The sequence below is a fragment of the Micromonospora sp. NPDC023737 genome, from assembly GCF_040639715.1.
Classification (GTDB): domain Bacteria; phylum Actinomycetota; class Actinomycetes; order Mycobacteriales; family Micromonosporaceae; genus Micromonospora.
The window spans coordinates 1-115,343 of the sequence record NZ_JBFAAL010000002.1 but is presented as its reverse complement, the minus strand read 5'-3'; the positions used below and the strand labels follow the sequence as shown (position 1 = coordinate 115,343).

Sequence of the window (115,343 nt, the reverse complement as noted above, 5' to 3'; positions counted from 1 at the left end):
GGAGGGGTCCCGGAGCATCGACCGCGTGCTCAAGCCGGCGCTCTACGCCGAGGCGGACATCCCCTACTTCTGGCGGATCGAGACCGAGGCGGGCATCGTGGTGCACGCCCACAAGCTCGACCCGTCGAAGCGCGTCTACGTCGAGAAGGCCCGGATGACCGACGGCATCCTGCTGCCGGAGCCGTGGGAGATCGACATCCCGCTGTCCCGGATCACGCCCCGGAGCCGGTGACGCCGCCGAGCGGCGGGATCATCTCGACGCCGAGCTGCTGGAGCACCTGGAACAGTTCGTTGACGCTCCACACGTCGACGATGCGGCCGGTGGTGTCGAAGCGCAGGAACGTCGCGCCGGAGTAGCTCACCACCCGGCCCGTCGGCGGCACCGGACCGAACGGGCCCACCTGGGTGCCGGCCGCCCGCCAGTGCACGGCCACCCGGTCACCGACGGCGACCAGATCGACGATCTTGTAACGGAGATCGGGGAACGCCGCCCGCCGGTCCCGGTGCCAGGCCAGCGTCGCCTCCGGGCCGGTGCCGCCCAGCCCCGGGCAGTCGGGGGCGATCAGGTCGTACGCCGTCTCCTCGCGCCCGGCGTTCCACACGTCGGAGATGAGTCGCCGAGCCGCCGCCTCCGTGTCGATCACAGGAGGCAGCGTAGCGCCGGGCCCGCGCGGCGCGGCCGCCGCTCGCGACGGTCGCCCCGCAGGCAGCCGGTCGAGCCGCCAGAATGGGACGAGGCGACAGGATCGGAGGGGCGGCGTGGGTACGAGCAGCGAGGGCGGCAGGACCGAGACCGACGAGGAGGTGCTGCTGCGCACCGGCGGCAAGTACGTGGAGCCGGGTGGTGAGTTCACCCGCGACCAGCGGTACATCGCGACCCGGATCACCGCCGACGGGCGGGACGGCTACCCGGTGGAACCGGGACGCTACCGGCTCGCGATCAGCCGGGCCTGCCCCTGGGCGAGCCGCCTGGTCATCGTCCGCCGGCTGCTCGGCCTGGAGGACGTCATCTCGATGGCGATGGCCGGCCCGACGCACGACAAGCGGAGCTGGACGTTCGACCTCGACCCGGGTGGGCGGGACCCGGTGCTCGGCATCGAGCGGCTGGCCGAGGCGTACTTCAAGCGGTTCCCCGGCTACGAGCGGGGCATCACCGTGCCGGCGATGGTGGACGTGCCGACCGGGCAGGTGGTGACCAACGACTACGCGCAGATGAGTCTCGACCTCTCCACCGAGTGGACCGCCTACCACCGCGATGGCGCGCCGGACCTCTACCCCGAGCGGCTGCGTGACGAGATCGACGAGGTCAACAAGCTGGTGTTCCGGGACGTCAACAACGGCGTCTACCGGTGCGGGTTCGCGGGCAGCCAGGAGGCGTACGAGAAGGCGTACCGCCGCCTCTTCGACCGGCTGGACTGGTTGAGCGAGCGACTGACCGGCCAGCGTTACCTGGTCGGGGACACCATCACCGAGGCCGACGTGCGGCTGTTCACCACGCTGGTCCGGTTCGACCCGGTCTACCACGGCCACTTCAAGTGCAACCGGCAGAAGCTCACGGAGATGCCGGTGCTGTGGGCGTACGCCCGGGACCTCTTCCAGACCCCCGGCTTCGGGGACACGGTCGACTTCGACCAGATCAAGCGGCACTACTACGAGGTGCATCGGGACATCAACCCGACGGGCATCGTGCCGCTCGGGCCCGACCTGGCCAACTGGCTCACGCCGCACGGTCGGGAGGCGCTCGGCGGCCGTCCGTTCGGTGACGGCACCCCGCCTCCGCCGCCCGCGGAGCCGGTCGACCCCGCGCACACTCCGCTGCGCTGAGCGAGCTCGCCGGTGAAGCCCCCTCCCTCCCGGAGGGGGCTTCGTTCACATTGCGACGCGGACCGCGGCGGTGAGGACCAGCTGTGCCAGGGACGCCGGAACGAGGACGAGCCAGCAGAGACGCTGGAGCTGGTCCTCCCGCAGCCGCGGGTACGACACCCGGAGCCAAATGATCACGAAGGCGACGGCGAACATCTTGAGCAACGTCCAGAGCCAGCCGAGTTGGTCGTCGGCGAACGGCCCGTGCCAGCCACCGAGGAAGAGCACGGTGGTGAGCGCCGCGATCACCACGATGCCGACGTACTCGGCCAGCAGGAAGAACGCGAAGCGCAGCCCGGTGTACTCGGTCATGTAGCCGAAGACCAGCTCGGAGTCGGCGACCGGCATGTCGAACGGCGGGCGGCGGATCTCGGCGAGCCCGGCCACGAAGAAGACGATCATCGCGGGTGCCTGCCAGAGCAGCCACCAGGGCTGCCACGCCTCGACGATGCCCGAGAGGCTGAGCGTGCCTGCCGCCATCGCCACCGACGCCGCGGCCAGCACCAACGGCAGCTCGTAGCCGAGCAGCTGCGCGGCGCCGCGCAACCCACCGAGCAGGCTGTACTTGTTGGCCGAGGCCCACGCCGACATCAGCACGGCCAGCACCCCGACGCCCACCACCGCGAGCACGAAGAACAGCCCGACGTCCAGCGGCTGCCCGACCAGGTCGTTCGGCCCGAGCGGGATGACCAGGAGCACGAGCAGGTACGGCACCAGCGCGATCACCGGCGCCAGGCGGAAGACGGACCGGTCCGCGTCGCGCGGAGTGACGTCCTCCTTCTGCACGAACTTGAGCCCGTCGGCGACGAGCTGCGCCCAGCCGTGGAACGCGCCCGCGTACATCGGGCCGAGCCGGCCCTGCATGTGCGCCATCACCTTGTGCTCGGCCTGGCCGACCAGCAGCGGCAGGACGAGGAAGGCCACCAGGACCGCAGCGACCCGGATCAGCAGCTCCAACCAGACCGGCATCAGGACGCGTCCCTGTCGTCGCCGGTACGGCCGGCCGCACCGGGCGGCGGCGTCGGGCGGTCCGCTGCCGGACCACCGGTTGTCGGACTCGGCCCCTCGGCGGCGGTCGCCCCACCCGGGCCGCCGGACGCCGCCGAGCCCCCGACGGCCTCCGGGCCACCACCGGTCGTTCCGGGGACGTCAGGCGTCGCGGCCGAGCCGCGGCGGGCCGCCGGACCGCCGTCGGTCGGGACCGGTCGGCCGGTACGCCCGGCACGGGCCCCCGGCGCCGGTCGCGCGGGCCGGTCACCGGCCGGGCGAGCCGGCGTGCCGCCACGCCGCCCCTCCCCCGCGCCGCCGGCGCCGGCCGGGGTGGGCGTGGTGCCCCACTCTCCGGGCGCGGGCACGCCCGGCGGGCGGATCGGTCGTCGGCCGCCGCCCGCCTCGGACTCGCCCGGCTCCTTGGCGCCCGGCCACGGTTTGGCCACCCGGGAGGCGAGCACGAACTCCTTGCGCAGCGGATGCCCCTCGAACTCCGGCGGCAGCAACAGCGGACGCAGCCCGGCATGACCGGCGAAGTCGATGCCGAACATCTCGTGTGTCTCCCGCTCGTGCCAGTCGGCCCCGGGGTAGAGGTCGACCACCGAGGCGACCGTGGACGCCTCGCGCGGCACCCGGGTACGCAGCAGCAGGCCGTGCCGATGCCGGGTCGACCAGAGGTGCGCCACCACGTCGAACCCCTCGGTGAGCTCGTCCACGGCCGAGAGCCAGTCGAAGAAGTCGCAGTTCAGCTCCGCGTCGTCGCGGGCCGTACGGACGGCGTCGCGCCAGCCGGCCAACGGCACGTCCACCGTGGCGCGGGCGTGCCTGGCGCCACCGGAGACCGAGGGGGTGGTCTCGGCCGGCGCGAGCAGCTTGGCCATCCGGCTGCCGACCTCTTCCGGAGTCATGCGCCGATCCTAGGTGTTCCGCGGAGCGCGGTTAGGGACACGGCTGGCTGGTGAGTGGCCGCCGGGGTGTGACGCCGGGGGGATCATCTGCCGCTTTGCCGGTCGGGAGGCCGGCGGAGGGGCGAAGATGACAGACGTGCGCGCTGTGACTGTGGCCCCCGGGACCGCCAACTCCCTGGAGTTGATCGAGGACTACCCGGAACCGGCCCCCGAGGAGGGCTCGATCCTGGTCGAGTCCCTGGCCGTCGGCATCTGCGGCACCGATCACGAGATCATCAGCGGGGAGTACGGCGAGGCGCCCCCGGGCGAACGGCGTCTGGTGATCGGGCACGAGTCGCTGGGCCGGGTGCTGGAGGACCCGACCGGCACCCTTCAGCCGGGCGATCTGGTGGCCGGGATCGTCCGGCATCCGGACCCGGTGCCCTGCCCGAACTGTGCGGTCGGCGAGTGGGACATGTGCCGCAACGGCCGCTACACGGAGCACGGCATCAAGGCGCTGCCCGGATTCGCCCGGGAACGCTGGCGGGTCCAGCCCCCGTACGCCGTCCCGTTGGACCGGGCGCTCGGTCAGGTCGGCATGCTGCTCGAACCGACCAGCATCGTCGCGAAGGCGTGGGACCACATCGAACGGATCGGGCAACGGGCCGTGTGGCAGCCGAAGATCGTGCTGGTCACCGGCGCCGGCCCGATCGGCCTGCTCGCCGCTCTGCTCGCCGCGCAGCGCGGGTTCTCCGTACACGTGCTCGACCTCGCGACCAGCGGCCCGAAGCCGGAGCTGGTTCACGCGCTGGGCGCTACGTACCATTCGGTGCCGGTCCACGAGCTGGACTTCGAGCCGGACGTCGTGCTGGAGTGCACCGGGGCGCCGACCGTGGTGCTCGAGGTGATGTGCAAGGCCGCACCGAACGGCATCGTCTGCCTGGCCGGGGTATCCAGCGGCGGCCGAACCATCGACTTCGACGCCGGCGCGCTCAACCGGTCGCTGGTGCTGGAGAACAACGTCGTCTTCGGTTCGGTGAACGCCAACCGCCGGCACTGGGAACTGGCCGCGGACGCGCTCCACCGGGCCGACCCGCTCTGGCTCAGCTCCCTGATCAGCCGACGGGTGCCGGTGTCGGGGTACGCCGACGCGTACACGAGCGGGCCGGACGACATCAAGGTGGTGCTGGAGTTCGCGGTCTGACCCGGCGTCCCGCGCCGCGGCCGACTCAGGAACCGGGCGGCCGCCCTCAGATGCCGGGCAGCCGGCCGTTGCGGAACAGGTCCACGAAGAGCTGGTGGTCCTCCCGGGCACGCAGCCCGTACGCGTGGGCGAACTCCACCAGGTGGCTCACGAAATTCGACTCGTCCCGGTCCACCGCCGCGATGATCGCCTCCTCCGTGGAGTAGTCGACCAGATCGTGGCTGGACTCGTCGTCGGCGACCGAGTGCATCCGGGCCACCGCCCGGCCCAGGTCGGACAGCACCCCGGCCAGCTCATCCGGTTCGTTGACGTCCGCCCAGTCCAGGTCGGCGGCGTACGGCGAGACCTCGGCGACCAGCTGGCCGACCCCGGCCAGCTCGGTGAAGCCCAGCCACGGGTCGGCGTGCGCCTGCAACGCCCGCTGCGACTCGGCCGTCCGGTGCCCCTGGTGCTGGAAGTAGGCGCGGATCGACTCGTCGGGGATGTGCCGCGCCACCGCGGGCACCTGGGCCTGCTTCATGTAGATGACGACGTCGTTCTCCAGCGCCTGGGTGTGTCCCTCCAGCAGCAGGTTGTACGACGGCAACCCGGCCGAGCCGATGCCCACACCCTTGCGCAGCACCACGTCCTTGATCCGGGTCTCGACCGGACGCAGCCGGGCCGAGGAGACGGGCAGCGTGCCGAGGTACGCCTCGAAGGCGGCGCCGACCGCCTGCCGGGTGTCGTCGTCGACCTCGTACACGCCGTCGCCGAGGGAGAACCGCCGCTCGTAGTTGTCGATGGTGGTCTGCGTGGCGAGCAGGTCGACGCGGGTGTAGAGCCGGGCCTGCTGAAGCACCTGGCGCAGCACACCGTCGGCGTTGTCGAGGGTGATCGAGCCGATGGCGTCGTCGCCGCCCGCGGCGATCGCGCGCAACTCGGTGAGGTACGAGCGGGCGACGCCGGTGACCAGTTCGGTGATCGCCCGGTCGGAGAGCGCCTTGGCGTAGCCGAGCAGCGCCACGCTGGCCGCGAAGCGCTTCAGGTCCCACGTGAACGGCCCCACGTACGCCTCGTCGAAGTCGTTGACGTTGAACACCAGCTGCCCGGAGGCGTTCATGTAGGTGCCGAAGTTCTCGGCGTGCAGGTCGCCGTGGATCCACACCCGGCTGGTGCGCTCGTCGAGGAACCGGTCGTCGGCGAAGTCGCCGCGCTGGTCGGCGTAGAAGAGCGCGGCGCTGCCCCGGTAGAAGGCGAACGGAGACGCGGCCATCTTGCGGAACTTGCGACGGAAGGCGGCGGGGTCGAGCGCCATCGACGCCCCGAACTCCGCGATCAACACGTCCACGATGTGGGCGGCGCGACGCTGCCCTGAGCTGCTCATGTGCGCAGGCTAGTCCTCCTCCGCCAACTGCCCGGTCCGGCCGGGCGCTCGGCCTGGGCGCGGACCCTCGGCACAGCCGGTGGGGCGGCGGTCAGCTCGCGGGTGGGCGTACCGGCGGGGCGGTGAGCGACGCCACCGAGCGCGGGACGGCGCCGTCGCTCGGCGCGGCGTCGACGGGAGCGGCGAGCAGGTCGGGACGGGACACCCCGCCGGGACCGGACTGCTCGGCGGCGATCTTCTCCTGGAGGCGCAGGATGCCGTGCAGCAGCGCCTCCGGCCGGGGTGGGCAGCCGGGCACGTAGACGTCGACCGGAATGAGCTGGTCGACGCCCTTGGTCACCGAGTACGAGTCCCAGTAGGGGCCGCCGCAGTTGGAGCAGGCGCCGAACGAGATGACGTACTTCGGCTCGGGCATCTGGTCGTAGAGCCGCTTGATGGCCGGCGCCATCTTGTCGGTCACGGTGCCGGAGACCACCATGAGGTCAGCCTGACGGGGGCCGTGCGCGAACGGAATCACCCCGAGCCGCATGAAGTCGTGCCGGCTCATGCTCGTCGCGATGAACTCGATCGCGCAGCAGGCCAGGCCGAAGTTGAAGACCCAGAGCGAGTAACGGCGGCCCCAGTTCAGCACGAACCGGATCGGCTCGCCGAGCACTGCCGGTACCTGCACCTCGGGCCTCCCTCTGTCTCCGATCTGACAGTCAACCACAGCGGCGATGGGGACGACCCGTGCAACCGGGGTCGGCATCGAGACGTGTGACGGAGGTCGGCCGCACGGATGCGGCACGTACGGGGAGGACCAGATGACGGTGACGAGGGAGCAACGGCTCGATGAGCCGCCACCCGGGGCGGCAGCGGCCCGCCCGCAACCACGCGAGCAGACCGAGGAAATCGACTTCGACGGGCTCTACCATGCGCACTTCCGGTCGCTGACGCTCCAGCTCGCCGCGTACTGCGGGGATCTGCCGCAGGCGCAGGACCTGGTGCAGGAGGCGTTCTGCCGGGCGTTCGCCCGGTGGTCCCGGGTGTCGCGCTACGACGATCCAGTGGGTTGGGTACGGCGGGTCGCCTGGAACCTGGCCACCAGCCGCTGGCGGCGGCTGCGTACCGCCCAGTCGTGGCTGCGGCGGCAACGCGAGGAGTACGTGCCGGGCCCCGGCCCGGAGCGGGTGGCACTGACCGCCGCCCTGGCACAGCTGCCGGCCAATCACCGTCGTGCGGTGGTGCTGCACTACCTCGCTGATCTGTCCGTCGGTCAGATCGCGGAGCAGGAGGGGGTGGCGGAGGGCACGGTCAAGTCCTGGTTGCACCGGGGTCGCACGGCGCTCGCGGTTCAGCTCACCGGCGAGAACGGGAGGAACGATCATGTCTGAGTTCGAGGACGTCCTGATGAGCGACGAGTTCTCCGCGTTCCGCGAGACGTACGCCCCGGCGGTGCAGCCGGCCGGCCCCGCCGAGGTACGGCGGACCGTACGGCGACGCCGGCAGCGGACAGCGGTGCTGACCGCCACCGCCGCGGTGCTCGCGGTCATGATTCCGGTGGCGGCGAACGCGACCCTGAACCAGGGCCCCGCCCCGTCGCCCGGCCCGGCGCAGATCGGCGGGCCGAGCCCGTCGTCGTCGACCGTTCCACCGACGTCGACCCCGACGCCGACCAAGAGCTCGGCGAGCCCCACCGTCGAGGCACCGGACGGTCGCATCAGCCGGTCGCAGCTCCTCGCCGCCCGTGTCGACCTGCCCGCCTGGCCGGAGTACCTGCACTCCCCGCCGAGATGCAGCACCAAGGACGTGCGACTGCGCCCCGCGCCGAACACGGAGTTGCCGACCCTCCTGAGCGATCCGGGCCACGGCGACCTGGACGGCGACGGCGCGATCGAGACGGTGGCTCTGCTCGGATGCCGGGCCAACGGTGAGATCAGCGGAAAGCAGGTGGTGGCCTTCGACCGCGACGACGCCGGCCGGATCGTCACCATGGGCAGGGTGGTCGGCGTCCGGGAGGGGATGGACGACATCACCGACTTCTCTGTGCAGGCCGACGGGAAGGTCCGGGTCCACGTGGCCAACAAACAGCCCTGCTGCGACATGCCGTCGTGGGCACCGCAGCGGCAGTGGCGGACGTACACGTGGAACGGTGACCGCTTCGACCAGACGGCCGGGCCGACGAAGTTCGGGATCGATCCCCGGCTGACCGACCTCACCCTGACGGCCGGTGACCTCGTCCTCGGGCCGCCGGACGCGCAGGGCCGGCGCACCGGCACGGTGACGGTGACGGTCGTCAACCGGGGACGGGTGGACGTCCCCCGGCTGGGCTTCGCCGAGCTGTTCACGGTCGGCGAGCCCGCCGGAGCTGATCTCGATCGCTGCCGGATGAAGGATTCGGGGGGTAACGACGCGTGCCTGCTGGATCCGCTGCCGGCGGGTGGACGGAAGACGTACACGTTCCGGTTCCTGGTCGACCCGAGCAGCGGCAACCACGGGCAACCGGGCGTGCGGGTGGTCCACTTCGACTCGCAGGACCGGTACTGGGACGACCTGAAGCGGAGTGACAACTTCGTCGACCTCCACACGGTGGGCTAGCGGCACGCCAGCCCACACCACGCGGCGGCCCGGGAGAACCCCGGGCCGCCCTGTGGATCGGGGTCGTCGACGCCGACCCGGTTCACCAGCTCGGGCGCTGCAGCAAGCCCACGAACTCCACCAGCAGCCGCTCCCGCAGCGCGGGCGCAGCGGCGTCGAGCAGGGTGTTCACCACCGCCATCCGATCGGGAGGGGTGGCGGTCGGGCCACCCAGCCCCAGACCGGCGGCGAGCCCTTCGACCAGTTCGGGGGTGAGCAGGTCCGGGGTGAGCGTGCCGGCGAGGGTGAGCAGTTCCTCGGGCAGCACGACGGGACCGGCCGCCCGGCCGGCCTTCGCCGCCTCGGCCAGCGCCGGGCCGAACTCGCCCACCCGGGGGGCCACCGCGGCGGTCACCGTGAGATGCACGCTGGCCGGCAGCCCGGCGTACGACAGCTGCGGCTGGGTGTGCCAGCCCCGGGCGGTCAGCTCGTCGACCAGCACGAACAGGTCGAGGTCCGGGTCGGTGGCGGTGAAACAGACGACAGTGGACTCCGGCTCGGCCATCAGTCGCAGTCCGGGTACGCCGCGCACGGCGTCGGCCAGCCCGGCCACGGCGTCCCGGGTGGTGGCCGCCAGCCGCAGGTAGCCGTCGTCGCCCAGGTGTCGCAGGGTGGCGTACGCCGCGGCGATCGGGCCACCCGAACGTGTCGAGGCGATCGTCGGGTTGATCATCGTGTAGCCGGGCCAGTCGGCGTACGCGAAGTACTGCGGGGCACGCAGCGCCGGATCACGGTGCAGCAGCACGGATACGCCCTTCGGCGCGTACGCGTACTTGTGCAGGTCGACCGAGATCGAGGTGACCCCGGGCACCCCGAAGTCGAACGGCGGCACGGGCACGCCGAGCCGACGCAGGTACGGCAGGGTCCAGCCGCCGAAGCAGGCGTCCACGTGGCAACGCACCCCCGCCGCCGCGGCCGCTGCGGCGATCTCGGTGACCGGATCGATCACGCCGTGCGCGTACGACGGGGCGGAGCAGGCCACCAGCACGGTGTCCGGACCGAGGGCGGCGGCGGTCTCGACCGGATCGGGGCGCAGCGTCTTCGGGTCGACCGGCACCACGTCGAGCGCCACCCGCAGGTAGTGGGCCGCCTTGGCGAAGGCCGCGTGCCCGCTCGCCGGCACCACGAGCCGGGGCATGGTGATCTCCGGGTGGGCGTCCCGGGCCGCCTTGACCGCCAGGATCAGCGACTCGGTGCCGCCGCTGGTGACGCTGCCGACCACGTCCGGCGCGGCGCTGCCGGGTCCGCCGCCGAGCAGGCCGGCCGCCGCACCGACCAGGGCGTTCTCCATGGCCAGCAGGGACGGGAACGCGGTCGGGTCGAGCCCGTTGACGTGCGCGCCAGCCTCGTGTGCCGTGGCGGCCAGCTCGTCCAGGCCGGGTACGGCCGGGTCGTAGACGTACGCGAAGAGCTGCCCACCGTGCGTCGGTCGATCCTGTGCACGCAGCAGGCGGATCTCGTCGAGCACCCGCTCGGCGGGGAGCCCGTGCTCCGGCAGCGCGCTTCCGTCGGTCCGCTCGTCGGTCATGAGGTGGTGACGCCCCTTCCGGGTGGCTCGTGGGTTCTCGTTCCCGCCACGACCGGCTGATCGGCGCCGTTGTCCGGCGCGGCGGGCAGGTCGTAATGGCGCAGGAGGATCAGCGGTGCGGCGACCAGAAGAGCGGGGATCACGGTGAAGCCGAGCAGGATGCCGAGGCGGGCGGTGCCGGACTGCGCCGCGGCCGTTCCGGTGTCGGAGGAGACGTAGCCGGAGAGTTGCAGCACCAGCCCGTAGATGCCCGGTCCGAGCGCCAGCCCGAGGGTCTCCCCCGCCGTCCAGACCCCGGTGAAGACACCGGCCTGCCGCCGGCCGGTGCGCGCCTCGTCCCAGCTGATGCAGTCGGGCAGCATCGCGAGCGCGAAGACCTGCTGGCCCGCGTACCCGGCGCCGACCAGGGCGACCACCGGGTAGACCGCGGCCGCCGGCACCAGTGGCGCGGCCGCCAGCACCGCCACGCCCACGACGAGCAGCAGTGACGCCGCGACCAGGGCACGGAGTTTGCCGACCCGGGCACCGATCCGGGTCCAGAGCGGCATCACCAGCAGCGCCGGCCCGACGAAGCAGGCGAACAGCAGAGTCGCCCCGGTCCGCGGGTCCCGCAGGATCTGGTCGGCGAAGTAGTTGACCCCGGCCAGGATGGTGGCCACGCCGGCGGACTGGACCACGAAGCAGACCAGCAGTGCCCGGAACGCGCGATTCCGGCCGGCGACCGCCAGCTGGGCGCGGAGCGTCGGCTCGCTCCCGCGTACCTGCCCGGTCGGCGTCGCCCGGGTGCCGGCGAACGCGCCGACCGCGCCGACCGCGATCAACGCCGCGACGAAGAGGCCCATCCACCGGTGCCCGGCGAGCCCTTCGCCACCCGCCGTCACCACGATCGGGGCGACCGCCCCGGAGACCAGGATGGCCAGGGCCAGCACGGCGATTCGCCAGGTCATCAGCCGGGTGCGCTCGGCGTAGTCCTCGGTCAGCTCGGCGGGCATCGCCACGTACGGCACCTGGAAGAAGGCGAACGCGGTGGCCGTGGCGAGGAAGGCCACCGCCAGGTACGCCCCGGCCGCGCGGCCCGTCCCGAACGGCGCGGCGAAGATGCCCGCGAAGAGCAGGGCGAGCGCGAGACCGGCGAAGAGCAGGTAGGGCCGGCGGGGACCCCAGCGCGACCCGGTGCGGTCGGAGATGCGACCGGCCACCGGGTTCACCAGCACGTCCCACGCCTTCGGCACGAGCACCAGCAGCGCGGCCAGCCCGGCGGCCACTCCGAGCGTGTCGGTGAGGTACGGCAGCAGCAGCAGACCGGGCACGGTGCCGAAGGCGCCGGTGGCGAGCGAGCCGAGCGCGTAGCCGAGGTGCACCCGGCGCGGCAGGCCGCCCGGGACGGGGGCCGGACCAGCCGGCGGCGCGTCCATGGCGCCGAATGCTACTCACATTATGACGCCGGTCACATCCACTCTCCGGGCGCTACGGGCCTTCGCCGGCGTCGGCCGGACCCGGGAACCAGCTGGCGGCCGTCATGTCCACCCCGGCGCCGCGCAGTGGCGTCCCCTCCGCACGCAACCGGGCCCGGGCCTCCCGCTCGTGCCCCGGCGGCAGTCGCCCCGCCGAGTTGACCACCCGATGCCAGGGCACCGCGCCGCCGTGACGAGCCATGATGTTGCCCACCAGCCGGGCCGAGGCTCGACCGGACCGCTCCGCGAGCGCATCGGCGACCGCCCCGTACGACATCACCCGGCCCGGCGGGATCCGCTCGACCAGATCCAGCACCGCTTCGACGTACTCGTCAGGTGTCACAGCGCGCCACACTATGGGAACGCGGCGGGGCGCCGCCGCCTTGACCACGCAGAATGGTCGTTGTGCGTGAAGCGGTAACGGCGGCCCGGCGGGTCGTCGTCAAGATCGGGTCCTCCTCGTTGACCACCGCGACCGGCGGCCTGGCCGGTGAGCGGGTCGACGCGCTCGTCGACGCCCTCGGGGCGCTCACGGCCGACGGCCGGGAGGTCGTGCTGGTCTCGTCCGGCGCGATCGCGGCCGGTCTGGCCCCGCTGGGGCTGTCCCGCCGCCCGCGCGACCTGGCCACCCAGCAGGCCGCGGCCAGCGTCGGGCAGGGCCTCCTGATCGGCCGGTACGCGGCCGGCTTCGCCCGACACCACCGGACGGTGGGGCAGGTGCTGCTCACCGTCGACGACGTCACCCGCCGGGCGCACTACCGCAACGCGTACCGGACCCTGCGCAAGCTGCTCGACCTGCGGGCGGTGCCGATCGTCAACGAGAACGACACGGTGGCCACCGAGGAGATCCGGTTCGGCGACAACGATCGGCTGGCCGCCCTGGTCGCCGCGCTCGTCCAGGCCGACCTGCTGGTGCTGCTCTCCGACGTCGACGCGCTCTGGACCGGCGACCCCAGCCGACCCGACTCCACCCGGATCAGCGAGGTGCGCAGCGAGGAGGACCTGATGGGCGTCACGATCGGCGGCACCGGCCGCGCCGGAGTCGGCACCGGCGGCATGGTGACGAAGGTCGAGGCGGCCCGGATCGCCACCGGCTTCGGCATCCCCGTCGTGCTCACCGCCGCACCGCTGGCCGCCCCGGCGCTGGCGGGCGAGGCGGTCGGCACCTTCTTCCACCCGAGGCGTCAGCGGCCCGCGGCACGGCTTTTCTGGCTCGCGCACGCGACGTCGCCCCGAGGTCGGCTGCATCTGGACGAGGGTGCGGTCGCCGCAGTGGTCGGGCGGCGCAAGTCGCTGCTGCCGGCCGGCATCACGGCCGTCGACGGGGCGTTCACCGCGGGAGACCCGGTGGACCTGGTGGACTCCCAGGGGGCACCGGTGGCTCGGGGACTGGTCAACTACGACGCCGTGGAGCTGCCCGGGCTGCTGGGTCGCTCCACTCCGGAACTCGCCGCGGCGCTCGGCCCGGCGTACGAACGCGAGGTCGTACACCGCGACGACCTGGTGCTGCTGTGAACTCGGCAGCGAGCGAATCATCGTTTCAGGGCGACATCGACTCAGGACGGCACGGAGCGAAGCGGAGTGGTGGGATGAGCGTGACCGAGCAGGCCCGGCGGGCGCGGGTGGCGGCGGAGGCGTTGGCCGTCGCGACGCGTACGACAAAGGACGCCACGCTGCACGCGATGGCCGACGCGCTGGTGGCGCGTACGCCCGAGATCCTCGCCGCGAACGAGGCGGACCTGGCGGCGGGGCGGGAGGCCGGGCTGAGCGCGGCCGTGCTCGACCGGCTCGCCCTCGACGAGGATCGCGTGGTCGGCATCGCCGACGCGCTGCGGCAGATGGCCGCGCTGCCCGACCCGGTCGGCGAGGTGGTACGCGGCTCGACCCTGCCCAACGGCTTGGAGCTGCGGCAGATCCGGGTGCCGTTCGGGGTGGTCGGGATCATCTACGAGGCCCGCCCGAACGTGACAGTCGACGCCGCCGGGATCTGCCTGAAGTCGGGCAACGCGGCGCTGCTGCGTGGCTCCTCCTCCGCCGCCAACTCCAACGCGGCACTGGTCGCGGTGCTGCGTGACGCCGTCGCCGGAGCAGGGCTGCCGGCCGACGCCGTGCAGTTGCTCGACGCCGCCTCCCGCGACTCGGTGAAGGAGCTGATGCGTGCCCGCGGCCTGGTCGACGTGCTGATCCCGCGCGGTGGCGCGTCGCTGATCCGCACCGTGGTCGAGGAGTCGACGGTCCCGGTGATCGAGACCGGGGTCGGCAACTGCCACGTGTACGTCGACGCCGCCGCCGACGTGTCGAAGGCCGTGGCGATCACCTTGAACGCGAAGACGCAGCGTCTCTCCACCTGCAACACGGCCGAGTCGCTGCTCGTGCACGCGGCGGTCGCCGACACCTTCCTGCCCCCGATGCTGGCCGCGTTCGCCGAGGCGGGGGTGACCGTGCACGGTGACGAGCGGGTCGCCGCGCACTCGACCGCCGTGGTGGCGGCGACCGAGGAGGACTTCGCCACCGAGTACCTCGCCGCGGACATCTCGGTGGCCGTCGTCGACACCCTCGACGCCGCGGTCGCGCACATCCGGCGCTACGGCACCGGGCACACCGAGGCGATCGTCACCGACTCGACCACGGCGGCCCGCGAGTTCGTGGCTCGGGTGGACGCGGCGGCGGTGATGGTGAACGCCTCCACCCGGTTCACCGACGGCGGCGAGTTCGGCTTCGGCGCGGAGATCGGCATCTCCACGCAGAAGCTGCACGCCCGCGGCCCGATGGGACTGCCGGAGCTGACCAGCACCAAGTACGTGGTGACCGGCGACGGTCACCTGCGCGGCTGATCGTCGGGCAGGAGAGCAGCCGGCGGGAACGACGGGCGCGACGGCCGCCGAGCTCACTCCGCGGCGACAGCCGTCTCCGTCGTCGCGGTCGCCGCACCGGTGGCCGGCGTGATGCAGGCGCGGATCGCCCGCAGCGTCGTGTGCACGTCGAACTGGTGACCGTCGTCGCTGTCCCAGCCGCCGTCGCCGCGTTGGGTCTCGGCGAGCCGGCGCCGGGCGGACACGAGAAGCCACTGCTCCTCGCCGATCTCGACGCGGCGGAGTGTCGCGGCGAGCCAGGCGGTGTCCGCCGGGGACATCTGCGGGATCCGCTCGGCCAGCACCGTCTGGATCCGGGCCGACTCGTCGTACATGCCCTGTCGGTGCAGCACGGCGGCGCTCAGCCAGCCGGCCGGCAGGAACGACGGCCAACTACCGTCGGGGCCGAGCCGCTCGGCGACGGCCTGCGCGGCCGCCTGCACCACCCCGGCGTACGCCCCGCCGACCCGGTGATCGAGCGGGCCGGCGGACCGGGCGTCGAGTCCGCCGACGGTCAGCCAGAATCCGGCGTTGGCGGTGAGGTAGAGCCGGGCCTCCGGGTCACCGGGCCGGGCCCACTCCGGCGCGACGTCGGCCAGCGCCGGGTCCTCCTCCCAACCACCGTCGGCCAACTGCCGGGTGGCGAGCCAGTCCAGCGCGTGCCGGGCCGCCGGTCGACCGAGCGCGCCCAGATCGTCCAGCTCGGCGAGGCGGAAGCAGGTGGCGTCGACCGAGCCGATCGGGCCGTCGAGGGTGGCCGGCCAGCCACCGTCCGCCGCCTGCCCGAACTCGGCCCGCTCGATCAGCTCGACCGGCACCGGCACTCCGGTGCGCAGCCGGGAGAGTCGGGCGCGTTCCACCGCGTCCCCGTGCGCCACCACGAACCCGATGGCGGCATCCAAATCGACCACGGCGCCACGCTACCTGCGTAAACGCGATCGCGCCTCGGAGGATCGGCCGAGGTCGGAGCGGTCACAGCCCGCCCCGACCCCGCCCGGTCGGTCAGTACGCCGGCAGCGACGGATCGATCTGCTTGATCCAGGAGAGCACGCCGCCCTGGACGTGCACCGCGTCCCGGAATCCGGCGGCCTTGAGCGCGGCGAGCGCCTCGGCCGAGCGGACACCGGACTTGCAGTGCAGCACGATCTGCCGGTCCTGCGGGAGGCGCGAGAGCGCCTCGCCGGAGATGATCTCGCCCTTGGGGATCAGCGTCGCGCCGGGGATGCGGACGATCTCGTACTCGGCCGGCTCCCGGACGTCGACCAGGAAGATGTCCTTGCCGGCGTCCTGCCACTCCTTGAGTTCCAGCGCGGTGATGGTCGAGTCGACCACCGCCTCCTGGGCCTCCACCGACACGGCGCCGCAGAAGTCCTCGTAGTCCTCCAGCAGGTCGGTGACGGTCGGGTTCTCGCCGCAGAGCACGCAGTTCGGATCCTTGCGGACCTTGATCTTGCGGTACGACATCTCCAGGGCGTCGTAGACCATCAGGCCGCCGACCAGCGGCTCACCGATGCCGGCGAGCAGTTTGATCGCCTCGTTGACCTGGATCGAGCCGATCGAGGCGCAGAGCACGCCCAGCACGCCGCCCTCCGCGCAGGAGGGCACCATGCCGGGCGGCGGGGGCTCCGGGTAGAGGCAGCGGTAGCAGGGACCGTGTTCGGCCCAGAAGACCGACGCCTGGCCGTCGAAGCGGTAGATCGAGCCCCAGACGTACGGCTTGCCGAGCAGCACCGCCGCGTCGTTGACCATGTAGCGGGTGGCGAAGTTGTCGGTGCCGTCGACGATCAGGTCGTACTGGGAGAAGATCTCCCGGACGTTGTCCCGGTCGAGCGCGGTGTTGTGGATCTCCACCTTGACCAGCGGGTTGATCTCGCGGATGCTCGCCGCGGCCGACTCGGCCTTCGACCGGCCGACGTCGGAGACGCCGTGGATGATCTGGCGTTGGAGGTTGGATTCGTCGACGGTGTCGAAATCGATGATGCCCAGCGTGCCGACGCCGGCGGCGGCGAGGTACATGAGGGCCGGTGAGCCCAGACCGCCGGCGCCCACGCAGAGCACCCGGGCGTTCTTCAACCGCTTCTGCCCCTCGACGCCGACGTCGGGGATGATCAGGTGGCGCGAGTAGCGGCGGATCTCGTCAACTGTCAGCTCGGCGGCGGGCTCGACGAGCGGGGGCAACGACACGATGGACTCCCCGGGATCGGCGGTGCGAACCCGGCCATTGTCACTCGGCACCGGACGGGTCGGCCATGAGGGAGGACACGCCGCCCGTCATTCGGGAGGGGAATAACGCAGCCGATCACCGAGCCCCGCCGTCGATGGGCGGTTTGCGGGGCTCCGCCACCCGGGGACGTCGGCTACGGAATGATCTCGCCCGCGTACCGGACGCCGTCGAGGTACGGCCAGGCGTTGGCGAGGCAGCCTTCCAGCCCGTACGTCTGCTGCTGCATCACGGGAGCCGGACTGCCCGGCTCGGGGCAGGACTCGTGCGTCTCGCCGAACTCGTGCCCGACCTCGTGGTTGATCACGTACGTCCGGTAGACAGACAGCGGCGCGCCGTAGTCGGGTACCGCCTCCATCCAACGGGCCAGGTTGATGATGACCTGCCCGGGCAGGCGGCAGGAGGTGTACGCCTCGGTGCTCAACCCACCCTCGGCGCACATCTGCTCGGAGGTGACCGGGGTGGCGAGGTAGACGGTGAAGTCGGCCTCCGCCGCTTCCGCCACCCGCTGCACCCGCAGTTCGCCCGAGGCGATCCAACTGCGCGGGTCGGCGAGTGTCTCGTCCACGCTTGCCGCGAACGCATCGGCGTCCTGGCCGCTGCCTTCTTCCACCGCGACGTGGTAGCGGCGCAACGGACCGTCCTCCCCCCGCACCGGGGTGCCACCGGTGGCGGTGACGAACCGACCTGCGCCGTACGAGGGCACGACGTGCGGAACCTCGCGTGGCGCCTCGTGCGCCCCGACCCCGCCGTTCTGGGGCAGCGCATCCACCGGCGAGGACGCCGGTGGCGTACCGGCGCGGGTCACGGCGACGCCGGCGGCGGTCGCGAGGAGCAGCACCACCCCGAGCAGGATGCTGCGGCGGCGACGGCGGTACATCCGCTGGAGCGCCGCGCGCCGTGCGTTCTCCGGCCGACGAGACGGAGCAGGCGGGTGGTAGGAGGACGCGGTCATGCCCTCAGGGTGCCAGATCAATAGCCCATTACGAGACGTTCAAGGCTAATGCCACCCTGAATCTACTAGCGGGTCAAATAGATAAGATACGTAAAATATAGGCTTTCCGGACAATATGCGCAATCGCCCCCAGCGTCGGGCGTCAGAGCGGCGGCCCGGCGTACCGGCGACCATCGCGGTACGGCCACGGGTTGGCGAGGCAGCCCTTGAGGGCGAGGGTCTGCTGCATCATCACCGGCGCCGCCCTGCCCTTGCCGGGACAGCGCTCATGGCGATTCCCCAGCTGGTGCCCCACCTCGTGGTTGATCACATACAGCCGGTAGACCGACAACGGCACCTTCGCCGCGACGAAGTGCGGAACCGAGAGCCGCCACCGGTCGAGGTTGATGATGACCTTGCCCGGCGCTCGGCACGACGTGTACGGACGCCCGTCGACCCGGATGTCCACCCCGCCCTGCGCGCACATCCGGGCAGCCGTGCGTGCCGTCGCCAGGTAAACGGTGAAGTCGACGTCCGCCCTGCCGACCACCTGCCGCAGCCGCAACCGACCACTGTCCACCCAACTGCCCGGACCGGTGAGCGCGACCTGCACCGCCCGGGCGAACTCGCCCGAGTCCTCCCCGCTCCCCGACTCGACCGCGACCCGGTAGCGCTGTACCCGGCCGGCCTCGCCCAGGACCGGCCCGGTGCGGTTGTCGTAGCCGAACCGGCCGGTGCCGGCCGAGGGCACGGGCCCCGGCAGCCGGAACACCGGAGACGCCGAGGTGGACGGCGACGGAGCCGCCGGAGACGAACCGAGCAACGGCAGGGGCGCTCCGGCAACCGGCAGCGTCGCCGCGCCGGCCGATGTCGGCCGGGAATCGACACCCTGGTGCCTAACGATCACGGTGACCGCCGCCCCGATCGCGAGCACCACCACCGACAGCTGGGCGATCATCTGGAACCGCCGGCCGCGGAGCTGCGCCGCGACGACACCCCGCCCGCGGGTACGGTTCGCGCCACTCGGCGGACCGGACACCACTGCGCCATGGGCCGGGCGAGGCGCGGACCCCGGCGAATCGGCCGGGCACCGACCGGCCGAGACCATCGGGTCGTCGGCGGAGCGGGGCACGGAGCTGGGCATCCGGCTCAGCGTGCCAGATCGTGACGCTCTGCACCCTCCTCCGTTTCGGTGAGTAGTCCCAGCACCGCCCGGGCGACCAGCCGGGGTGCCTCGATCTGCGCCACATGCCCCACCCGGCCCAGCATCAGCAGCCGGCTGTCCGGGATGACCCGGGCCGCCTGCGGGGCGACGCGGACGTCCACCAGCCGGTCACGCCCGCCCCCCACGACCAGGGTGGGCGCCCGCACCGACCGGGCCAGCCGCCAGAGCGAACCCGGCCCGGGCAGGTACGACCGCAGAAAGCTGGAGACGAGCCCGCGGAACGTCCGGACGTACACGGCGGCGTAGTGCTCAGCCTGATAGCGCAGCCAGACCTCCTCCAGCGCCTCCCGCCGGCGTTGCTCGCAGATCCGGCTGAGGTCGGCCACACACGCCTCCAGCAACCGCTCGACCATCGCCTCCGGCGGCAGCTCGGTCAGCCGCCGCGCCGCCATCCGCTCCGCCTGGGGCAGAGCGAGCAGCGGCAGCAACCGACCCTGCAACGAGCGCCGGAAATTGAGGAAGGGCAGCGCCGGTGAGATCAGGGTCAGCGTGCGTACCAGGTCGGGACGGAGCGCGGCGACCTGCACGGCGACCGCCCCGCCGAGCGAGTTTCCGAAGAGGTGCACGGCCCCCCGGTCGGAATGCTCGATGTACCGGATCAGCCGCTCGGCGAACGCGGGCACCGTGTAACGGTGACCGGGCTCGCTGCGTCCGAAGCCGGGCAGGTCGATCGCCTGGCCGGCCAGCCGGACGGCGAGCAGGCCGGCCAGGTCGGTCCAGTTCTGGGACGAGCCGCCCAGGCCGTGCACGTAGAGGGCCGGCTCCGCGCCCGGGGCGGTGGCCGGGGTATCCCGGACGTAGCTGACCATGCCGTCGAGCCGGACCTCCCGGCCCGGCCACGGTGGCGGAACCCCGTGCTCCGGGAGCAGGTGCTCCGGGCAGAGGGTGGCGCGCTTCACCGCCTCAGTCTGCCCCCGCCACCGATCGGCGGCAGCGCGTCGCCGGGAAAGGGCGGCCCGGCGAGCGTCAGGTGAGCAGCGCCTCGAGCCGACGGTTCACCGCGGCCAGGGTGGCCCGCACTACCGCCTGTCGTGGGTCACCCGCGACGAGCGCCGACCCGGCCAGTTGCTCGACCCAGCCGTCGCAGACCAGCAGCACCACCACGGTGGCCACCTCGCAGTTGCCGAACGGCACGACCGCGACATGCTCGACGAAACAGCGCCCGCCCTCGGAGTGGACCGGGCGGCGAAGCAACTCGTCCACGGCCGACGCGGCCGCCACCGCGCAGAGCCGCAGGACGTAACCGTCGACGGCGGGGCCGGTGGCGTAGCCGGCGGCCGTCTCGCCGGCGGCGATGAGACGTACCTCCACATTGGCGTCGAGGCCGAACGTGCTCACCTGGACGTGATCGATCACCACGCGGGGGCCGGGGCGTCCGCCGGTGTCCAGCGGTCGCGACGGCGCGCTCTCCGTGGTCGTCAGCTGCCCCCCGGAGTACGTGGCGCCGAGGTTAACCGGACTCACGGTGGCCGCGCCGGACGCTGCCTCGTCCACCGTCGCGCGACCGCGCTGTGGAGCGGCCGGACGGCGCCGGCGCAGCGGTTCCGGCTCGGTACGCGGAACGCGTCCGGCCGCCCGCCCCTCGATCTCGCCGGGCCCGCCCTCGCGGACCTCCCGAGCGACCTCGGCCGACCGGGCGGCCTCCGGGGCACGTGCCGCACCGGCAGGACGAGCAGTCTCCGGGGCGCGTCCGGCGTTGCGTCGGCGAACCGGCGCCGGGGGCGCGGCCGGCGGACCGGGCAGGTTCTGCGGGGCGGCGGCGAGCCCCATCCGCTCCTGCAGCAGGCGGGCGACCTGCCGGCTCACGTCGGCCGGGTCGGCGCCGTCGGCCAGGTCGAGGCGGAGGCTGTGCGCACCCGCCGGGGTACGCCGCAGCGACGCGTCACGGACGCCCGCGACCTCCCGTACCGCGCCGAGGATCGCATTGACGTCGAATCCCTCGGGCCGCTCCTGCGGCGGCGCGGGCTCGTCGTCACGACGCAGGTGGGTGGCGATGCGAGCGAGTTGCGGCGTTTCGGCGGGTGGCTCCACGGCTGGCGGCTCCGGCACGACGGGCACGTCCGGCTCGGCTGGGACGCGCTGCGGCAGCACCGCCGACGCCGGGTCCGGCTGGTGGCCGACGGACTGGTCGGCCGTGGGTGCCGGCTCGGGCGCGGATCGACGGGCCGCGTATCCAGGCGCGCTCGCCGAGGCGGGCGCGGCGGGGGTGTGGTCGTGGCGATCGGCTCCGGTCGTGGCGGAGGCCGGCGCGGGACCCGTCCGGGTCTCTGGTTGACGGGTCACGCCCGACGCCGGGCCAGGGTCGTGGTGGCCGGGGGTCGTGGCTGGGGTTGCTGCCTCCGACGCCGTCCGGTTCGCCGCATCCACACCGGCCGGGCGGCGACGGAAGGCCTCGGCGGCGCGGCGCGGCGTCGGCTCCGGGCGGTCGGCCGGATTCACTTCGCGTACCACCGGTGGCACGGCCGTCGGGCGGCTGCCCGCCCAGGACGGCCGCTCGGCCGGGGACGCCCCCGATCCGCCGGCCCAGGAGGGCCGTCCGCCGACGCCGGCCGGCCCGGCCGGGGTGCCGGCGGAGCCCACCGGCGGCACGCTGGTCTGCTCGGGCCCGGCGTCCCAGGCCGGGCGCTCCGAGGCCGCCACGGGACCGGACGGCTCAGACCCGGGCGACGGCCGCTCGGCGGCCCAGGCCGGCCGGTCCACCGGCGGCGGGCTCGGCTCGGACGACGCCTCGGCCGGCGCGAGCGGGGTATGCCGCACGGCCCAGGCCGGGCGCTCGGAGGCCGCCACGGGACCGGACGGCTCAGACCCGGGCAGCGGCCGCTCGGCGGCCCAGGCCGGACGGCCCACCGGCGGCGGGCTCGGCTCGGACTCGGCGGGGGCCATCTCGTAGGGCCGCACCGGCTCGGCGCGGACCGGGTCGTACGGGCGGCTCGGCTCCGCCCGGACCGGCTCGTACGGCTGATGTGGGTCGCCCGCCCAGGCCGGCCGGCTCTCCTCGCGTGCCCGGCGCCCGGACAGGTCTTCGGCGTCGCGGGTCCGGCGTCCGGCCGGCTCGTCGGCCTCGCGGCCCTGCTGCGGAGCCGGCTCGTCGGCCCCGCGATCCTGCCCGGTGGGCGGATCGGCCTCGTGCGGGCGGCGGCCGGCCGGCTCGCCGGCGTCAACCGACCGACGTCCCGACGGCACGGCCGCCTCTCCGGCCCGGTGGCCGGGGACCTCGTCGCTCTCCCGCCGCTGGCGGGTCTGTTCCTCGCCGGACCCCGACCACGCCGGGGCCCAGGCCGAACCCCAGCTCGGCCGGTTCCAACTCGGACCGGACCAGTCGGGTTCGCCGGCCGGCGACTCGGTGGGCGCCCACGACTGCGCCGGGCCCTGTTCACCGGCCGGCGGATACGCCTCGGGCCAGCCGTGCGGCTCGGCCGGGGGCTGGCCCTCGACCGCGGACGGGGCGGCGGTGGGCGCCTGGAAGCCCGGTGGCACCTCGAACCCCGACGGGGCCGTGCCGACCGGCGGGATCTGGACGGCGGGCGGTGCCGACGTCGGCAACCCCGACTCGGGCCAGCGTGGCCGGGTGCCCGGCGGCTCCTCGGACACGTGCCGTGCCGGGCCCGGCTCCGGCTCGGTCGGGCCGTACGTCTGCTCCACCGGTGGGGCGGGTCGCTGGGCGGGCACCACCAGACGCTCGCTGCCGGGATCGCGTCGTTCGTCGGCGCCGTCGCCGGGTGGGGCGCTGACCGGAGCGGGCCGGCCCAGGGACGCCTCGTCGGCCGCGTAGGTCACCCCGTTGGCGTGGTGCCCGTTCACTCGGCTCGGGCGCTCGGCGTCAGCGGACAGACCGGCCACCGGCGCCGGCAGATCACCGTGCCGGGGCGAGGAGGTGGCCCAGCCGGAGGACGGGTCGGGCGCCCAGCGTGCCGCCGGTTCGCCGGACGGGCCGGGATCGTCGGCGGGGTGCCAGGCTGCCGCCGGGGGCGCCCATCCGCCGGCGGAGCGGGAAGGATCGTCCTGCTGGCCCGTCCCGTCACCGTGCTCTCCCGGGGTGGCGGCACCGGGTTGCCCTGCTTCACTCACCGCGCGCTCCTTGGTCGCCCCCGCTGAGGCTACCGTGTGGTGACAGTGGCGATAAGTTACAGCGGCGGGCCAATTCCGCGACGGGCGATCGAGCCCGACCGGTTCGGGTAATGCTGCCGGCTCGTACGAAGAAACTCGGAGGTTCCCATGACCGCTGTGGGGAACGGTGCGCAGACCGCTGGCCGGCCCACCCGGCTGCCGCGCTCCGCGCGTCGTAAGCAGCTGCTCGCCGCCGCCCAGGAGGTGTTCGTCGCCCAGGGCTACCACGCCGCCGCGATGGACGACATCGCCGAGCGCGCAGGGGTCTCCAAGCCGGTGCTCTACCAGCACTTCCCCGGCAAGATGGAGCTCTACCTGGCGCTGCTCGACACGCACTGCGACGCGATCGTCGCCAAGGTGCAGGAGGCGATGCGGGGCACCGACGACAACAAGGAGCGGGTAGGCGCCTCCGTACGCGCGTACTTCGACTTCGTCGACCACGAGAGCGAGGCGTTCCGGCTGGTCTTCGAGTCGGACCTGCGTAACGACCCGGCTGTGCGGCAGCGCGTCGAGCGGGTCGAGCAGGGCTGCATCGCGGCGATCACCGACACGATCATCTCCGACACCGGGGTGAGCCGTGCGCACGCCGAACTGCTCGCGTCCGGCCTGGTCGGCGCTGCCGAGACCGCGGCGCAGTTCTGGCTGGCCGGCGGGCGGCAGGTGCCGAAGGCGGAGGCCGAGGCGTTGGTGGCCGCCCTCTCCTGGCGGGGCATCGCCAGCTTCCCGCTCAAGGACGAGTCGGCCTGAGCGGTCCTGGAGCGTGCGGATCCATCCGGCGTCGCCCGGCAAGGTGAGTCAGCCTGACCGTCACGGCCGAGATCGGATAGCCTTCCCACGGCGGCTCTTTCGCCCCAGTTGAGGAGGCACGTGTGGAGGTCAAGATCGGCGTGCAGTACGCGCCGCGCGAGCTGGTTCTGGAGAGCGCGCAGGCGCCGGCCGAGATCGAGCAGATCGTGACCGACGCCATCGCCAAGAACTCCGGCACGCTGTCCCTGACCGACGAGAAGGGCCGGCGCGTGATCGTGCCGGTCGACAAGGTCGCCTACGTCGAGATCGCCGAGGCGTCCCCCCGAGCGGTCGGGTTCACCGTCCGATAGGCGCACGCGGCGTCCGTGGCGGTTCGCCTGTCGCGGACACCGGAACCGTGAGCCCCGGGCCGTCCTGGCCCGGGGCTCAGTTGTTCAGACCTGCGGCGGTCATCCGCTCGGTGTGCGCGGCGGTCAGCTGCCGGAAGAGCGCCTCGACATCCACCCGCTCTCCCTGTGCGATCAGCGTGGTGAGCGCCCCTCGATCGGCGGCGGCGACCCGGCTGGCCTGGGAGAGCGCCTCACCTACCAACCGCCGGGCCCACATCGAGAGCCGGTGCGCCACCCGCGGGTCGGCGTCGATCGCGATCCGGATCTCCGCGGCGGCGAACTCGGCGTATCGGGACTCGTGCAGCACGTCGAGCACGAGTTGCCGGTCCGCCTCGTCCAGCGCTGCGGCGATCTGCCGGATGAAGTCGTCGGTGATCGCGTCGCCGACGTACGCCTTGGTCACCGCCTCCGCCCAGTCCCGCGGCTCGGTCGAATCGTGGTACGCCTGCAACGCCGCCACGTACGGCGCCATCGCCTCCTGCGGTGCCACGCCCAGCGCCGTGAGCCGGTCGGCGAGGCGGCGGTAGTTGCCGATCTCCGCGGCGGCCATCTCACCCAACGCGGCCCGGCGACGCAGGTCGGGAGCGAGCCGGGCGTCGCCGGCCATCCGCTCGAAGGCGAGCAGCTCGCCGAGGGCGACCAGGCCGAGCAGGTCGGCGACGGCGGAACCGGGCGTGGTCGGGGCGGACACGAGCGCAGGTTACCGCTCGGGGCACGAGTGCGGGGCCCCGTGACGGCGCGACGCGGGCGCCCTCGGCGGCACCGACCCGCCCGGAATGTGGACGCACGACGGACCACCGTGTGTGATCTACAACACAGATCACCCACCCGGTGGATCACCCCCGAACCGGAATCAGGACGCCACCCTGCCGGTTCAGGTAGTATGGAACAGTTGCCGCGGGCGCCGATCTGATCTGAATCAGGCCCCCCGGCGCGCGTGCGGCCCGGTCCGGCTCGGCGAAATGCCCCCGACCGTGTGGCCCGCGCCAGACCGAACGCGCCCTGCGGAGATGACGGGGCGCACCCACGAGAGGGCACCCCCACATCCAGATGAGCGAATTGACGCAGGACAACACCGGGGGCCAAATTCCGGCCCCCACCACACCGGCACGACCGGAAGCACCGACCTTCGCCGAGCTGGGCGCGCGTCAGGAGACCGTCGACGCGCTGGCCGGAGCCGGCATCACCCACGCCTTCGCCATTCAGCAGTACGCGCTGCCGATCGCGATGCGCGGCACCGACCTGATCGGCCAGGCGCCCACCGGCACCGGCAAGACCCTCGGCTTCGGCGTCCCGCTGCTCGAGCGGGTCTTCGCACCGGCCGAGGGCGGCGACGGCACGCCGCAGGCGCTGGTCGTCGTCCCCACCCGCGAGCTGGGTCTCCAGGTCGCCAAGGACCTCGCCACCGCGGGCAGCACCCGGGGCGTCCGGGTCCTGCCGATCTACGGCGGCGTGGCGTACGAGCCGCAGGTCGAGGCGCTGCGCAAGGGCGTCGAGATCCTCGTCGGCACGCCGGGCCGCCTGCTCGACCTGGCCAAGCAGAAGCAGCTGCGACTGGACCGGGTACGCGCACTGGTGCTCGACGAGGCCGACCGGATGCTCGACCTCGGCTTCCTCGACGACGTCGAGAAGATCCTGGCGATGCTCCCCGACGACCGGCAGACCATGCTCTTCTCGGCCACCATGCCGGATCCGATCGTCACGCTCTCCCGGCGCTTCCTTCGCCACCCCGTGACCATCCACGCCGGGCACACCGCCGAGACCGGGCCGTCGCCGCAGACCGAGCAGCTGGTCTACCGCACCCACTCGCTCAACAAGGTCGAGATCGTGGCGCGGATCCTTCAGGCGGAGGGGCGCGGGCTCACGATGATCTTCACGCGTACCAAGCGGGCCGCCGACCGGGTCGCAGAGGACCTCGACTTCCGCGGCTTCGCGGTGGCCGCCGTGCACGGCGACCTCGGGCAGGGCGCCCGTGAGCGGGCCCTGCGGGCGTTCCGCGCCGGCAAGATCGACACTCTGGTCGCCACCGACGTGGCCGCCCGGGGCATCGACGTCAGCGGCGTCACGCATGTCATCAACTACGACTGCCCGGAGGACCAGGACACGTACACCCACCGGATCGGTCGTACCGGCCGGGCCGGAGCCAGCGGTGTCGCGGTGACCTTCGTCGACTGGGACGACATGCCGCGCTGGCGGATCATCGACAAGACGCTCGGGCTCGACATGCCGGAGCCGCCGGAGACGTACCACACGTCGCCGCACCTCTACACCGACCTGCACATCTCCCCGGAGGTGAGCGGCACGCTGCCGACCGCCGAGCGGACCCGGGCCGGGCTCTCGGCCGAGGTCGAGGAGGACCTCGGCGGTAGCCGCTCGCGTCGCGGTGACGGTGGCGGCCGCGGTCGCCGCAGCGGTGGTCGCCGCGGTGGCCGCAGCGAGTCGTCGGCGCCGGACACGGCCGCGGCCGTCGAGGGCAACGGCGACGAAGGCGGCAAGACCCCGCGCCGCCGGCGTCGCCGCCGGGCGGGCGAGGTGCTCACGGAGGGCGAGCCGACCGCGGTGGTCACCAACAGCGGTAGCGCCGAGCCGGCCACGTCTGCCGCAGAGGGCGAGGCTTCGGCACCGAAGCCACGCCGTCGTCGGCGTCGACGCCCCGGTGGCAGCGCCGCGGAAGCCGCCCCCGCCGAGGCGACCACCGCCGACTGACGCATGACGCACCAGGACGTCCCCCGCCCACCGGGCCGGGGGACGTCCTGTCTCCTCCACCCCTCACCTCCGCCGAGGTTCCCCGGGCACGCTTTCACGGAAAGAGTGGCTTTCCGGCACGGAAAGCCACTCTTTCCGTGAAAGAGGCCCCTGCGGGAGCGGGGGGGGTGGGGGTGAGGGTGAGGACGGGGAGAGGATTGAGGGATGGGTGAATCGTTGGATGGGGCGTTGGGCGAGGTGCGGGCGCTGCTGCTCGACCCCGCGCTGACCCGCGCCGTCGCCGCCGGGCGACGCCGTGGACTGCGCCCCTCGGTCGTCCGGGCGGAGCTGCGCCCGGTGACGCTCAAGGCAGGTCCGCGCCTACAGATCGCCACCTCTGACGGCGCCCGCCCGTTCACCCGCAACGTCGCCCCGGGCCGGGACGCGGCCGACGCGGTCGACGCGTTGCTCGCCGAGCCGTTCGGCAACTGGCACGTGGAAACCACGGACATGACGCTGCAGCTGCGGGTGACCAAGTCCGGGGATGCCCAGGTGCACCGGGCGAAGGTGACCCGGCCGACCGGTACGCCCGCCGGCAACGACCGAGAGAAGGAGTACCTGCTCGACCCGGGCGACCCGATCTTCGCCGAGATCGGTGGCTCCGCCGCGAAGCGTCGCCAGGTCGACGCCTTCCTCCGGGCGCTCGCGGCGACCCTGCCGGAGGGGCTGAGCGGTCCGCTACGCGTGGTGGACCTCGGCTGCGGCAACGCGTACCTGACGTTCGCCGCGTACCGGTACCTGTCGGGGCGCGGGCTGGACGTGGAGCTGGTCGGGGTCGACGTCCGGGAGGACCAGCGACGCCGGAACACCGAGCTGGCCGACCGGCTGGGCTGGGGCGACCGGGTCCGCTTCGTGGCCGGCACGATCGCCGACGCGGTGGTCGAGCCGGCGCCGGACCTGGTACTCGCCCTGCACGCCTGCGACACCGCCACCGACGAGGCGCTGGCCCGGGCGGTGCGCTGGGACGCCCGCTGGGTGCTCGCCGCGCCGTGCTGCCACCACGACGTCGCCGCGCAGTTGCGGGCTCGACCGGCTCCGACCCCGTACGAGCTGTTGACGCGGCAGGGCATCCTGCGTGAACGGTTCGCGGACGTGCTCACCGACGCGCTGCGAGCCGGTCTGCTCCGGCTGCACGGCTACCGCGCCGAGGTGGTGGAGTTCGTCGATTCCCGGCACACCCCGCGGAACCTGCTCATCCGCGCCCGCCGTACCGGGGCCGTGCCGACCGACGAGCAGCGCCGGGACTACCGGGAGCTCGTCGACCAGTGGCAGGTCGCCCCGCGGCTGGAGACCCTTCTGGCCATTGCGGAGGGTCCGGAGACGTCGCTCACGCCCGCTCAGTCCGGCCCTCGCTAGCCGGCACCGGCGGGGAACGGCTGTCGATCTCGGGACATCGGATGACAACGATCACTACCTCTGTCCGCTTTCGTCCGGATGCGTCGCACAAAAGGTCCCGTCGACGAGACCTTTTGTGCGGTCAGTCAATCGTTTCGGGCTCCTCCGGTACTACTCTCGGATGCGACATCCGGTGTTCCGCCTCGAGAGGGAAGACCCGCAGGGATGCGTTCCGCAGAGGTTTCACCGCAGATGGCCTTCGCACGCTTCGTGCGACGGGCCATCGATGACGCTCGCGACGAACGGGGCTGGACGGTCACCGAGCTGGCCACCCACACCGGCGTCGGCCGCTCCACCGTCTTCCGCTGGCTCGCCGGCGACTGGCAGGACTACCCCGAGCTGGCCAAGGTCCGCGGCTTCTGCGCCGCGCTGGACCTTCCGGTCGCCGCGGCCTTCCGCGCCCTCGGCTTGCCCGACGCCAACCCGACCCCGCGTCGCCGCGGCGACGAAGGCCCGGTCGAGGCGGACGTCCGCGTGATCCTGGACCGGCTCGCCGACCCGGCCGTGCCACTGGAGGAGAAGCACCACATCCGGGACCTGCTGCGCTACCTCGCGCGCCGCCCGATCCGCCGGGCCGGCTGACCACCCGCCGGGGCGACAGCGGGCCGACTCACGACGCCGGCCCCGAGACGCCGCCGCGACATCGTGCCGAGCCGCCCCTCGCGACCCGCACCGGCACCGCCCGCACGGGCACCCGTCACGGGACCACGACGGTGAACTCCGCGGTACGCACCACACCCGCCACCTGGAAGTCCAGGTAGAGCCGGTACCGGCCCGGGCCGGGCGTGGTCAGCCAGAACCGTACCGTCCCGTCGACCAGCTGCGGTTCGGGATGCACGTGCAGGTAGCCGAGGTCCCCCTCGCGCAGCGCCACCAGGTGGCCGTACGCGCCGAGGTAGCGCTCCAACGTGGCGGTGGTGCCGTCGGCGGCGACCCGGAACGTCAACGGCACGGTGGCGCCCACCTGCGGCGTGCCCTGGTAGTCGATGGTGAACCCGCCGACCGTCGTCGAGGTGGCGGCGGCCGGCAGCGGGCGCGGTTCGTAGCCGCCGGCCACGGCCAGGTCGACTCCGAGCGTCACCGCCGTCTGTGCGCCGTTGTCGGCCACGGCGGTGAAGTCGGCGTACGCCCGCCAGGTGCCCGGCTGAGGCAGGGTGAGCGGCACGGACCAGGTGCCGTCCGCCGCCATGGTCGGGTGCAGGTGTTGGAACCCGCTGAGGTCACGGCGCACCACGATGAGGTGCATCGGCTTGTCGTGCACGATCGCGAACCGGGTGACGGGTTTGCGCTGCGCGTCGCGGATCTGGAACCGGAACTGCGCCTCCCGCCCGGGAGTGAACCCGGTGACGAGCGGGGCGAACGTGTACCCGCCCGCGCTGACCGCCAGGCCACCGGCCTCACCCTCCGCGCCCTGACCGGTCCCGGAGACACTGCCGTGGTCGTGCGGGGCGGTGCCCGGCGGGTGCGTGTGGTCGGCGGTCTCCAGGCCGACCGCGGTGGGGGCGCTGCCGGAGTTGAGCCGGCCCAGACCGAAGCCGAGCAGGACTGCGAGCACCAGCCCGCCGACCGACAGCGCGAGCCGGAGAGTGCCGCGGTCGGGCGCCGCGGAGACCTGGTCAGGCAACGCCGGAGCCCAACTCGTAGCCGGCCTCGTCGACGGCCGCCCGGACCATCTCGTCGGGCAGGAGCTCGGCGCTGCTGACGGTGGCGGTGCCGGTAGCCAGATCGACCCGGACCTCACGGACCCCGGGCAGCGCCGCGAGCTCGTCGGTGACCGCCCGGACGCAGTGCTCGCAGGTCATGCCGGTGACGGCATACGTACGCGTGACAGCCTGCTGATCCATGGCGCCCACGGTACCGCTGCCCAGGAGCCGGACCAGCCGGTGTTCCGATGGCGTGGCAACCGTCCCAACTTCGCACCCGCGGGAACTTTCTCCGATGTCACCGGCCGCGGACGATCAGCCGGCGACCGCCAGGGCGAGCGGCAGCACGTCGGGGGCACCCGCGCGACGCAGCGCGCGCGCGAGCAGCGTCATGGTCCAGCCCGAGTCGACCAGGTCGTCGACGAGGAGCACCGGCCCCTCCAGGCCGGCCAGCGCGGCGGCCAGGTCGTCGGGCACGGTGAAGGCCTCGTGCAGCGCGCGTACCCGCTGGGCGCTGTTGCCCCGGGCCGCACCGGGCGGTGCGGCGGCCGGTAGCAGCTGGCCGAGCAGCGGTAGCCGGCCCACCGTGGCGATCCGCTCGGCGAGCGAGCCGACCAGCCGGGCCCGGCTGCGTGAACCTGCCGCGACCACGGCGACCGGCCGGCGCGGCCAGGGATCGTCGTCGCGCGCCCACGCCTTCAACACCTCGACCACGGCGGCGGTCACGTCGTCCGGCACCGGCACGTCAGCCGCCTCCGGGCCGACCAGCTCGCGCAGCCGGCCACCCCAGCCGAGGTCGGAGAGGCGGCCCACGGCCCGGCCCGGCAACGCCTGCTCCGCGGGCGCGATCCGGCCCTTGAGCGGTACGCCGACCGCGTCCAGCCCGGTGGGCCAGAGCTTCTTCGGCGGGACCTCCACCCCGGGCCGACCGAGGAACGTCTCCGCGGCGCTCAACGCGGCCGTCGAGACCTCGGTGCCGAACAGCGGCTCGGCGCACCGGTCGCACCGGCCACAATCGGTCGCCCCGGCGTCGTCCAGGCACTCCCGCAGGTAGCGCATCCGGCAGCCGGGCGTGGTCGCGTACTCCCGCATGGCCTGCTGCTCGGCGGTGCGGGCGGCGGCGACGCGCCGCAATCGGGCCTCGTCGTAGACCCAGGGCTCGCCGGTGGCGAGCCAACCGCCGCGAACCCGGCGGACCGCGCCGTCCACGTCGAGCACCTTGAGCATCAGCTCCAGCCGTGCCCGGCGCAGGTCGACCAGCGGCTCCAGGGCCTGGGTGGAGAGCGGCCGGTCGGTGTGCAGGGCGGCCAGCACGGCCCGCACCTGGTCCTCGGGAGGAAAGGCGAGCGAGGCGAAGTAGCGCCAGATGGCCGCGTCCTCGGCGCCGGGCAGCAGCAGCACTTCGGCGTGTTCCACCGCCCGGCCGGCCCGACCGACCTGCTGGTAGTACGCGATCGGCGAGGGCGGTGCGCCGAGGTGCACCACGAAGCCGAGGTCGGGCTTGTCGAAGCCCATGCCCAGCGCGCTCGTCGCGATCAACGCCTTGATCTTGTTGTCCAGCAGGTCCTGCTCGGCGGCCCGGCGGTCCGCGTCGTCGGACTGCCCGGTGTACGCGGCGACCGGATAGCCCCGGGAGCGGAGGAACTCGGCGGCCTCCCCCGCCGCCGCCACCGTCAGCGTGTAGACGATGCCCGAGCCGGGCAGCCGGTCGAGGTGGTCGGCGAGCCAGGCCAGCCGGTGCGCAGGGCTGGGCAGGTCGAGGACGCCCAGGCGCAGCGACTCCCGATCCAGGGAACCGCGCAGCACGAGGACGTCGGCCCGCTGCCCCGCGGACCCGCTCCCCGACTCGACGGTGAGCTCGGTGCCGAGTTGCTCGGCGACGTCCGCCGTCACCCGGGCGTTGGCGGTCGCGGTGGTCGCCAGCACCGGCGTGCCCGCCGGCAGGTTGCCGAGGAAGGTGCGCAGCCGCCGGTAGTCCGGCCGGAAGTCGTGCCCCCAGTCCGAGACGCAGTGCGCCTCGTCCACCACCAGCAGTCCCGTGGTGGCGGCCAGCTTCGGCAGCACGCCGTCCCGGAAGTCCGGATTGTTCAGCCGCTCGGGGCTGATCAGCAGCACGTCCACCGCGCCCGCGTGGATCTCGGCGGTGATCTCGTCCCACTCGTCGAGGTTGGCGGAGTTGATGGTGCGGGCGCGGATTCCGGCCCGTGCCGCGGACTCCACCTGGTTACGCATGAGCGCCAGCAGAGGCGACACGATCACGGTCGGCCCCACGGTGTCGCCCGGGCCGCTCGGGATGGCGCCGGCGGCCGCCCGGTCACGCTCGCGCAGCAGCGCGGTGGCGACGAAGTAGACAGCCGACTTGCCCCAACCGGTGCGCTGGACGCAGAGCACCCGGCGCCGGTCGACCACCAGCGCCTCGATGGCCCGCCACTGGTCCTCGCGGAGCCGGGCGTGCTCGCCGGCCAACCGCCGCAGCACCGCCTCGGCCCGCTCCCGTACCGTCGCCCGATCCTGGCTCATCCGGCATTTCTACCAGCCACGGCCGACACCACCCCAGCTCGCGCCGACCCTCGGGGCGCCGGTGCGACGTCACCGGGCGATGTCGGGTCGCGGCGCGGGAGGCAGGAAGAGCAGCAGGTCGCGGAGGGCTCCGTGAGGTTCGGCGGCAGCACGCAGCGAGCCGCCAGGTCCTCCAGCGAGGCGTACGGGCCATGCAGCCAGCGGTCGACCGCGATGGGCGCCGTTCACCGCCGAGGTCGGCGCGGACGGCAAGCTCGCCTCGCTCTCCCTCAAGGTGCCGGCCGCCGGTGGGCGCAAGGCGTACCTCGTGCAGTACCGCGACTACGGCACCGCGCCGAAGGTCACGGCGCCGACGGGCAGCGGCGCGCAGGACGCGCCGGCGGCCGCGTACGAGCTGCTGAACGGCTGATCGAGCACGACGGAGCGAAGGCGACGCGGCCACACGGGGAGCCGCTTCGCCTCCCCTCCGTCGTGTCCACGGTCAGCGGCCGAGCACCGATCCACCGTTGACGCCGAGCACCTGGCCGGTGATATAGCCGGCCTCGGGGCTGGCGAGGTAGCGGATTGCCTCGGCGATCTCGGCCGGCTCGCCGGCCCGTCCGACCAGGGTGGCGGCGACCCGCCGGGCGTGGCCTTCCGGCGTCATCGTGTCGCCGAAGAACTCGGTGTCCGCGACGTAGCCGGGGCTGACCACGTTGGCCGTGATCTGCTCCGGCCCGAGCTGCGCCGCGAGGTCGTACGCCCAGCCGTGCAGTGCCGCCTTCGCCGCCGAGTACGGCCCGGCCCCGCCGCGCTGGGCCGCGATCGAGCTGACCAGGATGACGCGGCCACCCGGTCGGCGCAACGCGGGGCGCAGCGCCTCGGTGAGCAGTACGGCGGTGAGCACGTTCGCGTCGAAGTTGGACCGCCAGAACGCGGCGGCACCGGCGAGCGTCTCGGCCTGCTGGCCCAGGTAGCCGCCGGCGTTGTTGACGAGCACGTCGACCGTACGACCGTCGAGGGCCGCCACGACCCGCTCGACCTGGTCGGGGTCGGTGAGGTCGGCGGTCACCGGCCGGACCGCTCCGGGCCGGCCGCACTCGGCGTCCACCCGCGTGGCGGTGGCGTCGAGCACCTCCGCCCGCCGTCCGACGATCACCACGTCGTACCCGTCCATGGCGAATGCCCGGGCGGTCGCCGCTCCGATCCCGGTGCCGCCCCCGCTGACCACAGCCACCCGCTTGTCCACCACGCGCTCCCTCGCCGCCGACCCCTTGTCGATCATGAAGTTAGCGTCACCCCGCCCGGCGTGTCATGACAATAACTTCATGATCGACGGGGTGAAGAGGGCCGGCGGAGGGATCAACGGGGTGATGAGGGCCGGCGGAGGGATCGGCGGAGCAGGGTCAGGCGGGAGGTCAGGCCGGACAGGCCGCCGGGGAAGAAGTAGACGGCCAGGATGAAGATCGTGCCGAGCACGAAGAGCGGCTGGGAGAGCGGACGGCTCAGCACCGCGGGCAACGAGTCCACCGCATCGGAGGTGCCGAACGCGGTGAGCCGGTGGTCCAGATACATGTAGAGGACGCCACCGAGTACCGGCCCCCACCGGGTGCCCGGCCCACCGAGCACCACCATGACCAGCAGCGACAGGGTCAGCTCGGAGGACGTGATGTGCGGCGACGCGCCGCCGACGATCAGGCAGTAGACCACGCCCCCGGCCGCCGCGAGCCCGCCGGCCAGCGTGAACGCCACCAGCTTGTAGCGGTACGGGTCGAGGCCGAGCACGCCGATGCGCCGCTCGTCGTCGCGCAGCCCGGCCAGCACCCGACCGGTCGGCGAACCGCTCACCCGGTGCACCACGAGCACGACCAGGGCCAGGTACGCCAGCGCCAACCAGTAGAGGTTCACCGTGTTGGTCACCCCGACCAGTGCGTCGGGCAGCCCGGAGACGTCCAGCGGCAGACCCTCCTCGCCGCCGGTGAGCCCGCCGAAGTCCCGGGCCACCAGGATCGCCCCGACCTGCGCGAAGGCCAGCGTCACCATGGCGAACGCGATGCCGACCGTACGGAGCGCCACCGCACCGAGCAGCGCGGCGAGGATGCTCCCACCGGTGATCGTGAGCAGCGCGGCCTGCCAGAGCGGCAGCCCGGCCTTGGTGACCAGGACATCGGTGCCGTAAACCCCGGCCGCGAAGTAGAGCGCGTGCCCGAACGAGAGCATGCCGGTCCGGCCGAACAGCAGGTCGTACCCGGCGGCCAGCCCGCCGAAGATCAAGCAGATGGCGAGCAGTTGCAGGGTGCCGGGCGAGTTCAGCGGCCCTTCGAAGATGCCCGGCAGTTGCAGCGTCGAGTACGGCAGGATCGCCGCGACCAGCAGCGCGACCAGCGGCAGGTACGGCCGTACCCGTTGCCACCGGCCAGGCTGCCGATTCAGTTCGGCGGGCACCGCCGCGGGGGGCGCGGGAACCTCGGGGCTCTTCACCTCGGTCATGCCGTTGCCACCTTTCCGGCGATGCCCTGCGGGCGCAGCAGCAGCACCGCGGCGAGCAGGCCGACCACGCAGATGTCGCCGAGGCCGGACGTGCCGTAGTAGTTGACGAACTGTTGCAGCAGGCCGACCGCGACCGCCGCGTACGCGGAGCCGAGCACCGAACCCATGCCGCCGATGACCACCACGATGAACGCGAAGATCAGCAGCGAGCTGCCCTGCCCGGGCGAGACGGTGCCGAAGTAGACCCCGCCGAGCGCGCCGGCCAGTGCCGCGGCCGCCCCGCCGATGGCGAAGACCAGGGTGAACGCCTTGCGCACGTCGATGCCGAGCGCGGTGACCATCTCACGGTTCTCCACCCCGGCCCGGATCACGAGGCCGTAGCGGGTCCACTGGAGGAAGGCGAGCAGCGCGCCGAGCACCAGCACCGCGGCGATGATCAGCAGCAGGCCACCGTTGGGCACCTGCGCACCGAGGATCCCGGTCACCCCACGCGTCCACTCGGGACGCGGGAACGGACGGGCGTCGGCACCCCAGGTGGCCTGGAGCAGCGCCACGCCGGCCAGCGAGAGACCGACGGTGACGAGCACCTGTTCGATGGTGCGCGAGTAGAGCGGGCGGATCAGCACCAGCTCGACGAGCACGGCCACCAGCGTGCCGGCGGCCACCCCGAAGGCGACCGCGAGCACGAAGCCGAACCCGTCCGCCCCGGCGCCGGGCAGGTTCCCCGCCGCCCACCAGGTCGCGTACGCCCCGACGCCGAGGAAGAGCCCGTGCGCGAAGTTGAGCACGTCGGCGAGTCCGAAGACCAGGGAGAGCCCGGAGGCGACCAGGAAGTACAGCGCCGCCAGGCCGAGCCCGGTCAGCGTCAGCAGGATCACGGTGCCCATCAGTGCGAGTCCTTCCCCGGCGCGGCGGAATGCGCCGGTCCGCGCCGCGACTCGCCGGTGCCCACCCCCAGCAGCGACTTGGTCAGCGCCGTCTCGAGCAGCAGTTCGTGCGCGTCGCCGGTCCAGGCGACCTGACCGGCGGCGAGCACCACGGCGTCCTTCGCGAGCCGCCGGACGACCGCGAGGTTCTGTTCGACGAGCAGCACCGGCACCGACTCGGCGACCCGTTCCAGCACCTCGGTCACCTCGGTCACCACCTTCGGCGCCAGCCCCTTGGTCGGCTCGTCGATCAGCAGCAGGCGGTTGTCGTTGAGCAACACCCGACCGATCGCGAGCATCTGCTGCTGCCCGCCGGAGAGCGAACCGGCCCGCTGCCGCGCGCGCCGCTCCAACTCGGGGAAGAGCGCGAAGACCTTGTCGTACGCCGGGGTGCTGCCCCGCCGTTCGGCCAGCCGCAGGTTCTCCGCCACGGTCAGGCCGGCGAACACGCATCGGTCCTCCGGCACGTAGCCGAGCCCGCCACGGACCAGCCGGTAGGTGGGGCGGGCGAGCAGGCTCTGCGCTCCCATGCGAATCGTGCCGCGCACCTCACCGCTGCGCGGTGTCAACCCGACCACCGCGCGCAGCGTGGTGGTCTTACCGACGCCGTTGCGGCCGAGCAGCACGGTCACGCCGGTCGGGGCGACCGTGAAGGACACCCCCTGGAGGATGTGCAGCCCCGCGATCCGGACCGACAGGTCGTCCACCGTGAGCAACGGCTCCGTCACGGCAGTCATAGCGACTCCCCCAGGTAGGCCTCCTGGACGGTGGCGTTGGCCATCACCGTCTCCGGGGTGTCGCACGCCAGCAGAGCACCGTGGTGCATCACGGCGATCCGGTCCGCCAGCTCCAGGATCACGTCCATGTGGTGCTCCACCATGAGCACCGACCGACCGCTGTCGCCGGTCAGCGAGCGGATCACCGCGACCAGTTCCGGAACGTCCTCGGCGCTGACCCCGGCCATCGGCTCGTCGAGCAGCATCACCCGGGGCTCGCCGGCGAGCAGCAGCGCGATCTCCAGCTTGCGCTTCTCCCCGTGCGCCAGGGTGCCGGCGAGCGCCGTACCCCGGTGGGCCAGGCCGACCCGGTCGAGCGTCGCGTCGGCGGCGGCGGCCACCTCCCGGTCGGCCGCCGCCCGCCGCCACAGCTTCATCGAGCCCCCGCGGTGTGCCTGCACGGCGAGCCGGACGTTCTCCCGCACGCTGAGCGAGCCGAACACCGACGACGCCTGGAAGGTACGCCCGAGCCCGAGCCGGGCACGGCGGTGCGGCGGAAGATCGGTGATGTCCTTGCCGTCCAGGAGCACCCGACCGTCCGTGGCCCGGCGCAGGCCGGTGATCAGGTTGAACAGCGAGGTCTTGCCGGCGCCGTTCGGCCCGATGACGCCGAGGAACTCCCCGGCCGCCAGGTCGAGGTAGACGCCGTCGACGATGGCGACCTCGCCGATCCGCCAGGTCAGACCGCGGGTGGCGAGCATCAGGTCAGCCCTTCATCGCCACGGCCGGCGGCGCGGTCTCGTCACCGGTGAGGCTCTTCTGGGCGGACGCCGTGAACTCGGTGCCGCTGCCGGTGAGCTTCGCCTGGTACATCGGCTGGAGCAGGGCGTGGTCCGCGGCGCGGATCGTCATCTTGCCCTTGATCCCGTCGAAGGTCCAGTCCTCCAGGGCCGCCACCATCTTGTCGACGTCGTCCCCGCCCTCCTGCACGGCCCGGACCACCATCTGGGCGGCGGCGAAACCGTCCGGGTGGAACAGGTCGACGGTGCCGACCTTGGCCTTCAGCGCCTTGGCGGCCTCGGTGTCGCTGGCCCCGTCGAAGTAGTGCGACAGGAAGGAGATCTTGCTGCCGGCCGCGCCGAAGGTGGGCCAGGAGGCGCGGATGTCCAGGCCGGTGACGACCGTGGTGGACGACAACACGCCCTGCTGGTCGAGGGTCTGCCACATCGCGGGGGCGGTGGTGCCGGCCCAGGCGACGAAGAGCAGGTCCGGCTTGGCGGCCTTGATCTGGCTGGCGAACGGGGTGAACTCGGTGGCGCTGGCCGGGGCGCGGACGCTGCTGACGGTCGCCCCGGCACCGCCGATGACGGTCTTCACGGCCGCCTCGTTGGCGTCGCCGAACGCGCCGTCCTGGGCGAACACCACGACCTTCTTGCCGGTCGGGTCGCCGATGAACGACCTCGCGGTCACCACGTCCTGGTACGACTGCCGTCCGGAGCGGAACGTGTACTTGTTCGCGCCGGTCACCGCGTCGGTCGCCGCCGGACCGGAGATGAAGAGAACCTTGTTCTGGGCCGCGATCGGGGCGACCTGGAGCGCCACGCCCGAGGCGGTGGAGCCGGCAATGATCTTCGTGCCCTTGCCGATCAGGTCCTTCGCCGCGGAGACCGCCTTCGCCGGGTCACCGGCGTCGTCGACCTCGGTGACCTCGATGGCCCGGTCGCCGACCTTGTTGGTGCCCTTGGTGGCGTAGTCGAGACCGGCCTTGAAACCCTCGATGTACTGCTTGCCGTAGCTGGCCAGGGCACCCGACTGGGAGTACACCAGGCCGACCTTGACCGGAGCGGCGCTGTCGCCGCCACCGGAGGCGGTGTCCTGCGGGCTGCCACAGGCCGTGGCGGCCAGGGCCGCGGCCATCATGGTGGCGGCGGAGAGGAACACCCGCCGCGTCGTCCGGACCGTCATTGCGACTCCACGTGAGGACTCGGAGGGAGGGAACTCATTGTCGGCTCACGCTAGAAGTGACGTCACCCACGAGCTATGTGGTCGATACACACAAGTAACCGAAGCGGGGTGGCCGGGCCTTACAACGGGCCGTGCACAGCCATCCAGGCGCCGCCTCACGGTAGCGGCGGAAGCCGGTTCCGCCGTACCACATGTGTCGGCCCCGGCCATCGACCACCGACCCCGTCCCGGAAGATCGACTCTCCTTCAGGGAAGTCGGGTCGTCGCGCACCCCCTGCTCGCCCGACTTCCTTGAGGTCGCGCGCGACCGCATCCACCCGGCCGCGCTCGCCAAGTCGTGGTGGGTGCGCTGGTTCGGCCTCCCCGATCCCGGGGGAACAGGAAGATTGTCTGGTGCGCCGGCTTCTCCGTCACCCCGTGCGGCTGGTGCCGTTCGGATTCCTGGCGACGATCCTGCTCGGCACCGGCCTGCTGATGCTGCCCTGGGCGACCAACCAACACCGGACCACCCCGTTCGTCACCGCACTGTTCACCGCCACCTCCGCGGTGTCCGTGACCGGCATGTCGGTGGTCGGCACCCCGGATTACTGGAACCCGTTCGGCCTGGTCATGATCACCGTGCTCACCCAGATCGGCGGGATCGGCATCGTCACCGGCGCCACAGTGGTCATCCTTCTCGTGGCCCGGCAACTCGGGCTGCGGAACCGGCTGCTCGTGCAGGCCGAGACGCAGGAGTTCGGCTTCGGGGACGTACGACGCCTGCTGCTTCGGATCGCCGCCACCGCGCTGATCTGCGAGTCGGTGATCACCGCCGTCCTCACCCTCCGTTTCCACCTCACCTACGACTATCCGCTCGGGCGAGCGCTCTGGCACGGCGTCTTCCACGCCGTCCAGGGCTTCAACAACGGCGGGTTCGCGCTCTACTCGGACAACCTGGCGGGCTTCGCCAGGGACGGGTGGATCACCCTGCCGCTCGCCCTCGGCGCGATCATCGGCGGCCTCGGCTTCCCCGCGCTGTTCGAAGCGGCACGGGAGTGGCGTCAACCCTCCCGTTGGGCCATCGCCACCAAACTCACCGTCTGGGGCAGCGCCGCGCTGCTCCTGGTCGGCTTCCTCGGCCTGCTTCTGGCCGAGTGGGCCAATCCGCGCACCATCGGCAGCTTCGGCTGGCCCGACAAGCTGCTCGCCGCGTTCGCCCAGGACGCGTTCATCCGTACCGGCGGGTTCAACGTCTTCGCCATCGACGCCCTCGACGAGGAGAGCTACCCGTTGATGATCGCGCTGATGTTCATCGGCGGCGGCAGCGCCAGCACGGCCGGCGGCATCAAGGTGGCGACCTTCTTCCTGCTCGCCTTCGTCATCTGGGCCGAGCTGCGAGGCGAGCCGGATGTGACCATCGGCCGACGCCGGGTAGCGGACGCCAGCCAGCGGCAGGCGGTCACGCTGGCCCTGATCAGCGTCACACTGGTGGTCGTCGGCACGGTGACGTTGATCCTGATGACGGAGAACACCCGGGCACTCCAGACGCTGTTCGAGGTGACCTCCGCGTTCACCACCACCGGGCTCTCCGTCGGGCTCGCTCCCACGCTCCCCGAGAGTGGCCAACTCGCGCTCGTCGTCCTGATGTACATCGGCCGGGTCGGACCACTCACCCTCGGGTCCGCGATCGCACTGAACACTCGGCGGAGGCTCTACCGCTATCCAGAGGAGCAACCCATTGTCGGATAGGGAGAGCGAGGCAGGCGGCGTCGCGGTGGTCGGGTTGGGTCGCTTCGGAGGCCAGCTGGCCGGGGCGCTGATCCGGCTCGGCCACGAGGTCCTGGCCATCGACCGCAACGCCGACCTCGTCCAACGCTGGTCGGACCAGCTCGACCGGGTCGTGCAGGCCGACGCCACCGACGAGGACGCGCTGCGTCAGGTCGGCATCAGCGACTTCCAGCGCGTCGTGGTGGCGATCGGCGCGTCGGTCGAGGCGAGCGTGCTCACCGTGCTGGCCATGGTGGAACTCGGCGTGTCACAGGTCTGGGCCCGGGCCACCTCCGAGAAGCACGCGAAGATCCTCGCCGCGGTCGGCGCGCATCACGTGATCTTTCCCGAGGCGGAGACCGGCGAGCGTGTGGCGCACCTGATCGTCACCCGGATGCTCGACTTCATCGAGTTCGGCGACGACTTCGCCATCGCGAAGGTACGCGTGCCGGAGGCGCTGGCCGGAAAGTCCCTGGCGCAGATACGGCCGATCGACGACTACGGCATACGCATACTCGGCGCCAAGCTCCCCGGCGAGCCGTTCGAGTACGCGTCGGACTCCACCGTGCTCAGACCGGAGGGCGTCCTGGTGGTCGAGGGCAACCTGGACCAGCTCCAACACTTCGCCGAGCTCACCTGACCCCACCGTGCCCCGGAAGGGCGCTCCTTCCCGGAAGTAGTGGTTATTCGAGCCCGAATGAGCACGCCTTCCGGGAAGGAGTGCGGATCTTGGGGCGGGGGTGCGGGGCGGATCTTGGGGGGTGGGGTGTGGGTCGGGCGCGGAGATGGCTACTTCTTGCCCGTCTTGGGCTTCGTGGGCTTTTCAGGCTTGTCGGGCTTGGGTTTGGGGGCGGGGCCGCCGGCACCGCCGTGGCCGCCATGGCCGCCCGAGCCGGCAGCACGCAAATTGGTGGTGGTCTTCGAGGTGGTGGCCTTGGCCTGGGACTTCGTGGCTACCGGGGACTTGGGCGCTGCCGGGGTGGGTGCCCGACCGGCCACCCCGGACACCTGCACCCCGCAGCTCTCGCCGCCGATACTGAACGAGACCGGCAGCGGGTTCGCCCCGGTGTAGCGGCCGGTGAGGCTGACCTTCTCCGTAGCACCCGGCGCCAGGGCGGGCTGCGCCGCCATCGGGCGGACCACCACCGCCTGCCCCTGCTGGCTCGCGGACGCCGGAGTCGCCCGGATCACGGTCTGCCGGCCGGGAAAGACGAAGTTCATCGCCCAGTCGCGCAACTCCCGATCGCCCGTGTTGGTGAGGGTCAACTCGGCGGCGAAGTCCTTGCCGGAGTCACTGCGCAGCGCGTACGACACCTGGCAGGCGGGCGCTCGATCCAACTCCATCCGGGCCTCGGCCGGTGGCTCGGCATCGCCGTTCGCCGGGCTCCGCCCGGTCACTCCCCAGAGCGCCGCGGTGACCGCCACCACCCCGGCCGCCGCCACCCCGACCTCGACGCGCCGTCGCCGGGCCACGGCCCGCCGGTGCCGGGTGGGCAGCGGCAACGCTCCCGTCTCGGCGGACCAGGGCAGGATCGTCGTGCCGGCGTCCGCCAAAGTGGCCGGGCCCGCCGGACCGGCGGCCGGCGAGACGGGCACCGCGGTGAGCAGCCCGGCCGCGTCGGCCAGCGTGCGGGCGAGTTCCGCCGTGGGGGGCCGTTCCTCGGGGCGTTTCGCCAGGCAGCGGTGCACCAGGTCGGCCACCTCGTCGGGCAGCGCCGGCACCGTGGGCATCGGCTCCGGGTCGTTGTACAGGTGCGCCCGCAGCATCCCGGTGGTGGTGCTGGCCTGCCAGGGCAGCCGACCGGTGAGCATCCGGTAGAGCAGCAGACCCACGGCGTACACGTCGGTGGCGGGCGAGACCTGGCCGTTGTCGAGGCGCTCCGGCGCGAGGTACGCGGGGGTGCCGAGCAGAGCGCCGTCCGTGCCCTTCTCGCTCTCCCCGACCAGGGCGGAGATGCCGAAGTCGACGACCTTCACCCCGGTGGCGGTCAGCATCACGTTGCCCGGGGTGACGTCCCGGTGCACCACCCCGCGGACGTGCGCGGTGGCCAGCGCCGAGGCGACCTCCGCGGCGATCGTCACCGCGTCCCGCCAGGGCAGCTGCCGCTCCCGGCCGAGACGGCTGCTCAGCGAATGGCCGTCGATCAGCTCCATCACCACGTACGGCGTGGTCACGCCGTCGTGCTCGGCCTCGCCGTAGTCGTACACGTTGGTGATGTTGGGATGGCACAGTCGCGCGGCGGCCTGCGCCTCGATCCGGATCCGGTGCCGGAACGCACGGTCGCTGGCCAGCCGGGACGCCAGCACCTTGACGGCGACCTGACGCCCGAGCACCTCGTCGTAGCCGCGCCAGACCACGGACATGCCACCCGCGCCGAGCTGTTCGATGAGCCGGTACCGCCCACCGAGCGGCCGCACACCGAACCGGTCCCCTCCACCCATGGTGGGGGTTGTTGCCCGGACCGGCCCTGGCTACACCTCGTTCGTCGAAATCGGTCGGGAACTCACCTGATCAGGCGGTGGCGAGCAGTTGGTCCACCGGCGCGTAGTCGTCGGTGAGCACCAACGCCTCACCGACGAACTCGTCGAGCTCGGCATCGGCGACCAGGCTCGTCCGGGGGTCCACCTCGATCAGCCGTTCGCCGATCGCGTCCAGCGGCAGCGGCGCGTCGGAGGCGACGAGGACGAAGTTGGAGCCCTGCTCGCCGATGATCGCCTCCGGCGGGGCGATCAGCGCGACGTGCTGGAACTCGGCGGCGACAGTGGCCAGTTCACTGCGGATGAAGCGCAACGGCGGGTAGTCGATGACGTTCTGCACGTAGACGCCGGTCGGGCGCAACACCCTGCGTACCTCGGCGACCATCTCCCGGGTGGCCAGGTGCCAGGGCACCACCAGGTGCCCGAACGCGTCGCCCACCACCAGGTCACGGCTTTCCGGCGACTCGGCGGCGACCAGCAGCCGCGCGTCGCCGGCCACCGCCCGCAGGTCCGGCCCCTGGTGTACGCCGAGTTCCCGCTCGCCCAGCTCGATCAACCCACTGTCGATCTCGAAGACGAGGTTGTCGGTGCCGGGACGGGTGGCGGTCAGATACCGGGGCACGGTGAAGCCGCCCCCGCCCAGGTGCAGCGCGTCCAGCCGCTGCCCGGTGGGCGCAATCACGTCGGCGACCGCACCGAACCACTTCGTGTACGCGTACTCCAGGTGGCGGGGGTCGGCGAGGTCCACGTACGAGTGCTGCGCCGAGTTGAGCAGCAGCGTCCGGCCGCTCGACCGCGAAGGGTCGGCCTCCACCTTCGCGCAGTGGTACGCCGTCTCGATGTCGCACGGGTTCGGCGCGACGGTGCTCAACCCGGCACCGACCAGGCCGAGAACGGCCAGTACCGCCTTGACCCGCCCCGGGCCGGGCAGTTCCGCGGCCCCCTGCCGGTGCAGGTACCAGCCGAGGACCAGGCCGGCGACGCCGAGCGACACCGCCAGCGCCAGCAGGATCACCGTGCTCGACAGGGCGGCGACCAGCACGAACCCGGTGAGCAGGGTGGCCGTGATGCCGCCCAGCGTCCCGATGCTCGACAGCCGCCCGACCACCTGGCCGGTACGGCGCAGGTCGGCGAGCTGGAGCTTGACGACCAGCGGGGTGACGGCGGACAGCAGCAGCGCCGGCACGAAGACGGCCAGGGCCACGAGGAGCAGGATGGCGCTGGCCGCGCCGCCACGCAGCACCTCGCCGGCGTACCGGACGGCCGGCAGCGTGACGGCGGTGGCGATGCCGGCGAGCACGAGAGCGGGGGCCAGCAGCGGACGAGGGTCACGCCGGTCGGCGAGCCGCCCGCCGGTCCACGCGCCGTACGCGATCGCGGCGAGCGCGACGCCGATCACCGAGCTGGTCACCTGGAGGGTGACCCCTACGTACGGGCCGACCAGGCGCAGCGCGACCGTCTCCAGCACCAGGACGGCTCCGCTGGAGAAGAAGACGAGGAAGGCGGCGAGCCCGTGGGGCAGGGCCCGCCCGGTGACCGGCACGGGTGGCGCGGGTGGGTCCGCGACGTTGGACGGTGAGAGATTCATCGTCGCGATGGTACGCAGCCCATCAGTCCGCGCGGGTCAGTACATCGAGAGATGAACATGATTTGTATGGCTGGCCGCGGGGCTGCCGCTGCCGCTGTAGGAGCGCCAGCCGGTGCCGGGGTGCCAGATCTGCCGGTACCAGATCACGTAGAGCACACCGAGTCGATCGGCGTTGCGCACGTGCCAGGCGGCCAGACTGTCACCGTACGCCTTGTCGCCGCCGGTGGCGTTCTGGTCCTTGAAGCCTCCCGCGGCGGCCGAGAAGTCGCAGGCCCGACCCTTGGGATGCTCGCCGTCGCCGCCGCTGCGGTGGCAGGAGACGTAGCGCTGGTAACCGGCCGCCTTGGTCTGCTGGAGGGCGTTGAGGGTGCGCGGGGTGATGCAACCGGAGGTGGTCGGGTCGTTCACCGAGCAGGACTCCGACGGCCAGGAGCCGTCCGAGTTGCGCGGTGCGGGTTTCGCCGAGGTCGAGCTGGCGCCGCCGAACCCACCGCTGCCGCCGGAGCTGACCGCCGCCAACGCCGCCTCGGCCTCCTTCTTCTTCCTCGCCATCACGGCGAGCTGCTTCGCCTGCTGCCGCACCTCGGCGTCGATGGCGAGCTTGGCCCGCCGCGCCTGCTCGCGGGTCTCCGTCAGCTCGCGCAGTCGCTTGCCGTCCCGCTGCGCCATCAGGTCGAGGTTGGCCGCGCGCTCCAGGAACGCGTCGGGGGAGGCACTGCCCAGCAGCATCGACGCCGGGGTGAGCCGACCCATCCGGTAGGAACGCGCGGCGACCTCGCCGACCTGCGCGCTCAGGTCGTCGACCCGGACCTGGAGCCCGGCCAGGTGGTCGGTCAACTGCTTCTGCCGGCGCTTGGAGTTGTCCAGCTTCTGCTTCGCCTCGATGTGCGCCCGCGCGGTGGCGGTCAGCGCGTCGCGCAGTTTCTTGGTGCCACCCTCGTTCGGCTCCGCGTACGCGGGCACCGCGCCGCCGCCGAGCATCAGCGCGACGGCCGCGAGCAGGGCGATCAGAGACCGTCGGGAAACCCCGGGGCGAACTCCGACGCCGCCGGTCGACGGCTGGGCCCGCCGCAGCCGCTGCAGGGTCTCCCGACGGTCTCTGAGCGGGCCGCGGGCGCGACGCCGGCTGGGCATGGTCCTGGGCACGACAGCGTCCTTCCGTCGACCGCCGGCCCCCCGTACAACCTGCGCGGCGGCGGTCCCGCCGGCCCCGGTCGGCGGCCTGCTGGCGGTGACCGCCGGTCACGATACCGGACCGAGCGGCGCCGGCCCGTCCCGTGAAGGCCGAGGGCGCGCCGCGCCGACGTACGGTGTCGGGACGGTCGCCGAGCGCGTGGATCAGCCGTCGAGCAGGGCCGCGCTGACGTCGTTCCAGATCTGCTCGCTCGCCGCGACCAGCAGGCCCTGCCCCTCGTCGGCCGGGTGGTAGTCGGCGCCGTCGAACCGGCGGGCGACACCACCCGCGCACTCCACCAGCAGGGTCCCGGGGGCATGGTCCCAGGGCAGGGTGCGCCAGAAGAGCGCGAACTGCTGCCGCCCGACGAGGATGTCCAGGTATTCCCGGCCCGCACAGTGCTGCCCGGGGAGCAGCTCGCCCAGGCGGTCGCCGCCGGCGTTCACCCGTTCGCGGGTGGCCGTCGGGAGGAACCGGGTCATCGCCATGCCGCGCAGGTGGCCGAACTCCGGTGTCGACTCGTCGGTACGGACCGGGTGCCTGTCGACGTACGTCCCCTCACCGGCGCGGGAGGTGGCGAGCATGTCGGCGAGCGGGTCGAGCACCCAGGCGGCGGCCGGCCGCCCCTCGCTCAGCAGCGCCACCATCAGCGCGAACGGCCGGCGGCCGGCGGCGAAGTTGGCGGTGCCGTCGATCGGGTCGACGATCCAGACGTCCCCGCCGTCACGCAGGTGCCGCAGCAGTTCCCGGTCCTCGGCGACGGCCTCCTCACCCACCACCACCGAGCCGGGACGCAGCCGGCGCAGCGCCGCCGAGATCATCTCCTCGGCCCGGCGGTCGGCCACGGTGACGATGTCACCGGGCGCCTTCTCCGCGACGTCGGAGTCGTCGAGCTTCCGGAACAGGGGTACGACGACCTGGTCGGCTGCCTCCCGGAGCAGCCCACCCACGTCGTCGATCAGGGTGTCAGCCACGCGGCGGCAGCTTCACCACGCTGACGAAGAACTCGTCGATCTGGCGGACCACCGCGATGAACCGATCGAAGTCCACCGGCTTGGTCACGTACGCGTTGGCGTGCAGCTGGTAGCTGCGCAGGATGTCCTCGTCGGTCTGGGAGGTGGTGAGCACCACCACCGGGATCCGGCGGAGCTGCTCGTCCTTCTTGATCTCCGCGAGCACCTCACGGCCGTCCCGGCGCGGCAGGTTGAGATCGAGCAGGATCAGGTCCGGAGCCACCGCGTCCGCGTACTGGCCCTCACGGCGCAGGTAGGCCAGCGCCTCGGCCCCGTCGGAGACGACGGTCAGCCGGTTACGCAGCTTGTGCTCCTCGAACGCCTCCTGGGTCATCAACACGTCGCCCGGGTCGTCCTCGACCAGCAGAACCTCGATCGGGCTCCTGCCGTCCGCCGGTACGGTCATCCCACCGTCTCCCTCATGCCGCCCGTCCTACCGCCTGCCGGCGCTTCCTCCGTACGCTCCGCCCCGGCGGACTGCTCCGGTGCGCTGTTCGAACCACCGCCGGCCGTCGTACCCGCCTCCGCGTCCGCGCCGGCAGCCGACGTCTCGTCCGGGCCCTCCCCCGTCGCGGGAAGGTCCTCCGGCAGCGCGGGCAGCGTGAACCGGATCGCGGCACCCTCGGCGACGTCGGTGTCCACCCAGACCCGGCCGCCGTGGTACTCCACGATCTTCTTGACGATCGCCAGCCCGATCCCGGTGCCCGGGTAGGCGTCCTTCGGGTGCAGCCGCTGGAAGATGACGAAGATCTTGTCGGCGAACTCGGGCTCGATGCCGATGCCGTTGTCGCGGCAGGTGATCTCCCACTCCCCGCCCACCAGCCGGGCGGAGATGTGCACCTTCGCGGGCACGTCCGGCCGACGGAACTTGATCGAGTTGCTGACGAGATTGGCGAGCAGGTTGGTGAGCAGCGGCTCCTCGCCCCGGATCACCGGCAGCTCCGACCAGGTCAGCTCGGCGTCCGCGTACTGCCGGGCCGCCTCGGTCTGGCCGGACACGTCCCCCATCACCTTGTTGAGGTCGACCTCGGTGAAGCCGGTGGTCAGCCGGCCGATCCGGGAGAACGCCAGCAGATCGTTGATCAGACGCTGCATCCGCTGCGCGCCGTCCACCGCGAACGCGATGTACTGGTCGGCCCGCTCGTCCAGCTGGCCGGCGTAGCGGCGCTGGAGCAGCTGGCAGAAGCTGGCGACCTTACGCAGCGGCTCCTGGAGATCGTGCGACGCGACGTACGCGAACTGCTCCAGGTCACGGTTGGACCGGGTCAGCTCCTCGGCCTGCTTCTGGAGCTGGCTGTTGACCCACTCGATCCGCTCCCGGGCCTCCCGCACCTCGGCCAGGTCCGCCGCGATCCTGCGGCGCATCGCGTCCACGTCTTCCGCGAGCTGCACGAACTCGGGCGGGCCGGAACCGGAGATCACATGGGCGAAATCGCCCTCGGCGACCTCCCGTACCTGCTGGGCGAGGCCGGTGAGCGGACGCACCACCGTCCGGTCCAGCGAGAGCAGCAGCAATGCCCCGGCGACCACCACCACCAGGGCGGCGACGATCAGCAGGACGGCCAGGAGGTTGCCGGTACGGCGCACCTCGCGTGCGTTGCTCTCCCGGGCGTTGAGGATCTCGGCCTGAAGGTCGTCCACGGCGACCCGGACGCCGTCGAACTGCTGCCGGGCCGATTCGGTGACGAGGGCCTGGCCGGCCGCGGTGCCACGCTGCTCGGTCGTGGTGATCACCGGCTCCGCGACCAACCGCCGCCACTGGTCGGCCCGGCTCTCGACCTGGCGCAGCTCTCCCTCGATCTGCGGGTAGTCGGCCAGGAGTCGCCGCATCGACGAGACGATGTCCTGCTCCTGCCGCACCCCGGCCTCGTACGGGCCGAGGTCGGCCCGGTCGCCGCTGACGGCGAAGCCACGGACTGAGGTCTCCTGGTCGAGCAGCGCGTTGAGCAGCTCCTGCGACTGCACCCGTAGCGGGCTGGTCTTGTTCAGCAGCGCGTCGACCTGGTTGCGGCTCCGCTCGGCCAGGGACGCCTCCGTCACCGCCAGCCCGATCAGCAGCACCCCGACGACCGCGAGCAGCGCGACCACCCGCTGGCGCAGGCTCCAGCCGCGCACAGCGCCGGTCACCGGCCACCTCCCCGGGAGACCAGCAGCATGGCGACGTCGTCGGCGAGCGGACCACCGTTGATCTGCTCGGCCCGCCCGACGAGCCAGGCCGGCAGCTCGGGCAGGGGCACCCCCCGGCTGGCCGGTTCCTCCAGCAGCTCGTTGAGCCCGGGCACGTCGAGCCGATCGTCGCTGTCGCCCACGCGTCCCTCGATCAGGCCGTCGGTGTACATCAACAGAGACCAGTCCTCGGTGTCGAACTCCAGGTCGTAGGCGACCGGCGGACGGGGCCGGACGCCGAGCAACAGGCCGCCGGGGGCGGGCACCGGTGCCACCTCACCACCGGCGAGCAGCAGCGGCGGCGGGTGACCGGCCAACCGTACGACGGCCCGGTTCTGGTTCAGGTCGAGTCGGGCCGTCGCGACGGTCGCGAAAATCTCCTGAAGTCGGCGCTCGCTCATCAGCACCTGCTCCAGCGCGGGCAGCACCTCGTCGTCGGGCACCCCGGCGAGCACCAGGGCACGCCAGGCGACCCGAAGCTCGACGCCGAGCGCCGCCTCGTCGACCCCGTGCCCGCAGACGTCGCCGACGATCAGGTCCACCCGGTCGGGACGGGTCTGCACCACGTCGTAGAAGTCGCCGCCGATCAGCGCGGCATGTCGTCCGGGCCGGTAGAAGGTGTGCACCGCGACCTGGTCGGTCGTCATCAGCGGCTGCGGCAGCAGGCCCCGTTCGAGGCGGGCCGACTCGGCCTGGCGCAGCTCGACCTCACGCAACCGGCGGGCGTTCTCGTCGGCGCGCTTACGTTCGACCGCGTAGCGCAGCGCCCGGGTCAGCAGGACGCCGTCGACCTGGCCCTTGACCAGGTAGTCCTGGGCGCCCTCGGCCACCGCCACGATGCCGAGGTGCTCGTCGCTCCGCCCGGTCAGGACGCAGACCGCCGCACCGCTGGCCATCTCCAGCACCTGGCGCAGCCCGTCGAGGCCCTGGGCGTCCGGCAGACCCAGGTCGAGCAGGACGCAGTCCACGCCCGTCACCCGTCGGCGTGCCTCGCTGAGGCTCGTCGCAACCAGCAGGTCGATCATCGAGTTGGTCTCGGCCAGCAGTTCCCCGACGAGGAAGGCGTCGCCCTCGTCGTCCTCGACCAGCAGCACCCGCAGCCGCTCGCCGGGCGGCAGGTGAGGGTGCCGTCCCAGGCCGCCGTGCGGGTACGGCACCACGGAGGAACCGGCCAGACCGGTCCCCCGATTCGGCCGGGTCACCGCCGCGAGACGCGGGAGTTCGCTGGTGATGTCGGGCTCCTTCCGAGTGCCCTGCTGATCCTGTATTACACAACGGTCGCACACAACACGACGGACTCGGTGGGGCCGGGCATGGGCCGAATCACTACCAGATAAGCGGGCAAACCAGGCAGAAAGCGTCCCGTCGACCGGACGGTCGACCTCCGCCCGGAACCCGCCGGCCGGGCAGTGGCCGGACGACGTCGAAGCCGCCGACGGGCGGGCGGACGGCGTTGAAGTCGCCGACGGGCGGGCGTCCATTCCCGGCCGACGCGGTGCAGGATGATTCCACCCCTGGCCCCGTCCCCGAGGAGTTTCCCGTGGGCGCACCTCCCATCCCGGCCCCGGACCGCGCACCCGCCCACCCGATCCCGGGCGTGCCCGGCGCCGACCGGTCACTCGCGAGGCCCCGGCGCCGGCTGCTCGCCGCCGTGGCGGCCGTCGCCGCACTGGTCACCGTCGGCGCCGTCAGCCTCGTCGATCTGCGGCCCCCGGCGCCCCGACCGGCCGACGCGCCGCCGGGCGAGTTCAGCGCCGACCGGGCCTTCCGGAACGTCGAGGTCATCGCCGCGCGCCCGCACCCGGCCGGCAGCGCCGCGAACGACGAGGTCCGCGCACACGTCGAGCAGGTGCTGCGGGGGCTCGGCCTGGAGACACAGGTGCAGGACGCCGTCGCACCGGAGGCCGGGCAACTGAGCGGGGCGGCCGGAGGTGCCACGCTGGCCCGGGTCCGCAACGTGGTCGCCCGGCTGCCCGGCACCGATCCGACCGGCCGGGTCTTCCTGGTCGCCCACTACGACTCGGTGCAGTCCGGCCCGGGTGGCAACGACGACGCCGCCGGCACCTCCGCCGTCCTGGAGGTGGCCCGGGCGCTGGCCGCCGGACCGCGCCCCCGCAACGACATCGTCTTCGTGCTCACCGACGCCGAGGAGGCATGTCTCTGCGGAGCGTCCGGGTTCGCCGCCGACCACCCCCTCGCCGGCGACGGCGGGGTGGTGCTCAACCTGGAGGCGCGCGGCTCGACCGGGCCGGTGATCATGTTCGAGACGTCGCCACGGAACGCGAAGTTGGTGGACGTCTTCGCCCGGGCCGCGCCGCACCCCGTCGGCACCTCGTTCGCCGTGGAGATCTACCGGGCACTGCCCAACGACACCGACTTCACCGCGTTCACGGGGCATGGTTTCGTCGGCCTCAACTCCGCGTACATCGACGGCGGGGCCATCTACCACACCCCGCTGGACGCCGCCGCGGCGTTGGACCGGGCCAGCCTCCAGCAGCACGGCGACAACGCGCTCGGAATGGCCCGTGAATTCGGCCGGATCGACCTCACCGACCTGACCGCCGACGGGGACAACACCTACTTCCCGGTGCCCGGCGGGCTGGTCCGCTACCCGGGCCAGCTGAGCCTCCCGCTCGCGCTGCTCGCGCTGGCCGCGGTCGTCGCGCTGGGCTGGCTGGCCCGTCGGCGCGGCCGCACCGACGGTCGCCGGCTGGTGGCCGGTCTCGGCCTGGCACTGATGCCGATCGTGGCCGCCCCGCTCGCCGCGCAGGCGTTCTGGGCGCTGATCACCACGATCCGGCCGGGCTACGCCGAGCTGCTCGACCCGTACCGGCCGACCTGGTACCGGCTCGCCGTGCTGGCGCTCGCCGCCGCGGTCGTCTTCGCCTGGTACGCGCTGACCCGCCGCCGGATCGGCCCGGCCGCGCTGGCCGTCGGTGGGCTGGCCTGGCTGGCCCTGCTCGGGGTGGTGCTCGCGGTGCTGGTGCCGGGCGGGGCGTACCTCGCCTCCCTCCCGGCGCTGGTCGGCGCGCTCGCCGGCCTGGTCGCGCTCGGCACCCGGATCGACGGGCCGTGGCCGGTGGTCGCCGTCACCGCGGGCGGCGCGGTGGCCGTGGTCATCCTGCTGCCCACGGTGGTGCTGCTCTTCCCGGCGCTCGGCATGGCGATGGGCGGGGTTGCCGCCCTGGTCACCGTGTTGCTCGGGTTGGCCGTACTGCCGGTGGTGGATCTGCTGCACCCGCAGGCCGGCGGGCAGCGCGGCCTGGTGGCGCTACGGGCCCGGCGGCTCGGCGCGCTTCCCGCGCTGGCCGCCACGGTCGCGGCGGTGGTCTGCGCAGGGGTCGGGCTCCGCGTCGACCGCTTCGACGCCGCGCATCCCGCACCCACCCATCTGATGTACGCCCTGGACGCCGACGCCAACTCGGCCCGGTGGCTCACCGACGAGACCGATCCGCAGCCGTGGACCAGCCGGTACGTCGACGGTCCGGCTTCGGTCGCGGACTTCCCGGCGCTCGGCGACCACCCCTTCCGCGGCGGCCCGGCGGAGCCGGTGGACCTGCCCGCCCCGAAGGTCGAGGTCCTCGCCGACAGCAGCGCAGGGGGTGAGCGCACCCTGCGGGTGCGGGTCATCCCGCAGCGTCCGGTCCGCCTGGCCAGCCTGCACGTCGACGCGGGCGCAATCGTCGAGTACGCGGTGGTGAACGGGCGGCGTGTCCCGGGAGGCCGGGCAACCGACGGCCGGCCGTGGGGCTTCGGGATCGTCTTCCACGCCCCGCCGCCCGAAGGCATCGAGATCACCCTGGTCATGGGGGCCCACGACGACCTGCGGCTGCGGGCGATGGACGCCAGCGACGGCCTGGGCGAGTTGCCCGGCTTCCAGCCTCGCCCGCCGGACGTCGGGATCGTCGGCTCGCACAGCTCGGAGATGCTCGCCGTAGCCCGTACCTATCCGGTCTGACGCCGATCCGCCGGCCCCGGCCGTGTCCGGCGGAGCACGTGATGGTGTTGCGCTGCGCAGTCGTCGTCCTCGCATGCATTCGAGCGCGCCGGGGTGCGGCCGTAGGGTTCTCGCTGTGCCAATTCAGCGAATGCCCGCTGCGGAGGTTCCCGTCTCCGTCGAACTGGTGCGCCGTCTGCTCGATGAGCAGCACCCCGACCTGGCGGACCTGCCGATCGAGGTCCTGGCCAACGGCTGGGACAACCTTGTGTGTCGGCTTGGTGAGGAGTTCCTCGTCCGGTTGCCGCGGCGCGCCATGGCCGCCGAACTCGTCGCCCACGAGCAGCGCTGGTTGCCGGAGTTGGCCGGCCGCCTGCCGTTGCCGGTGCCGGCGCCGGTGCGGGTCGGGCAGCCGACCGCGCAGTATCCGTGGTCCTGGAGTGTCGTGCCCTTTCTCCCGGGCCGGATCGCCGCGCGATCGGCGCCGGACGACCTCTGGTCGGCCGCGGCGACGCTCGGCGGTTTCCTGGGCGCGCTGCATACCCCGGCTCCTGCGGAGGCGCCGGTCAACCGGTTCCGCGGCATTCCGCTGGCCGGCCGCGCCGAGGGAGTCCTGACCGGACTGACGTACGTCGATCCAGCCGACCGCGCTGCCGCACTGCGGATCTGGGAGGCGGCCAGCGGTGCGCCTGCTTGGGACGGTCCGCCGCTGTGGTTGCACGGGGACCTGCACCCGGCCAACATCCTGGTCGACCACGGAGAGATCAGCGCCGTGATCGACTTTGGTGACCTAACCTGCGGCGATCCCGCCACCGACCTGTCCGTGGCTTGGATGCTGTTCACCGCGGAGCAACGTGCTGCCCTTCGACAGGCGTACGGCCGCGCGGACGACGCGACCTGGGAGCGGTCCCGCGGCTGGGCGCTCGTCCTGTCCCTGGTCTTCCTGACGCACTCGGCGGACAACCCGCTGATGTACGGCATCGGCGAGCGCGCCTTCCGTGCGGTGCTGGGTACCGATCGGCCGCGTTGAGCCACCGACCCGCCGACGGGTCGGGGCCGGCGCAGCGGCGTGGCACCGCGACGGTGTGGTCCGATACCCGCCAGAACCGCTGCCCGTCGGCGGTTTGAATACGTCCATGACCAACTCGCATCACGAACGAGCCAGGCACCTACGCACCCTGCACCGTCCCGGTCAGCCCCTGGTGCTGCCCAACGCCTGGGACGCCGCGAGCGCCCGGCTGATCGAGGAGGCCGGCGCAGCCGCCATCGCAACCACCAGCGCCGGGGTGGCCTGGAGCCTGGGCGCGGGGGACGGCGAGACGATGGGCCGCGACCGCGCGCTCGACGTGATCGCCCGCGTCGCGTCCGCGGTCAGCGTGCCGGTCACCGCCGACATCGAAGGCGGGTACGCGGAGGACGCCGACGGGGTCGCCGAGACGATTCGCGGGGTGCTTGACGCCGGAGCGGTAGGGGTCAACCTGGAAGACGGTCCGCGGCCGGCCGCCGAACACGTCGAACGGATCGCGGCCGCGCGGAAGAGCGCAGGTGGGGCGTTGTTCATCAACGCCCGGATCGACACCTACCTGCTTTCGCTCGGAGATCCCGCCACCCGGCTGCGGGACACGCTGGACCGGGCGGCGGCCTACGTCGCAGCCGGCGCGGACGGCATTTTCGTGCCCGGCGTGGCCGACGCCGAAACCATCACGGTGCTCGCGGCCGAGCTCACGGTGCCGTTGAACGTGATGGCCGGTCCGGCCTCACCCTCGATCAGTGAGCTCGCCGACCTGGGCGTCGCCCGGATCAGCCTCGGCCCGGCGGTCGCCCTCACCGCGTACGCGGCGGCGCGGCGCGCCACCCGCGAACTGCTGACCGCCGGGACCTACCAGGCCCTCGATGGATCACTGGGCTTCGCGGAGATCGACGCGCTGATGACAGCGCCAGCCCGACGATGACCGGATGACCGGCGCTCGGAGCACTACTTCCAGCGGTATTGATCTGGGTCAGGGGCGTAGTCGTTCAAACCGGACGAGAGGTGATGTGACCTGGGCCAGGACCAGTCATCGATGGTCATCGGTGGTCGCCGCTGGTTCACCTCAGACGGCCTGGAGACGGCCTGATCTTGATGGTCCGCACGTAGGTTCTCGGGCAGGTGAGTCGAAGGCGGGTGTGCGACGATGATCGTCATGTCGACTCCACGAAAGGGCAATGCCGCGTAGGCGCCCCGCACAAGTGCGTGCCGACTCCATCTACCGGCGACCGCTTGATGGGTCAACCTCTGTCGTCCCCGGGCTCTCGGCCCGGGGTTCGAAAGCCATCGCCTACCTCGAACGCACCCGCCTCTGGGACCAAGCCGTGTGTGATGCACTGCGGACCTGGTCATGGTTCGTGCGCCACCCCTGGCATCGCTTGTGGGATCCGACCGCCGGCTGTGGGGTGATGGAGTGCTGTCCGAACCCGCCGGAGCTGCGCTGGATCCTGGACGTCGCCGTCGCCGTCTTGCCGCCGAAGGACGCCCGAACCCTCCGCAAGCAGATCGCGGCTCTCGATGAGCTTTGGTGACCCGCCGCAACGGCATCCCGTCGGCTCGGGCACCTCCGACCCGTTGCTTGTGACCCCCGCCGGGGGGATGCGGTCTCAGACTGTCGTCTGCTGCCGAGTCGTAACGGCTCACGTCAATGGGCAGGGGCCAGACCTCGTTCCCTGCCGTCCGGGTCCGGCCCTCGTCAATGCCGCGCTGCCTTCTTGCTGCCTCGCTGCTGCCCGACGTCTCGCTTACAAGGCGGTTCCGGCGAAGGTCGCAGCGTCCATCATCGTCTGCGGCGTCCACGTTGCCGCCTCATGTATCCAGACGAGTGCGCCGACGCAATGACGAAGAGGTCCGGTGGGTCAGCGTCGGACTCCGCTGCACGCAGGACGGCACGCTTGGCGTCTACACCGACTGGAAGATCGACTACTCCCCGACACGCCAACTCCTGACCGGCGCGACCTGATCAGCCTGGCCCACGCAGTCCCTTGACAGAAATAGGAGCGTCAACTCGCCGGCTGCCGGCCTGTCGTACTTCGCTTGACGCGTTACACGGTGACTTCAGTTGATGGGTTACACGGCCTTGAGCATGCCGGATACGGACCGTGACGCCGACCGTCCCCGACGGCTGGTGTGCAAGTCATCCGCTTCTGCGATGAGAGGCCATCCGCGGTTCAGCGGCCGCAGATGTCGCTGGTGTGGCAGGTCGTGATGTTGACTCTTCCGTCACCTGACATCAAATGCCGGCCAGCCTATCTTCAGATAATCAGGTCCCCGCGGGAAGAACAAGACTTGATCTTGCAGCGTGGTGGTTTCACGCTGTGACACATGAATTGGGACCCCTTAACCACGCTCCAACGCGCCCTGTGGATTGGAGGCGGCCAGTGGGCCGGCAAATCCACTGTCGCCGGCATTCTCGCTGAGCGGTACGGCCTCACCCATTACCACTACGACTACCACGACGCTCGCGGCCATGATGATCGGCGGATAGCACAGCGGGTCCGTCGCGGCGAGTCCCCAACCGGACCGGGCTGGGAGGCAGTCTGGATCCAAGCGACGCCAGAGGAGATGGCCGACCAGGTCATCGACGACTTCCCGGACCGTTTCCAGTGGGTGCAAGACGACCTGCGTGCCCTCTTCTCCCCTCGGCCCATCCTTGCTGACGGCTGGGGGCTACGCCCAGAACTGGTCGCGCCGGTCGCCGGCTCTATCGGCCGGATGGTGGTCATGGTCGCAACCGAGGAGTTCCGGCAACGCCAGGTCGCCCGGCTACCCCGTGCCGGCACCATCGGTCATCAGGTCAGCGACCCGCAACTCGCTCAACGCAACCGCGTCGAGCGTGACCGGTTGATCGCCGCAGACGCGGTCCGCAACGCGCACCGATTGGGGGTCCGCGTCATCGAGATCGACGGATCACGTGACGCCGAAGCCGTGGCCGACCTGGTGGCCGAGCACTTCGCGCCGTTCCTGCCCGAGCAGCCTTGAACGTCTAACTCATCTGCCGCGATCCGCGCGCTGCGGAGCGTGACCACCCCAGCAGCCCTCGCAGTGTCCGGACATGCCGATGACAGTGCACCGCATTCTGCGGCCGTCGTGGCGGGCTCAGTCGTCAAATTCGAAACCGCTGGCCTCGGCGAACTCCATGAGCCGCCGCAGGCGGTGCCCGTCAGCCGCGACCGCACGCAGCAAGACAGCCAAGTCGTCGAGCGCGTTTCGATCCGTGCTGGTGGCGTAGAAGGCTCCGCCCTCTGGGTCGGACGAGAAGCGACCTTCAAGGGTGGGGGCCTCGGTCCTGACGAGCAGCTCAACGATGCCTTCCCAGAAGTAACCGTTGGGCTCGTGGCCTAGCTCGGAGATCAAGTCATCCACGTCGGCGGTTCCCGCCTCCATGGACAAGGAGTACTCACCCGGCGCGATCTCTGCCACCTCTACGCGATCCATCGGCGGATCTTGACAGTCCGCCTCGACGGGCGCAAGGCACTGGCGAGCCCGAACCGGGTCGAAAGGCCTCTCGGGACATCCGCTCATGCCGCTGACCGGGCGTCTTGACCGGCATCGAGGATGGCGTGCCCAGCGACAGGCGGCCCGCCGGTTACGCACCGTGACAGTCGAGCCCGGAGAGAGTCGGCCAACTGTCACCCTTCAAGTGGAGCTGATGTGTAACGGATCAACTGGAGCCCGGCACGCCGGCTGCCGGCCGGCTATCCTGCGGCGGGTGATGCTTGACGTCGTGGCCTCGAAAGGCGCTGGACATGCTCGCGAGCCGGCAACCGCGCGACTCGCGGCAGAAGAGGACGCTCCTCATGTTCAGGCGTCAGGGACGGCAGACTCGTCGACGGGTCGGACGGGTTCGAACACCCCGTTCTCGTTTACCCGCCAGCGCGAGTGTGCACCGCCTGGTTGTTCGAGCACTCGTCGTACCTGGTCAACGTCGTCCAATCGGAATGAGCTGGGCGTCTGGAAATAGATGGTTCCGTCGAGGATCCTCGGGTGCAGTCCAAGCTTGGTTAGCAGATGTGCTGCTGCGTCACAGGTATCCGCAGTCGGCACGACGTACGCACGCCCGCCGTCGTTCTCGCAACAGCTCCGCGTGTCGCAGACAGCCCACAAGCTAGCCAGCAGTCCGGCAAGGCCGCCATCTACACACGCCTCCTTGCCGTGAGCTCGGAGGTGAATCTGGCGGTGTCTGACGGCGATCAGGCCGCCGTTGGTCTTTTGGCACGTCAAACACAGCGGGTATGGCCCAAGTACGACCGGCACCACTACCCCCAAAGCCTGGGAGGTCGAGAGTCGAGTTCACAACTCAGGTGCGAAGCGTAGCGGTCTGCACCAAGCGCCCACTTGCCCAACATCCACTTCTCGGCATGAGCGGACTTCTCGCCGGCACGCCCCGCAGGCAGGCGCTGGCGGTCAAAGAACCGCGATGTAAAGCGCCAGGTGGCGCTGGCCGACTCATCCCAGCGTGGGGAGTCCCCTGGCTGCCCGTTCGGCGTCCAGCATACGGCTCACCGTCGGCCACTCCTCGGCGGTCACGCTGTAGTAGACCGAGTGCCGGATGTGGCCGTCTCGCAGGATGCGGTGGTTCCGGAAGGTCCCTTCCTCCGTCGCCCCAAGTCCCTTGATGGCCTGCTGTGATCTGGTGTTCCGGCTGTCCGTCTTGAAGGCCACGCGGATGGCGCCCAACTCGTTGAAGGCGTGGCGCATGAGCATGTGGGACGCCTCGCGGATCGCGCCAGTTCGCCAGTGGCTCGGCGCGAGCCAAGCCCAGCCGATCTCCAGTCCGCGGTGAGTCCGCGCGATGTCGATGTAGCTGATGCTGCCGACTGCCTTGCCGGAGCCGACGTCGATGATGGCGAAAGGCAACCGCTCCCCCCGCTGCTGCTCGTCGAGCGCTTCCCGGATCAGCACCGCTACCGGCTCCTCGGTCGTCGGTGTCGCCTCGTCGAGGTAGGTCCAGACCTGATCGTGGCTGGCTGCCTCAGCGAGGTCGCCAAGGTGCTTCATCGACAGGGGCTCGAGCCGAACAATGCTTCCGCTCAGTTCGACTGGGCGAACGGTCATCGGCTCCGGCCTCATTCGGCGGACACCTCGTAGACCAGGACGTGCTTGTCACCGGCGAGAAGCTGATCGAACGCCTCCAACGGAGTGCCGTCCTCGTCGTAGGCGATCCGGACGGCACGCACCACGCAGACACCCGGGTCGAGCTTGAGTAGCTTGGTCTCCTCCGGCGTCGGCATGCGAAAGCTCAGCTCGTCGATGTAGTACGAGATCGGCTTGCCGTGCACCCGTTCCAGCACCGCGAGGACGCCCTCTTCGACCGGCTGTGGCTGCGCGATGGGCGTCTCCTTCACCAACTCGTGCCGGTAGTAGCTGTCGCCGAGTTGGTAGGGCTCCTCGTCCACGAGCATGATGCGTCGCCGGACTAGAACTGGTGCGCCTTCGGGCAGCGCCAGCCACCGGGCGACCTCCGCCGTGGCCGACGTGGGTCCGACGTCAATGATTTTCTGACGCCCGATTCGGCCCTGCCGGGCCACCTCGGCGTTGAACGTAGCCGCATGGTTCTCGGCGCGACGAGCCCGCCGGTCCTGATCCATGGCCAGAACGCGGAGAGGCCGGGTCTTCCGCACGTAGGTGCCTTGCCCCTGACCCGACCCGATAAGTCCCTGCGATTTCAGGGCGGAAAGCGCCAAGCGCACCGTCGTACGCGAGGCGTTGAAGCGCCATGCCGAGGATTGCCCCCCGGTCGCAGTGACGCTGCCCTGGGAACTCTGACAGGCGAACCGCGAACCGTCGAGCTGTACCTGACCACACCCACGGGGACGGCGCTGACTCGCTCGATATTCAACTCCGGCGTCTGGAAACCCGCCATCCGCGCTACCGGTATCCCTGACGACCGGCACAACGGGATGCACGTGCTCCGGCACACCTATGCCTCAGTGCTCCTGGATGCCGGGGAGAGCATCAAGGCCCTGTCGGCGTACCTGGGCCACGCGGACCCCGGCTTCACCCTCCGGACCTACACCCACCTACTGCCGACCAGCGAGGACCGGACTCGCCGGGCTATCGACAAGGCGCTCGGCGAGGACCAGGCCGACGAAGACGGCACGGAAGCCCGTGACGGCCCGGAAACGGCATGATCATGGTTCACCGACCGTCCGTGGGGCTTGCGATGCAGGTCAGAGGGCGTTTCGTCACTACTTCCAGCGGAAGTGCACGAACAGGCGGCCGAAGTTCTTGGAGTCCTTCTCCACCCGGTGGTAGAGCTGCTTGACGTCCTTCTGGTCGAGGAAGCGCAGCACCCGCTTCTTGAGCTGACCGGAGCCCTTGCCGGGAATGATCTCCACGAGGGTGGCCTTCGTGGCGACCGCCTCGTCCATGATCGCCCGCAGCGCGCGGTCGATGTCGTGACCCTTGTTGTAGATGTCGTGGAGATCGAGCTTGAGCTTCACCAGTTCATCCTAGGTCCGGCGGGCCGGGGCCCGAAGACGGCGAAGGGCAGCCCGCGTGGGCTGCCCTGTCCGTTTGCTTGATGTCAGCGACCGCCGCTGACCCGGTTCTCCACCCGGGAGACCGCGGTCCGGTAGTCGTTGTTGTCGTTGTGCATGGCGGCGGCGATCCGCAGGTGCCGGAGCGCGTCCGTGTACCGGTTCAGCCGCTCGAGCGTACGGCCCAGCACGTGGTGCGCGTAGTGGTCGCTCGGGTCGCGATCGACCAGCTCCCGCAGGTGCTCCTCGGCCCGGTTGAGCTGGGCGGACTTGAAGTAGGCCCGGGCCAGCAGCTGCCGTGCCGAGGCGTTGCTCGGCTCCGCCTCGATGATCGGCTCGAGCAGCCGGGCGGCTTCGGTGGCGTCACCGATCTCGAAGAACAGGGTCGCCCGCCGGTAGTCGGCCAGAAGATCCATTACCACCCCTCGTCTCGTGTCGGTCACTCCCCTGACGCTCGCATAACGCCGCCCGGGTGTCGCCTGTTCCCGGGTGCCCGGAAACAGGCACCCTGCCGCAAAGCCCCCGACCGGTCAGGCGGGACGGGCGGCGGCGAGGTCCCAGGCGCGTACGCCGCCGACGATCCCGGCCGTGTTCGGCACCACCACCACGTCGTCACCCATCCGGGCCAGCTGGTCCGGCCGGACCAGCCGCGAGTTGCCCCCGCCCAGGTAGAGCCGGTCCCAGCGGAACACCGGTCGGAGGCCCTCGACCACACCTCGTACCCGCCGTGACCAGAACGCATCGCCGAGCCGCCGCCGTTCCGGCTCACCGATGTACGTGTCGTACGTCATTCCCCAGCGCACCGGCGCGTGCGACAGCTCCAGGTGTGGCGCGAGCACCCCGCCGTCGAAGAGAGCGGAGCCCAGCCCGGTGCCGAGGGTGAGCACCAGCTCCAGCCCGGTGCCGGCCACCACCCCGGCGCCGTGCACCTCGGCGTCGTTCAGAACCAGCGCGGGCACCCCGAACGCGTCGGCCAGCGCCGACCGCACGTCCCAGCCGGACCACTCGGCGAGCAGGTCCGGATCCACCTTCGTACGCGGCCCGGCCCGGGTGACGTAGTGCGGCGTGGCCACCACCACACCGTGCCGCAGCATGCCGGGCAGCCCGACGGTCACCCGGTCCGCCGGGGGCAGCTGGGCGCCCAGGTCGAGCAGGGTCTTGACGAAGAGCGAGGTGGGCAGCGGGTAGGGCGTGGGCACCCGAAGCGGCCGGGTCCGCATCGTGCCCGCCTCGTCGAGGACCGAGGCCTTGATGCCCCCGCCACCGCAGTCGATCGCCAGTGTGGTCACCACTCCGCCGAGTCTGCACCTTCCGGACGGGTCACGTACGCCGGGCCGGATAGGCTCGCCTCCTCATGAGCGCCACGTTGATCGTCAAGAACCTCTCCGCCGGCCACGGCGACAAGCCGCTCTTCACCGGACTGGACCTGGTCGTCGCGCCGGGCGACGTCGTCGGCCTGGTCGGACAGAACGGCGCCGGGAAGTCGACGCTGCTGCGTACGCTCGCCGGGTTGCTGCCGGTGGAGGCCGGCAGCGTCACGCTCAACCCGCCCACGGCGAGTGTCGGGCACCTGCCGCAGGAGCCGGAGCGGCGCTCGGGCGAGACGGTGCGCGCCTTCCTGGCCCGCCGCACCGGGGTGGCCGCAGCGCAGGTCGCCCTGGACGCCGCCACGGAGGCGCTCACGGCCGGGCGGGCCGGCGCCGACGACGCGTACGCCGAGGCGCTGGAGCGCTGGCTGGCACTCGGCGGCGCGGACCTGGACGAACGGGCCGAGCAGGTCGCCGCCGAGCTGGGCCTCGCGGTGGACCTGGAGCAGGCGATGACCGGTCTCTCCGGCGGCCAGGCGGCGCGGGCCGGGCTGGCCTCGCTGCTGCTCAGCCGGTACGACGTCTTCCTGCTCGACGAGCCCACCAACGACCTGGATCTGGCGGGCCTGGAGCGACTCGAGGAGTTCGTGACGGGACTGCGCGCCGGCACGGTCCTGGTCAGCCACGACCGGGAGTTCCTGACCCGGACGGTGACCCGGGTGCTGGAGCTGGACCTGCCGCAGCAGCAGGTCAACCACTTCGGCGGGGGCTACGCGGCCTACCTGGAGGAGCGGGAGGTGGCTCGCCGGCACGCCCGCGCCGACTACGAGGAGTACGCCGACACCCGCGCCGCCCTGGAGGCCCGCGCGCGGGCGCAGCGCGCCTGGATGGAGAAGGGTGTCAAGAACGCCCGACGCAAGGCCACCGACAACGACAAGATCGGGCGGAAGTTCCGCACCGAGGCGACGGAGAAGCAGGCGGCGAAGGCCCGGCAGACCGAGCGGCTGATCGAACGGTTGGACGTGGTCGAGGAGCCGCGAAAGGAGTGGGAGCTGCGGATGGAGATCGCCGCCGCGCCCCGCGCCGGCGCCGTCGTGGCCTCGCTCCGCGACGCTGTGGTACGCCGCGGCAGCTTCACGCTCGGACCGGTGAACCTTCAGATCGACTGGGCCGACCGGGTGGCGGTGACCGGCGCGAACGGGTCCGGCAAGTCCACGCTCCTGGCGGCCCTGCTGGGTCGGCTGCCGCTCGACGCCGGCCACGCCGCGCTCGGCCCGGGCGTGGTGGTCGGGGAGGTCGACCAGGCCCGGGGGTTCTTCCTCGGCGACGTACCGCTCATCGACGCGTTCCGGACCGCCGTACCGGAGATGTCGCCGGCGGACGCGCGGACGCTGCTCGCCAAGTTCGGCCTGCGCGCCGGGCACGTGCTGCGACCGACCGCGACCCTCTCCCCCGGCGAACGGACACGGGCCGCGCTGGCGCTGCTGCAGGGGCGCGGGGTGAACCTGTTGGTGCTCGACGAGCCCACGAACCACCTGGACCTGCCCGCCATCGAGCAGCTGGAGTCGGCGCTGGCCGGCTACCCGGGGACGCTGCTGCTGGTCACCCACGACCGGCGGATGCTCGAGGCGGTGGCGACCAACCGGCGGCTGCGCGTGGACGCGGGGCGGATCGCCGAGGATTGATGCCGTGCCGACGGCGCCGTCCGGGGTGAGAATGACCCCATGCTCAAGTGGGAGTACGCGCTGCTGGTCCGCCGGCGTCAGGCGGCGACCACCGACCTCGGCTGGGAGGTCACGTTCGTCTGGTACGGCCCGGACGGCTCGATGGTCGATGTCACCCCGTACGGGGACACCGCGCTGGCCCACCTGAACCGGGCGGGTGACCAGGGCTGGGAGTTGGTCGCGATGAGCGAGGACCCGTCCATGTCCGGCAACAACGAGCTGCACCGCTACCACCTCAAGCGGCCCAGACCGGCGACGCCTCCGCCGCGGCAGCGGATGCGGGTCGGCGGCCGGCCGCGGCGTACCGCCACCGGCTGACCTGGGCGCGGACGGCGCGGCGATTGGTCCCCGACGTCGCCGCCACCGCCGGCTGGAGCAACGAGCGTGCCGCCAGATTGGCCTCGACGAGGCTCGGGCCACCGCCGCGTCGCTCGGCGCTCAGCCGCAGGAGTGCCGCGGCGGCAGGCATACCGGACGCCGATGCGGGTAACGGGCGGCCGGAGGTGGACATGGTCGCGTTGGCACAGACCCCGCCGTCGGGCGATCGCCTGCGGGCGATCGACGGCTTCCTGGCCGAGGCGTGGGCGGATCGGCAGGCACACGACGACCGGCTGCGCGAACTCGCCGTGGAGGTGCGTTTCGACCGGGGGGTCGCCCATGTGACCGGCGAGGTCGCCGATCCGGAGCAGCTGCGGCTGGCCCGGGATCGGATCGGTCAGTTGGCCGGAGTGCTGGGCGTCTGGTGCAAGGTACGGATCGCCGGGCGGGATCCGGTGGTGGTGGACCTCGGCTGCGGACCGAACAAGCAGTGGCCGGGCAACCTGGGACTGGACATCTTCCCGGCGGCGGGGGTGGACGCGGTGGCGGACCTGTCGGGCTCCCTGCCGCTGGCCGACGACTCGGTCGACGTGTTCTTCACGGTGCACATCCTGGAGCACCTGATCGATTTCCTGCCGCTGCTCGACGAGTGCCATCGGGTGCTCCGGCCGGGTGGCGTACTGCACGTGATGAGCCCGTGGTGGGGGCACGTGAACGCGGTGGCCGACCCGACCCACGTACGGCTGCTCGACGTGCAGACGTTCAAGGGGATCTGTCTTCAACGTCCGCCGGGTACCCCGCGCTGGTACCCGCTGCACGCGGGCTGCGACGGTGCCTCGATCTTCGCCGACCTCACTCCCGTCCCGCCCGACGCCGACCCGCCCACCAAATCCCACCTGGCCCGCTTCTTCGACTAACCCCCACCCCACCCAACCCCACACCAGCCCCCGGCCGCCGTCGGGCACGCGTGATCATGAAGTTATTGCTCCGACACGCCGCCATGTCGGGCAATAACTTCATGATCACCGGGGGAGCGGCCGGGGGCCGGGGTGGGGTGGGGTGGGTCAGGGGTGGCGGCCTTGGGTGGATTCGCGGGGTTCCAGGCGGTAGGGGGCGGCCAGTTCGCGGGGTGAGGCGCTGCGATCACCGTCGATCCGGTTGGCCAGCAGCTCGACCGCGAGCCGGGCGATCCGCTCCTTGTCGGGGGCGATGGTGGTCAGGGTCGGCACCGAGAACCGCCCGTCCTCGATGCCGTCGAAGCCGGCCACCGCGACGTCCTCGGGCACGCGCAGACCCGTCTCGTGCAGGGCCCGTAGCGCGCCGAGGGCCAGGGTGTCGTTGAAGCAGAACACGGCGTCGGGGCGTACCCCCGAGGAGAGCAGGTGGCGCATGGCAGCCGCACCGTCGGCGCGGTGCCAGACCGGCGCGGGCGCGACCAGGGCCTCGTCGTAGCCGAGGCCGGCCTCCACCAGCGCGCTCCGGTAGCCGTCGAGGCGGAGCCGGGCGCTGGCGCCTTCCGGCGTGCGTTGGGAACCGATGGCCGCGATGCGGCGGCGGCCGAGCCCGACCAGGTGGTTCGTGATCTCCCGGGCGGCGGCCACGTTGTCGATCACGACGTGGTCGGCGGGGCCGCGGTCGACCCGTTCGCCGAGCAGCACCATCGGCGTGCCGTCCAGGTTGACCAGGTCGTCGGCGGTGAGCGCGAGCGGGCTGAAGATCAGCCCGTCGATGAGGTGGTCGGTGATGCCGGACGCGACGACCCGCTCCTGCTCGCGGCCGCCGCCGGTCTGATCGATCAGCACCGTCCAGCCGAGTTCGGCGGCGGCGCTGACCACGTGCCGGGCGAGCTCGGCGAAGTAGGGGATGTCGAGTTCGGGTACGGCCAGCGCGATGACGCCCGTGCGCCCCTTGCGGAGGTTGCGGGCGGAGAGGTTGGGCCGGTAGTTGAGCGCGGTGATGGCCTCCTCGACCCGGGCCCGGGTGTCGGGCCGGACGTGCGCGTAGCCGTTCACCACGTTGGAGACGGTCTTCACCGACACTCCGGCCCGTTCGGCGACGTCCTTGAGCCTGTGCCGCATTCGACCCCTCCCCCTATGTAACAACCGGCACTTTACCTTGTGGTCGACTCTTTACAACGTTGACTACAACGTTGTAGAAACCAGGGACACCGGCTGGTCGGTGACTACGGCCACCCGGCAGCAGAAATGACGAAAGGTGACATTCGTGCGGACCGCGAAGCTCACGATCGACCCCGCATTCGCGATCGGGCCGGCCGATCGACGACTCTTCGGCTCCTTCGTCGAGCACATGGGGCGGTGCGTGTACGGCGGGATCTACGAGCCCGGCCACCCCGACGCCGATGAGCGCGGGCTGCGGCGTGACGTGCTGGACCTGACCCGGGAACTCGGCGTGTCCGTGGTCCGCTACCCGGGCGGCAACTTCGTCTCCGGCTACCGCTGGGAGGACGGCGTCGGCCCGGTCGGCGACCGCCCCCGCCGGCTCGACCTGGCCTGGAAGACCATCGAGACCAACGCCTTCGGCCTGCACGAGTTCATGACCTGGGCCGACGAGGCCGGAGTCGAGCCGATGATGGCGGTCAACCTCGGCACCCGCGGCGTCCGGGAGGCGCTCGACCTGCTGGAGTACACGAACCACCCGGGCGGCACGCACCTGTCCGACCTGCGCCGCAAGAACGGCGCCGAGGAGCCGTTCGGCGTACGCCTCTGGTGCCTCGGCAACGAGCTGGACGGCCCCTGGCAGGTCGGACACAAGACCGCCGACGAGTACGGCCGGCTGGCCGCCGAGACCGCCCGCGCCATGAAGATGGTCGACCCGTCGATCAGCCTCGTCGCGTGCGGCAGCTCCAACCGGCGGATGCCCACCTTCGCCTCCTGGGAGGCGACCGTGCTCGAGCACACCTACGAGCACGTCGACTACATCTCCGCGCACACCTACTACGACCCCTCCGACGGGGACCGGGCCAGCATCCTGGCCTCGGCCGTCGACATGGACAACTTCATCTCCGAGGTGGTCGCCACCGCCGACCACGTGGCCGCGAAGCAGCGCCGGAAGCGGAAGCTGAAGATCTCCTTCGACGAGTGGAACGTCTGGTACGAGTCCCGCCTCCAGGCCGACCTGGACCGGCGCGGCTGGGTCGAGGCACCGGCGCTGATCGAGGACGACTTCACCGCGGTCGACGCGGTGGTGGTCGGTGACCTGCTGATCACCCTGCTCCGGCACGCGGACCGGGTCGGCGTGGCCGCCCAGGCGCAGCTGGCGAACGTGATCGCCCCGATCCGCACCCGCAACGGCGGACCGGCCTGGCGGCAGAGCATCTTCCACCCGTTCGCCCTGACCGCCCGGTACGCGCGCGGCACCGTGCTGCGTACCGAGCCCGTCTCGCCCAGCTACGAGACGAAGAAGTACGGGGACGTCCCGGTGCTGGACACCGTCGCCGTGCACGACGAGGAGACCGGCGCGCTGACCGTCTTCGCGGTCAACCGCGGTGACACGGACCTCGCGCTGGATCTCGACCTGCGCGGCCTGCCCGCCATGTCCGCGTTGTCCCACGTAAGCCTCGCCGCCGGAGACGCTCCGGAGGCGACGAACACCGAGGCCGAACCGGACAGGGTGACGCCCCGGGAGTTGAACACCCCCACCATCGACGGCGGCCGGTGCTCAGTGCGCCTGCCGGCTGTCTCCTGGAACGTGCTGCGCTTCGGAAACCCGATCTGAGCAGGGCACACTTCATACCGTCCCCCCAAGGAGAGATACGGCATGATCCACAACGAAATGAGCCGGCGCAGGCTCCTCGGCCTCGGCCTCGGGCTCGGTGCCGCGGCGACGCTGACGCTGGCCGGCTGCGGCGGTGGTGACGACTCGTCCGGCCCGGCGGCCGGTGGCAACGGCGGCAAGGACTACACCGGCCCGAAGGTGGACCTGAAGCTGTGGAACGGGTTCACCGGCGGCGACGGTGAGATCTTCAAGACGCTGGTGAACCAGTTCAACTCCGAGCACCAGAACATCGCGGTCTCGGTCGCCACGTACCAGTGGGAGGACTACTACAACAAGCTGCCCAGCGCGGCCTCCAGCGGCAACGGGCCCGACATCGCGGTCATGCACATGGACCAGCTCGCCACGTTCGCCGCGCGCGGCGTGATCAGCGAGTTGGACGACGTGGCCAAGACGCTCCAGCTGACCGAGGCGGACTTCGCGCCGACGGTCTGGCAGGGCGGGATCTACAACAACAAGCGGTACGGCATCCCGCTGGACATGCACCCGCTGGGCTTCTACTACAACAAGTCGGTGATGGAGAAGGCCGGGCTGGACCCGAACAAGCCGCCGACCACCCGGGACGACTTCACCGCCGCGCTCACCGAGCTGAAGAAGTCGGGCGTACAGGGTTTCTGGATCAGCCCGTTCCAGTTCACCGGCGGGATGTCCTTCTACTCGCTGATCTACCAGTTCGGTGGCAGCCTCTTCGACGCCGAGGTCAGCAAGGCCACCTTCAACGCCGACCCGGCGATCGAAGCCTGCACCTGGATGGTCGACATGATCAAGCAGGGGCACTCGCCGGCGAACGTCGGACAGGACGCCGAGTACCTGGCCCTGAAGAGCGGCAAGAACGCCTTCACCTTCAACGGCATCTGGCAGATCAACGATCTGAAGAAGAGCCCCGACGTCCAGTGGGGCGTCGCGCCCCTGCCGCAGATCGGCAGCAAGCCGGCGGCCTGGGCCAACTCGCACAACTTCACCATCGTCAAGCAGCGCGCCAACAACGCCAACAAGGTCTCGGCGTCGAAGGTCTTCATCAACTGGCTGAGCCAGCACTCCCTCGACTGGGCCAAGGGCGGCCAGGTGCCGGCCCGCAAGGCCGTCCGGGAGAGCGCCGAGTTCAAGGCGCTGGCCGAGGTGAGCGCGCTCGCCCCCGAGCTGGACTACGCGGCCTTCCCGCCGGCCACCCCGGGCCTCGGCGAGGTCATCACCACCTTCTACAACTCGTTCAACGAGGCCGCGCTGGGCAAGAAGTCGCCCAAGCAGGCGCTCGACGACGGGGTGGCGAAGGCGAACAAGCAGCTCGAGGACAACCGCAAGAAGTACGGGAGCTGATTCCCCGTGGCGGACGTGATCGAGGTCGGGGCGGCGCGCGATGACGCGCCGCCCCCGGCGGCCAGTGCTGCCCGCCGGGGCGCCAAGTCGGCGAACCGGGTCGGTCGGGCGACGCCGTATCTGTTCCTCGCCCCGTATCTGGTCCTGTTCACGGTGTTCGGCCTGTTGCCGATTGTGCTCGGCATCTATCTCAGCGTGCACCAGTGGGACTTCCAACTGCCCAACCGGCCGTTCGTCGGGTTGGACAACTACAAGGAACTCTTCTCCAGCGACTCGGCGGTCTTCGGGGACTGGTGGCAGAGCGTCCGGGCCACTGCCATCTTCACGGTCATCTCGGTGCCGCTGCTGATGGTGGTCCCGCTGGGGCTGGCGCTGCTGCTGAACCGGTCGTTCCCCGGCCGCACCTTCTTCCGGGCGGTCTACTTCGCGCCGTACGTGCTCGGTGTGGCGGTGATCGGCCTGCTCTGGCGGTTCCTGCTCGATGCGAACCTGGGCCTGGTCAACCGGCTGCTCGGCGTGGTCGGCCTACCGGCGGACACCCCCTGGGTCACCGACGTGCCGTGGGCGTGGGTATCGCTGGTCGGGGTGACGGTCTGGTGGACCTCCGGGTTCAACGCCGTGATCTACCTGGCCGGTCTGCAGGACATCTCGCCCGAGCTGTACGAGGCGGCAAGGGTGGACGGCGCGACCGCCTGGGAACGGTTCCGGCACGTCACGCTCCCCGGGCTGCGTCCGGTGCTGCTCTTCGTCATGACCACCACCGTGCTCGCCTCGGCGAATGTGTTCGGCCAGTCGTTCCTGATCACCCAGGGCGCGCCCGGCACGGAGACCCGCACCGTGGTCTGGTACATCGTCGAGCAGGGGCTCCGGAACAACGACGCCGGGCGCGCGGCCGCGATGAGCATCGTCTTCGCGCTGATGCTGGCCGTGGTCAGCCTCGCCAACTTCCGGCTCTTCCGCTACCGGGAAGACTGAGGGAACAGCCATGACGACGCCCACGCGTACCGCTCCCACCCACACACTGCGCCGGGTCGGGCTCTACGCCATCCTCGTAGCGCTGGCCCTGGTCTTCCTGATCCCGCTGGCGTGGATGCTCATCACCTCGCTGAAGACCTACGACGGCGCCCAGCGGATCCCGCCGGACTGGCTGCCGGACCCGCTCTCCGGGTACGGCTACCAGCAGATCCTCACCAACTCCGCGAACCCGGTGCTGCGCTGGTTCCTCAACAGCATGCTGGCCGCCACGCTGCACGCGCTGCTGGTGCTGGTGACCGCGTCGATGGCCGCGTACGCCCTGGCCCGGATGCGGTTCCGGGGACGCGGCGTGACCTTCGCGCTGATCGTCGGGACGCTCTTCATCCCGCCGACCTCGCTGATCGTCCCGAACTTCCTGATCGTCGACTCGCTGAACTGGATCGACACCCTCGCCGTGGTGGTCGTGCCGGGCGCGGCGAGCGCGTTCGGGGTGTTCTTCCTACGCCAGTTCTTCCTCTCCCTGCCCAAGGAGCTGGAGGAGGCCGCGGTGCTGGACGGCGCGAACCAGTGGCAGATCTTCTACCGGGTGGTGCTACCGCTCTCGAAGCCCGCGCTGGCCACCCTGGCGGTGCTGTCGTTCCTGACCAACTGGAACGACTTCCTCTGGCCGATCTTCGTGTTGTTCAGCCCGGAGAAGCTGACCCTTCCGCCCGGCCTGGGACTGCTCCAGGGCTCCTACGTGACCGACTACCCGGTGATCATGGCGGGTGCGGTGCTGGCCAGCGTGCCGGTGCTGATCCTCTTCGTGCTCGCCCAGCGGCACATCATCCAGGGCGTGTCCCGCAGCGGCCTGAAGGGATGACGCGCGGAAGGCGCCGGCGAGGCGGTGCAGCGGCGGTTCTCGCCGCCGCACTGCTCGTGGCCGGCTGCGGTGACACCGACGAACCCACACCCACGAGTACGGGGAGCGACCCGAGCATGTACACCAACCCCGTCATCCGCACCGACTCCCCCGACCCGCAGGCGATCCGGGTCGGCGACACCTGGTACCTGTTCCACACCAACGCCGGCGGCCGGAACGTGCCGGTGCACACCTCCGCGAACCTGACCGACTGGACGCCGGCCGGGGATGCCCTGCCGGTGCTGCCGGAGTGGGCGGACCCTGGGAAGACCTGGGCCCCGGAGGCGATCCAGCTCGGGCCGGAGTCGTTCGTGCTCTACTACACCGTCGCCGGCCGGGAGTCGGGGCGGCAGTGCGTCGGGCGAGCCGTGGCGACCGCGCCGGAGGGTCCGTACCGGGACGACTCGGCCGGCCCCTTGATCTGCCAGGCCGAGCTGGGCGGGGCGATCGACGCGAGCCCGTTCCGGGACACCGACGGCAGCCTGTGGTTGCTGTGGAAGAACGACGGCAACGCCATCGGGGTGGACACCTGGATCTTCTCCCAGCGTCTCTCCGAGGACGGGCTGAGCCTGGTCGGTGAGCCGACGAAGCTGCTCAAGCAGACCGAGCCGTGGGAGGGCAACCTCGTCGAGGGGCCCTTCTTCCACCGCCGGGAGGGGAAGCTGTACCTCTTCTTCGCGGCGAACGCGTACGACAGGGCGGAGTACGCCGAGGGGTACGCGATCTGCGAGTCGCCGAGCGGGCCGTGTGTGAAGGCCCCGGAGAACCCGATCCTGATGAGCAACGAGGTGGCCTCCGGGCCGGGGCACGCGTCGATGGTCGTCAAGGACGGGCGTACCTGGCTGCTCTACCACGCCTGGCCGCCCGGCCAGGAGGGCAGCGTCGACCCCGGCCGCCAGACCTGGCTGAACGAGGTCGTCTGGAAAAACGGCAAGCCCGTAGTGCAGGGCCCCACCCGAACCCCTACCCGCAACCCCTGACCCCACCCACTCCCCTCCCGCGCGCACTTCCACGGAAAGAGTGGCTATCCGGCATCGGATAGCCACTCTTTCCGTGTACGGGGCCCCGACGAGTGGGGGTGGGGTGAGGGGTGAGGGGTCAGCGGGAAGCGGGGGTGGGGGTGGGGGGAGCGGGGGTGGAAGGGTTCTCCTGGCGGGCCAGGCGGTTCTTGCGGTAGCCGTAGCCGAAGTAGATCAGCGCGCCGAGGAGCATCCAGGCCAGGAAGCGCAGCCAGGTCTCGACCGAGAGGTTGAGCATCAGGTAGAAGCAGGCGAGGGCGGAGACGATCGGCAGCACCGGTGAGAACGGCACGCGGAAGGGCCGCTCCAGGTCCGGTCGGGTCCGGCGGAGGATCGGCACCGCCACCGACACCAGCACGAACGCGCAGAGCGCGCCGATGCTCACCAGATCGGCGAGCGCGGAGAGGGGCAGCAGGCCGGCCAGCAGCGCGACCCCGACCGTCATGATCGCCGAGATCCGGTACGGGGTACCCCAGCGCGGGTGCACCTTGGCGATCGACGGCGGGATCAGCCCGTCGCGGGAGATGGCGAAGCCGATCCGGCCCATGGCCACCAGGTCGACCAGGATCACGCTGGTCAGGCCGGCGACGGCGGCGATCGAGACGAGGGTCGCCGCCCAGCCGGCCCCGACCGACTCGAAGGCCGAGGCGATCGGGGCGCTCCGGTCGATCTCGGTGTACGGCACCATTCCGACGACCACCAGCGAGACGCCGATGTAGAGCACGGTCGAGATCAGCAGGGTGCCGAGCAGCCCCAACGGCAGGTCCCGGCGCGGTTTGCGCGTCTCCTCGCCGAGGTTGGCCACCGCCTCGAAGCCGGTGTAGGCGAAGAACACCACCGCCGCCGCGCTGAGCACCCCGACGAACCCGAAGACCGACGGTTCCAGGCCGAAGATGGCCTGGGTGACGGGCTGCTTGATGCCGCCGTCCCCGTCGGAGGCCGGCTCGGTGGGCGGGATGAACGGGGTGAGGTTCGCGGCCTTGACGAAGAAGAGGCCGGCGACCACCACGAAGACGCAGATCGCCACCTTGACCACGACCAGCAGGTTGGTCACCCGGGCGGACTCGCGGATGCCGACGATGCCGACCACGCCGAGGATCAGCACGATGGCGACCGCACCGACGTTGACGATGCTCCCCTCCTCACCGAACCAGGTGGCGGGGAGGTTGAGGAGTTCGGCGAGGTAGCCGGACCAGCCCCGGGCCACCACGGCCGCGCCGAGGGCGAACTCCAGCAGCAGGTCCCAGCCGATGATCCACGCGACGATCTCGCCCATCGTGGCGTACGCGTAGGTGTAGGCGCTGCCGGCGGTCGGAACGCTGGAGGCCAGCTCGGCGTAGCAGAAGGCGGCGAGCAGGGCGACCACGCCGGCGATGGCGAAGGAGATCACCACGCCGGGTCCCGCGTTGTCCCGCGCCTCGATACCGGTGAGCGTGAAGATGCCGGTGCCGATCACGATGCCTATGCCGAAGCCGGTGAGGTCGAGCGCACCGAGGCGACGTTTCAGCCCGGGCCGACCGTCGCCGCCGTCCGCGTCACCCTGCGCGAGCACGTCCTTGATCGGTTTCGTACGCAGCACGGACACCGGCGCTCACCCCTCCCACCTGCGACCGCCCAGCGCGGCCGGTGACCGGCGTTGCTACCCACCACGGATCGTCGTCAATCACCACGCTTCGGGCACCGGTCGGGGCCGCCCACCGAGCCCGGGAAGGCCCCCGACCGGATCGGGGGACGTTCCCGCATGCCGGCGCACGGATCGGACGTACGGGCAGATCCCGGGCAGGCCCTTGCGCAGACGTACGTCGATATGAAAATTTCCTACCAGCGGTATATAGCCGACGGCGAATGTTGCCGAGGCCGCCGCGACGAAACCGGAACGGGAGCCCCAACGAAGGGACACACCCATGAAGGCAACTCGGCTCGGCGCCGCCGGGCTGGCCGCGGCACTGCTCGGCGCGCTCGTCGCCGCCGCCCCCGCGACCGCCGCGCCCGACGCGGCGAGCACCACCACCAACTGCGTGACCGACCCGGCCACTCCCAAGCGGCAGTTCCGCGCCATGTGGATCGCATCCGTCACCAACATCGACTGGCCCAGCAAGGCGTCGCAGACCGCTCCGGACCAGGTCGCCCGGCAGAAGGCCGAGTACCTGGAATGGCTCGACCTGGCCGAACGGTTGAACCACAACGCCGTCGTCGTCCAGGTCCGGCCCACGGCCGACGCGTTCTGGCCGTCGCCGTACGAGCCCTGGTCGGAGTACCTCACCGGCGTCCGGGGCCAGGACCCGGGCTGGGACCCGCTCGCCTTCCTGGTCGCCGAGTCGCACCGGCGCAACCTCGAGTTCCACGCCTGGTTCAACCCGTACCGGGTCTCCATGCCGGCCCCGGGCGGCGCCGGAGCCGACCTCGACCAACTCGCCCCCGGCCACCCGGCGCGCCAGCATCCGGACTGGACGTTCGCCTACCCGCCCGCCGGGGTGGCCGGCAGCCGGCTCTACTACGACCCGGGCGTCCCGGAGGTCCGCGAGTTCGTCCAGACCGCGATGATGGACGCCGTCGAGCGGTACGACATCGACGGCGTGCACTTCGACGACTACTTCTACCCGTACCCGAGCGGCACGTACCAGGTGCCCGACGACGACACGTTCGCGGCGTACAACCGGGGTTTCACCGACAAGGCGGACTGGCGGCGGGACAACATCAACCTGCTGATCCAGGAGATGAACGCCAAGATCAAGGCGGTCAAGCCCTGGGTGAAGTTCGGTGTCAGCCCGTTCGGCATCTGGCGGAACGCCTCCGCCGACCCGCGCGGCTCGGACACCACCGGCAGCCAGTCGTACGACATCATCTCCGCCGACACCCGGAAGTGGGTCAAGGAGGAGTGGATCGACTACGTCGTACCGCAGCTCTACTGGTACATCGGGCAGTACCCGGCCGCGGACTACGCGCGACTGGTGCCGTGGTGGGCGGAGACCGTCCGGGGCACCCGGGTGCAGCTCTACATCGGGCAGGCCGACTACAAGAGTGGCGACCCGGCGTACGGCACGTTCTGGATGAACCCGCGTGAGCTCTCGGACCATCTGCTGCTCAACCGGTCCTACCCGGAGGTCCAGGGCAACGTGCACTTCTCGGCGGTGCAGGTACGGGCGAACCGGCTCGGCGCCACCGACATCTACGCGTCCGAGCACTACTCCCGTCCGGCACTGATCCCGACCATGTCGCACCTGCCGTCCAGGCCGCTGCTGATGCCGGTGGTCACCCGTACGGCCCGGCAGGACGACGGGGTCCGGCTGAGCTGGCGGCAGCCCGCCGACGGAGTCGGGCCGTTCGGCACGGCCACCTCGTACGCGATCTACCGGTTCGACGGTGTGAAGGTGGCGAGCACCTGCGACCGCGCCGACGCCGAGCACCTGATGGACACCATCCGGGCCACCGGCGACGGAGCGCAGTCCTGGGTGGACACCACGGCTCAGCCCGGCGAGCGGTACACCTACTACGTCACCGCGCTCGACCGGCTGGCGAACGAGAGCCCGGCCAGTCCCCCGGCGTTCGTCCTGCGCTGATCCTCGCCAATCGAATGCCCCGGGCGCCGCGCGCCCGGGGCATTCGTCTGTTTCGACGGATGTCACCAATAGTCAGGACCGACGCAACATCTGCGCCCATCGATTGATCGAGACTGATCGGCACCCGGTAACCCGCCGGTAACTTACGTCCGACCCGCACACCCCCGCGGAGGTACCAGTGCCCAGACGACTCACCACCCTCCTCGCCTCGGCCGCGCTCGCGCTGCTCGTCGCGCTGGGAGTCGCCGCCCCCGCCAGCGCCGCCGTCACCCCGGCACAGAAGCTCTCCGTCCTCTCCAGTTGGACGCAGACCAGCGCCAGCAGCTACAACGCCTGGAACTCGGCCCGGCTGAACAAGGCCCCCTGGGCCGAGTACGCCTTCGACTGGTCCACCGACTACTGCTCGTCGAGCCCGGACAATCCGCTCGGGTTCCGCTTCGAGCTCTCCTGCTACCGGCACGACTTCGGCTACCGCAACTACAAGGCGATGGGCCAGTTCCCGGCCAACAAGTCACGCCTGGACAGCGCCTTCTACTCCGACCTCAAGCGGGTGTGCGCCACCTACGACACGATCGTCCGACCGGCCTGCCTCAGCCTGGCCTGGACCTACTACCAGGCGGTCAGCATCTTCGGCTCGCCCGCCGCGGTGGACCCGGCCGACATCGAACGCGCCGCGAAGATGAAGGCCGACGCCGAGCGCCGCGCCGGGCTGCGCGCCTGACCCGAACCGGGTCACCGGGTCCGCCCGGCGCACCGCAGCCCAGGGCCCGTGCCGTCGCGAAACCGCCGGCGCGGGCCCGCCGCGAGCAGAGCCACCCGGGGCGGCTCAGGCCCGCTCGCTCCGGCCGGCCGGGCGGCGGTCCGGCTCGGGTGCGGTGGCCTGGCGCGGCGCGGGGCGGGCCGCCGTCGCGCTGAACCGGGTCGAGTCGGCCGCCAAATCGGGATGCTCCACGTCGAGCGCCAACGCCGCCGCCTCCTCCAGGCTCAACTCGGCGCCCTCGCCGTACGCGTCGTCGAACGCCGCGTCGCCCAGCCGCTCGCGCAACGCCGCCTGCTGCTCGGCCCAGTAACCGGCGTAGACGCCGGACGCACAGCGCAGGTCGGCCCCCGTCGCCTGGGCCGCACCGAAGAGCCGCGCGGCGACGAGCAGCTCACCTCCGCCCGCGCAGCGCACCGCGATCGCGTTCAACGTGTCGCAGGCCCGGCCGTGGAAGCCGTGGCTCATCCGGGACCGGAGCGCGACCAGCAGGTGCTCGTGCGCCGCGATGAGGTCGCCACGGGCCAGCGCGACCATGCCGAGCAGCATGTCGACCGAACGCCGGCCGCGCTCCAGCGGGCGGGCCGCCTCCACCGGCCGGGCCGCCCCGAGCAGCTCCGCCGCCTCGTCGAGCGCACCGCGTCGCCAGAGCAACTCGGCCAGGCTGTAGACGGCGAGCAGCGCGTCGCCGAGCACATCCTGGCTGTGCGCCCAGTCGATGACCTCCCGGCAGACCCGCTCGGCCTCGGCGAGCTGTCCCATGTCGACCAGCGGCGCGGCCCGCCCGGCCAGCACCCGGGCCAGCAGCCCCGCGTCACCGGCCTGCCGAGCGGCCGCCTCGGCCCGCTGCGAGTAGCGCAGCTCCTCGGCGAACTCGCCGTCCGCCCCGGCGTGCAGCGAATGCATGTGGTACGCGGCGGCCAGCTCGGACTCCGGAATCCGCTCACCGGTCTCGGCGATCCGCCCGTAGAGCCGGAACAGCCAGAGCCGCCCCTCACGGGCCAGCCCGCGCTCCCGCCACCACTGGTCGAGGCCGCCCGCGAGCCGTAGCCCCGCCGCCGCGCTACCACCGGTCGCGCACCAGCGCAGCGCGGCCCGCAGCTCACCGGCGAGCGGATCGAGCGCGTACAGGGAGAGGGTGACCGGGCGGGCGTCCGGGCCCAGGTGCGCCTGCTCCAGGGCGTGCGCCGACCAGGCCACGTGCCGGTCCCGGGCAGCCTGCTCCTCGCCCGCCTCGGCGAGCCGTCGCGCCGCGTACGCCCGGATGGGGTCGAGCATCCGGTAGGTGCAGCCCGAGGCGTGCGGCTCGGCCAGCACCATCGACTTGTCCACCAGCACGGAGAGCGGGTCGAGCGGGTCGTCGCCGAGCAGCCACTCCACCGTCGCCAGGTCGACCGGGCCGGTGAAGACGGCGAGCCAGCGCAGCAGTCGCGCGGCGCGCGGCCCGAGCGTCCGGTACGACCACGTGACGGTGGCCTGCATGGTGAGGTGCCGTTCGGTCGCGGAGCGCTGCACCGCCCGCGTCGCCGGGGTCGGCGGCGACGTCCCCGCCGCGGCGGCCACCAGGTCCACGGTGTCCTGCTGGTTACCCATCCAGCCCCGGTCCACCGGTGGCGGCTCCGGATCCTCCCGGCCGGCGTCCAGGGTGCCGAGCATGTCGTCGAGGCGCTCGGCGAGCTGGCCGACCGACAGCACCCGCAGCCGGGCGGCGGCGAGTTCGATGGCGAGCGGCAGCCCGTCCAGCCGCTGCACCACCCGGCGCAGGTCGGCCGACTCGGTCTGGTCCGGCGGCCGGCCGCCGCGGGCCGCCGCCGTCCGGTCCAGCAGCAGGGCCACGGCGTCGCTCTCCGCGCCGTCCGGCCGGGGCTCGACCGAGAGCGGCGGAATCCGCCACACCACCTCGCCGGGAAGCCCGAACGACTCGCGGCTGGTGGCCAGCACCCGCACGCCACGGCCCCCGGCGAGCAGCCGGGAGATCACCTCGGCGGAGGCGGCGGGCTGGGCGTCGCAGGTGTCCAGCAGCACCAGCATCCGGCGCGCGGCAGCGTACTCCACCAGGGTGTCCACCACCGGACGGCCCGGTTCCGGGCGCAGCCCGAGCACCGCGGCGATCTCGAAGGCCACCAGCCCGGGATCGGTCACTGCGGCGACGTCGACGAACCAGACGCCGTCCGGGTACGTCTCGACCACGCCGGCGGCCAACTCGACCGCGAGCCGGGTCTTCCCCGCGCCGCCCGCGCCGAGCACGGTGACCAGGCGATGCTCCTGCACCAGCCGGCGAAGCTCGGCGCGCTCCGGCTCGCGGCCGACGAACGACGTGACCTGGGTCGGCAGGTTGTGTGCCACCGCGTCGGCGGTACGCGGTCGCGGGAACTGCCGCTCCAGGCCAGGGGCGACCAGCTGGAACAGGCGCTCCCGGTCGTCGAATCCGCGCAGCCGGTGCAGGCCCAGGTCGAGCAGGGAGGCGCCGGCGGGCAGCGGGTCGGCCCGGCGGGCGGTGGACGCCGAGCAGAGCACCTGGCCCCCGTGCGCGGCGGCGGCGATCCGGGCCGCACGGTGCACCTCGGGGCTGGCGTACTCGCCGTCGCGTGGTTCGGCGTAGCCGGTGTGCAGACCCATCCGCACCCTCGGCGCGGCCTCCGGGGTGGGCCAGTCGTGGCTGGTCAGGGCCCGCTGGGCGGTGAGGCAGGCGGTCAACGCGGCGGTCGCGTCCGCGAACGCGAGGAAGAACGAGTCGCCCTCGGTCAACAGCTCCGCGCCGCCGGTGCCGGCCAGTGTCCGGCGCAGCAGCCGGCGGTGCTCGCGCAGCACCGGCCGGTAGTCCGGGCCGAGCAGTTGCGCGAGCCGGGTCGAGCCCTCGATGTCGGTGAACACAAAGGTCACCCACCCGGTCGGGAGCTGGATCCGTTCCGCCATGCGTCGAACCTCCGCCCGTGACGTCGGGTTCATGCTGCCCGAAGCCGGGTGGTCACGCATCGTGAGAACGGACCGGCCGGGCTCGGACTCAAGGTGCCACTCGGCCCCGCCCAGGGCAAGGTCGGCCCTCCGCTCGGTGGTTGTCCGGCGCTCGGCCGGCAGGCCTCGGCCCACGATCGTGCCCCGCTGACGGGGCGGGCCAGCCCCGCCGGGGACCGGCTGACCGGTTCCGGCGGGACTGGCCCGGGGAGTGGCGCCGGCCTCAGCCGGTACGCAGGGCGATGTTCAAGGTGTTCCTCGCCCCCCGGATCGTGGTCACCGTCGACGCCGGCTGGAATCCGGGCGCGGCCGCGGTGACCTGGACCTGCTGGTTCTTCGCCAGCCGCAGCTGGTAGCGGCCGTGGGCGTCGGTCACGACGGTGTAGCTCACCGGCCCGCAGCCCTGCTGTCCGTGCCCGTCGGCCTGGTAGTCGCCGCAGACGGTCACGGTCGCACCCGCGACCGCGCCACCGGTGGCGGCGTCGGTCACCGTTCCGCTCAGCGTCGCCCAGTTCGGCGGCGCCTCGAAGTGACCGGTAACCGCCACGTTGCTCCCCGGGTACGGGGTGTCGCCGAGCACGACCAGCCGCGCGGTCAGCTCACCCGGCTGGGTGACCGCGTCGCCGTCGACCCGGACGGTCACCTGGACCGACCGGCCCGGAGCCACGTCGAACTCCGGCTTGTCCACCGACAGCCACGGCACGTCCGCCGTACCACCGCAGTAGTCGTACCCGGGCAACATCTCGGCAGTGACTGACGGGGTCCACAGGGTCACCGAACCACCGACCCGGTACGCGCCACAGGCCGTGGCGGCGTTGGTGCTCGGGTAGTTCACGTTGGGCAGCCGGCCCCAGCTGTCCGAAACCGGGTCGTACTCGATCGATTCGTTGGTCAGCACGGCGCCGTTCTGCATGCCGCTGAAGAGCTGCAGCTTGTCGTAGGCGCCACTGGCCCCCATGGCGAAGACGCCGTACGGCGCGTCCGCGCCCCGGGTCCAGGCGCCGGTGGCCGGGTCGAACAGGAAGGTCGACGCGACCACCGAGTCACCGTCGTACCCGCCCGCGCAGACGACCCGTTCGGCGATCCCGGCGCAGCCGGGGGCACCCACCCCGACGGGGTAGTCGGCGAGGCGGGTCCACGAGTCCCCACTCGGGTCGTACCGGTAGACCGTGGCGGCCTGCTCCGGACACGATCCGACGCAGCCGCCGACGACGTAGAGACGCCCGTCGAGTGCCGCGATCGCGGGGGAGCTGAGGCCCTGCGGCAGGTCCGCCGCCCGCCCCCAGGAGTCCTGGGCGGGATCGTAGACGTACACCGTCTTGAGCACCGTGCCCTGCATGCTCGTGCCACCGACGACGTACATCTTGTCGTCGAGGAAGATGCTCGCGGCGCTCGCGACCGCCTCCGGGGTGTCGGCGATCGGACTCCATTCGAGGGTCACCGGGTCGTAGACGTACCCCGCGCGGGTCATTCCCTCCAGGAAGCCGGTGGTGGTGCCACCCACGGAGTAGAGCTTGCCCGCGTGGTAGCCCGCGGTGTTGTACAGGATCCGGGTCGGGTAGTTGGCGATCCTGGTCCACGGCCCGACGTCCGGGATCGCCTCATCCTGGACGGTCGGCTCCGTCGGCTGGACCGGTTGGCCCGCCGGCGCCTTCGGCAGCGGCCCCGTCCGCGGCGGATCCGCCTTCACGCGCCGCAGCGGCGCACCGGTCTCCTCGGCGACCCGGTCAGCCGCCGGGCCGGTCGGGGTGACGACCTGCTCACCCAGCTTGACGTGCAGCGGACGGCTGCCGTCGTTGGTGAAGGTGAGGGTGCGGGTGGCCGACTTCCCGAGCCGGGTGGTGAGGTCGAGGGTCCCTTCGCTGACCTTCAGTCGTCCGCCGCGCAGCCGCCAGTCCTTCCTGGTGACACGATCCGGCGACACGGTGGTGGTTGCCTCCCCGGTGGCGTACCGGGGGTAGCTGACCGTGAACGTCGGCTTCGCCTGCGAGGTGAACAGCCAGTAGAAGCCGTCCGGCAGGTTCGGGTCGAGCGGCGTCGCGGCGCTGACCGCGAGTTCACTCCCGCTCGCCTTGTCGACCACCTTCGCGCCGACGACGGGGTCACCGGTGTTGTCGTCGCGCACCACACCGGTGACGAGGCCGCCGGGGATCGGGCCGCAGGAGCCGACGCTGACGTCGTCCACCTGCCACAGCGCGATACCGCTGCCGGCGTAGTGGAAACGCAGCCGGGTCCGCGCCTGACCGGCGGCCTGCGGCAGCGGAAGGCTCACCGGCCCGAGGACGTTCTCGGTGCCCTTCTGCCAGACGTTGGTCCAGGTCGAGCCGCCATCCACGCTCAGGTCGATGCCCACCCGCGCGGTCCCGCCCTCACCCAGGTAGAGCGACTTGAACGCGAGTTGCGGCGCGCTCTGGCCCGACAGGTCGATCACCGGCGATACGAGGTTGGTGTCCTCCTCGGCGAGGTCGTTGTGCCAGGAGTTGGCGCTGGCGAAGCCACCGGTGCCACCGGTGACGTTGTCCAGACCACCGGGGGTGTCGAACTGCCAGGCGTGCCCGCCGCCGAGGTTGTCCTCGACCGTCCAGCCCGCCCGCTCGCCCGGGTCCGTCCAGCCTTCGAAATCCGCCCGCAAGGGGTACGCGTAGCCAGCGGCCAGGCAGGACGCCTCGACGATCTGCGTCCGGACGTCGCGGACCACGTCTCCCTCGCCGAGCGGGACGTCCACCGCGCTGGTCTGGTAACCGGGATAGACCGGGGTCACGGTCAGGTGGTACGTCGAGTCGGCGGGCAGGCTCAGCTCGTACCGACCGGTCTCCGGGTCCGTGAACCACGGCCCGACCGGCAGACCGGGCGCGCTGATCCGCGCGTACAGCGGCCAGCCGTGTCCGGAGTCGTCGGTGACCGTACCGCTGACCTTGGCCTCGGCCGTCCGCTGGAGGCTGACGTCCCGAGTGGCGGTGGCGTTGGCGGTGACCGTCGCGGACGCGCTGCCGTCGCCGTACCCGTAGACGGAGGCCGTCACGTCGTACTCGCCGGCGGACAGGGTGGCGGTGTAGCTGCCGTCGGCGCCGGTGGTGACCGTACGGTGGATCGGGCCGCTGATCTTGACCTCGGCACCGCTGAGCGGCTCGCCGGTCTTCGCGTCGGTGACCTTGCCGGTCAACCGGCCGGTCTCACCGCGCGGGGCCTCCCCGATCGCGGCGTAGGCGTCCAGCTTGCCCTGACCCCAGACGTTGTTGTTGGCCGGCGTACCGCCGCAACTGGTGTCGCTGACGTCGACGGCGACCTGGTCGAGCACTGCCGTGGTGCCGGCGATGTCCCCGACGAGTCCGGGCGCGGCCGACCAGAGCAGAGCGATCGCGCCGGCCACGTGCGGGCTGGCCATCGACGTGCCGCTCAGTACGCCGTAGCCACCGCCCGGAACGCTGGAACGGACGTCCACCCCGGGGGCGGCGATGTTCGGCTTGGTGATGCCGCCCACGCCGGGGCCCCGGCTGGAGAAGTACCCGATCTTGCCGGTCACGTCGAAGGCGCCGGCGCTGTAGGTGGACGCGTAGTCCCCCGGGGTGCCCGAGGTGTCGCAGCCGTTCTCGCCCGCGTTGCCGTTGGAGAACATGGGGAAAATGCCGGCGGCCCGCCAGTCCTCGACGATGTCGGCGAACCACGGGTCACTGGCGGGACCGTTGTCGCTGCCCCACGAGTTGTTCACGATGTGTGGGCGCAGGTCCGGGCGCGGGTCCTGGCCGGCCAGGTTCGTCGGCGCGAGCATCCACTCCGCGGAGGCGAGCAGCGCGAAGTCGGAGCAGCCCCGCTCCTCGCAGCCCTTGGCGGCGATCCAGCGGGCGCCGGGCGCGACACCGATGTGGTTGCCGGGACCGCCGTCGCCGACCATCGTGCCCATCGTGTGCGTGCCGTGCTGGTTGTTGTCGCAGGGTGCGAGCGACGGTGAGCCGCACACCTGGGCCGGGTCGTACCAGTTGTAGTCGTGCGAGAAGCCGGCCTCGCCCATGTTGCCCCGGTACGACTTCACCAGGGCCGGGTGGTCGTACTGCACCCCGCTGTCGATGCTGCCCACGACGATGCCCTCGCCGCGCGTGCCGTCCGCCCACACCCGGTCGGCGCCGATCGCGTGGACGCCCCACTCCACGTCGTCGACGTCGGCGACCTGCTGCGCCTTCAGCGGCTCCGGCAGTTCGTACATGCGGTGCACCTGGATGGCGCTGACCTCGGTCTCCTTGGCCAGGCTCTCGGCCAGGTCGAGGGTGCCGCGGGCGACGTACACGGTGTTGGAGGCGTAGAAGGTGTGGTACTCCACGCCCTCCGCCTTCAGTCGGCGGACGACGTCCGCCTGGCTCTTCTCGGCCGTCTTCCGCAGCGCCTCGACGACCGCCGCGCCACGCTCGTCCCAGTCCTTGATGGCCGACGCCGCGGACAGGTCGGCGCGGGCGTCCAGGCGTACCCAGAACGGCTGCGCCGGAAGGGTCTTCATGCTCGCCCGCAACTCCGGCTGGATCTTCTCCGGGGCCGCGGCAGCGGGCTCGCCTGGCCCACCGGTCACGGACACCACGCCGGCCACCAGGCCCAGCGCCGCGACCAGGCTGAGAACCTGTGCCCACCGGGCCCGCCGGGCAGCCCGGCCGGCGCTCATCGGGCACCTCCAGGCCGGAGCCCGGCGATGACCCGGCTGCCGCACGAGGGCACCGGTTCGGGCGGCAACAACACCTGCCGCCCCGTCATGTTCATGGGTACTGCTCTGGATGACACGCTCCGCACTCTCCTCCGGCGAGTCGACTCACGACCACGCCCGCCGGCTGAGCCGATCGGCCATGGTCACGAGCGCATCCGGCACCGGCACAGGTTTCCTGGCGAGCGCGCCTGCCGACGATGCCACCACTGTCGATTCGACAGAAGGCAGTTGTGACGTCCGGTTCACGCCACCGGCGGGAACAGGATGGACATCAACCCGAGGTTGCCGCACGATGAACGGGTGCTGCGGATCTTGGGGGTCACGGCGGCCGAGCAGGCGCTCTACGAGTGGTTGCTCGAACGCCCGGCGGCTTCCCTTGAGACGCTCGACGGGTCGGCGACCGACCAGCCGTGGCGAGGGCAGGCGCGCCCGCTGCTCGCCCGGCTCGAGGAGTTGGGGCTCGCGCTACGACTGCCCGGGGCCCCGGCGCGGTTCCAGGCGGTGGCACCGGACGAGGTCTCCGATGTGCTGACCCTCGCCGGTGAACGCGCCCTGTCCCGCGCCCGGGCCCGGCGCGCCCGGCTGGCGGCGGTCTTCCGCGCCGGTCAGCACCCGCACGACGCGGGAGGTCTCGTCGAGATCCTGCACGGAAAACAGGCGATCAAGCAAGCGTTCATCGACGTCCAGCTCAGCGCCCGCCACGAGGTACGGGTCTTCGACGCGCCGCCCTACGTGGACGTCCCGCCCCTGAACGAGCCGGTGGAGCTGGAACTGCTCCGTCAGGGCATCCGCTACCGGGTGATCTACGACCGGCGGGGGCTCGACGATCCCGGTCGGCTCGCCGACTTCGCAGAAGGGCTCTCGGTCGGCGAGGAGATCCGTGTCTCCACCGTGCCGATCAAGCTGGTGCTCAGTGACCACCCACTGGCGCTGCTCCCGGTCCACCCCGGAAACGTCGAGTCCGCCATGCTCGTCCGCGACCCGACCCTGATCGAGATGCTCGGCGCGCTGTTCGAGATCACCTGGGAGCGGGGCGTCCCGCTGCGGGTACGCGACGGCCACCCGCAGCTCGTGGAGGTCGGCGACGCGCCGTCGGCGGTCGAGGGCGAACTGCTACCCCTGCTCGCAGCCGGGCTGACCGACGCGGCGATCGCCGCCCAGCAGGGCTGCACCGAACGCACGGTGCGTCGCCGGATCAGCGCGATGCTGCGACGGTTGGGGGCGGCCAGCCGGTTCCAGGCCGGCTACCAGGCCATCCGCCGCGGCTGGATCACCACGTCCGGAGGCGTGGTCTGACCGTGCCGACGCATCCGGAGGGCGACCTCGACGCGGCCGGCCTGACCGCGGTCGAGTCCGCGGCGTACGAACTGGTCGTCGCGCAGCCGGGTGCCACGGCGGTCGACCTCGACCGGTCCTGGATCCGTTCCGAGCCGCTGCGTGACGCGCTCGGCAGGCTCGCCGCCGCCGGGCTGGTCGTGGCGGGCGACGACGAACCGACCACCTACACGGCCGTCGACCCCGAGGTCGCCCTCGACGCACCGATCCGGGCGTACGAGCGGCGGTTGCGGGCCGCCCGTGAGCATCTCCACCGCCTGGCCGCGGTCCACCGCGCGGACTCCAGCCTGACCGACTCGACCGCCGTGCTTCAGGTGGTCAGCGGGCGGGAGGCGGTGCTGGAACGGCTCCACCGCCTCCGGCGTACGGCCGAAACGGAGATCCTCTGCCTGGACAAGCCCCCGTACCTCGACGGGGCCGGCGCGACGAGCGGTGGGGTCGAGCTGCTCCGGCGGGGCGTACGCTCCCGCACCATCTACGAGCGTTCCTCTCTCGAGCAGCCGGGCGCCCTGCACGGGCTCGAACAGCTCGTCGCCGCCGGCCAGCAGGCCCGGGTACTGCCGACCCTGCCGCTCAAGCTCTACCTCGCCGACGGTCGGTACGGCCTGCTCATCCGCCGGTCCGACGACGAGGGTGGGAGCGCCGTGCTGCTCCGGCCCTGCGCGCTCCTCGACGCCCTGGGGCACCTCTTCGAAGGGCTGTGGCGGTCCGCCCTGCCACTGCAACCCTCTCCGGCCGCGCCACCGAACCACCGCCCTCCGGTCGAGCACCGACGGCTCATCGCGCTCCTGCTCTCCGGGCTCACCGACGAGGCGATCGCGCGTCAGCTCGGCGTCGGCTACCGCACCGCGCAGCGACACATCGCGACGCTGATGGCCTCACTCGGCGCGCGTACCCGGTTTCAGGCCGGTGTGCAGGCCGCCCGCCGGGAAGAACGGGAAGAACACGAACCGTAGGAGCCGCTGTCGCCCGGCTCAGCAGCCGCAGGCGCCGCCGCAGCAGCCGCCCCCGGCGGGAGCCGGGGCGCCACCGGACGCGCCACCGCTGCGGCCGGTGACCGCGACGGTGGAGAGCAGCTTCACAGTGTCCAGATGGCCGTCGGGGCACGCGGCCGGCTCGCCGGCCTGGACCATCGGGCGATTGACCTCGAAGGTTGCGCCGCAGGCGCGGCAGCGGAAGTCGTACCGGGGCATGCATTCAGGGTACGTGGGTCCTGACGTGTCGCGAGGGATGGGTGATACTCGACGGGTGGTGGACGGCGAGGACAGATCGACCCTTCGGCCCCTGCGACCGGCCGCGCCGCCCGACGGGGCGATCGCCGAGTCCGGCGCGGCACCGGATCCGGTGCCCCGGCAGATGCCACGCCCCCGACGCCCCTGGCTGAGGTCGCACGCTCCGGACGAGCCCGCGCCGACGGACAGTGCCGACTCATCCCGGCCGAAGGACGACCCGACGCCGGCCGCAAGCACCGGTACTGCCGAGCCGACCGCGCCGGACGGTGCGCCGACCGCGGTAACCGCTTATGGCGGACCGAAGGCCGACCCGGGCAGCGCCCCGACCGACGCCGACGGAACGACACCGGGCTCGCCGATCGAGGCGGGCCCGGACACCGGCCCGAAGACCGACGAGCCGCAGGCCGACGGCACGAAGAACGACGGCCCGAAGACCGACGCCACCACGAAGCCGGACGCTACGCCGAAGGCCGGCTCCGAGGCGGAGTCCGACGGCGGCACGGCGGTGGCCGCCGACGAGACGGGCAGCGACCCGAAGCCGGAAGACCCGACCGGGGCAGCCGCCAACACCACCACCACCAAGGAGGGTGACCCGCCCGCCGCGCGGTCCAGCCGGCACCGGGTGCCGTTCGCGCACGCCGTACGCCTGCGTCCCCGTCGGGCCGCGGCCGCCGCCGCCCGGGCGACCCGGGCCTGGTCGCGACGGCCGAGTGGCCGGCTCACACTGCCGGGACTGTTCCTCCTCGTGCTGGTGGCGGCGACGGCGGCCGCCGGGGCGCTGGTCGTCCCGTCGGCGGTACACGCGCCGCGCCCGGTCGCGGTCGACGCCACCGCCGACACCACCGCGCCGGTACCCGGGACCTCACCGAGCGGGCTGCCCGGGGGCCTGCCGGGCGGGCTGCCCACCACCGCGGCCCCGGGGGTGCAGCCGACCGCGCCGGTGGTCGGGGGCCGTCCCGCGGACGCCCTGGCCAACTGGGCCAAGACGATCGGACCCAAGGTCGGGATCTCGCAGACCGCCATGGAGGCGTACGGCTACGCGGAACTGGTGCTCGCCCAGACGAACCGGAGCTGCGCGCTGAACTGGACCACGCTGGCCGCCATCGGGTTCGTCGAGTCCTCGCACGGGCAGGCCAACGGCGCGAGCCTCGATGAGAACGGACGAGCCACACCGGAGATCATCGGCCTGCCGTTGGACGGGCAGGGCGGCCGGATGCGCATCGTCGACACCGACCGGGGGGAGCTCGACAAGGACACCGCCTACGACCACGCGATCGGGCCGATGCAGTTCATCCCGACCACCTGGAAGGAGGTCGGCGTGGACGCGGACAACGACGGCAAGAAGGACCCGCACGACATCGACGACGCCGCCCTGGCGGCCGCCAACTACCTCTGCCGCAACGGCCGCAATCTGAGCATCCCCACCGACTGGTGGAACGCGATCCTGTCGTACAACGACGTCCGCCCCTACGTGCAGAAGGTGTTCGACACCGCAAACCAGTACGGACAGGCCAGCCGTACGTGAAGTGATCGTCTGCATACATTTGGAGAACTGGACACTTCCCCCAGGCTGCCATTAGCGGCAAGCTAGACGGGTGATGGTGCGCGAGTGGGACGCCCGGACCGCGTCGTCTGCCGAGATCGCGTCGCTGCTGGACACGCTGAACGCGGTCCTCGCGGCCGACATGCCGCAGGATCCGCCGTGGCAGAACGGTTCGCTGCGGGAGTACCTCACCGAGGTGATGCCGGGTCAGCGGCGGATCTCCTGGGTCGCGCAGCCGGAGTCGGCGGCTGGTGGCTCGTCCGACGCGGTCCTGGGTCAGGTGCACGTGCTGCTGCTCGGCGACATCGGCGTGCTGGAGGTGCTGGTGCATCCAGCCGTACGGCGCACCGGCCTCGGCCGTGAGCTGGTCCGGGTCGCGGCCCATCGGGTCTACCAGGAGGGCTTCTCCTCGATCGGTGCCGAAGTGGTCGGCGATACGCCCGCCGTCGATTTCTACGAGTCACTCGGCTTCACTCGGGAGTACGTCGAAACCCGCAGCGTGCTCGACCTCTCGACCGTTGACTGGGCGGACCTGGCCGAGATGGCCGGCGGCGTGGGTGCCGGATACCACCTGGAGTTCCACCCGGACGGGCCGCCGGACGAGCTGATCGAGGCGTACGCGCGGGCGAAGGCCGAGGTGCGGGACATCGATGACGGCGAACTGCGCCCCAGCTCCTACGACGCCCAGCGGCTGCGGGACAGCCTGGACTGCCTGCACCGACGTGGCATGCGGCCGTACATCGTGCTGGCCCTGCACGAGCAGACCGGCGAGGTGGCCGGCCTGACCGAGGTGGTGGTGCCGGCCCAGCACCCGACCCGCGCCGACCAGTACGACACGATCGTGGCGCAGGACCACCGCGGCTACGGGATCGACCGGGCGATCAAGGCACGAATGCTGCTGGAGTTGCGCTCGGCCGCACCCGAGCTGACCGAGGTGCAGACCTGGAACGCCCAGGCCAACGAGGCGATGCTGAAGGTCAACGCCGAGCTGGGCTACCGGCCCGACCGCGACTGGTGCGAATACAGCGTCGACGTGGCCGAGTTGGTGCACCGCCTCGACGCGTCGCGCTGAGACAACCGAGGCGAGACGTCACCCGTACCGGATCTGCCGTGGCGGCGGCGGCACGTTGCGATACTTCGCCACTCGCACCTCCCACTGGCTGCGGCGTCGCATCGCGTCCCGGACGTCCCGGTCGCGGTAGAACGTCTCGGGCGGCCGCGCCAGGCCGTAGATGTTCGCCCACCACTCCCCCGGCTCGTGGACAACGTCGGGCCCTGTGGACAACGCTCGCCCTCGTCGGCCTCCGGCGCAGTTCCCTTCGGCGCTCGCCCACACGGCAGTAGTCAACGGCAGGTTAACGCTTAGTAGCGAACGGCCATCGACACTCAGACATCACCCAAAGTGACGCTTGCGTGATCGCTAAACCGACGATCAGCCCGCCCCGCCCGCGACTCAACCACCCTGAGCAGGAACTTTCCACGTAGAGGTCGGCGACCCCCAGGAACCCTCTCCACACCCTTTGCTCTGCACCCTCCTACGCACCGGTTGCTGTGCGTGAGTGGCGCGTATACGGGCGCAGCGCAAAGGCGCTGCGCGGATATGGAGCGGGAGGCCGAGTCGCTACTCTCCGTGACGGATTCCATCTCGGCTGGACCGTCCCGGCATCCCACTCCGGGGGCAGCCTTGACCTGTTGTGCGGCCGCGCGATCGCTGGAACCCGCCCGGCTGAACCGCGCCGGGAGCGCCGTGTCAGTAGCGCTCGCGGAGCATCCGGGCGGCCTCGACCGCCCAGTAGGTGAGGATCATCTGGGCGCCGGCCCGACGGATCGAGGTGAGCGTCTCCAGGATCGCCCGCTCCCGGTCGATCCAGCCGTTCGCCGCGGCCGCCTCGACCATCGCGTACTCGCCGGAGACCTGGTACGCGGCGACCGGCACGTCGACCGCGTCGCGTACCGCCGAAAGCACGTCCAGGTACGGCAGCGCCGGCTTCACCATCACCATGTCGGCGCCCTCGGCGACGTCGAGCGCCACCTCGCGCAGCGACTCCCGAAGGTTGGCCGGATCCTGCTGGTAGGTGCGGCGGTCCCCCTCCAGCGCCGACTCCACCGCCTCCCGGAACGGGCCGAAGAACGCCGAGGCGTACTTCGCGGCGTACGCCAGCACCGTCACGTCCTGGTGACCGGCGGCGTCGAGCGCCCGCCGGATCACCCCGACCTGGCCGTCCATCATCCCGGACGGCCCGACCACGTGGACCCCGGCTTCGGCCTGCGCGATCGCCATCTCGGCGTACGCGGCCAGGGTGGCGTCGTTGTCCACGTCACCGTCGGGGGAGAGTAGGCCGCAGTGCCCGTGCGAGGTGAACTCGTCCAGGCAGAGGTCGCTCATCACCACGGTGGCGTCACCGACCTCGGCGATCACGTCCCGGATCGCCACGTTCAGGATGCCGTCCGGGTCGGCGCCGCCGGAGCCCGACGGATCGCGCTGCTCCGGAATACCGAAGAGCATGAGCCCGCCAACGCCGGCCTGGACCGCCTCCACGGCGGCCTTCCGGAGCGAGTCCCGGGAGTGCTGGAGCACTCCCGGGAGCGAGGTGATCGCCCGGGGACCGGTCAGCCCCTCCTTGACGAACATCGGCAGGATCAGCTCGGCCGGGTCCACACGCGTCTCGGACACCAGCCGCCGCATCGCGACGGTGCGGCGCAACCGGCGGGGCCGGACCTCGGGGTACGACATGGGTTACTCCTGACGACTACCGGAACCTCAGTGCGGTCGGACCCTGCACCTTCGAGCCGCGGCGCTGCTTGGCCGGCATCGCGGCAAGCTTCTCCCGCAGCTCGACGGCGTAGGCGGCGAGCGCCTCGACCAGGTCGGGAACCGAGGCGTGCTGCGGCTGGACATCGACCCGCAGGCCGAACTCCGTGGCCGTCTCCGCCGTCTTCGGCCCGATCACGGCTACAACGGTACGCGCGTGCGGCTTTCCGGCGATGCCGACCAGGTTCCGGACGGTCGAGGACGAGGTGAAGAGCACCGCGTCGAAACCGCCCGACTTGATCGCGTCGCGGATGTCGGCCGGCGGCGGCGCCGCCCGGACCGTCCGGTACGCGGTCACGTCGTCGACCTCCCAGCCGCGCTCGGTGAGCCCGGCGGCGAGCGTCTCGGTTGCGATGTCGGCACGTGGCAGCAGCACCCGGCCGACCGGGTCGAGTACCTCGTCGTGCGGCGAGAACTCGGCCAGCAGACCCTCGGACGACTGCTCCCCGGACGGGAGCAGCTCCGGCTGGATGCCGAACGCGCGCACCGCCTCCGCGGTCGCCTCGCCGATGCAAGCGATCTTCACGCCACCGAAGTGCCGGGCGTCGAGGCCGTGCTCGGCGAACTTCTCCCAGACCGCGCGGACCGCGTTCACCGAGGTGAACACCACCCAGGCGTACCGGCCGTCGACCAGGCCCTTGACCGCCCGCTCCATCTGGGCCGGGGTACGCGGGGGCTCGACCGCGATGGTCGGCACCTCGCACGGGATCGCCCCGTACGCTCGCAGCCGGGCGCTCATCACGCCGGCCTGCTCCTTCGTACGCGGCACGAGCACCTTCCAGCCGTACAGCGGCCGGTTCTCCCACCAGCTGAGCTTGTCCCGCTCACCGACGCCCTCGCCGAGGGTGAGCACCACCCGGCCGGTGAAGCCGAGCGCGGCCGCGACGAAGCTGTCCACCGTCGAGGTGGTCGTGTACTGCGTCTCCCCGGTGCCGTCGCCGGTCACGCCGACCGCCGTGGTGCCGTCCACCCCTGCCGAGAGCAGGCCGTCCCGGACCGCGGCCAGGTCACCCGCGTCCACGGCGAGCGCGACCGAACCACGGGTGACCGCTGCGGCCAGCGCCTCGAAGTCCAGCGCGCTGACGTCCTCGATGTCGGCCGCGGTGCGTACGCCCGGCAGCGGCACACCCGCGTACGCGGCGACGCCCTCCGCCTGGCCCACACCCGGCACCACCTCGAAGTGGGCGGCGGTACGGGCCACGGCCTGCACCTCCTTGACCACCGAGTCGTGGCCGAACGGGTCGCCGGCGACCAGGTGGACCGCGTTCTGCCCGGCACGGGCCGCGGAGATCAACACCTTGGCCACGTCTCCCGGCGCGCCTTCCGCCGGGGTGAACTCCGCGTCCGCACGCGCGTCGGCGCGTACGGCGGCGAGCAGCGACTCGGGTACTCCCCGGTCGTATACCACCTGGTCGGCGTCGACCAGGGCGTCGTGCGCCCGGCGGGTCAGCAGGCCCGGGTCGCCGGGACCGGCCCCGACGAACGCGATGCGGCCTACGGGCTTACGGGTGCGGGTCATTCTGTGCTCCCAATTTGCTGGGTCCCCGGGCCGGTGTGTCCTTCGTGGCCGAGGATCGTGTCGGCGCCGAGGTCGAGGAGTTCGGCGGCGAGTGCCTTGCCGATCTCCGCCGCATCGGCGGGCGTTCCGGTGCGGGACAGCCGGATCTCACGGGTGCCGTCCGGGCTGATCACCGCCCCGCGCAGATAGATCTCCTCACCGGCGTCGCCCTCGGCGAGTTCGGCGTAGGCGGCGACGGGTGCGCTGCACCCGGCCTCGAGGGTCGCCAGCAACGCCCGTTCCGCGGTGACCGCGGCGCGGGACGGTGCATGGTCGAGTACGGCGAGCAGTTCGATCAGGTCCGGGTCGTCGGCCCGGCACTCCACCGCCAACGCACCCTGGGCGGGCGCGGGCAGCATCAGCATCGGGTCGAGCGTCTCGGTGATCTCCCCGGCCCGCCCGAGTCGGCTGAGACCGGCCCGGGCCAGGACCACCGCGTCGAGGTCGGCGTCGGGGCCGAGCACCCGGCCCAGCCGGGTGTCGACGTTGCCCCGCATCGGGGTGACCTCCAGCTGCATCCCCAACGCGTGCAGCTGGGCCATACGACGCAGCGAGCCGGTGCCGACCGTGGCCCCGGGTGGCAGCTCGGCGAGCGTACGGCCGTTCCGGGCGACCAGCGCGTCGCGCGGGTCCTCCCGGAGCGGCACCGCCGCGATGTGCAGCCCGGGGGCGGTCGCGGTGGGCAGGTCCTTGTAGGAGTGCACCGCGAGGTCGATGGTGCGCGCGGCGAGCGCGTCCCGCAGCGCGGAGACGAAGACGCCGACGCCGAGCCGGCGCACCGGCGCCTTCGAGCGGTCGCCGGCGGTGACCACCTCGACCAGCTCGACCGGGCGACCGGTGGCCGCGGTGAGTGCCTCGGCGACGTGGCCGGACTGGGCCATGGCCAGGGCGCTGCCCCGGGTGCCGAGGCGAAGCGGGGTGATCATCGTTCACCTCCGGTGGACGGGGCGGGGTCGGTCTCCATGACGTCGGGGACGGTGTCGACCGGGGAGGTCTGCGGCACCTCGAGGTCGAACAGCTCGCGGAGCAGGGCCGCGTACTGGTCGCCCCCGGGCTCCGAGGCCAACTGCCGGACGCGGACGGTCGGTTGGTGCAGCAGCCGCTGCACCACCCGGTGCACCGTCCGGGCCACCTCGGCGCGCTGGTCGTCGGTGAAGTCCGGCCGCCGCTGGGCCAGCCGGCGCAGCTCCGCGCTGACCACGTCGTCGGCGCGCCCACGCAGGGCGGCGACGGTGGGTGCGACGTCCGCGCCGCGCAGCCAGTTGAGGAAGCTGTCGACCTCGGTGGTGACGATCTGCTCCACGGCCAGCGCGTCATTGGCGGCGGGACCCTCGGCGAGCAGGGCGGCCATCCGCTCGATGTCGATCACCTCGACCCCGGGCAGCTCGGCCACCCCGACCTCGACGTCACGCGGTACGGCGAGGTCGAGCAGGACCAGCGGCCCCCGCGCGGGGTCCCGGTCGGCCAGCGCCCGAGCCACCACCGGCCGGGTGAGGACCGGTTCGATGGCCGCCGTGGCGGCCACTACGATGTCCACTGTGGAAAGTGCGGCGGTCAGCTCGGCCATCGGGACGGCCGTCGCTCCGTACGACTCGGCTAGCCGGACGGCACGGTCGGCCCCCCGGTTCGTGACGGTGAGCGGCCCCGCACCGAGCCGGGCGAGCGTCGCCATGCCCAGCGAGCCCATCGCACCGGCCCCGACCACCGTGGCGGGGCGGCCGGCGAGGTCACCGTCGAAGTGAGCGGCGGCCAGCTCCAGCGCGGCGGTGACCACGCTCTGCCCGGCGCGATCGATGCCGGTCTCGGCGTGCGCGCGCTTGCCCACCCGCAGCGCCTGCTGCATCAGCTCGTGCAGCAGACGGCCGGCCGAGTCGGCGTCGGTGGCCCAGTGGTACGCGTCCCGGAGCTGACCGAGGATCTGCGCCTCGCCGACCACCATCGAGTCCAGCCCGGTGGCGACCCGGAAGACGTGGTTCACCGCCGCGGCGTCGTAGTGGACGTAGAGGTGGTTGGCGAGCGCCGTCGGCGAGCAGTCGGCCTGCTCGGCGAGGACGGCGCAGATGTCACCGAGACCGCCGTGGAAACCGGACACGGCGGCGTACACCTCCACCCGGTTACAGGTGGAGACCAGCACCGCCTCACTCACGTACGGCTGGGCGACCAGCCGGTCCAGGATGCGGACGAACTCGGCGGGCGGGGCCGCCAGCCGTTCCAGCGTGGCGACCGGGGCGGTGCGGTAGGACGCGCCTACGACGAGGAGTTTCACGTACCTATCGCCTCCTGGGAGTCGCCGCCCGCGAGCCCACCCGGCAGTGCGGTGAGGGCGGACCCGCCGGCGGCGGGCAGCGCGGTCAGCGACGCCTTGCGGTGCTCGTGGAACGACAGAATCTGCAGCTCGATGGCGAGGTCGACCTTGCGTACGTCCACGCCCTCCGGGACCGAGAGTACGCACGGCGCGAAGTTGAGGATGCTCGTCACGCCGACCGCGACCAGTTGATCGGCCACCGGTTGAGCGGCGGCGGCCGGCGTAGCTATCACGCCTATCGCTATCGACTCCTCGGCGGCGACCCGGGACAACTCGTCGACATGCTGCACGACCAGGCCATTTATCTCCTCGCCCACCCGGGCCGGGTCCGCGTCGAAGAGCGCGGCGATCCGGAAGCCCCGGCTGGCGAACCCGTCGTAGCCGGCCAGGGCGTGACCGAGATTACCCACGCCGACCAGGGCGACCGCCCGGCGTTGGGTGAGCCCGAGCACGGACTCGATCTGCCCGATCAGCAGCGCCACGTCGTAGCCGACGCCGCGGGTGCCGTACGAGCCGAGGTGGGAGAGGTCCTTGCGGAGCTTGGCGGAGTTGACCCCGGCGGCGGCGGCCAGCCCCTCGCTGGAGACCGTCTCGTCGCCGCTGTCGGCGAGGTTGTGCAGGGCGCGGAGATACTCCGGGAGCCGCGCGACGGTCGCCTCGGGCAGGTCCGGGAGCGCCGGTACGGCACCGGCGCTACCGGGCGCGCCAGGGTGACGGTGCTGACTCATGAGACTCCGTGCGGTGCGATCCTCGGCCAACTCCGGCGGTCGGCCGCTTCGGGACTCCCGCTGGCGACCGAGGGTGCCGGCTGTGCTAGCAGGGCGCGTCGAAATTACAGAGTAGGCGCTTGTGAAGAGGTGCACAAATCGCGATCTTGTCAGCTCGCGATGCGGCTCCACCTGGCCCTCCATTCCGCAAGATCGATCCGGCGCAGCTGCCGGAACCGCCCGGCGATTATTGCTCAATCCCGACTTCTCTGACCAATCCCGCGCCGTTGCTGCCGCCTATTCGCCCTTTGAATCTGCTCGATCCGGCACTTTTCAGCCGAAACAACGGCGACCACTGATCGAAAAGCCGAAGGTAGGGGAAGCCCTACGGTGCAGAGGGCGGGCTACGGGATGGGCCGGCCACGACGCTCTGCCTAGCCTTTTGACATGACCACCGTCACCGTCGCCGCCAACCAGTCGAAACTGGCGCCGACCGTCACCCGTCAGCTCCTGCTCGACTCCGGCTACGTGCTGCTCGGCCTTCCGCTGGCGCTGGCCAGCTTCGTCGTACTCCTGGCCGGCACGGCGCTCGGCATCGGCCTGATGGTGACGGTGATCGGCCTGCCCGTCCTCGCGGGCACCCTGTACGCCGCCCGGGGCCTGGCCGACATCGAACGGCTACGGCTGCCCTCCGTACTGCACCAGCCCCGGGTACGTCCCCACTACCGGGCGGCGGAACCGGGCGCGAGCGCCTGGCGGCGGATCTTCGTACCGATCGCCGACGCCCAGTCCTGGCTCGATCTGGCGCACGGCATCTTCAAGCTGATCGTCACGCTGACCACCTTCGTGGTGACCGTGGTGTGGTGGGCGGGAGCCGTCGGCGGCACGCTCTACTGGGCGTACGACTGGGCGCTGCCGCGCAGCCCCGACGAAACCGACCTGGCCGAACTGCTCGGCCTGGGAAGCTCCACGCTCAGCCGCGTCGGCCTCTACACCGCCGTCGGCGTCTTCTTCCTGATCACCCTGCCGATCGTGGTCCGCGGCTGCGCCCTGCTGCAGGCCAGCTTCTCCCGGGCGATGCTCACCGGGGTGGCGGAGATGCGCGACCGGATCATCGTGCTCGAGGAGCAGAAGCGGGCCGCGGCCTCCGCCGAGGCGACCGCCCTGCGCCGGCTGGAACGGGACATCCACGACGGCCCCCAACAGCGGCTGGTCCGGTTGGCGATGGATCTCAGCCGGGCCCGGCAGCAGCTCGCCTCCGACCCGGAGGCGGCCGGGCGAACCCTGGACGAGGCCGTCGCGCAGACCCGGGACACGCTGGCCGAGCTGCGGGCTCTCTCCCGGGGCATCGCGCCGCCGATCCTGGTCGACCGCGGCCTGCCCAGCGCCCTGGCCGCGCTCGCCGGGCGCGGGCTGATCCCGATCGAGCTGCGGGTCGATCCGGAACTCGGTACCCCGACCGGCCGGCTCGACCCGGCCCTGGAGAACACGGCGTACTTCGTGGTGGCCGAGTCGCTCACCAACGTCGCCAAGCACAGCCGGGCGACGGAGTGCCAGGTGAGCGTGCAACGGTCGGGCCCGCGGCTCGCGGTGAGCGTGGGCGACGACGGCCAGGGCGGAGCGCACGTGGCGAAGGGCCACGGGCTGGCCGGCATCGCCGACCGGGTCCGGGCCGCGGGCGGCGAACTGGTGGTGGTCAGCCCGCCCGGCGGACCCACCGAGGTCCGCGCCGACCTGCCGCTGTGAGGCCGACGTGATAGACAACAGCACCATGCGCGTGGTGATCGCCGACGATGCCGTCCTGCTCCGGGAGGGGCTGGTGCGGCTGCTGACCGAGACCGGGCACGAGGTGGTGGCCGTCGTGGGTGACGGAGACGCCCTGGTCGAGGCGGTGGTGCGGCACCGGCCGGACGTGTCGATCGTCGACGTGCGGATGCCGCCAACGCACACCGACGAGGGGCTGCGGGCGGCGGTGCAGGCCCGCCAGTTGGTGCCGCGCAGTCCGGTCCTGGTCCTCTCCCAGTACGTGGAGGTGTCGTACGCCGACGACCTGCTGGCCACCACCGGCGGCGCCGGCGGCGGCGGGATCGGCTACCTGCTGAAGGACCGGGTGGCCGCGATCGACGAGTTCCTGGACGGTCTGCGGCGGGTGGCGGCCGGCGGCACGGTGCTCGACCCGGAGGTCGTCGGCCAGCTGTTCGCCCGGCGTCGCCGTGACGACCCGCTGCGCGAGCTGACCCCGCGCGAGCGGGAGGTGCTCGGCCTGATGGCCGAGGGACGCTCCAACACCGCGATCGCACGAACCCTCGTGGTGAGCGACGGAGCGGTGGAGAAGCACGTACGCAACATCTTCACCAAGCTCAACCTGCCACCCGACACCGAGCAGCACCGCCGCGTCCTGGCCGTCCTGGCCTACCTGCGCAACTAGCCGCGGGCAGCGCGCGTCAGGGCAGGGTCCGGGCCAGTTCCGCGGCCTCGGTCAGGGTGTCGGCGACCGGGTGGCCGGAGGCGCGCAGCCGGGCCGGGTCGGTGAAGCCGCCCGTGTAGAGCACCACGCCGGCGCCCACCGCGACGGCGGCGTCCGCGTCGTCGATCGAGTCGCCGACCAGCACCACCGAACTCCCCTCCAGGCCCAGCTCGGCGAGGTGCTTCTGGAGCGACTCGGCCTTGCGGTCGCCGCCGAGCCCGCCGCGGAACCCGTCCACCCGCAGGAAGTTCCCGGTCAGCCCGAAGCCGTGTACCGTCGGCACCAGCTCGTCGTGGAACCACATGGAGAGCAGCGACTGGCTGCCGGGCCACGTCCGCATCGCGGTCCGCGCGTCGGCGGCCAGCTCGCAGGTGGTCAGTCCGTTGCGGTACGCCTCGTGGAAGATCCGGTCCAGCCGGCCGAACGCCTCGTCGTCGACCGCCTGGCCGAGCACGTCGGCGTAGTACTCGGCGACCGGTCGGCGGAACCGAACCCGGTGCTCGTCCGCCGTCACGCTCGGGCCCCCGACGCTGGCGAACGCGGCGTTGGTGGCGGCGACCACCAGGCTGAGGTCGTTGAGCAGGGTGCCGTTCCAGTCCCAGACCAGATGGGGACGTGCAGGGGTCATGTCGCGGAAGGCTACCCGGCCCCGCTCACAGCTGGGGAGTGGTGAGATCCCGCAGCAGCCGATCCTCCTCCACCCGCCAGTAGCCGTGCTCCTTGCCGTCGAGCAGCACCACCGGCAGCCGGTCGCCGTAGTCGCGTTCCAGCTCCAGGTCCTCGGTGACGTCCCACTCGACCCACCGGTCGCCGGTGACCGCGACCACCCGTCCCAACGCGGCGCGCGCCTCCTCGCAGAGGTGGCAGTCGGGTCGGGTGATCAGGGTGAGCCTGGCGTCAGTGGCCATCGGGCACCTCCGTACGCGGGTCGGCCGGAACCGACGGGTCGTCGACCGGCACCGCCGGGGACGGCACCGAGGCGGCCGTGGCGGTCGCCGACCGAAGCTGGGTCTTACGGACCTTACCGATCACCGAGTGCGGCAGGGCGTCGACGAACTCGATGCCGGTCGGGCACTTGAACCGGGCCAGGTTCCGTGCGCAGTGGCCGAGCAACTCCTCCGCCGCCACCGGTGCTCCGGGCGTCCGGACCACGTACGCCCGGACAGTCTCGCCGGTCCGCGGGTGCGGCACACCCAGTACCGCCGACTCGGCCACCCCCGGGTGCCCGTCGAGCACCGACTCCACCTCGCGCGGGTAGACGTTGAAGCCGTTGACCAGGATCAGCTCGCCGAGCCGATCGACCAGGAAGAGGTCGCCGTCCTCGTCCGCGTACGCGACGTCGCCGGTGGACCACCAGCCGGCGGCATCCGGGCCATCCCGTCCGTCCGGCCAGTAACCGGCGAAGACGTTCGCGCCCCGCACGACGATCTGGCCGGGGTCGGTGCCCGGCGCGGCGTCCGAGAGGTCCGGCCCGTCGGGGTCGTCGTCGGGCGCGGGCACCCCGTCGTACCAGAGTTCGGTGCCGTCGGCGCCCACCAGGCGCAGCTCGACACCGGGCAGCGGCCGACCGATCGAGCCGGACTTGGGGCCGCGACCGACCAGGGTGGAGGTGAGCACCGGGGCGGTCTCGGTGAGGCCGTACCCGATGTGCACGGGACATCCGGCGGCGGAGGTGAAGCGGGCCGCCACGGCCGGCTCCAGCGGCGCCGCGCCGCAGACCACCAGCCGGACCGACGCCATCGCCGCGGCCAGCGCGTCGGCGTCCGCCGTGGACCAGGCGAGCACCATCGACGGTACGCCGACCAGCACGGTGACCCGGTGCCGGGCGATCTCGGCGAGCGCCATGTCGGGGCCGAGGTCGTCCACCAGCACACCTGTCGCGCCGTGGTGGATCACCGCGCCGAGCCCCGAGTTGAGCCCGTACGCGTGGAACAGCGGCAGCGCCAGCAGCACTACGTCCTCCGGCCCGACCACCGGTGGCTCGATGCGGCTCACCTGCTCCAGGTTGGCCAGCAGCGCGCCGTGCGACAGCATCGCCCCCTTGGGCCGGCCTGCCGTGCCCGAGGTGTAGAGCAGCACCGCGAGATCGCCACCGCCGCGCACCGGGAGGTCGACGGCATGGTCGCCGCTGCCGGCCGGCGGGCTGGTGTGCACCGCGGTGAGTCCCGGCAGTTCCCCGGCGTACGGAGCGACGAGGTCGCGGACCCGTTCGGTGGCGATGAGCATCGCCGCGCCGGAGTCCGCGAGCACGTGCCGCAGTTCCGGCCCGGTGAGGCCGGCGTTGACCGGCACGGCGACGAGCCCGGCGCGTAGGGTGCCGAGGTAGCTGACCACGAAGTCCGGTGTGTTGGGCAGGGCGATGGCGACTCGGGGCGGCTGCCCGCCCGGGTCCGGTGCGACGGCGGCGATCAGCGCGTGCGCCACTGCGGTCACCGAGGCGTCCAGTTCGGACCAGCTGATCGTCCGGTCGCGCCAGCGCAGCGCGGGTCGGTCACCGTGGGCGATGGCCGCCCGGCGTACCCGGTCGGCGAGGTTCGGGACGGCTCTGTTCACTGCGTCCTGCACGGTGGCTGAGTCTCGCACAGCGGCCGGGCGGCGGCCATGGTCCGGACACGCACCACCCGCCAGGGCGGTCCCGTCAACGGGACGGGGCGCTGTGCCATCGGTGATCCAACCGCGTCTCGTCGATGGGACGCGACACCGCGCGGCAGCCGTCCCGTCGCCGGCGGGTCGGCGAGCCGGCCGACACGCCCGGGTGGCGTCCTATATGACTGCACTGACCTGGAGTTCCACTCCAGACCACCGGAACCATTCAAAGTCAACCGCACACGACGGACAACCGGTCCGCCATGGGTGCGACACGGCGGGAAATACTTCGGCCCTGTGTAACGGACTTGCCACGCGCGGGTGACGTTGGCCCCTATCATCACTCGGGTCGGCTCACCCCATTTGCCGTGAGTCGACACCCCTCAGCCCGAGGAGGCCCCCGTGCCCGTCAGTGCATTGGACCAGCACCTCAAGGGGAACTGCCGCCCGTCGGCACACCCCGGAACCGCCATGTCCGCCCCCGGCGTGCCCGCCGGGCGCGGTCGAGCGGTACGACCGGCACGGCCGATGGCCGGCTGGACGGGAGGCGCGCGATGAGCACCTTCGGCTACACGGAACGCCCGGTCGGCCTGACCGGTCAGGCCACCCGCAGCACGGTGAACGAACGAGCCGCCGCCCGGCAGGGCGGCCACGACGACGGCGCCGCGCTCGCCGTGCAGGGCGAGGGTACCGCCAAGCGGCTGCGTAACCGGCCGCACAACGAGCCGCCGCCCCGCCCCGCGGTACCCGGCGGGAACGCCATGCCGGCCGGTGGCCGGGTCGCCGCACCACCCCGGCCCACCATGCCCGCACAGAGCCGCCGCGTCGACGACGCCCCCGCCGTGGCCGATCCCTCCGCGGGTGAGACGGCCGTGCTGCCCGCCGTGCCGGCGGCCACCGCGCCCACCGGCACCGGCAGCACCACCGGATATCCGAGCCGCCCCGACCCGTCCGACCCGGCGACCGAGGTGTGGACCCTGGTCGAACGGGCGCAGGCCGGTGAGGCCGAAGCGTTCGGCCTCATCTACGACCGGTACGTCGACACGGTCTTCCGCTTCGTCTACTTCCGGGTCGGCAACCGGCAACTGGCCGAGGACCTCACCTCCGACACCTTCCTGCGCGCGCTCAAGCGGATCGGCAGCTTCACCTGGCAGGGCCGCGACCTGGGTGCCTGGCTCGTCACCATCGCCCGAAACCTGGTCGCCGACCATTTCAAGTCCGGTCGTTACCGGCTGGAGGTCACCACGGGCGACGTGCTCGACGCCGACCGCGAGGATCGCGGCCCGGAGGGGAGCCCGGAGGCGGCGGTGGTCGAGCACATCACGAACGTCGCCCTGCTCAGCGCGGTCAAGCAGCTCAACCCGGAGCAGCAGGAGTGCATCGTGCTCCGGTTCCTCCAGGGCTTCTCCGTGGCCGAGACGGCCCGCGCGATGGGCAAGAACGAGGGCGCGATCAAGGCGTTGCAGTACCGCGCCGTGCGTGCCCTGGCCCGCCTCCTGCCCGACGGCTTCCAGGCGTAGTCCAACCGACGGAACCGGCGTGGCGCGATTTCCGATCGCGCAGTACCGAGCCGATTTCGCAAGGTGATTCCGGTCACTTTCTGTGATTTCCGCCCCGCCGGGCCCGTAACCCGTGCCCGGCGCGCTCCGTTTCTCCGGGTGCGACCGGTGGTTGCCCCGGTATCCCCCCGGGCACTCCGAGGTCGGCGGGCGCACCTGCCCACGACCTCATCTCGCGGTGTCACGCTGCCGCCGGTCGTCGCCCATACGGCGGCCGACCGGCCGTGACCAGCGAGAGGAGGTGCCCGCGGTGGACAACGCCTTCTTCTCCCGCCGGCGCGCCGAGCGCTTCGCCCAGCTTCTCGACGAGGCCAACGGCGCCCGGCGGCATCATGTCCGGTCCCGGGTCGACGACGAGCTCGCCCCGCTCGTGGCGGTCGGTCAGCGACTCGTCGCCGAGCGCCCGAAGGTCGACGTGGATCCGGAGTTCCGCACCGGCCTGCGCGCCATGCTGCTGGCCACCGCCGAGCGCGAAGGGCTGGGCACACCGGCCACCGCGACGACCGAGCCGGCCGGCGAGCGCGCCACGGGTGCTCGTGGCTCGCTTCTGCCCTCGGTCACGGCGCGGCGGGCCCGTGCCCGCGGTGCCATCCTGGTCGGCGTGGCGGCCGGCGCCATCGCCGTTTCCGGCATCTCGGCCGCCAGCGAGAACGCGGTGCCGGGCGACGCGCTGTACGGCATGAAGCGCGGGACGGAACGCGCTCAGCTCGCCCTGGCCAGCTCCGACGTCAGCCGCGGCCAACTCTTCCTCGACTTCGCCCGCACCCGGCTCGACGAGGCCGCCGAGCTGCGCGGCGACCACGTCGGCTTCGGCACCGTTCTCGACGACATGGACGCCGACACCCGGCAAGGCGTACGGCTGCTGACCGCCGCCGCCGTGCAGCGCGCCGAGGCGGCGAGCCTGGACGCGGTCAACACGTTCGTGACCGAACAGCGACGCGCGGTCAGCGACCTGCTCGACGGGGCCAACCGCACCAACCGGAGCCGCACCCGTGAGTCGCTGGAGCTGCTCGACAGCGTCCGCGAGCGCTCCGACGCGCTACGCGCCGCGCTCGGCTGTGGTCTCCCCGCGCCGGTGGCCAGTGACAGCCTCGGCCCGGCTCCCGGCACCTGCCCCGCTGACCGCTGACCGACGGGCACCGTCAGAGCTCTGCCCGCCGTCCCCGGTCCGGCTACGCTCGCTGGAGGCGTACCGGTTCACGGAGGGAGGTCGAGTGGTTCGCAGCCGGAAGGTGACGGTCAGCACCGACGTCCACGGTCACACCGCCGGCTGGGCGGAGGCCGAGTCGGCCCCGCCACCTTCCGTACCGGACCCGACCGCGGCGGCCTTCTTCGACGTGGACAACACGATGATGCAGGGCGCGTCGATCTACTGGTTCGCCCGTGGGCTCGCCGCCCGCAACTACTTCACCACCACCGACCTGGCTCGGTTCGCCTGGCAGCAGCTCCGGTTCCGGATGCTCGCTCGGGAACACGCCGGCGACATGTCGCAGGCCAGGGATGCCGCGCTCGCCTTCATCGAGGGTTGGCGGGTGGACGACATGGAGCGGCTCGCCCAGGAGATCTTCGACGAGAAGATGGCGCCCCGCATCTGGGTGGGCACCCGCCAGCTCGCCCAACGTCATCTCGACGCCGGTGAGCGGGTCTGGCTGGTGAGCGCCGCACCGGTGGAGATCGGCCGGGTGATCGCGTCCCGGCTCGGATTGACCGGGGCGATCGGCACGGTCGCCGAGATCGTCGACGGCGCGTACACCGGCCGGCTCGCCGGCGATCTGATGCACGGACCGGCGAAGGCCGAGGCGGTGCGGCAACTCGCCGCCGTGGAAGGGCTCGACCTCACCCGCTGCGCCGCCTACAGCGACTCCGCCAATGACCTGCCGCTGCTCTCCGCCGTCGGCCGACCGGTGGCGGTGAACCCGGACGGTGCGCTGCTGCGCCGCGCCCGGGAGCACGGCTGGGAGGTGTGCGACTTCCGCACCGGCCGCCGGGCCGTCAAGATCGCCGTACCGTCCACCGCCGCGGCCGGCATCCTGGTCGGTGCGGTCAGCGCCGGCATGGCGCTGCACCGGCGCCGCCGACCGGACTGACCGGGCGGATCGACCGGGCGGTCATGGGCCGAACGGGTCCGGGCGGCGCTCGAGCAGCTTGTGCAGGGTCTGCTGAATGGTCTCCCGCACCTGGTCGGCGAGGTTGAAGACCACCAGCGGGTCGTCGGCCGAGTCGGTCAGGTGTGCCGTCGGGATCGGCGGGCAGAACTCGATCAGCCATTTGCTCGGTAGCGGAACCATGCCCAGCGGCCCGAGCCAGGGGAAGGTCGGCGTGACCGGGAAGTAGGGCAGCTTCAGCAGCCGGGCCAGCGGCTTGATGTCGGCGAGCATCGGGTAGATCTCCTCGCCGCCGACGATCGCCACCGGCACGATCGGCGTGCCGGTACGCAGCGCGGCCGAGACGAAGCCCCCACGGCCGAAGCGTTGCAGCTTGTACCGGTCGGCGTAGAGCTTGCCGATGCCCTTGAAGCCTTCCGGGAAGACGCCCACCAGCTCACCCCCGCCGAGCAGCCGTTCGGCGTCCGGGTTGCAGGCCACCGTACCGCCCGACTTGCGCGCCAGCTCGGAGACGACCGGCATCCGGAACACCAGGTCGGCGCCGAGCAGGCGAAGGAACCGGTGCCGGGGGTGCCGGTCGTGCAGGGCGGTCGCCAGGATCAGGGCATCCAGCGCCACCGTCCCGGAGTGGTTCCCCACCACCAGGCCGGCGCCGTCGGCGGGGACGTTCTCGATCCCGGTCACCTCGGTGCGGAACCAGTCCCGGTAGAGCACCCGCACCAGCGGATGCAGGACCCGCTCGGTCAGCTCCGGGTCGAAGCCGAACTCGTCGACCTCGTAGTCGCCGGAGAGCCGCCGGCGCAGGAACGCCAGACCGCTCGCCACCTTGCGGTCCCAGGGATCTCCGGGCACATCGGCCACCGCGGACCCGGCCGGCCGAGTCGACCCGGCCGGCTCGGCGGCGGGCTCGGTGCGTCGGTGTCCGTTGCGTCGCGCCGGGTCGGCGGCCGGGTCCGGGGCATCCATCGGTACGTCGAACCGGCCGCCCGCTGCGGCATCGCCGTGCTCCTGCCCCGCCCCGGTCACGACCGCTCCCGGACGGCGGCCCGCACCTGCCGGATCCCGTCCAGCACGGCCTGTTCGGCGGCGGCCAACTGCTCGCGGGTCAGCACCGCGCGACCGTGGTGGGCGCGGATGAAGTCGTCGAAGGCGGCGGCGGTGGAGCGCGGCCTGAAGGCGTACTCGCGCTCCAGCCGGCTGGTGTCCACCACCCGGCCGTGTACGAAGAGGTCGACCTGGTCCAGACCGATACGACCGAAGCCGAGGGTACGCGCGAGCGCCGCGGCGTTGGAGAGACCGGGCTCCAGCACCGGTACGGCCACCCGGCCGGCCCGCCGGATCGCCTGCGTCAGGGAGAGCACACCCGGCCCGGCCACGTTGTAGGTGCCGGGATGGTCCTCGACGACGGACCGGTGCAGCACCTCGAGGGCGTCGTCGAAGTGCAGGAACTGCAGCCGGGGGTCCCGGCCGAGGACGGTCGGCACGAGGGGCTGGGAGAAGTAGCGGGTCAGCGTCGTGTCGGCGGTCGAGCCGATGAACGGTGCGAAGCGCAGGACCGTCGCCGTGACGTCGGGGCGGCGACGGCGGAAGCCGCGGACGTACCCCTCGATGTCCAGGATGTCGCGGCCGAAACCGCCGCGCGGCACCTCGCGGGGCTCGGTCTCCTCCGTGAACACCGCAGGATCCCGGAACGAGGCCCCGTACGCCGCTGTCGAGGAGCGGACCACGAGCTTGCGGAGTCGGGGTGCCCGCTGACAGGCGGCGAGCAGCTGCATCGTGCCGATGACGTTCTGCTCCTTCATCGCCCCGCGGCCGCCGTGCTGCGGATCGGGGGCGGTGACGAGCGCGAGGTGTACCACCGCGTCGACGTCCAGGTCGGCGAGGAGGCTGCCGAGCGAGCCGCCGTCGACCCGGAGCCGCTCCACCCCGTCGGGCAGGTCGGTGAACTCCCCACCGGACTCGGACGGATCGATGCCGATGACCCGTCCGATCCGCTTGTCGGCGGCGAGCCGGGCGGCGACGTGCGCGCCGAGGTAGCGACCCACCCCGGTGACGACGACAACCCCCGGAGCACCAGGGGTGCCACCGGGGGTCATCCTCCGCACCTCCCTCGACAGGCGGGATCGAGCCGGGACAACCACGGCCTGATCACCTGAGCCTCCGAGGGTCGACAGGTGGCAAGTGACGCCGTTGCCGGGCCGTCGGCCCGGCAACGATCACTTGCCGAGACGGCGACGCTGGACGCGGGTCTTGCGCAGCAGCTTGCGGTGCTTCTTCTTAGCCATGCGCTTGCGGCGCTTCTTGACCACCGAGCCCATACGAAAGCCTTTCGATGCAACGTGCGGGGCGGACCGGCTGCCACCACCACGCGGGTGGGCGTCGGCGACCGCTTGCGGACAACGGACCGGACCAGTTCGGGCGTCAGGGCGCACCGGGGTGCGGTCACGGTCGGGTTCCAGGGTAGCGGGAGAGCATCAGCAGGACCAACGCGGCCCCGTCGATGTGGCCGCCGGAGCTGGGTCGTGGCCCCGACCGCGACGTCCGGCGACCCGCTCGGCGCTTCCCGAAACGCCTTTCCGTACGCACCCATGGGCCCGACGGCTCATCCCTCGCGCCCGCCGTGGCCGGTCAGGCCCGGATGCCCGGGCCGACCCGGCTGATCAGGCGGTTTCCTGAAAGGCACCGCGAAGATACTCGTGCACCGCGTGCTCGGGCACCCGGAACGACCGGCCGACCCGCACGGCGGTGAGTTCACCGCTGTGCACCAGGCGGTAGACCGTCATCTTCGACACCCGCATGACCGTCGCCACCTCGGCGACGGTCAGGAACTTGACCTCCGACAGTCGACCGTCGGACTGCGACCCGGTCATGGCTCACCCGACCCCATCCCATGCCCAGCACGCGCCAGTGCCGGCGGAATGCTCCCGCACGGACCGGCGACGCGCGTGTTACCAGTACGGTAGCGGGGCCGTTGTGACCGGCGCGATCCCTTCGTGCAACTGATCATGATTCCGGCCTCGGGTTCACCCGTTCCGAGCAGGCGATATTCGCCCGGTCACGCCGGGCGTCCCATTGCCGGGACCTGGGCACGCCGGAGTCGCTCCGCCACCGAACGCAGCCGAACGGCGGAAGGCGCCCGGTGGCTCCGGTGGCGCCACCGGAGCCACCGGGCGGGTGCCCCGGGCCGCTTCCGGACGCGGCACCGGGGCTCCGCGCTGGGAGCGGGACCAGTGTCGCAGGTACGCCGGAACCACCCGACACCGGTGGATCATGAAGTACGGGGTGACACAACCCGAGGCGACCGAACCGTCCGCCGGGCGGCGGCGGTGGTGGTCAGGCGGCCAGCGTGCGGATGTAGGCGACGCACTGGCTGTGCAGAGCCGACCAGTCCTCGCCGAAGACCTGCTCGGCGGCCTGCTCCGGTGGCGTACGGTCGTGCAGCACGGCCGCGACGAAGGCGAGCATTCGCTGCTCACCGAAACGGTCGACGAGGTGCCGGACGGCCAGGTAGCCGAGGCCGTAGCTACCGGCGACCCGCGCGGCCGGCGCGTCGTCGGCCGGCGCGAGGTCGTCCAGTCGGCCGTTCCATCCGCCCCGGACCAGTTCGCGCACCTGGGCCAGGCCCTGGTAGCGGCTCACCGGCTGACCGTCGGTGCCTGCGTACTCGGCCAGCCCTTCCACCAGCCACCAGGTGGTCTTGCCCGGATAGCCCTGCTCTGGCAGCGAGGCGGCGTGGGTCAACTCGTGCCGGAGCAGGTCGTCCAGGCCGGCGGGCGTCGTCCCGTCCGCGTTGATCACCACCTCGTGCTGGCCACCGCCGACGTTGACCGCGTACCCGCCGGTCCATTTCGGGCGGCCGCCTCCGTACCAGCGCTCCCACTCGGCGCGGCCGGCGTAATAGATCCGGTAACGGTCCGGCGGCGAGCCGGCCATCGCGTACCGGTCGGCGACCTTCGCCGCCGCCTCGGCCTGGGTCAGCAGGGTGGGCAGCTTCCCGCGCAGCGCGGGCGTCGTCGCCACGATGGTTCGCGCGCCGGTTGCCACGACCAGTTCGTCGACCTCCCACGGTCGGGTGCCGGTCTCCGCGGACTTGGACTCCTCGACAGCGACCAGCCGGGGCTGCTGCCCGGTGTCGCGCCACCGGGTGCCGGCCAGGACCGGGCTGGGACGGCAGCCGGGCGTAGCGAAGCAGTACTGGAACCGCACCAGCATCCGCCACTCGCCGGGCCGGTCGGGTATCGCGGTGGGCAGGCCGGTCACCTCGGCCCGCCAGGTGGTCACCCGCAGCGCCCGCAACGAGTTGAACCGGCGGCGCAGGTCGGCGTGCGCGGTCGGCTCGGCAACGGCGAGGAAGCCGGCCTGATCGCCCGCGAGCAGGGCGGTGGATTGCCGATCCAGCGCCGCGGCGATCCGGGCGGCGAGGTCACGCGCGGCCTGGGTCGCCGGGTCGCCCGTCGCGGGGCCGGCCCGCTGCACCACCGCCCGTCCGTCGGGCTCCCTGATCGCCGCCGTCAGCAGCGCCGCCGGCACACCGCAGGTGCACAACAGCAGCACGACCAGGGTGAGCACCGTCCACAGGGGCCGGATCCGGCGCGGCGCGGCTTCGTCCAGACCGTCAGTCACCCGGCGAAGGGTAACCACCGATCGGTGGATCCGGCGAGGCCGGCGTCACCGGTCACTGCGGACGGACGTCGAGGCGGGCGTCACAGATCGTCCGGCGTGACCGGGAACCGGATCAGCGCGGCGGTCGCCGCTCAGACGGTCACCGTGGCGAACCCGAGCGCCCGGATCAACTTGTCCACCCGCTGCCCCAGGCCCTGAGCGCGGCGTCGAGCGACCCGACCATCTCGTCGTAGGAGCGGTCGAGGTCGCGAGGCAGGCCGAAGCCGCCGGCCACCTCCAACGAGACGAATCCGTGCAGCGCGCTGCGCAGCGTCCGGGCGGCGTCGACCGCGGCGTCGCCGGTGATCCCGTAGCCGTGCAGTACCGCGTAGACGGCGCCGACCGCCCGCTCGCCGGCCGCCACATGGTCCGGGTCGGCCGGATCCGGCACCTGCTGGGTGGCCGGGTACCGGCCGGGGTGCCGACGCGCGTACGACCGGTAGGCGGCCGCGACCGCGTGCAGCGCGTCGGCGCCGGCCCGCCCGACGGCGGCCGTCATGAGCTCCTCGGCCAGCTCTGCGGTGGCGAACGCGGAGAGCTTCTGGGCCAGGGCGTCGGCTCCCCGGACGTGCTTGTAGAGGCTGGGCAGTGCCACGCCGAGCCGCGCGGCCACTGCGGCGAGGGTGAGCTGCTCCCGGCCGACCTCGTCGACGAGCCGGGCCGCCTCGCGTACGACGATCTGCTGATTGAGCCCGGCCCTAGGCACCGGTGCTCACCTTCAGGAACGCGGTGAGCTGCTCCGCCGTGCGCTCCGGCTGGTCGGCGTGCGGGTAGTGGCCGGAGCCGTCGATCATGCGCGCCTCCGCGGTGCCGAAGAGCCGCCGGGCGGCGCGCGCCTCGGCGCCGGGATCGCGGAAATCCGGATCGCGGGTGCCCATGAGGACCAGGACCGGCTGCCGGACCTCGCGCGCCCGGACGGTCCAGTGCGGCTCGACCTGGTCGATCACCCCGCGTACCGCGGCCATCCGGCCGTGCTCGCGCAGGTTGGCGACCATCGCCCGCCGGTATGCGGCGTCGTCGGCCGGGCGGGTCACCGGGAAGAGCGTCCGGTGGAACATCCCGAACAGCCGCGGACTGCGCAGCACCAGTGCCTGGGCGAGCCGCATCGCCGGGTTCGCCTTGGGCGGCTCGACGAACGCGCCGATCAGCACGATCCCGGCGACCCGCTCGGGCCCGTCGGCGGCGGCGAAGACGACCGCGGCTGCGCTGGACGAGCTGCCGACCAGCACGGCCGGTCCGCCGAGTTCGTCGACCACGGCCAGCAGGTCACCACCGACCTCCGCCGGGGCGTACGTGGGCCAACCGACGGTGGACTCGCCGTGCCCCCGGACGTCCACGGCGGCCACCCGGTAGCCGGCCGCGACGAGCAGCGGGACCAGGTGCCGCCAGGACGCTCGGTGCTCCCCCATGCCGTGCGAGAGGACGACGAGCGGGCCCGCCCCCAGCACCTCGTACGCGATGCGCCCGTCGGGGCGCTCAACGTAACTAACGCTCATAACTCATAAGCTAATTGCATTAGCCTTCGTCGTCAAGGGCTTGACCTCACCTCGACTTGAAGTCGCACGATCGACCGCATGCCGAACGTTCGAAGTGCCGTACCGCACCTGCGCATCGCCCGCCCGACCCGCGACCTCGCCGCAGCAGAACGCTTCTGGGTCGGCGGCCTCACCCTCGACGTGCTCTGGCGCTCCACCGCCGGCGGACCGGACGAGCACGATCTGCTGATGCTGGGCTGGCCGGACGCCCAGTGGCACCTGGAACTGGTCGCCGGCGTACCCGCCCCGACCCCCACCGAGGAGGACCTGCTCGTGCTCTACCTCGACGGACCGATCGACGAGGACCTGGTGCGGGAACTGGAACGGGCCGGCGGGACACGAGTCTCCGCCGGCCCGTACTGGGACCGCTGGGGTGTGGCGCTGACCGATCCGGACGGCTACCGCCTGGTGCTCAGCACCCGGGGCTGGTCGAACCGGTGAGCCTGCCGACCTACTTCTTCGACACCAGCGCGCGGGCGAAGAAGGCCATGTTGGCCGGGCGCTCCGCGAGGCGGCGCATCAGGTAGCCGTACCACTGGTCGCCGTACGGCACGTACGTGCGCACGGTGTAGCCCTCGCCGACCAGCCGGGCCTGCTCCTCCGGCCGGATGCCGTAGAGCATCTGGAACTCGAACCGCTCCGGCCCCCGATCGAACCACCGGGCGCGGTCCTCGCCGATCGCGATCAGTCGCGGATCGTGCGTGGCCAGCATCGGGTAGCCGTCGCCCGACATCAGGATGTTCATGCACCGGACATACGACTTGTCCACCTCGTGCGCGGACTGGTAGGCCACCGATTCCGGCTCCTTGTACGCCCCCTTGCAGAGGCGTACCCGGGAGCCCGTCGTGGCCAGCTCCCGGCAGTCCGACTCGGTCCGCCGCAGGTACGCCTGGAGCACCGCCCCGGTCGACGGGTAGTCCTTGCGCAGCTTGGCCAGGATCTCCAGCGTCGAATCGGTGGTGGTGTGGTCCTCCATGTCCAGGGTGACCGTCGTACCCGCCGCGTCGGCCGCGGCGCAGATCGCCCGCGCGTTGTCGTACGCGAGTTGCTCGTCGAACATCTGCCCGAGCGCGGAGAGCTTCACGCTGACCTCGGCCGCCGGGGTGAGTCCCGCCGCACCGAGCAACCGCAGCAGCGCCAGGTACTCGTCCCGGATGGCGTTGGCCTGTTCGGGGGTGACGGTGTCCTCGCCGAGGTTGTCGAGGGTGACCGCGAGACCGTCGTTGACGAGCGCACGGGTGGCGTGCAGCGCGTCATCGGTCTTGGCGCCGGCCACGAACCGGCGCACGACGTCCCGGGTGAACGGGGCCGTCGCGACGAGCCGCTCGACCTGGGATGACCGGGAGGCGGCGAGGATGACGGAACGGAGCATGGGGCGAGCGTATCGCCCGGCCGAAGCCCGACGCGGAGGGGCAGCCCCGCAGGCCGGCAGGGGGCCGCATGGTCGGTGTGCCGCGTCGACCGGAGAAGCCCCTGGCAGCCGAACGCGAGGTGGTGGAGGTGCGCCACCACCCACCTTCTGCCGCACTACATCGACGCGCCACGTGGCGTCTGAGTCGTCTACCGTTGTGGGCGTGAACTTCGACGCGTACGCCCGGACCGGCGTTGACCTCGTCAACGCCCGTCTGGACGACCTCGACGACCTGCGGGCCCTCTTCCCCGAGACCAGCGCATGGATGCGCGATGAGGTCGCGGAACGGGACCTCGCGATCTTCCGACGGGCGCAGAAGCGCCTACGTGACGTCTTCGACTACGGCACCTCCGGGCGGGACGCCGACGCCGTGGCCGAAATCAACGCGCTGCTCGAGGCGTTCCCCGTACAGCCGCGCATCTCCGGCCACGACTCCAGCGACTGGCACATGCACGTGACCAGCCGGGGCGCCTCGGTGAGTTCCGAGTACCTGGCCGGCGCGGTCTGGGGTCTGTCGGTCTGGCTGTGCGAGTACGGCAGCGCGCGATTCGGGGTCTGCGCCGACCAGCGCTGCGGCAACGTCTACCTGGACACCTCGTCGAACTGCTGCCGGCGGTTCTGCTCCGAGCGCTGTGCCACCCGCTCGCACGTGGCCGCGCACCGGGCCCGCAAGCGGGCCGCGATCGGCGAACAGGCCACCGTCGCCGCTCAGCCGGTACCGGCCGACTCACTGACGCCCGTCAGCTGAGGTCACCGCCGTCCGCCCGGGCGCAGCGTCGCCGACGCTGCCCCGCGCGGACGGGTCAGGCGTCGACCGGGGACGGCGTGCTCAGGTGCTGACGGGCGAAGTCCAACGCGGCACGCAGGTCGGCCTCGCGTACCGCCCGGCTGCGTGCGCCCCGGGTCGACACCTCCACCGCCACCGAGCCGGTGAAGCCGCGCCCCGCCAGTGACCGCAGCACCTCGGCGCAGGGCTGGGTGCCCCGCCCCGGTACCAGGTGCTCGTCGCGCCCCTCGCCGGTGCCGTCGCCGAGGTGCACGTGCGCCAGCGCGTCACCCATCCGGTCGGCCATCTCCAACGAGTCGGTGTGCGACGCGGCGCAGTGCGACAGGTCGAGGGTGTACGCGGGGTAGCCGGTCTCCGTCGGATCCCAGCCCGGCACGTACGGAACGAACTGCCGGCCGGCCATCCGGACCGGGTACATGTTCTCCACGGCGAAGCGCAGATCCGGATAGCGGTCGGCGATCTCGCCGAGCCCCTCGCGGAAGTTGCGGGCGTAGTCGCGCTGCCAGGTGAAGGGTGGATGCACCACCACCGTCGGCGCCTCCAGCGCCTCGGCCAGCTCGGCCGACCGGCGCAGCCGCTCCCACGGGTCGGGGCTCCACACCCGCTGGGTCACCAGCAGGCAGGGGGCGTGCACGGAGAGCACCGGCACCTCGTAGTGCTGGGCGAGGCCGCGCAACGCACCGGAGTCCTGGCTGACGGCGTCAGTCCAGACCATCACCTCGATGCCGTCGTAGCCGAGGGCCGCGGCCATCTGGAAGGCCGCCGCCGTCCGCTCCGGGAAGACCGAGGAGCTGGAGAGGAGCACCGGGACTCGGGACGTCACTCAGCCAGGGTAGCCCTGCGGCGCGCGCGACACATGGTGACGAGCGAGCACAAAGCGGCCGTACGGGCCCGGGTGGCGCTCAGTGCTGACCGAGCTGGTCGAGCCGGCGCAGGATGACCCCTTCCCGCAGCGCCCACGGGCAGATCGTCAGCTTCTCGACGTCCAGCTTGCGCATCACCGTTTCGGCCACGACCGCGCCGGCGAGCAGCTGGTGGGCCCGGCCGATGCTCACCCCTTCCAGCTCGGCGAGTTGCCCGGGCGGGATGTGCCGGATGAAGCCGATCACCTGGCGCAGACCGGTACGGGTGAGGCTGCGCTTCGCCCAGACGCCCGCTCCGGAGGGCGCCGCCCCGGCCAGGCGGGCCAGCGTGCGGAAGGTCTTCGACGTACCGACCGGCCGTTCCCAGCCCACGTCGACGATCTCCTTGATCACCGGGTCGAGCTGGCCGTCGACGTACTCCCGCAGCTCCTCCACGGCCTGGGCGGACGGCGGCGCCAGGTCCTCCGGTGACAACCGCAGCCGCTCCCGGGTCAGCCGGCCCGCGCCCAGCGGCAGCGAGACCGCGGCCGTCGGGTCCTCGTCGATTCCGGCGGCGATCTCCAGCGACCCGCCGCCGATGTCCAGCAGCAGCAGCCGCCCCGCCGACCAGCCGAACCAGCGTCGGACCGCGAGGAACGTCATCCGCGCCTCGTCGGCGCCGGGGAGCACCTCCAGGCGTACGCCGGTCTCGTCACGGACCCGGGCCAGCACCTCGGCCGCGTTGGTGGCGTCCCGCACGGCGGAGGTGGCGAACGCGATCAGGTCGTCGGTGTTCAGGCCGGCGGCGGCCGCCTTGGCCATACTCACCGCCCTGATCAGCATGTCGGCGCCGACCTCGGTCAACGCGCCGTCGGGTCCGATCTGCTCGGCCAGCCGCAGCACCACCTTCTCGGAGTGTGCCGGCCAGGGGTGCGCGCCATGGTGCGCGTCCACCACCAGCAGGTGGACCGTGTTGGAACCGACGTCGAGGACCCCCAGTCGCATGGTTCGACCCTAGGGCAACAGGTTTGCGCGGCTCCCGGGCCCGGACGCCTGACCACGCGTACGCTGGTCCGGGTGACGATGGAGCTCCGCGTACTGGTGGACGACCCGGGCGACCCACGCAGCCGCGAGGTGCCGCTGGACTTCCCCCGGGAATGGATCGAGTTCGCCGACCCCGCCGACGAGAGCCACCTGATCCGGGCCGACCTCACCTGGTTGCTGTCCCGGTGGACGTGCATCTTCGGCCAGGGCTGTCACGGCATCATCGCCGGTCGGGCCGCCGACGGCTGCTGTTCGCACGGCGCCTTCTTCACCGACTCGGACGACGAGACGCGGGTACGCGCGGCCGTCAAGCGGCTCACCCCGGAGACCTGGCAGTACTTCCGCCGCGGGTTCAAGAAATGGACCGAGAACGACACCGTCGACGGCAAGACCCCGGCTCGCCGGACCGCCACCCGCGACACGGACGCGCCCTGCGTCTTCCTCAACGACCCGGACTTCCCGGGCGGCGGCGGCTGCGCACTCCACGCCCAGGCGCTGCGCGACGGGGTGCACCCGTTGGAGTACAAGCCGGACGTGTGCTGGCAACTTCCGATCCGCCGGGACCAGGACTGGGTCAAGCGGCCGGACAACACGAAGGTGCTGGTGTCCACCCTGTCGGAGTTCGACCGGCGCGGCTGGGGCGCCGGCGGGCACGACCTGGACTGGTGGTGCACCTCCTCGACGGACGCGCACGTCGGCACCGATCCGATGTACGTCTCCTACGGGCCGGAGCTCACCGCGCTGATCGGCGCCCCGGCGTACGCGAAGCTGGCCGAACTCTGCGCGGCCCGGTCCCGCCAGGGTCTGGTCGCCCCGCACCCGGCCGACCAGACCTGATCACCCCGGGACGACCCGCCGGGGCCGTTGCCGCAGTCCGCACGGTAGCCACACCCCTCACGAAGCGTGATTCGCCAGGCCGCCAGACCCAACTCCTCCGCCACCCTTTGCTCTGCATACCTATACGCGCCGCTCACGCTCCGCATCCGCGTCGGGCGTTCGGCGTGACCGGAGGAAAGCACTGAACGCCAGCTCACGGCGACGGTGCGTATACGGGTGCAGAGCAAAGGACGTTGAACGGCACAGGGCAGGCTCGCCCACCCGACACACACGGTCACGCCGGGTGACCCGGAGCCGCACTTACACAACGTGATGCCTCGCGGGGGGGGGGGGG

At 72.0% G+C, this 115,343-nt stretch carries 101 protein-coding genes and 2 pseudogenes (1 of these 103 running past the window's edge); 42 read left to right on the top strand and 61 right to left on the bottom strand.

Features of this window, described 5'->3' with window-relative positions:
- A protein-coding gene (locus AB0F98_RS05860; RefSeq protein WP_357729368.1) for a Uma2 family endonuclease crosses the window boundary here: on the top strand, positions 1–232 show its end. The gene continues 341 nt to the left of window position 1, outside the view; the window shows 232 of its 573 coding nt (coding positions 342–573); the start codon falls outside the window, past its left edge; the stop codon is at positions 230–232.
- Here AB0F98_RS05860 and AB0F98_RS05855 read toward each other — a convergent pair.
- Positions 213–644: an ester cyclase gene (locus AB0F98_RS05855; protein ID WP_357729365.1), complete on the bottom strand. Its 432-nt coding sequence runs from the start codon at positions 642–644 to the stop codon at positions 213–215. The two genes, AB0F98_RS05860 and AB0F98_RS05855, sit on opposite strands and share 20 nt — an antisense overlap.
- A gap of 160 nt (positions 645–804) precedes the next feature.
- Here AB0F98_RS05855 and AB0F98_RS05850 point away from each other — a divergent pair, with 160 nt between their 5' ends.
- Positions 805–1,824: a glutathione S-transferase C-terminal domain-containing protein gene (locus AB0F98_RS05850; protein WP_357730851.1), complete on the top strand. Its 1,020-nt coding sequence runs from the start codon at positions 805–807 to the stop codon at positions 1,822–1,824.
- Positions 1,825–1,869: 45 nt separating this feature from the next.
- Here AB0F98_RS05850 and nuoH read toward each other — a convergent pair whose 3' ends face one another.
- Positions 1,870–2,832, bottom strand: coding sequence for an NADH-quinone oxidoreductase subunit NuoH (gene nuoH / locus AB0F98_RS05845; RefSeq protein ID WP_357729362.1), 963 nt, complete (start codon positions 2,830–2,832; stop codon positions 1,870–1,872).
- Between the two features lie 329 nt (positions 2,833–3,161).
- A pseudogene (locus tag AB0F98_RS05840) lies at positions 3,162–3,761 on the bottom strand (NADH-quinone oxidoreductase subunit C); the annotation flags it as partial.
- A 136-nt stretch (positions 3,762–3,897) separates the two neighbouring features.
- Here AB0F98_RS05840 and AB0F98_RS05835 point away from each other — a divergent pair.
- Complete coding sequence (locus AB0F98_RS05835; RefSeq protein ID WP_357729359.1) at positions 3,898–4,944, top strand: glucose 1-dehydrogenase; 1,047 nt, start codon at positions 3,898–3,900, stop codon at positions 4,942–4,944.
- A 46-nt stretch (positions 4,945–4,990) separates the two neighbouring features.
- On the opposite strand, the gene AB0F98_RS05830 is transcribed toward AB0F98_RS05835, so the two are convergent.
- Entirely contained in the window at positions 4,991–6,307 is a 1,317-nt protein-coding gene (locus AB0F98_RS05830) for a DUF2252 domain-containing protein (protein WP_357729355.1), read from the bottom strand.
- 91 nt (positions 6,308–6,398) lie between these two features.
- Positions 6,399–6,977: an NADH-quinone oxidoreductase subunit B family protein gene (locus AB0F98_RS05825; RefSeq protein WP_357729353.1), complete on the bottom strand. Its 579-nt coding sequence runs from the start codon at positions 6,975–6,977 to the stop codon at positions 6,399–6,401.
- A 133-nt stretch (positions 6,978–7,110) separates the two neighbouring features.
- Between AB0F98_RS05825 and AB0F98_RS05820 the strand changes: the two genes are divergently transcribed.
- Together AB0F98_RS05820 and AB0F98_RS05815 are read left to right on the top strand one after the other, a co-directional pair.
- Complete coding sequence (locus tag AB0F98_RS05820) at positions 7,111–7,680, top strand: SigE family RNA polymerase sigma factor (RefSeq protein WP_357729350.1); 570 nt, start codon at positions 7,111–7,113, stop codon at positions 7,678–7,680.
- Positions 7,673–8,884, top strand: coding sequence for a hypothetical protein (locus AB0F98_RS05815; RefSeq protein ID WP_357729347.1), 1,212 nt, complete (start codon positions 7,673–7,675; stop codon positions 8,882–8,884). The genes AB0F98_RS05820 and AB0F98_RS05815 overlap by 8 nt, the downstream gene beginning before the upstream one ends.
- An 82-nt stretch (positions 8,885–8,966) precedes the next feature.
- On the opposite strand, the gene AB0F98_RS05810 is transcribed toward AB0F98_RS05815, so the two are convergent.
- Genes AB0F98_RS05810 through AB0F98_RS05800 form a run of 3 tightly spaced genes read right to left on the bottom strand, consistent with a single transcriptional unit; the run spans position 8,967 to position 12,248 of the window.
- On the bottom strand, positions 8,967–10,451 hold the full coding sequence (locus AB0F98_RS05810) for an aminotransferase class V-fold PLP-dependent enzyme (protein WP_357729344.1): 1,485 nt from the start codon (positions 10,449–10,451) through the stop codon (positions 8,967–8,969).
- Positions 10,448–11,866, bottom strand: a complete 1,419-nt coding sequence (locus AB0F98_RS05805) for an MFS transporter (RefSeq protein WP_357729341.1) — start codon at positions 11,864–11,866, stop codon at positions 10,448–10,450. Before AB0F98_RS05805 ends, AB0F98_RS05810 begins: the two co-directional genes overlap by 4 nt.
- A 52-nt stretch (positions 11,867–11,918) precedes the next feature.
- Positions 11,919–12,248, bottom strand: coding sequence for an MGMT family protein (locus tag AB0F98_RS05800; RefSeq protein ID WP_357729338.1), 330 nt, complete (start codon positions 12,246–12,248; stop codon positions 11,919–11,921).
- Positions 12,249–12,310: 62 nt separating this feature from the next.
- Here AB0F98_RS05800 and proB point away from each other — a divergent pair, with 62 nt between their 5' ends.
- The gene (proB, locus tag AB0F98_RS05795; RefSeq protein ID WP_357729335.1) at positions 12,311–13,420 is read left to right on the top strand and encodes a glutamate 5-kinase; all 1,110 of its coding nucleotides are present in this window, start codon (positions 12,311–12,313) and stop codon (positions 13,418–13,420) included.
- Between the two features lie 74 nt (positions 13,421–13,494).
- Complete coding sequence (locus AB0F98_RS05790; protein WP_357729332.1) at positions 13,495–14,739, top strand: glutamate-5-semialdehyde dehydrogenase; 1,245 nt, start codon at positions 13,495–13,497, stop codon at positions 14,737–14,739.
- Positions 14,740–14,792: 53 nt separating this feature from the next.
- On the opposite strand, the gene AB0F98_RS05785 is transcribed toward AB0F98_RS05790, so the two are convergent.
- The 6 genes from AB0F98_RS05785 to AB0F98_RS05760 form a co-directional block, all read right to left on the bottom strand.
- Positions 14,793–15,668 carry a squalene--hopene cyclase gene (locus tag AB0F98_RS05785; protein WP_357729329.1) on the bottom strand — a complete coding sequence of 292 codons (876 nt, stop codon included), beginning with the start codon at positions 15,666–15,668 and terminating at the stop codon, positions 14,793–14,795.
- 91 nt (positions 15,669–15,759) lie between these two features.
- Complete coding sequence (moeZ, locus tag AB0F98_RS05780) at positions 15,760–16,941, bottom strand: adenylyltransferase/sulfurtransferase MoeZ (protein ID WP_357729327.1); 1,182 nt, start codon at positions 16,939–16,941, stop codon at positions 15,760–15,762.
- Positions 16,942–17,114: 173 nt separating this feature from the next.
- Positions 17,115–17,933 carry a DUF3152 domain-containing protein gene (locus AB0F98_RS05775; protein ID WP_357729323.1) on the bottom strand — a complete coding sequence of 273 codons (819 nt, stop codon included), beginning with the start codon at positions 17,931–17,933 and terminating at the stop codon, positions 17,115–17,117.
- Between the two features lie 142 nt (positions 17,934–18,075).
- A complete protein-coding gene (locus AB0F98_RS05770; RefSeq protein ID WP_357729320.1) occupies positions 18,076–18,951 on the bottom strand; it encodes a DUF3152 domain-containing protein in 876 nt (291 codons plus the stop codon).
- 110 nt (positions 18,952–19,061) lie between these two features.
- Entirely contained in the window at positions 19,062–20,036 is a 975-nt protein-coding gene (locus tag AB0F98_RS05765) for an alpha/beta hydrolase (RefSeq protein WP_357729317.1), read from the bottom strand.
- Positions 20,037–20,103: 67 nt separating this feature from the next.
- A complete protein-coding gene (locus AB0F98_RS05760; RefSeq protein ID WP_357729314.1) occupies positions 20,104–23,205 on the bottom strand; it encodes a hypothetical protein in 3,102 nt (1,033 codons plus the stop codon).
- 147 nt (positions 23,206–23,352) lie between these two features.
- On the opposite strand from AB0F98_RS05760, the gene AB0F98_RS05755 reads away from it, so the two are divergent.
- Both AB0F98_RS05755 and AB0F98_RS05750 read left to right on the top strand, forming a co-directional pair.
- On the top strand, positions 23,353–23,991 hold the full coding sequence (locus tag AB0F98_RS05755) for a TetR/AcrR family transcriptional regulator (RefSeq protein WP_355147824.1): 639 nt from the start codon (positions 23,353–23,355) through the stop codon (positions 23,989–23,991).
- Between the two features lie 122 nt (positions 23,992–24,113).
- Complete coding sequence (locus tag AB0F98_RS05750) at positions 24,114–24,341, top strand: DUF3107 domain-containing protein (RefSeq protein WP_076466726.1); 228 nt, start codon at positions 24,114–24,116, stop codon at positions 24,339–24,341.
- 76 nt (positions 24,342–24,417) lie between these two features.
- Here AB0F98_RS05750 and AB0F98_RS05745 read toward each other — a convergent pair whose 3' ends face one another.
- Positions 24,418–25,071, bottom strand: coding sequence for a ferritin-like fold-containing protein (locus tag AB0F98_RS05745; RefSeq protein ID WP_357729310.1), 654 nt, complete (start codon positions 25,069–25,071; stop codon positions 24,418–24,420).
- Between the two features lie 359 nt (positions 25,072–25,430).
- On the opposite strand from AB0F98_RS05745, the gene AB0F98_RS05740 reads away from it, so the two are divergent.
- The 3 genes from AB0F98_RS05740 (at position 25,431) to AB0F98_RS05730 (ending at position 29,102) form a co-directional block, all read left to right on the top strand.
- A complete protein-coding gene (locus AB0F98_RS05740) occupies positions 25,431–27,086 on the top strand; it encodes a DEAD/DEAH box helicase (protein WP_357729307.1) in 1,656 nt (551 codons plus the stop codon).
- A gap of 204 nt (positions 27,087–27,290) precedes the next feature.
- On the top strand, positions 27,291–28,481 hold the full coding sequence (locus AB0F98_RS05735; protein WP_357729304.1) for an SAM-dependent methyltransferase: 1,191 nt from the start codon (positions 27,291–27,293) through the stop codon (positions 28,479–28,481).
- A 204-nt stretch (positions 28,482–28,685) separates the two neighbouring features.
- A complete protein-coding gene (locus AB0F98_RS05730) occupies positions 28,686–29,102 on the top strand; it encodes a helix-turn-helix domain-containing protein (protein ID WP_357729301.1) in 417 nt (138 codons plus the stop codon).
- A 115-nt stretch (positions 29,103–29,217) separates the two neighbouring features.
- Here AB0F98_RS05730 and AB0F98_RS05725 read toward each other — a convergent pair whose 3' ends face one another.
- From AB0F98_RS05725 to AB0F98_RS05685, 9 genes are all read right to left on the bottom strand, one after another.
- Positions 29,218–30,144, bottom strand: coding sequence for a hypothetical protein (locus tag AB0F98_RS05725; protein WP_357729298.1), 927 nt, complete (start codon positions 30,142–30,144; stop codon positions 29,218–29,220).
- The gene (locus AB0F98_RS05720) at positions 30,137–30,364 is read right to left on the bottom strand and encodes a heavy metal-associated domain-containing protein (protein WP_357729295.1); all 228 of its coding nucleotides are present in this window, start codon (positions 30,362–30,364) and stop codon (positions 30,137–30,139) included. The genes AB0F98_RS05725 and AB0F98_RS05720 overlap by 8 nt, the downstream gene beginning before the upstream one ends.
- Positions 30,365–30,478: 114 nt before the next feature.
- Entirely contained in the window at positions 30,479–32,683 is a 2,205-nt protein-coding gene (locus tag AB0F98_RS05715; protein ID WP_357729292.1) for a DEAD/DEAH box helicase, read from the bottom strand.
- Between the two features lie 481 nt (positions 32,684–33,164).
- Positions 33,165–33,911: an SDR family oxidoreductase gene (locus AB0F98_RS05710; protein ID WP_357730848.1), complete on the bottom strand. Its 747-nt coding sequence runs from the start codon at positions 33,909–33,911 to the stop codon at positions 33,165–33,167.
- Between the two features lie 113 nt (positions 33,912–34,024).
- Complete coding sequence (locus tag AB0F98_RS05705) at positions 34,025–35,152, bottom strand: branched-chain amino acid ABC transporter permease (protein WP_357729289.1); 1,128 nt, start codon at positions 35,150–35,152, stop codon at positions 34,025–34,027.
- A complete protein-coding gene (locus AB0F98_RS05700) occupies positions 35,149–36,039 on the bottom strand; it encodes a branched-chain amino acid ABC transporter permease (protein ID WP_357729286.1) in 891 nt (296 codons plus the stop codon). The genes AB0F98_RS05705 and AB0F98_RS05700 overlap by 4 nt, the downstream gene beginning before the upstream one ends.
- Positions 36,039–36,815, bottom strand: a complete 777-nt coding sequence (locus tag AB0F98_RS05695; protein WP_357729283.1) for an ABC transporter ATP-binding protein — start codon at positions 36,813–36,815, stop codon at positions 36,039–36,041. Before AB0F98_RS05695 ends, AB0F98_RS05700 begins: the two co-directional genes overlap by 1 nt.
- Entirely contained in the window at positions 36,812–37,555 is a 744-nt protein-coding gene (locus AB0F98_RS05690; protein ID WP_357729280.1) for an ABC transporter ATP-binding protein, read from the bottom strand. The genes AB0F98_RS05695 and AB0F98_RS05690 overlap by 4 nt, the downstream gene beginning before the upstream one ends.
- Before the next feature lie 4 nt (positions 37,556–37,559).
- Entirely contained in the window at positions 37,560–38,759 is a 1,200-nt protein-coding gene (locus AB0F98_RS05685; protein ID WP_357729277.1) for a substrate-binding domain-containing protein, read from the bottom strand.
- A gap of 393 nt (positions 38,760–39,152) precedes the next feature.
- Between AB0F98_RS05685 and AB0F98_RS05680 the strand changes: the two genes are divergently transcribed.
- Positions 39,153–40,487, top strand: a complete 1,335-nt coding sequence (locus AB0F98_RS05680) for a potassium transporter TrkG (RefSeq protein ID WP_357729274.1) — start codon at positions 39,153–39,155, stop codon at positions 40,485–40,487.
- A gap of 25 nt (positions 40,488–40,512) precedes the next feature.
- Positions 40,513–41,145: a TrkA family potassium uptake protein gene (locus AB0F98_RS05675; RefSeq protein WP_357730845.1), complete on the top strand. Its 633-nt coding sequence runs from the start codon at positions 40,513–40,515 to the stop codon at positions 41,143–41,145.
- Positions 41,146–41,294: 149 nt separating this feature from the next.
- Here the strand turns inward: AB0F98_RS05675 and AB0F98_RS05670 are convergent, their stop codons facing one another.
- The 7 genes from AB0F98_RS05670 to AB0F98_RS05640 form a co-directional block, all read right to left on the bottom strand.
- On the bottom strand, positions 41,295–42,947 hold the full coding sequence (locus AB0F98_RS05670) for a serine/threonine-protein kinase (protein WP_357729270.1): 1,653 nt from the start codon (positions 42,945–42,947) through the stop codon (positions 41,295–41,297).
- Between the two features lie 70 nt (positions 42,948–43,017).
- Positions 43,018–44,571: a fused MFS/spermidine synthase gene (locus tag AB0F98_RS05665; protein ID WP_357729267.1), complete on the bottom strand. Its 1,554-nt coding sequence runs from the start codon at positions 44,569–44,571 to the stop codon at positions 43,018–43,020.
- 36 nt (positions 44,572–44,607) lie between these two features.
- A complete protein-coding gene (locus tag AB0F98_RS05660) occupies positions 44,608–45,552 on the bottom strand; it encodes a hypothetical protein (protein WP_357730842.1) in 945 nt (314 codons plus the stop codon).
- A 357-nt stretch (positions 45,553–45,909) separates the two neighbouring features.
- Complete coding sequence (locus tag AB0F98_RS05655; RefSeq protein WP_357729264.1) at positions 45,910–46,719, bottom strand: inositol monophosphatase family protein; 810 nt, start codon at positions 46,717–46,719, stop codon at positions 45,910–45,912.
- Entirely contained in the window at positions 46,712–47,164 is a 453-nt protein-coding gene (locus AB0F98_RS05650; RefSeq protein WP_357729261.1) for a response regulator, read from the bottom strand. The genes AB0F98_RS05655 and AB0F98_RS05650 overlap by 8 nt, the downstream gene beginning before the upstream one ends.
- Positions 47,161–48,885: an ATP-binding protein gene (locus AB0F98_RS05645; RefSeq protein ID WP_357729258.1), complete on the bottom strand. Its 1,725-nt coding sequence runs from the start codon at positions 48,883–48,885 to the stop codon at positions 47,161–47,163. The genes AB0F98_RS05650 and AB0F98_RS05645 overlap by 4 nt, the downstream gene beginning before the upstream one ends.
- The gene (locus tag AB0F98_RS05640; protein ID WP_357729255.1) at positions 48,882–50,126 is read right to left on the bottom strand and encodes a fused response regulator/phosphatase; all 1,245 of its coding nucleotides are present in this window, start codon (positions 50,124–50,126) and stop codon (positions 48,882–48,884) included. The genes AB0F98_RS05645 and AB0F98_RS05640 overlap by 4 nt, the downstream gene beginning before the upstream one ends.
- A 386-nt stretch (positions 50,127–50,512) precedes the next feature.
- On the opposite strand from AB0F98_RS05640, the gene AB0F98_RS05635 reads away from it, so the two are divergent.
- From AB0F98_RS05635 to AB0F98_RS05615, 5 genes are all read left to right on the top strand, one after another.
- Entirely contained in the window at positions 50,513–52,882 is a 2,370-nt protein-coding gene (locus AB0F98_RS05635; protein ID WP_357730838.1) for a M28 family peptidase, read from the top strand.
- A gap of 115 nt (positions 52,883–52,997) precedes the next feature.
- Positions 52,998–53,891 carry an aminoglycoside phosphotransferase family protein gene (locus tag AB0F98_RS05630; protein WP_357729252.1) on the top strand — a complete coding sequence of 298 codons (894 nt, stop codon included), beginning with the start codon at positions 52,998–53,000 and terminating at the stop codon, positions 53,889–53,891.
- Between the two features lie 106 nt (positions 53,892–53,997).
- Entirely contained in the window at positions 53,998–54,813 is an 816-nt protein-coding gene (locus AB0F98_RS05625; RefSeq protein WP_357729249.1) for an isocitrate lyase/phosphoenolpyruvate mutase family protein, read from the top strand.
- A gap of 900 nt (positions 54,814–55,713) precedes the next feature.
- On the top strand, positions 55,714–55,851 hold the full coding sequence (locus AB0F98_RS05620) for a hypothetical protein (protein WP_357729246.1): 138 nt from the start codon (positions 55,714–55,716) through the stop codon (positions 55,849–55,851).
- 362 nt (positions 55,852–56,213) lie between these two features.
- On the top strand, positions 56,214–56,870 hold the full coding sequence (locus AB0F98_RS05615) for a hypothetical protein (protein ID WP_357729243.1): 657 nt from the start codon (positions 56,214–56,216) through the stop codon (positions 56,868–56,870).
- A gap of 117 nt (positions 56,871–56,987) precedes the next feature.
- On the opposite strand, the gene AB0F98_RS05610 is transcribed toward AB0F98_RS05615, so the two are convergent.
- From AB0F98_RS05610 to AB0F98_RS05600, 3 genes are all read right to left on the bottom strand, one after another.
- A complete protein-coding gene (locus AB0F98_RS05610; protein ID WP_357729240.1) occupies positions 56,988–57,326 on the bottom strand; it encodes an Imm51 family immunity protein in 339 nt (112 codons plus the stop codon).
- A gap of 1,011 nt (positions 57,327–58,337) precedes the next feature.
- Positions 58,338–58,961, bottom strand: coding sequence for a GNAT family protein (locus AB0F98_RS05605; protein WP_357729237.1), 624 nt, complete (start codon positions 58,959–58,961; stop codon positions 58,338–58,340).
- Positions 58,958–59,479 carry a UTRA domain-containing protein gene (locus AB0F98_RS05600; protein WP_357730835.1) on the bottom strand — a complete coding sequence of 174 codons (522 nt, stop codon included), beginning with the start codon at positions 59,477–59,479 and terminating at the stop codon, positions 58,958–58,960. The genes AB0F98_RS05605 and AB0F98_RS05600 overlap by 4 nt, the downstream gene beginning before the upstream one ends.
- 312 nt (positions 59,480–59,791) lie before the next feature.
- Between AB0F98_RS05600 and AB0F98_RS05595 the strand changes: the two genes are divergently transcribed.
- Complete coding sequence (locus tag AB0F98_RS05595; RefSeq protein ID WP_357729234.1) at positions 59,792–60,022, top strand: tyrosine-type recombinase/integrase; 231 nt, start codon at positions 59,792–59,794, stop codon at positions 60,020–60,022.
- 57 nt (positions 60,023–60,079) lie between these two features.
- Here AB0F98_RS05595 and AB0F98_RS05590 read toward each other — a convergent pair whose 3' ends face one another.
- The 3 genes from AB0F98_RS05590 to AB0F98_RS05580 form a co-directional block, all read right to left on the bottom strand.
- Complete coding sequence (locus AB0F98_RS05590; RefSeq protein WP_350784630.1) at positions 60,080–60,334, bottom strand: Smr/MutS family protein; 255 nt, start codon at positions 60,332–60,334, stop codon at positions 60,080–60,082.
- Positions 60,335–60,417: 83 nt separating this feature from the next.
- Entirely contained in the window at positions 60,418–60,786 is a 369-nt protein-coding gene (locus AB0F98_RS05585) for a tetratricopeptide repeat protein (protein WP_357729230.1), read from the bottom strand.
- 114 nt (positions 60,787–60,900) lie between these two features.
- Positions 60,901–61,662, bottom strand: a complete 762-nt coding sequence (locus tag AB0F98_RS05580; protein WP_076466754.1) for an ROK family protein — start codon at positions 61,660–61,662, stop codon at positions 60,901–60,903.
- Positions 61,663–61,724: 62 nt separating this feature from the next.
- Here AB0F98_RS05580 and AB0F98_RS05575 point away from each other — a divergent pair, with 62 nt between their 5' ends.
- From AB0F98_RS05575 to AB0F98_RS05565, 3 genes and pseudogenes are all read left to right on the top strand, one after another.
- A complete protein-coding gene (locus tag AB0F98_RS05575; RefSeq protein ID WP_357729226.1) occupies positions 61,725–63,362 on the top strand; it encodes an ABC-F family ATP-binding cassette domain-containing protein in 1,638 nt (545 codons plus the stop codon).
- A gap of 39 nt (positions 63,363–63,401) precedes the next feature.
- Positions 63,402–63,647 (top strand): annotated as a pseudogene (locus tag AB0F98_RS05570) (hypothetical protein); the annotation flags it as partial.
- 263 nt (positions 63,648–63,910) lie between these two features.
- Positions 63,911–64,636 carry a methyltransferase domain-containing protein gene (locus tag AB0F98_RS05565; protein ID WP_357729224.1) on the top strand — a complete coding sequence of 242 codons (726 nt, stop codon included), beginning with the start codon at positions 63,911–63,913 and terminating at the stop codon, positions 64,634–64,636.
- Between the two features lie 147 nt (positions 64,637–64,783).
- Here the strand turns inward: AB0F98_RS05565 and AB0F98_RS05560 are convergent, their stop codons facing one another.
- Positions 64,784–65,797 carry a LacI family DNA-binding transcriptional regulator gene (locus AB0F98_RS05560; RefSeq protein ID WP_357729221.1) on the bottom strand — a complete coding sequence of 338 codons (1,014 nt, stop codon included), beginning with the start codon at positions 65,795–65,797 and terminating at the stop codon, positions 64,784–64,786.
- Between the two features lie 145 nt (positions 65,798–65,942).
- Between AB0F98_RS05560 and AB0F98_RS05555 the strand changes: the two genes are divergently transcribed.
- The 5 genes from AB0F98_RS05555 (at position 65,943) to AB0F98_RS05535 (ending at position 71,684) form a co-directional block, all read left to right on the top strand.
- Positions 65,943–67,454 (top strand): alpha-N-arabinofuranosidase, encoded by a 1,512-nt coding sequence (locus tag AB0F98_RS05555; protein ID WP_357729218.1) that lies wholly within the window; start codon positions 65,943–65,945, stop codon positions 67,452–67,454.
- Positions 67,455–67,496: 42 nt separating this feature from the next.
- The gene (locus AB0F98_RS05550; RefSeq protein ID WP_357729215.1) at positions 67,497–68,828 is read left to right on the top strand and encodes an ABC transporter substrate-binding protein; all 1,332 of its coding nucleotides are present in this window, start codon (positions 67,497–67,499) and stop codon (positions 68,826–68,828) included.
- 6 nt (positions 68,829–68,834) lie between these two features.
- On the top strand, positions 68,835–69,803 hold the full coding sequence (locus AB0F98_RS05545; protein ID WP_357729212.1) for a sugar ABC transporter permease: 969 nt from the start codon (positions 68,835–68,837) through the stop codon (positions 69,801–69,803).
- A 10-nt stretch (positions 69,804–69,813) separates the two neighbouring features.
- Positions 69,814–70,665 carry a carbohydrate ABC transporter permease gene (locus tag AB0F98_RS05540; protein ID WP_357729209.1) on the top strand — a complete coding sequence of 284 codons (852 nt, stop codon included), beginning with the start codon at positions 69,814–69,816 and terminating at the stop codon, positions 70,663–70,665.
- A 116-nt stretch (positions 70,666–70,781) separates the two neighbouring features.
- Positions 70,782–71,684 carry a glycoside hydrolase family 43 protein gene (locus AB0F98_RS05535; RefSeq protein WP_357729206.1) on the top strand — a complete coding sequence of 301 codons (903 nt, stop codon included), beginning with the start codon at positions 70,782–70,784 and terminating at the stop codon, positions 71,682–71,684.
- Positions 71,685–71,802: 118 nt separating this feature from the next.
- Here the strand turns inward: AB0F98_RS05535 and AB0F98_RS05530 are convergent, their stop codons facing one another.
- Positions 71,803–73,308, bottom strand: a complete 1,506-nt coding sequence (locus AB0F98_RS05530) for an amino acid permease (RefSeq protein WP_357729203.1) — start codon at positions 73,306–73,308, stop codon at positions 71,803–71,805.
- Between the two features lie 319 nt (positions 73,309–73,627).
- Between AB0F98_RS05530 and AB0F98_RS05525 the strand changes: the two genes are divergently transcribed.
- Together AB0F98_RS05525 and AB0F98_RS05520 are read left to right on the top strand one after the other, a co-directional pair.
- A complete protein-coding gene (locus AB0F98_RS05525) occupies positions 73,628–75,283 on the top strand; it encodes a family 10 glycosylhydrolase (RefSeq protein ID WP_357729200.1) in 1,656 nt (551 codons plus the stop codon).
- Between the two features lie 178 nt (positions 75,284–75,461).
- Positions 75,462–76,004 (top strand): phospholipase, encoded by a 543-nt coding sequence (locus AB0F98_RS05520; RefSeq protein WP_357729197.1) that lies wholly within the window; start codon positions 75,462–75,464, stop codon positions 76,002–76,004.
- Positions 76,005–76,109: 105 nt separating this feature from the next.
- Here the strand turns inward: AB0F98_RS05520 and AB0F98_RS05515 are convergent, their stop codons facing one another.
- Positions 76,110–78,956: an NB-ARC domain-containing protein gene (locus AB0F98_RS05515; protein ID WP_357729194.1), complete on the bottom strand. Its 2,847-nt coding sequence runs from the start codon at positions 78,954–78,956 to the stop codon at positions 76,110–76,112.
- A gap of 262 nt (positions 78,957–79,218) precedes the next feature.
- Positions 79,219–83,643: a S8 family serine peptidase gene (locus AB0F98_RS05510; RefSeq protein WP_357729191.1), complete on the bottom strand. Its 4,425-nt coding sequence runs from the start codon at positions 83,641–83,643 to the stop codon at positions 79,219–79,221.
- Between the two features lie 339 nt (positions 83,644–83,982).
- Here AB0F98_RS05510 and AB0F98_RS05505 point away from each other — a divergent pair, with 339 nt between their 5' ends.
- The gene (locus AB0F98_RS05505) at positions 83,983–84,978 is read left to right on the top strand and encodes a LuxR C-terminal-related transcriptional regulator (RefSeq protein WP_357729188.1); all 996 of its coding nucleotides are present in this window, start codon (positions 83,983–83,985) and stop codon (positions 84,976–84,978) included.
- Positions 84,979–84,980: 2 nt separating this feature from the next.
- Positions 84,981–85,973, top strand: coding sequence for a helix-turn-helix domain-containing protein (locus AB0F98_RS05500; RefSeq protein ID WP_357729185.1), 993 nt, complete (start codon positions 84,981–84,983; stop codon positions 85,971–85,973).
- Between the two features lie 18 nt (positions 85,974–85,991).
- Here AB0F98_RS05500 and AB0F98_RS05495 read toward each other — a convergent pair whose 3' ends face one another.
- Positions 85,992–86,210 carry a zinc ribbon domain-containing protein gene (locus AB0F98_RS05495; protein ID WP_357729182.1) on the bottom strand — a complete coding sequence of 73 codons (219 nt, stop codon included), beginning with the start codon at positions 86,208–86,210 and terminating at the stop codon, positions 85,992–85,994.
- 37 nt (positions 86,211–86,247) lie between these two features.
- Here AB0F98_RS05495 and AB0F98_RS05490 point away from each other — a divergent pair, with 37 nt between their 5' ends.
- Both AB0F98_RS05490 and AB0F98_RS05485 read left to right on the top strand, forming a co-directional pair.
- On the top strand, positions 86,248–87,774 hold the full coding sequence (locus AB0F98_RS05490) for a lytic murein transglycosylase (RefSeq protein WP_357729179.1): 1,527 nt from the start codon (positions 86,248–86,250) through the stop codon (positions 87,772–87,774).
- Between the two features lie 73 nt (positions 87,775–87,847).
- Positions 87,848–88,864 carry a GNAT family N-acetyltransferase gene (locus AB0F98_RS05485; RefSeq protein WP_357730832.1) on the top strand — a complete coding sequence of 339 codons (1,017 nt, stop codon included), beginning with the start codon at positions 87,848–87,850 and terminating at the stop codon, positions 88,862–88,864.
- 18 nt (positions 88,865–88,882) lie between these two features.
- Here AB0F98_RS05485 and AB0F98_RS05480 read toward each other — a convergent pair whose 3' ends face one another.
- From AB0F98_RS05480 to AB0F98_RS05455, 6 genes are all read right to left on the bottom strand, one after another.
- Positions 88,883–89,077, bottom strand: a complete 195-nt coding sequence (locus AB0F98_RS05480; RefSeq protein WP_357729176.1) for a hypothetical protein — start codon at positions 89,075–89,077, stop codon at positions 88,883–88,885.
- 465 nt (positions 89,078–89,542) lie between these two features.
- Positions 89,543–90,526, bottom strand: coding sequence for a porphobilinogen synthase (hemB, locus tag AB0F98_RS05475; protein WP_357729173.1), 984 nt, complete (start codon positions 90,524–90,526; stop codon positions 89,543–89,545).
- A 16-nt stretch (positions 90,527–90,542) separates the two neighbouring features.
- Positions 90,543–92,123, bottom strand: a complete 1,581-nt coding sequence (locus AB0F98_RS05470; protein WP_076466773.1) for a uroporphyrinogen-III synthase — start codon at positions 92,121–92,123, stop codon at positions 90,543–90,545.
- On the bottom strand, positions 92,120–93,088 hold the full coding sequence (hemC, locus tag AB0F98_RS05465) for a hydroxymethylbilane synthase (RefSeq protein WP_357729170.1): 969 nt from the start codon (positions 93,086–93,088) through the stop codon (positions 92,120–92,122). The genes AB0F98_RS05470 and hemC overlap by 4 nt, the downstream gene beginning before the upstream one ends.
- Positions 93,085–94,428: a glutamyl-tRNA reductase gene (locus AB0F98_RS05460; protein WP_357729167.1), complete on the bottom strand. Its 1,344-nt coding sequence runs from the start codon at positions 94,426–94,428 to the stop codon at positions 93,085–93,087. The genes hemC and AB0F98_RS05460 overlap by 4 nt, the downstream gene beginning before the upstream one ends.
- Complete coding sequence (locus tag AB0F98_RS05455; RefSeq protein ID WP_355142921.1) at positions 94,425–95,195, bottom strand: redox-sensing transcriptional repressor Rex; 771 nt, start codon at positions 95,193–95,195, stop codon at positions 94,425–94,427. Before AB0F98_RS05455 ends, AB0F98_RS05460 begins: the two co-directional genes overlap by 4 nt.
- A 426-nt stretch (positions 95,196–95,621) precedes the next feature.
- Between AB0F98_RS05455 and AB0F98_RS05450 the strand changes: the two genes are divergently transcribed.
- Together AB0F98_RS05450 and AB0F98_RS05445 are read left to right on the top strand one after the other, a co-directional pair.
- Complete coding sequence (locus AB0F98_RS05450; RefSeq protein WP_357729164.1) at positions 95,622–96,920, top strand: sensor histidine kinase; 1,299 nt, start codon at positions 95,622–95,624, stop codon at positions 96,918–96,920.
- A gap of 25 nt (positions 96,921–96,945) precedes the next feature.
- Positions 96,946–97,602: a response regulator transcription factor gene (locus AB0F98_RS05445; protein WP_357729161.1), complete on the top strand. Its 657-nt coding sequence runs from the start codon at positions 96,946–96,948 to the stop codon at positions 97,600–97,602.
- A 16-nt stretch (positions 97,603–97,618) separates the two neighbouring features.
- Here the strand turns inward: AB0F98_RS05445 and AB0F98_RS05440 are convergent, their stop codons facing one another.
- Genes AB0F98_RS05440 through AB0F98_RS05430 form a run of 3 tightly spaced genes read right to left on the bottom strand, consistent with a single transcriptional unit; the run spans position 97,619 to position 100,206 of the window.
- Positions 97,619–98,269, bottom strand: coding sequence for an HAD hydrolase-like protein (locus AB0F98_RS05440; RefSeq protein ID WP_357729158.1), 651 nt, complete (start codon positions 98,267–98,269; stop codon positions 97,619–97,621).
- Positions 98,270–98,294: 25 nt separating this feature from the next.
- Positions 98,295–98,549, bottom strand: a complete 255-nt coding sequence (locus AB0F98_RS05435) for a glutaredoxin family protein (protein WP_350784586.1) — start codon at positions 98,547–98,549, stop codon at positions 98,295–98,297.
- Positions 98,539–100,206, bottom strand: a complete 1,668-nt coding sequence (locus AB0F98_RS05430) for an AMP-binding protein (RefSeq protein WP_357729153.1) — start codon at positions 100,204–100,206, stop codon at positions 98,539–98,541. Before AB0F98_RS05430 ends, AB0F98_RS05435 begins: the two co-directional genes overlap by 11 nt.
- 575 nt (positions 100,207–100,781) lie before the next feature.
- Here AB0F98_RS05430 and AB0F98_RS05425 point away from each other — a divergent pair.
- The 3 genes from AB0F98_RS05425 (at position 100,782) to AB0F98_RS05415 (ending at position 103,873) form a co-directional block, all read left to right on the top strand.
- Entirely contained in the window at positions 100,782–101,747 is a 966-nt protein-coding gene (locus AB0F98_RS05425) for an ECF subfamily RNA polymerase sigma factor, BldN family (RefSeq protein WP_357729150.1), read from the top strand.
- Positions 101,748–102,027: 280 nt separating this feature from the next.
- Positions 102,028–102,915 (top strand): DUF5667 domain-containing protein, encoded by an 888-nt coding sequence (locus AB0F98_RS05420; protein WP_357729147.1) that lies wholly within the window; start codon positions 102,028–102,030, stop codon positions 102,913–102,915.
- An 85-nt stretch (positions 102,916–103,000) separates the two neighbouring features.
- Positions 103,001–103,873 carry an HAD-IB family hydrolase gene (locus AB0F98_RS05415; RefSeq protein ID WP_357729144.1) on the top strand — a complete coding sequence of 291 codons (873 nt, stop codon included), beginning with the start codon at positions 103,001–103,003 and terminating at the stop codon, positions 103,871–103,873.
- 21 nt (positions 103,874–103,894) lie between these two features.
- Here the strand turns inward: AB0F98_RS05415 and AB0F98_RS05410 are convergent, their stop codons facing one another.
- The 7 genes from AB0F98_RS05410 to AB0F98_RS05380 all read right to left on the bottom strand — a co-directional run bounded on the left by AB0F98_RS05410 (position 103,895) and on the right by AB0F98_RS05380 (position 110,049).
- Complete coding sequence (locus AB0F98_RS05410; protein WP_357730828.1) at positions 103,895–104,857, bottom strand: lysophospholipid acyltransferase family protein; 963 nt, start codon at positions 104,855–104,857, stop codon at positions 103,895–103,897.
- A gap of 56 nt (positions 104,858–104,913) precedes the next feature.
- The gene (locus tag AB0F98_RS05405; protein WP_357729141.1) at positions 104,914–105,987 is read right to left on the bottom strand and encodes an NAD-dependent epimerase/dehydratase family protein; all 1,074 of its coding nucleotides are present in this window, start codon (positions 105,985–105,987) and stop codon (positions 104,914–104,916) included.
- 120 nt (positions 105,988–106,107) lie between these two features.
- Positions 106,108–106,209 (bottom strand): AURKAIP1/COX24 domain-containing protein, encoded by a 102-nt coding sequence (locus AB0F98_RS05400; RefSeq protein WP_007465623.1) that lies wholly within the window; start codon positions 106,207–106,209, stop codon positions 106,108–106,110.
- Between the two features lie 342 nt (positions 106,210–106,551).
- Entirely contained in the window at positions 106,552–106,761 is a 210-nt protein-coding gene (locus tag AB0F98_RS05395) for a helix-turn-helix domain-containing protein (protein WP_076466789.1), read from the bottom strand.
- 463 nt (positions 106,762–107,224) lie between these two features.
- Complete coding sequence (locus AB0F98_RS05390) at positions 107,225–108,514, bottom strand: hypothetical protein (RefSeq protein ID WP_357729137.1); 1,290 nt, start codon at positions 108,512–108,514, stop codon at positions 107,225–107,227.
- Positions 108,515–108,680: 166 nt separating this feature from the next.
- A complete protein-coding gene (locus AB0F98_RS05385; protein ID WP_357729135.1) occupies positions 108,681–109,259 on the bottom strand; it encodes a WHG domain-containing protein in 579 nt (192 codons plus the stop codon).
- A complete protein-coding gene (locus tag AB0F98_RS05380) occupies positions 109,252–110,049 on the bottom strand; it encodes an alpha/beta hydrolase (protein WP_357729132.1) in 798 nt (265 codons plus the stop codon). Before AB0F98_RS05380 ends, AB0F98_RS05385 begins: the two co-directional genes overlap by 8 nt.
- Before the next feature lie 78 nt (positions 110,050–110,127).
- On the opposite strand from AB0F98_RS05380, the gene AB0F98_RS05375 reads away from it, so the two are divergent.
- Positions 110,128–110,529: a VOC family protein gene (locus AB0F98_RS05375; RefSeq protein WP_357729129.1), complete on the top strand. Its 402-nt coding sequence runs from the start codon at positions 110,128–110,130 to the stop codon at positions 110,527–110,529.
- A gap of 10 nt (positions 110,530–110,539) precedes the next feature.
- Here AB0F98_RS05375 and AB0F98_RS05370 read toward each other — a convergent pair whose 3' ends face one another.
- Positions 110,540–111,460: a proline dehydrogenase family protein gene (locus AB0F98_RS05370; RefSeq protein WP_357729126.1), complete on the bottom strand. Its 921-nt coding sequence runs from the start codon at positions 111,458–111,460 to the stop codon at positions 110,540–110,542.
- Positions 111,461–111,662: 202 nt separating this feature from the next.
- Between AB0F98_RS05370 and AB0F98_RS05365 the strand changes: the two genes are divergently transcribed.
- A complete protein-coding gene (locus tag AB0F98_RS05365) occupies positions 111,663–112,247 on the top strand; it encodes a CGNR zinc finger domain-containing protein (RefSeq protein ID WP_357729123.1) in 585 nt (194 codons plus the stop codon).
- Between the two features lie 55 nt (positions 112,248–112,302).
- Here AB0F98_RS05365 and AB0F98_RS05360 read toward each other — a convergent pair whose 3' ends face one another.
- Positions 112,303–113,109: a sugar phosphate isomerase/epimerase gene (locus AB0F98_RS05360; protein ID WP_357729121.1), complete on the bottom strand. Its 807-nt coding sequence runs from the start codon at positions 113,107–113,109 to the stop codon at positions 112,303–112,305.
- 79 nt (positions 113,110–113,188) lie between these two features.
- A complete protein-coding gene (locus AB0F98_RS05355) occupies positions 113,189–114,133 on the bottom strand; it encodes a Ppx/GppA phosphatase family protein (RefSeq protein WP_357729118.1) in 945 nt (314 codons plus the stop codon).
- A gap of 78 nt (positions 114,134–114,211) precedes the next feature.
- Here AB0F98_RS05355 and AB0F98_RS05350 point away from each other — a divergent pair, with 78 nt between their 5' ends.
- Entirely contained in the window at positions 114,212–115,009 is a 798-nt protein-coding gene (locus AB0F98_RS05350; protein WP_357730825.1) for a hypothetical protein, read from the top strand.
- Positions 115,010–115,343: the final 334 nt, after the last annotated feature.

Coding starts and splice junctions, on each gene's coding strand:
- nuoH (WP_357729362.1), bottom strand. CDS start 2,832: ATGCCGGTCTGGTTGGAGCTGCTGATCCGGGTCGCTGCGGTCCTGGTG.
- AB0F98_RS05830 (WP_357729355.1), bottom strand. CDS start 6,307: ATGAGCAGCTCAGGGCAGCGTCGCGCCGCCCACATCGTGGACGTGTTG.
- AB0F98_RS05820 (WP_357729350.1), top strand. CDS start 7,111: ATGACGGTGACGAGGGAGCAACGGCTCGATGAGCCGCCACCCGGGGCG.
- AB0F98_RS05815 (WP_357729347.1), top strand. CDS start 7,673: ATGTCTGAGTTCGAGGACGTCCTGATGAGCGACGAGTTCTCCGCGTTC.
- AB0F98_RS05810 (WP_357729344.1), bottom strand. CDS start 10,451: ATGACCGACGAGCGGACCGACGGAAGCGCGCTGCCGGAGCACGGGCTC.
- AB0F98_RS05805 (WP_357729341.1), bottom strand. CDS start 11,866: ATGGACGCGCCGCCGGCTGGTCCGGCCCCCGTCCCGGGCGGCCTGCCG.
- AB0F98_RS05790 (WP_357729332.1), top strand. CDS start 13,495: ATGAGCGTGACCGAGCAGGCCCGGCGGGCGCGGGTGGCGGCGGAGGCG.
- AB0F98_RS05775 (WP_357729323.1), bottom strand. CDS start 17,933: ATGACCGCGTCCTCCTACCACCCGCCTGCTCCGTCTCGTCGGCCGGAG.
- AB0F98_RS05755 (WP_355147824.1), top strand. CDS start 23,353: ATGACCGCTGTGGGGAACGGTGCGCAGACCGCTGGCCGGCCCACCCGG.
- AB0F98_RS05740 (WP_357729307.1), top strand. CDS start 25,431: ATGAGCGAATTGACGCAGGACAACACCGGGGGCCAAATTCCGGCCCCC.
- AB0F98_RS05735 (WP_357729304.1), top strand. CDS start 27,291: ATGGGTGAATCGTTGGATGGGGCGTTGGGCGAGGTGCGGGCGCTGCTG.
- AB0F98_RS05730 (WP_357729301.1), top strand. CDS start 28,686: ATGCGTTCCGCAGAGGTTTCACCGCAGATGGCCTTCGCACGCTTCGTG.
- AB0F98_RS05720 (WP_357729295.1), bottom strand. CDS start 30,364: ATGGATCAGCAGGCTGTCACGCGTACGTATGCCGTCACCGGCATGACC.
- AB0F98_RS05715 (WP_357729292.1), bottom strand. CDS start 32,683: ATGAGCCAGGATCGGGCGACGGTACGGGAGCGGGCCGAGGCGGTGCTG.
- AB0F98_RS05705 (WP_357729289.1), bottom strand. CDS start 35,152: ATGACCGAGGTGAAGAGCCCCGAGGTTCCCGCGCCCCCCGCGGCGGTG.
- AB0F98_RS05700 (WP_357729286.1), bottom strand. CDS start 36,039: ATGGGCACCGTGATCCTGCTGACGCTGACCGGGCTCGGCCTGGCGGCG.
- AB0F98_RS05695 (WP_357729283.1), bottom strand. CDS start 36,815: ATGACTGCCGTGACGGAGCCGTTGCTCACGGTGGACGACCTGTCGGTC.
- AB0F98_RS05690 (WP_357729280.1), bottom strand. CDS start 37,555: ATGCTCGCCACCCGCGGTCTGACCTGGCGGATCGGCGAGGTCGCCATC.
- AB0F98_RS05685 (WP_357729277.1), bottom strand. CDS start 38,759: ATGACGGTCCGGACGACGCGGCGGGTGTTCCTCTCCGCCGCCACCATG.
- AB0F98_RS05670 (WP_357729270.1), bottom strand. CDS start 42,947: ATGGGTGGAGGGGACCGGTTCGGTGTGCGGCCGCTCGGTGGGCGGTAC.
- AB0F98_RS05665 (WP_357729267.1), bottom strand. CDS start 44,571: ATGAATCTCTCACCGTCCAACGTCGCGGACCCACCCGCGCCACCCGTG.
- AB0F98_RS05660 (WP_357730842.1), bottom strand. CDS start 45,552: ATGCTCGGCGGCGGCGCGGTGCCCGCGTACGCGGAGCCGAACGAGGGT.
- AB0F98_RS05650 (WP_357729261.1), bottom strand. CDS start 47,164: ATGACCGTACCGGCGGACGGCAGGAGCCCGATCGAGGTTCTGCTGGTC.
- AB0F98_RS05625 (WP_357729249.1), top strand. CDS start 53,998: ATGACCAACTCGCATCACGAACGAGCCAGGCACCTACGCACCCTGCAC.
- AB0F98_RS05615 (WP_357729243.1), top strand. CDS start 56,214: ATGAATTGGGACCCCTTAACCACGCTCCAACGCGCCCTGTGGATTGGA.
- AB0F98_RS05610 (WP_357729240.1), bottom strand. CDS start 57,326: ATGGATCGCGTAGAGGTGGCAGAGATCGCGCCGGGTGAGTACTCCTTG.
- AB0F98_RS05605 (WP_357729237.1), bottom strand. CDS start 58,961: ATGAGGCCGGAGCCGATGACCGTTCGCCCAGTCGAACTGAGCGGAAGC.
- AB0F98_RS05600 (WP_357730835.1), bottom strand. CDS start 59,479: ATGGATCAGGACCGGCGGGCTCGTCGCGCCGAGAACCATGCGGCTACG.
- AB0F98_RS05595 (WP_357729234.1), top strand. CDS start 59,792: ATGCACGTGCTCCGGCACACCTATGCCTCAGTGCTCCTGGATGCCGGG.
- AB0F98_RS05585 (WP_357729230.1), bottom strand. CDS start 60,786: ATGGATCTTCTGGCCGACTACCGGCGGGCGACCCTGTTCTTCGAGATC.
- AB0F98_RS05575 (WP_357729226.1), top strand. CDS start 61,725: ATGAGCGCCACGTTGATCGTCAAGAACCTCTCCGCCGGCCACGGCGAC.
- AB0F98_RS05565 (WP_357729224.1), top strand. CDS start 63,911: ATGGTCGCGTTGGCACAGACCCCGCCGTCGGGCGATCGCCTGCGGGCG.
- AB0F98_RS05560 (WP_357729221.1), bottom strand. CDS start 65,797: ATGCGGCACAGGCTCAAGGACGTCGCCGAACGGGCCGGAGTGTCGGTG.
- AB0F98_RS05550 (WP_357729215.1), top strand. CDS start 67,497: ATGATCCACAACGAAATGAGCCGGCGCAGGCTCCTCGGCCTCGGCCTC.
- AB0F98_RS05540 (WP_357729209.1), top strand. CDS start 69,814: ATGACGACGCCCACGCGTACCGCTCCCACCCACACACTGCGCCGGGTC.
- AB0F98_RS05535 (WP_357729206.1), top strand. CDS start 70,782: ATGTACACCAACCCCGTCATCCGCACCGACTCCCCCGACCCGCAGGCG.
- AB0F98_RS05525 (WP_357729200.1), top strand. CDS start 73,628: ATGAAGGCAACTCGGCTCGGCGCCGCCGGGCTGGCCGCGGCACTGCTC.
- AB0F98_RS05515 (WP_357729194.1), bottom strand. CDS start 78,956: ATGGCGGAACGGATCCAGCTCCCGACCGGGTGGGTGACCTTTGTGTTC.
- AB0F98_RS05510 (WP_357729191.1), bottom strand. CDS start 83,643: ATGAGCGCCGGCCGGGCTGCCCGGCGGGCCCGGTGGGCACAGGTTCTC.
- AB0F98_RS05495 (WP_357729182.1), bottom strand. CDS start 86,210: ATGCCCCGGTACGACTTCCGCTGCCGCGCCTGCGGCGCAACCTTCGAG.
- AB0F98_RS05490 (WP_357729179.1), top strand. CDS start 86,248: ATGGGTGATACTCGACGGGTGGTGGACGGCGAGGACAGATCGACCCTT.
- AB0F98_RS05485 (WP_357730832.1), top strand. CDS start 87,848: ATGGTGCGCGAGTGGGACGCCCGGACCGCGTCGTCTGCCGAGATCGCG.
- hemB (WP_357729173.1), bottom strand. CDS start 90,526: ATGTCGTACCCCGAGGTCCGGCCCCGCCGGTTGCGCCGCACCGTCGCG.
- AB0F98_RS05470 (WP_076466773.1), bottom strand. CDS start 92,123: ATGACCCGCACCCGTAAGCCCGTAGGCCGCATCGCGTTCGTCGGGGCC.
- hemC (WP_357729170.1), bottom strand. CDS start 93,088: ATGATCACCCCGCTTCGCCTCGGCACCCGGGGCAGCGCCCTGGCCATG.
- AB0F98_RS05455 (WP_355142921.1), bottom strand. CDS start 95,195: ATGAGTCAGCACCGTCACCCTGGCGCGCCCGGTAGCGCCGGTGCCGTA.
- AB0F98_RS05450 (WP_357729164.1), top strand. CDS start 95,622: ATGACCACCGTCACCGTCGCCGCCAACCAGTCGAAACTGGCGCCGACC.
- AB0F98_RS05445 (WP_357729161.1), top strand. CDS start 96,946: ATGCGCGTGGTGATCGCCGACGATGCCGTCCTGCTCCGGGAGGGGCTG.
- AB0F98_RS05440 (WP_357729158.1), bottom strand. CDS start 98,269: ATGACCCCTGCACGTCCCCATCTGGTCTGGGACTGGAACGGCACCCTG.
- AB0F98_RS05435 (WP_350784586.1), bottom strand. CDS start 98,549: ATGGCCACTGACGCCAGGCTCACCCTGATCACCCGACCCGACTGCCAC.
- AB0F98_RS05425 (WP_357729150.1), top strand. CDS start 100,782: ATGAGCACCTTCGGCTACACGGAACGCCCGGTCGGCCTGACCGGTCAG.
- AB0F98_RS05410 (WP_357730828.1), bottom strand. CDS start 104,857: ATGGATGCCCCGGACCCGGCCGCCGACCCGGCGCGACGCAACGGACAC.
- AB0F98_RS05405 (WP_357729141.1), bottom strand. CDS start 105,987: ATGACCCCCGGTGGCACCCCTGGTGCTCCGGGGGTTGTCGTCGTCACC.
- AB0F98_RS05400 (WP_007465623.1), bottom strand. CDS start 106,209: ATGGGCTCGGTGGTCAAGAAGCGCCGCAAGCGCATGGCTAAGAAGAAG.
- AB0F98_RS05395 (WP_076466789.1), bottom strand. CDS start 106,761: ATGACCGGGTCGCAGTCCGACGGTCGACTGTCGGAGGTCAAGTTCCTG.
- AB0F98_RS05380 (WP_357729132.1), bottom strand. CDS start 110,049: ATGAGCGTTAGTTACGTTGAGCGCCCCGACGGGCGCATCGCGTACGAG.
- AB0F98_RS05375 (WP_357729129.1), top strand. CDS start 110,128: ATGCCGAACGTTCGAAGTGCCGTACCGCACCTGCGCATCGCCCGCCCG.
- AB0F98_RS05370 (WP_357729126.1), bottom strand. CDS start 111,460: ATGCTCCGTTCCGTCATCCTCGCCGCCTCCCGGTCATCCCAGGTCGAG.
- AB0F98_RS05355 (WP_357729118.1), bottom strand. CDS start 114,133: ATGCGACTGGGGGTCCTCGACGTCGGTTCCAACACGGTCCACCTGCTG.
- AB0F98_RS05350 (WP_357730825.1), top strand. CDS start 114,212: ATGGAGCTCCGCGTACTGGTGGACGACCCGGGCGACCCACGCAGCCGC.